This window comes from Aerococcus sp. HMSC062A02, from assembly GCF_001809535.1.
Taxonomy (GTDB): domain Bacteria; phylum Bacillota; class Bacilli; order Lactobacillales; family Aerococcaceae; genus Aerococcus.
Genome location: NZ_KV797910.1, coordinates 199,075 through 314,417, shown reverse-complemented (window position 1 = coordinate 314,417; position 115,343 = coordinate 199,075). Strand labels below are relative to the sequence as shown.

The following is a 115,343-nucleotide window of genomic DNA, read 5'->3' as shown; positions in this document are numbered from 1 at the left end:
TTAATAGTCTTTTCAACCCCAAAGACGGCTTCCTTAAAGCTTAAGTCAATGGTGTACTGCAAGTCATCCCCTTGGCGAGGAGCATTCGGATTGCGAGCTTGGCCAGATGAGAAACCACCGAAGCCGCCGAAGCTCGATCCTCCACCAAAGAATTGTGAAAAGATATCTTCAAAGTCGGACCCCGTATAAGATTGGTAGCTACCTTGGCCACCTCCGAAGCCACCAAAGCCGCCTTGAGCCCCGGCATGGCCAAACTGATCATACTGAGACCGCTTCTGTTCATCACTCAAGACTTCATAAGCTTCCGTTATTTCTTTAAATTTTTCCTCAGCATCGGGAGCATCGCTGATATCAGGGTGGTATTTTTTAGATAGCTTGCGGTAAGATTTTTTTATTTCTGCTTGGCTAGCGTCCTTAGAAACGCCTAGAATATCGTAATAATCACGTTGTGTTGCCACGCGCTTCCCTCCTATCTCATCTTCTTATCTGTTAACTTTCAAAAGAAAACCCCCTGCCCTTGGCGCAGAACAGGGGATAAACTCGAACTTAATTAGTCATTATCGACTTCTTCAAAGTCAGCGTCAACGGAGCCGTCATCATTTTTGCCATCTTCTTCACCATTTTGAGCGTCAGCTTCTGCTTGAGCTTGTTGGTAAAGTTGGACCGTTAGATTTTGAAGGACTTCGTTCAATTCATCTTTCTTGGTACGCATGTCATCCAAGTTATTGGCTTCTTGGGCAGACTTCAATTCATCTTTCAGGCTATTGGCCTTATCGATTTCAGCTTGGTCAACCTTGCCTTCCACGTCTTTAGTGGTTTTTTCAGTTTGGAAGATCAATTGTTCCACTTCATTCTTCAAGTCAGCTTCTTCTTTACGTTTTTCGTCTTCAGCTGCGTTAGCTTCAGCATCCTTCATCATCCGGTCAATTTCTTCTTCGGTTAAGCCGGAATTAGATTGGATAGTGATGGCTTGTTCCTTACCTGTGCCTTTATCCTTAGCGCTAACGTTAACAATCCCGTTCTTGTCGATGTCGAAAGTAACTTCGATTTGTGGAACACCACGTGGGGCTGGGTTGATATCAGTTAATTGGAAGCGTCCTAAAGTCTTGTTGTCTTCTGCCATTGGACGTTCACCTTGGAGAACGTGAATGTCTACGGCTGGTTGGTTATCAGCTGCAGTTGAGAAGACTTGAGATTTAGAAGTTGGAATAGTTGTATTCCGGTCGATTAACTTGGTGAAGACACCACCCATGGTTTCGATACCCAGTGATAATGGGGTAACGTCTAAGAGTACAACGTCCTTCACATCACCTGTAATTACCCCACCTTGGATAGCGGCACCCATGGCAACCACTTCGTCAGGGTTAACAGAACGGTTAGGATCTTTGCCTGTTTGTTGTTTAACGGCGTCAACAACCGCTGGAATACGGGTAGACCCCCCAACTAAGATCACTTCATCAATATCTGAAGCTTTAAGGCCAGCATCAGCTAAGGCTTGTTGGACAGGTTTCTTCGTCCGTTCAACCAGGTCAGCCGTTAATTCATTGAACTTAGCCCGACTTAAAGTAGTTTCTAAGTGTAGAGGACCGGATTCACCAGCTGAAATGAAAGGTAAGCTGATTTGGGTTGAAGTAACCCCTGACAAGTCTTTCTTAGCTTTTTCAGCGGTGTCTTTTAGACGTTGCATAGCCATCTTGTCAGATGAGAGGTCAATCCCATTTTCCTTCTTAAAGTCTTCAACTAAGAAGTCAACAATCTTGTTATCGAAGTCATCCCCACCAAGTTCATTGTCACCTGCAGTGGATAGTACTTCGAAGACACCATCGCCTAATTCAAGGATGGAAACGTCGAAAGTCCCACCACCCAAGTCAAAGACGAGAACTTGTTCTTCAGAATCAGTCTTATCTAAGCCATAAGCTAGGGCAGCTGCGGTTGGTTCGTTAACAATCCGGTCAACCTTCAAGCCAGCGATCTGACCAGCATCTTTAGTTGCTTGACGTTGGGCATCGTTAAAGTAAGCAGGAACGGTAATCACGGCATTGCTTACCGTTTCGCCGAGGTAGTCTTCTGCATATTTCTTCAGGTATTGAAGAATCATGGCAGAGATTTCTTCAGGGGTATAATCCTTATCATTTAAGTGAACCTTGTAACCCGATTCACCCATGTGACGTTTGATGGATGCAACCGAATTAGGGTTGGTAACCATTTGACGTTTGGCTACTTCACCGACAGATGATTCCCCATCTTTAAAGGATACAACAGATGGTGTCGTCCGGTTACCTTCTGGGTTTGGAATAATCTTAGGTTCGCCACCTTCAAGTACTGCGACAGCTGAGTTTGTAGTTCCTAAGTCAATACCAATAATTTTTGCCATAATGTAAAATCTCCTTTTCTTCGATTATTCGCTCTATAGCGTGAACATTAGTCTTTTTTTATTGTGCAATGATAACCATTGCAGGTCTTAAGACGCGGTCCTTTAAGACATAACCTTTTTGGTAAACTTCAACAATTTCTTCTGCTTCTTGACCTTCTTCAGCAGGCACAGAAGAAACGGATTGGTGGAAATTCGGGTCAAAGGCTTCACCGACTGGATCGATCACCTCAACTCCTTCTGCCTTCAAGGCTTGAAGCAAGCTTTGGTGGACCATCTCAACCCCCTTCTTCAGATTATTGGACGCTTCGTCATCAGCTTCAATAGCCAAGGCGCGTTCCAAATTATCTAGGGAAGGAAGAATGGCTTGGGCCAAATTTTGTGACCGATACTTGGCCGCATCTTGTCTTTCGTTAGCATTCCGGCGCTGGATATTTTTGATTTCAGCAGATAAACGTAAGATTTGATCATCTTTTTGCGCGATCTTATCTTCCAATTCAGCCACCGGATCTGCTTGACTTTCTTCTTTTTCTATATTTTCTTCATTTGTTTCAGTTTGTTCGTCGACTTCTTCATTAGAAACTTTCTCTTTTTCTTCTTCTCTTTCGAAATCTTTTTCCTGATCTGACACTTGAGTAAAGCCTCCTTTTTAATTTTGCCTTAATTCATTGCTCTCATCCAAATACCTGCGAATGGCAGATCGCATCCCATTAAAAAGCTGGGCAACCTGCAAGTAAGACATGGTTTCTGGACCGAGAATCGCAAATGTAATTTGATTAGCAGGATCTTCTTCACCAATTGTTGAAGTCATTAAACTCATATGCTTGAGCCGTTTATCTTCTAATTCCTTGCCGATGCGAATCTGAATACCGGTTTGGGGTTCCTCGATTAGCTGGGTGACCACATCTTGGTCGCTCAATAAGGCATTAAGATTTAAGATTTGGTCAATCTCGTCTTTCTTCGATAATGTTTGATAAAACTTATCCGTGCCTTGAATATTGAGCCTCTCTTCATTTAATTTCATCAGCAAGCTTTGAATGAGTAACTCTTTCTCAAGTAAATGTTGGACTGAACGATCCAAATAGTGGATATAGTCTTGGCGCAAACGCAGGACAACTTCATAGAGTGGCAGTCCCACCAGCTCTTCATTCACCAAATGAACAAGCTGGTCAAGCGCGCCTTCGTCCAATCCTTCAGGAATCGTGAAGACTTGATTTTCAACAGCTTCTTGGTCAGTAATGAGAATCGCCATTGCCTTATGTGGTGTCATGCCAACAATCCGAAAGGCAGCTAAGCGATGGTGGGTTACTTGAGGACCCAAGGCGATAGCAACGTAACTTGTCAGTTCAGCCATCGCCTCAGTTGATCGAGCAATTATATCTGCCAACTGGGTATAGGGCGAAGCAAAAATCTCTTCAACCCGCTCAGCCTGGTCTCGACTTAAACCGCGATCAATTAGTCCCCCGTAACGGGGCAAAATATAATTGATATAATAGCGGTAGCCTGACTCAGTCGGCACTCGTCCTGAAGAGGAATGCATCTTCGTTAACAAGCCAAGCTTCTCCAAATAACTCATCTCATTACGGATAGTCGCCGAACTTGCATTAATGTGGGGATCACCGGCTAAGGCCTTGGACCCCACTGGCTCAGCAAGGGACGCATGAGCATCGATCACTGCCTGCAAGATCAGCATTTGTCTTTCTGTTAACATGTTCTCACCTCTTTAGCACTTGGCGACTTCAACTGCTAACACATATAATATATCATGTTCAGAAATTAATGTCAACAATAGTCAAACATTTTTTTGATCTTTTAACAAGAGAAAATATATGTGCACTAGACCAAAGATCTAAACTATCTACTTAGGCTAAAAAAAGCCCTAGTTTCATAAGCTTAGGGATGTCCATTTTAAATAAAAAAGTCATGAACAAATTGAACATGACTTTTGGTTAATGCCTCTTACTTCTCGTATTGACTGGCTGCTTTAATTTCTTCCTGGTCTAATTTAACCGGCTGTTTGGTCCCTTTAAATTTTTCCTTAACAAAATTTTGAACATCCTCCGAATGGTAGAGGTCGAGAAGTTTTTTAAGGGCTTCTTTATTGGGATGGTCCTTGGCAACCGCAAGGATATTGACGCTGCCCAGAGTATCGTCATTGACACTTTCTTTATAGATCGTATCCTCTTCTAGATCCAAGCCTGCTTCCATGGCAATCGTGTTGCCGATGCAGGCCGCATCTAGGTCAGTCAAGCTGCGTGGTAGGGTATTCTCATTCATCACGTCAAAATTTAATTGTTTGGGGTTGGCCTGGATATCATCCACACTGTAGAGGCTCTTCTCTTCATCACTTAACTCAATTAAGCCCGCTGCCTGAAGCAAGAGCAAGGCCCGGGACTGGTCAGAAGGATAGTCTGCTAAGCCGATATGAGCCCCTTGGTCCAGATCTTCCAACTTGTCCAAGTTAGCGGAATACAGGCCCATGGGTTCAAAATAAGTCGATCCCAGAGCTACAAGGGAGTCGCCTTGTTCTTGGTTGAAGCTATTCATGTAGGCAAAATTCTGGAAGGCATTGACATCAACCTCCCCTTCAGCCGTCGCTGTATTGAGAACTGGACCTTCGACAAAATCTTTAACCTCAATTTCAAAACCAGCCTCCTGAGCTGCATCCGACTTAGCAATATAGCGCCAGATTTCAGCATCCGAAGCCTTAGAACCAATTAATACCTTCTGTTGGCCCTTCTGTCCCTGGCAGGCTCCTAATAAGAAGACCAAGGAGACCAGGAGAAGCAATCGCCATCCTTTTCTTACCATCTAATCATTCCTTTCTAATAAAACGCTTTATCCTTATTATAATGATAAAATTAAAAATTGTAAGAGGCAATCTTCAGCCTCTAGTCGCTTTTAGGAGAATCTGTTAAACTTAGCAATAGCTAAAGAAAATCGATCAATAGTGTATATAATTGCTAAACCCCAACTATTTTTCATGAAGAGAGGCTCGTTAAATGCTTGAACTTTTTATGCTGTTGATGGAGCGGGCCGGCTTGATGGTTCTTCTCGCCTACGCCCTACTCTATATTCCCCGCTTCAAGGAGGCCCTGGTCAACCGTCAATCAAAAAAAGACTACCTGGTCTTATTGGTCGTCTTTGCTGCCTTCACCGTCTTTGCCAATATTTCTGGGATTGAAATCCTTGCCTCAAGGGAGATTGTCCCCGTCCACACCTGGTCCATCCAGGCGGGCTCTGCTATTGCTAACTTCCGGGTCGTTATTATCGGTATCGCAGGTCTGGTTGGTGGCTTTGCCCTGAGCTTGCCCATTGCAGGTCTATCGGCTTTAATCCGCTGGCTCCAAGGTGGGGATACGGCATATATCTATGTGACATCCTCCCTCTGTATCGGCTTAGCAGCAGCCTATCTAGGTCAGTTTTTTCCCAGTTCGCTCAAGGCTATCCAAGTCCGCCAGGCTGCTCTTTCGCTCATGGGCTTGGAGCTAATCCAATTGTCCCTCATTGCCCTCCTCTCTCCTTCTAGCCAGGAAGCCCAATCTCTCCTCCAACTTATCGCTCTACCTATGCTAGTAACGGATGGGCTAGGGGTCTGGCTTTTTTTGAGCGTTATCCAGCAGAGCTTGCGCGATTTAGAGTGGGCAAAGATTTCCCAGACCAAGGATATTTTCCTGGTGACTCAAAAGATCCTGCCCTACTTCTCCAGTCAAATGACCCAAGAGAGCGCGGAGATCATTTCACTTAAACTCTATGAGAGCTTCGACCTCCAAGCCATCGCCGTCTATAGCCCCAAAAGCCAGCTCTACGCCTATCCCAAGTCACTCGCCCTCAGCCGTGACCAAATCAGCGATTTTTGGCAAGCCTACCAGGGCCAAGCCGAGGCTGGACAGCTCATCCAAGTCGGCGATTACCTCTCCCTGCCCATCTTCGTCAAGGAAGACTTGCACAGCCTTTTTATCCTAGAATTCAATAGCCATGCGGAACCCAATCCCTTGATCGAAGAAATCCTCCTTGGGCTTTCCCAGATCCTCTCCATGCAATACGAATTAAAAATTGCTGACCAAAACACCCGGCTTTTGAAGGATGCCGAAATTAAGTCGCTCCAAGCCCAGGTCAACCCCCACTTCTTCTTCAATGCCATGAACACCATCAGTTCCTTAGTGCGCTTAGATCCCAACCGTGCCCGACAACTTCTGATTGAATTGAGCCACTATTTCCGGGCCAATCTGAATGGGGCCCGCAATGAAAAAATTAGCATCAGCCAAGAATTAGAACACATCCAAGCCTATCTCTCGATTATCCAGGCGCGTTTCCCTGACCGCTATCAAATCTCAAAAGTAATCGATCCGGCGAGCCTGGATCTTTTAATTCCTCCTTTTGTCCTCCAAATGTTGGTTGAGAACGCTATCCAGCACGCCTTTGAAAATAAGGCAAACAAGAACGACCAGGCTCTGACCATCAGGGTACAGGTCCAAGACCAAGAGCTGGCCTTAAGTGTCAGCGACAATGGTTCTGGCATAGGGGAGGATAAATTAGCGGCGATCTTTAATAATGAAAGCATTCCAAGTAAGGGGAACGGGACGGCCCTCAACAATATTCGCCAGCGACTAAAAACTCTCTACAATGACCAGGCTCAGTTCGACATCGAGACCTCCCAGGCAGGCACCCGAGTGAGCTGCCTCATCCCAATTGAAAGGAAGAATGACTAATGCATCTTTTACTTGTTGATGATGAACCCCTAGCCCGTGACGAGCTCCAATACCTCATCCATAACCAACGCAAAGACTGGCAAATTGAAGAAGCGGCTAGTGTCGAAGAGGCCCTAACAGTGCTCTTAAGCCAGAAGATCGACCTGGTCTTTTTAGATGTACAGTTAGTAGGCGAGACAGGCCTTAAAATTGCCGATGTCATCCGGCAGATGCCCAAACCCCCTCTAGTGGTCTTTGCGACGGCCTACCAGGAATATGCCCTGGATGCCTTCAACTTGGATGCCGTGGATTATATCATGAAACCCTTCGAAGAAGACCGTATCGAGCAGTGTATCCAAAAGATTGAACACCTCGTCAAGCGGCCGCAAGCTGGTTCAGAAGCCAGTCCCAAACGTTTTCCGGTCCAGGAAGGAGAGGCCATTGTCCTGCTCGACCAAGCGGACATCCAAGCCATTGTAGCAGAAGCAGGCAATACCCTTCTTTACACAAGTGCTCAGGCTTACAATAGTTCAGAGACCCTCAAGAGCTTTGCAGAAAAGCTAGCTGATCAAGATTTCCTCCAAGTCCACCGCTCTTATATCGTCCGCTTATCTGCCATCAAACGGATCGAACCCTATTTCAACCAAACTTATATGCTCAGCCTAGACCAGCTCAAGGTTCCAGTCAGTCGGTCCTATACAAAAATTTTCCGCGATAAGTTGGGTTTTTAAGTCCTAAACAAGCGATCACAAGTGCCCGCATTTCACTGGCGCATTTAGTTAATTCAAGCGTCTCCCTAGTCATTTCGCGGCAAAAAGATTAAAAAAACTTTAAAATATGCTATCCTAACAACATATAAAGCGATTACATAAGAAAGGAGCACTTTATATGTTTACATTTTTAGGCGGCATTGCCCTCTTGATCCTTGGCTATTTTGTTTACGGGCGCTTTGTCGAGCGGAACTTCCAGATTGAACCCAACCGGACAACACCGGCTGAGGCCCTCCGCGATAACTTAGACTTTGTTCCCATGTCTAAACAGAAGAATGCCATTATTGAATTGCTCAATATTGCCGGAACGGGTCCAATTTTTGGCCCAATTATGGGTGCCCTCTACGGTCCTGTAGCCTATCTTTGGATTATCATTGGCTGCATCTTTGCGGGAGCTGTCCATGACTATATGATCGGGATGATTTCCCTGCGTAATAATGGGGCTCACCTACCCGAATTGACAGGACGTTATCTCGGAAATATTGTCAAGCATGTAGTTAATATTTTCGCCATGCTCTTACTTCTCCTGGTCGGGACGGTCTTTGTCATGTCCCCCGCCAGCCTAATTAAATTAATCCTACCCGCTGGCGTCCCATTGATCGGTATTGTGATTGCTATCTTTATCTACTACCTGATTTCGACCATCCTGCCGATTGATAAGGCCTTGGGTAAGGTCTATCCCTGGTTTGGCGCTATCCTAATCATTTCGACAGCTGCAATTGGCCTGCGCTTACTTATGGTCGACCATGCCTCTATGCCTGAATTAAGCCTGGCTACTTTGCAGAACTTCCACCCAGATAAATTAGCCATCTTCCCGGGTATGTTCTTCACCATCTCCTGTGGGGCCCTATCCGGCTTCCACGCCACCCAGGCCCCCATGGTTTCTCGGACGATGACCAATGAACGCGAGGGCCGGTATACCTTCTATGGGATGATGATCGCTGAAGGAGTCATTGCCATGATTTGGCTAGCGGCTTCCCTCACCTTATTCGACGGTAAGACCCTAAGTGAAATGATTGCATCAGGTACACCATCTGTTGTCGTTAATGAGGTTTCTTATCTCCTGCTCGGTAGTATCTTCGGTACCCTAGCCATCATGGGAGTTATCGTCCTCCCGCTTTCTTCAGGACTTTCTGCCTTCCGCAGTCTGCGCGCTATCCTAGCTGACTACCTGAACATTAAGCAAGATACGATGAAAAAGATCCTAGCGATCACCCTACCCCTCTACGCCATTTCCTTTGTCCTCACCTTCGTGGACTTCCAAGTGCTCTGGCGTTACTTTAACTGGGCCAACCAAGTGACCGCTGTAATTTCACTTCTTGTATCTACCCGCTACCTCTATCTCAAGAGTCGCAATTACTTAATCACCCTGATTCCAAGCCTCTTCATGTTACTGGCAGTAGTGGTTTATATCTTGACCGAACCAATCGGCTTTAGAATGTCCCTATCAACAACAACCTATATTGTAGGTTTCATTATTACAGCCGCTATTTTCGTCCTCTACTGGATCTCTGGCAAGCGCCAAAAAGCCGCACTCAGTCCCGACGATCCCCTCTTAAACGACCAGCGGCCGATTAATGTCCAAGCCAGTAAACAAGAAATTTAGTTAATAGCAAAAGCATCCCAGACCTCTGTCAAAGAGAATCTGGGATGCTTTTCATTTTAATTGCCCTAGTCGGTCTCATCGGAGAGGAGGAAGGTCTGGAAGACCTCGTTGCCGAGGAAGAGGCCATGGTGGCTTAAGGCGATATGGTCCTCATCGAAGATTATCAAGCCCTGGTCTAAGAGCTGGTCGATGGCATCCTGGTATAAGTCGTAGAGGTCGATACCAAAATCCGCCTTAAAGCGGGCCCGAGAAACCCCTCCTGCTTCTCTTAAGCCCAGGAACATCTCTTCTTCTATCCGCTGTTCTAAGGATAATTCTTGCTTTCTAAGGATAGCATGGCCTCGGTCAGCCACAGCTTCGAGATAGTGCTGGATAGGGCCATGATTTTGGTAGCGCCAACCCTTCAAGTAGCCATGGGCCCCTGCCCCAAAACCAAAATACTCGGCATTGTCCCAATAGGCCAAGTTGTGCCGGGATTCATAGCCGGGAAGTCCATAATTAGAAATTTCATAATGGCGGCGGCCTGCACCCTCCATAGCATCAATAGCCACTTGGAACATCTCAGCTTCCAAATCCTGGCTAGGCAAGGGAAGTTTGCCCTGGCGCATCAAATTATAGAAGACCGTCTTCTTCTCTAAGATCAGAGAATAAATGGAATAATGGGGTAGGTCCAGCTTTAGAGCCTGGTGTAAAGAATCTTCAAAATCAGCCAAAGTTTGCTTAGGTAAGGCAAAAATCAAATCCATAGAAAGGTTATCAAAGCCCATCTCTTGGGCCAAGCGGATACCGGCAACAGCTTCTTCAGCCGTGTGTTTGCGGCCAATCTTTCGTAAGAGTTCATTGTTAAAGGTCTGAACCCCGATACTCAGGCGATTAACCCCTTGTGCTTTAAGCATAGCTAACTTGTCAGCCGTAATATCATTGGGATTGATTTCAAAAGAAATCTCGGCTTCTGGACTCAAGTCAATCAAAGGATAGAGAGACTGAAAGACATCTGCAATCTGGGCCTCATTGAGGCTGGAAGGCGTCCCGCCTCCCACATAAATGGTTTCAATCTTTTCCTGACCTAATTCTTGAGCAAAGGCCCGGTATTCGCGTCCCAAGGCAGAGATATAGTCATCCACTGGCTGGTTTTCGATAAAGACCTTGTTAAAGTCGCAATAATAGCAGATATGATTACAGAAAGGAATGTGGATATAAATCGATTGTGCCAAGCTTATCCCTCATTCATTTCTTCTAAGCCCTCTTGGTCGAAATAAGCCTGTGTATCCAGGGCATCCTGGTGGAGCTGGTCCACTAAGGCTTCTGCCGAGTCAAACTTTAATTCAGGCCTTAAATAAGCATGCCAAAAGACGGTCATGGTTTCCCCATAGATCTCTTCTTCAAAATCTAGCAAGTTAATTTCCACCGTCTGTTCGCGATTGTCACCGAAAGTCACATTGTAACCAATCGAAGCCATTCCCCGGTAGAGATGGTGGTTGAGCTCACATTCCACAGCGTAGACCCCAACAGCAGGCACTAAGACTTCCTCGCTAAAGCTTAAATTCGCCGTGGGATAGCCCAGGGTCCGGCCCCGCTTCTCGCCATGGATAACTGTGCCCTTGAAGAAGTAAGGGTGGCCCAGAGCCTGGTTGGCCGCTCCAAGTTGGCCTTCTTCAAGAAGGGCTTTGATCCGCCTACTACCTATCTTTTTGTTTTGGAAGGCGAGTTCAGGCACTTCAAGGATCTCAAAGCGTCCCTTGGCATAATCCGGCAGGGTCTGCATATTGGCAATATCCTTCTTGCCATAAGTATAGTCAAAACCAGCCACCACAACGGCGGCATTCAAGCCAGCCATGTAGTGGTCAACGAATTCTTGGGGCGTTTGATAGGCAAATTGACTGGTGTACTGGACAAGGTAGAGATAGTCCACGCCATGGTGGGCCATTAGCCGCTCTTTAGCCTCAACCGTGGTTAAATATTTCACCTCAGTCGGCTTGAGTTCTTGATACATGATGCTCGGCGCCATGTCAAAAGTCATAGCAACTAAGGGGAGGCGGCGTTTACTGGCTTCACGCCGAGCGGCCGCTAAGACCCGCTGGTGGCCCCGGTGGACCCCATCAAAGAAACCTAGTGCTAGCACAATAGGCCCTTTTAGAACTTGGTCATTAGAGAATGGATGGTGTAATTTAATTGTCTGCATAGAATCCCTCACTAAAACATTTTTAATGGTTTCATTTGTTCCGATAAGTCTGGATGCTGGCCATAGAGTGCTTTGAGCTGACCGTCGATATAGGCTCGCACGGGTAGCTTGTCAGCCAATTCAGTAGGTAGATTTTCTTGGTTCAGAACTGCCCCATTGGCCACTAATTTCTTTAAATGGTCAGGAACTTGCCAAATCGGATATTGGCCCAAGAGCTCATCAAGGGGATGGAGGAAGGACTGGTCGCCAGCTTCCACCATCGCTTTAACCTCTTCAAGACGGTAACAATCACTGGCTTTAAAGGGGGTCGAAGCTATCCGAGTCAGTTGAGTCATCGTCGCTTCTTGACCGAAATAAGTGCCAAGATCCGTCGCAAGGGTCCGAATATAGGTCCCCTTGCCGCACTTGACTTCAAATGGAAAAGTCAAACGTCCTTTATCTTTATTGTAAGACATGGGGCCTGTCTGCGCAAAATAATCGACCCGGGCCTTGCGCTTAGGCCGCTCAACTGTCTCTCCTGCACGCGCATAGTCATAGAGGCGGCGTCCCTTTACCTTGACCGCTGAGTACATCGGTGGCACCTGGTCAATCCAACCTTCTAGCGAGCTCAAACCTTCAGCTAATTCCTCGTCAGTAAGTGGCCTATCCAGAAAACTTTCAGCTACCACTTGGCCATCCAAGTCCTGGGTATCCGTAGCGAAACCAAGACAAATTTCACCGCGATAGACCTTATCTTTATCCATCATGAAATCAACCAGCTTAGTCGCCTTACCGACGCAGATAGGCAATACCCCATCGACATTGGGGTCGAGAGTTCCTGTGTGTCCCACTTTTTTAGTCTTTAGTATTTTTCTAAGTTTAAAGACGCAGTCATGACTGGTCATGCCTTTTTCTTTCCATAAAGCAATAATCCCATCCATAAACAATCCTCCTTCTCCGTATCTCAGTCATTATAACAAATTCCCCTGGAAAGCTGAAGGTATCTGCTAAGGAATCTGGAATTTTTGCTTTCCCCCAAATAAGCTGATAGAATCTAATAAAAAGTAAGGAGGCCTTTACATGAAATTATCTGCTCTCGATCTCATTAGCCGGCCCAAGGATAAAAACTTAAGCCAGGCCTATGCCGACAGTATCCAACTCGCCCAGTACCTCGACCAAATCGGCTACCAGCGGATCTGGTACGCTGAACACCATGGCTCTGGTACGCACGGTTCTTCCGCTCCAGAAATCCTTGCTGCCTATGTGGCTGCTGCTAGCCAACAAATCCGTGTGGGGACGGGAGGGACCATGATCATGCACTATTCCCCTCTGAAGATTGCTGAAGTCTTCAAATCATTAGCCACCTTAGCTCCTGACCGGGTGGACCTCGGTATTGGCCGAGCACCAGGCGGAGGACGTCAGGCCATCTATGCCCTGGGCCAAGGTGATCCCCACTGGCCGGATGACCTCTACCAAAAAACAGCGACCATCCTCCAATTCATCAGTGAAGAAGACCGAACCGATCCTCTCTATCAAGGGATTGAAGCCTCGCCCCAGGGACTTGAAAGCCTGCCCCAAGCCTGGATGCTAGGCTCAAGCGGTAACTCAGCCGGCCATAGTGGACGTTTAGGAATGGGCTATAGCTTTGCCAAGTTCTTCGGTGTTAAGGCACCGGAAGATATCTTCACCCACTACCGGCAAAGCTTCCGCCCTAGTGCCTTCCACCAAGAACCACAAACCATGTCGACCTATATGGTGGTTGCAGCAGACAGCCGTGAGGAAGCGGACTACCAAGCCAAGTCCTTGGAAATTGCCCGCTTCGAACAGGCGCAGAACCGCTTTAATCCCATCTTATCTGCCGAAGAAGCTGCGGGTATCAACTTATCCCCTCAAGCCGAGCACTTTATCCAAGAACAAGAAAAACAACGTATCTTCGTCAAGGGGACGGCCGAAGAAGTACGCGACATTCTGCTTGAAGAAAAAGATCGCTATCAATTTGATGAAATCATGATCTACACGCCTCTAGCAGACCAAGAAGCCCGGCGCCGGTCCTATCAATTACTCTACGACCAGCTCGCCCAAGCTTAAACGTTAAAAAGCAAGCAAGGAACTGGATGGAAGCCAGTCCCCTGCTTGCTTTTTTATTCTGCCATTTAGGCCATAGAGTCTTTCTCTATTTGTCTTCAGCTTTAATCTTATTCAACAGGGCATCGATATGCTCACCGTATTCGAGCGAACTATCGCGCTTAAAGCTTAATTCAGGTGTTTTATAAATTTGCAGGCGCTTGCCAACTTCACTTCGGATAAGGCCAGATGCCTTGTCTAAGCCTTTTTGCACTTCTTCTCGCTTACTTTCGGACTTATCTAGAGTCGAATAGTAAACCGTGGCTTGTTGGAGGTCGCCAGTTACATCAACGTCAGTGATGGTGACGTTTTCAACCCGGGGGTCCTTGACACGTTTTTGCAAGATATCATTGACTTCCCGGAGGATTTCCTGAGCGACGCGTTCCACACGGTACTTAGCCATAATCTTTCACCTCTTATTTACGTTTAATTTCAACCATTTCATAAGGTTCAATAATATCATCAACTTTGATATCGTTATAGTTTTCGATCATTAATCCGCATTCAAAGCCCTTGCTCACTTCTTTGACGTCATCTTTGAAGCGACGTAGGGAAGCTAATTCCCCATCGTAAACCACAATATTATCGCGGATGACGCGGACCTTGCTGGACCGGCGAATGACACCATTGGTCACATAGGCCCCGCCGATAGTCCCTACCTTAGATACCTTGTAGGTTTCGCGGATAACCACTTCACCCGTTACTTGTTCTTCGTATTCAGGATCGAGGAGACCGGTCATGGCATCTTCAATCTCTTGGATGGCATTGTAGATCACATTATGAAGACGAATTTCAACATCTTCAGCTTGGGCTTGGGTCTTAGCTTGAGGGGTTGGACGCACATTGAAGCCAATAATGATAGCGTTAGAAGCAGAAGCGAGTGTCACATCACTCTCGTTTACTGCACCCACGGCACTGTGAACAATGTCAACGCGCACATCCTCCACATCGATCTTCTTCAAGCTTCCTGCTAGAGCTTCAGCTGAGCCTTGGACGTCGGCCTTGATAATCACATTAACGGTCTTCATTTGACCTTCCTTAATGGTATCAAAGAGATTATCCAAGGTGACCTTGGTGTGGGCTTGGCGGCGCTCTTCTTGAGCTCGAGAAGCCCGTTCTTCACCTACCGTACGCGCTGTCTTCTCATCTTCAAAGACGACGAAACGGTCACCAGCTGAAGGGGCTTCTTGTAGACCTGTAATTTCGACTGGGGTAGATGGGCTGGCGTCATGGATGCGGCGGCCCTGGTCATTGACCATGGTCCGGACCCGGCCATAGGTATCCCCAACCACAATGGCATCTCCAGTATGGAGGCTTCCGTTTTGAACCAGAACCGTTGCAATAGCTCCACGGTGTGCATCTAATCGGGCTTCAATAACTGATCCGATGGCATAGGTATCTGGATTAGCCTTGTATTCCTCTACTTCAGAGATCAGCAGAACCATTTCTAATAATTCATCAATATTTTCCCCAAATTTAGCAGAAATATTGACAAAGATGGTATCCCCGCCCCATTCTTCAGGGACTAGTCCATATTCCATTAATTCATTTTTCACCCGGTCAGGATTGGCAGTTGGCTTATCGATCTTGTTGACAGCGACAATGATTGGCACATCGGCTGCCTTGGCATGGTTGATGGCTTCCACAGTCTGTGGCATCACGCCATCATCAGCTGCTACAACGATGATAACAATATCGGTAACGTCTGCCCCACGAGCCCGCATGGTAGTGAAGGCCGCGTGTCCTGGGGTGTCGAGGAAGGTAATCAATTCATCATTGGCCTTGACCTGGTAGGCCCCAATATGTTGGGTAATGCCCCCAGCTTCACCTTCAACCACATTAGCTTGACGCAAGTAATCCAATAAGGTGGTTTTCCCGTGGTCAACGTGACCCATAATCGTCACAACAGCGGGACGGCTCTTCAGCTTGTCTTCCTCTTCATTGGCAGCTTCTTCGAAGTAATGGTCAAAGTCAGAGCGGTCAACAATTACTTTTTCTTCTGCTTCAATGCCATAATCATCGAGGATGAGTTCAATCGCATCACGCTCTAGGGATTCGTTTTGGGTGGCCATGATCCCCATCATGAAGAGTTTCTTAATGATGTCAGCTGGTGAGCGTTTAATCTTCTTAGCCAGCTCAGCCACTGTCATCCCATCGGTAAAGACAACTTTTTCTGGAAGTTCCTTAGGCTTGTTGTTCTTAGGTTGGTCATGGTGGATTTTCTTCCGTTTGTTGTAGTTTGGATGCTTATGGTTGTTTTTATTCTGGTTACGCTGCCGTTTATTTTGATTTTTCTTCTTATTTTTGTTTTTGCTCATATTTCCTTTTGCCTGATCTTTCTTTGTTTTGCCCTTCTTGTCTTGGTCATTTGCTTTCGCTTTATTAGTGTTATTTTTCTTGGCCTTTTGCGTATTCTGGGCAGGCTTGTCCTGGTCCTTCTTCTTCGCTAGGGCTTGGTCAAGCTGTTTAATTTGATCATCAGACATTGAAGACATATGGCTCTTGAATTCTAGCCCAGCTTCTTTGGCTTTCTTCAATACTTCCTTACTGGATAAGTTCTTTTCTTTTGCGTACTCATAGACACGTTTTTTTGACATGTCATCACCTTCCCTTTATCTATGCACTCATATTTTTCTCTCCTATACTTACTTTAATTAGGCTTAGTCCAAAAACGCCTTGGCAAAACCAGAATCAGTTAGGGCACAAGTCGAACGTTTCTTGCCCAGTGCCTGGCTGATAGCTAGCGTATCATGGTCTAAGTTAATAGGTATCTTATAATATGAACATTTATCTTTAAATTTTTTCTGCGTGCGTAAACTAGCATCACTGGCTACAAAAACCAACTTAGCTTGGCCTGAACGAATCGCCTTAAGCACTTGGTCTTCGCCACTCTCCAATTTACCGGCCACTTGGGCTAGGCCCAGACGGTTTAACTTAGAATTCTTCATTTTCGAATAATTCCTTACGCGCCTTTTGGTGAGCAACGTAGGCTTTCAATTCTTCGTAGAATTCATCTGAAATATCGACATTGAGATGGCGGTCTAGAAGATGTTTGTCCCAGGCTTTTTGGACGAGGTCTGGATCTAAGCTCACATAAGCACCGCGGCCATTCATCTTACCGCTGGGGTCAATGGCAACCTCCTTTTCAGGTGTTCGGACCACACGCACTAAGTCCTTCTTAGGGACCTGTTCATTGGAGACCACACATTTCCGCATGGGGATTTTTTTCTTTTTCAAGGCTGTCCCTCCTTCAAGTCACTTGCTCGACCTAAATTTCAAAGTCCTCTTGTAAGTCGTCATAAGAGGTCTCGCTATCATTTTCGATATCAGCTACCGCATCTTCCATTTGGTCAGGACCAAGATTGCCTTCTTCGATGTCATCTGCACGGAGGCCTTGGTCATCTAGGTCCTCAGCAGCTACTTCTTCTTCAATAGCTTCTACTTCATCCGCAACCGCTAAAAGCTCATCATCTTCTGCTGGTTCAGCAGGCGCAGCGCCTTCCTCAGCCAGCACTTCTTCTTCAACCATCTCGGGATGGAAGAGCGCTTCATAGTCTTCTGAAGCTTGGAAGGCATCGAATTCTTCTTCTGACTTAATATCAATCTTATAGTTGGTCAGTTTAGCCGCCAAGCGGGCATTTTGCCCCCGTTTCCCAATCGCTAGAGAAAGGTGGTGATTAGGAACAACAACCACGCAAGAGCGTTCATTAGGAACGAAGTGAACTTCTAGAACCTCTGCTGGATTCAGGGCATTCTTGATCAATTGGGCTGGATCTTCTGTCCATTCCACAATGTCCATATTCTCACCGTGAAGTTCATCCACAATAGTTTGTACCCGCGAACCCCGTGGGCCAACGCAGGTTCCCACTGCATCCACATTAGGGTCATGGGAGTAAACAGCCATCTTGGACCGGTCTCCGGCTTCCCGGGCAATAGCCTTGATTTCAACCGTCCCATCATAAATTTCCGGTACTTCTTGTTCAAAGAGTCGCTTCAACATATTAGGATGGCTGCGACTAACATAAATTTGAGGTCCTTTAGTCGTATTTTCGACCCTTTCCACATAAACTTGGACGCGGTCGTGGGATTCAAAGTGTTCACCTGGAATTTGACCTTCTGGTGTTAAGGCAGCTTCGATCTTCCCTAGATTAATATAAACATAGCGACGGTCTTGACGCTCAACAGTCCCTGTCAATAGATCATCTTCGTAATCGATAAATTCATTATAGATGATATTGCGTTCCGCCTCACGGATCCGTTGGGTAACCACTTGTTTGGCAGTTTGGGCAGCGATCCGGCCGAAGTCTTTAGGAGTGACCTCGAAGCGAATCTTATCCCCCACCTCATAAGCGGTATTCCGTTCGTGGGCCTCTTCCAAGGAAACTTCCAGGGTTGAGTCCATCACCAGGTCGACGACTTCTTTAACCGCATAGACCTTGATTTCACCCTTCTTCTCATCGAAGTGGACTTCCACGTTTTGTGCTTGTTTGTAATTGCGCTTGTAAGCAGAAACAAGGGCTGCTTCCAAGGCTTCAATAATGACTTCCTTTGAAATTCCTTTTTCGTTTTCCAATGTTTCAAAGGCTTGAATTAATTCTTTTCCCATTCTAATCCCCTTTAACTCAATTAAAATTCAATGGCCAAACGAATTAAGGCCACAAGCTGACGCGGAATCGTCTTTTCAATCCGCCGCGTCTTATCTTTAACTTCTATGGTAAAAGCTTCTTCATCCGCTTGGAGGAGTCGTCCTTCCCATTCCTTAGCACCTTCAAAGGCTTGATAGAGCTTGAGGTGGACCCATTTGCCAATGGAAGCTTGGATATCCGCCTCATTCTTCAGTGGACGCTCGGCACCGGGTGATGAAACTTCAAGATAATAAGCGCCAGGGATTGGATCAGGATCTGCTTGGTCTAAAATTTCTGATAAAACTTCTGAAACGGTCACACAGTCTTCAATGGTGACCCCTCCAAGCTTATCGATATAGATACGCAGATACCAATTCTTTCCTTCTTTTGTATATTCCATGTCGAACAAGTCATAAGCGAGTTCCTCTAACTTCGGCTCGATTAAAGTTCTGACTTCATCAATGACTCTTGCCACACAATCCCCCACTTTCTATTTCATGAAAAAGAGTGAGCGTTCCCGCTCACTCCTCACTGGTCCCTTAATTACATTTATAGTTTAACATGATACGCGCCAAATAGCAATGTTTTTAGACTAAAGCTAACTTGACGCCTCGTCTGCTGGCTTAGGCGGAACGAGTCCACGTTTGGAATTCACTGGCACAGTGAACAAAATCCCGCGCCCTGGTTTGCATAAGTCTGTTTCAGTAATAATTTTATCTGAAATTTCTTGAACGAGAGCGCTTGGGATCACCATAACCACGATCTCTTTTTCGAGTTCAATCGGGAAGTTAAAGACCTTGCCCGTCTCATGCACACCTGTTCCACGCCCGTGCAGGATCGTTGCACCTCGGGCACCGGCTTCACGGGAAACTTCTACCACTTGGTCGCCCATCTGCCGGTCAACAATAACCGTCATCAGCTGGCTATCGGAAGCTTCTACCTGGCTTTCATCAAATGGGCTGTTAATCTGCTTACTGCCCTGGAAGCTAGAAATATCAAAGGAGAAGAGGACCCCCTTACCTTTGCGATCGAGCTTCAATTTGTCATTCAATTCTTGGTGGAGGCGACCTTCTAGGGACTTATCCACCGCAATCAAAACGACTTCGCGTTTGGAATCGTGAAAGCCGAGGGCATGGGCCAGGCGACTGCTGATTGTACCTTCCGCACGAATCACTGTGCCTCCTGGCGCCCCAACTGCTTTAGCCGCTTTAATCAATTGGCTCGCGGTCCCAGCCTTGACGACTGCTAAGAATAATACGGTTTCCATTAGGCTAGTTGACAACCCCTTTCTATTCTTCAATTCCTGTCTTCTTAGTTTGAATCTTAAAGACTAAGCCGAGTAATTCTACCATAACCACGGGTACCATAGCAACAAAAGCTATGACGCCGAAAGCATCCAGGGCATCGGCATTGGGTAGGAAGTCCGCTGCACCCTGGGCAAAAGCCAAGATAAAGGTAGCAGTCATCGGGCCCGAAGCTACCCCACCCGCATCAAAGGCAATCCCGGTAAAGAGATTTGGTACCATAAAGGATAAGAGGATAGCTAGTCCAAAGCCTGGCAATAAGAAGTGCCAGATGGCTAAATTACTATTTAAAATTCTCACCATAGAAAGTCCTACAGCTAGGGCAACCCCGATAGACAAGGCCCCCATCAGGACTTTGTTGTGGATATGGCCCCCAGTGATGTCTTCCACCTGCTCACCCAGAACGTGGACAGCTGGTTCAGCTAGAACAACCACCATACCTAGGGTAAAGCCAGCAATAATCAGCCACCAATCACCCATTTCGGCAATGGCTTGGCCTAAGAAGTGGCCCATATCCATAAAACCTTGGTTAACGCCAACTAAGAAAATGGTCAAACCAACAACTGTATAGATAATCCCTTTAAAGATATCGCCGAGTTCTTGGCCCTTCAACTTAAAGTAGCGCCAATTCATAAAGATAAAGAATAAAACAATCGGAACCAGGGCAATCAAGGACTCTTTCAAAGTCGGCCAGATTGCAGCAAGGATGGGGGCGATTACACTGTTCGAATATTCCACCGTTGATTCAGCTGCCTGCAAGTCCGTTTGGGAAAAGAGGATTAAGAAAAGCACCGCCAGAATAGGACCAGTTGACATCGCCCCAACTAGACCGAAGGAGTTTTCTTCTGCTTGTTTGCCCCCAGCTTTAGCTGCTAGAGCTCCCGATAAGGCCAAAATAAAGGGCGTCGTTAAAGCTCCTGTCGTTGCACCTGAGGCATCAAAGCCCATAGCAATAGCCGAATTATCGGAAAAAATAGCCAAGATAAGAATCAAAGCATAAACAATGGCGAAGAAATATTTCAAGGGAAAGTTCTTCAACAATCTGAAGACCCCAAAGGCAATCATAACACCGACTCCGACAGAGACAGCCACTACGGTCACTGTACCGGGCAAGACACCCGAAGTTGCATTTTCAATTTGCTGGCCGAGAATTAGTAAGTCTGGTTCTGCTATCGTTACCGCAAAACCAATAATAAAACTCAAAACAGCAATGGCAATTCGTGAGGGGCTTCCTGCCACATGGGCTCCTAAGTGGTTGCCGATCGGCGTCATCCCGATTTCAATGCCAAAGAGGAAGATGGTCAATCCCACTAAAATCAATACTGCCCCAATGACGAAACTCATCATCATGGTAGAAGGTACGTTAACAGCAAACATTGATATTAATAAAACAATAACAACTAGCGGAATGACAGAAAAAGCTACCTCTTTGAACTTATCGATTAAAACATCCATAAAGTCCTCCTTTTTCTCTCATGTTTTTTCTTTCAAATTTATCCTTCATATAGTCCAGTCGTTTCATTGATCGGTAGACTAAAGAGGATCCCAGTCCCTGGTTGGTTAAAGTCCAAGGCTTCAGCTATCGCTTGGCTGATACCATCTACTTGGTCAGCTTCGACTGCCATCATAACCAATTCTTTTTGTGGTTCGACATGGATATGGAAGGCCGATAGCTTGTCCTCATGCCCCGTGCCGCGGCCATGAAGCACAGTTGCTCCCTGAGCGCCGGCTTGCCGGGCTACCTCGATCACTTCATCACTGGTATCACGGTCTACAATGACCATAAGCATTTCTTTCCCTGTATTCACTGTCACAACTCCTTTCCTTAACGTTTCTTATTCTAGGCCAATTATTGGCTTTTTCATTTATTAATAGACCTACGTTACTATCATAGCATAACCATTTGAAAGAAAGCGAACAATCCGCTTGCTTGAACCCTAGAAGAGAGAAAGTTGGTTCTCTTCTGGCAAGCCATTTAAGATACCCTGCTCAGACATAAAGTCGATCGTCGACTGGGAGACCTTGCCCCGCTTCTTAAGGTCTTCCTTGGACAAGAATTCGGACTCCTGGCGAGCCTTAACAATTTGTTTGGCCACATTGAGCCCTAAGCCCGGAATGGCTCTAAAGGGGGCAATCAAGGTATCTTCCCCTTCAATTACAAAGTCTTGGGCATCAGACTTGTAGAGGTCAACCATCTTAAAATTAAAGCCTCGTTCCCACATTTCATTGACAATTTCTAAGACGACCTGGACTGCATGGTCTTTGACCGTCGCATCATTACCTTTACTATAGATCGCCTTGAGAGCTGTCTTCGTTGACTGAAGGCCATTCGCCATCGCGACGAGGTCAAAGTCATTAGCCCGGACACTGAGATAAGCACAGTAATACCAAATGGGATGGTGGACCTTGAACCAGGCCACCCGGATAGCATTGATTACATAAGCTGCTGCGTGGGCTTTAGGGAACATGTACTTAATTTTTTCACAGGACGCCATATACCACTGGGGAACTTGGTGCTCATTCATAATGGCCTTGTGTTCATCAGACAGCCCCTTACCCTTACGTACCTTTTCCATAATTTGGAAAGAATCACGTTCAGGAACCCCCTGGTGGATGAGGTAGACCATGATGTCGTCCCGACAACCAATCACTTCTGACAGTGGCATGCCCTTCTCTCTAACTAAGACTTCCGCATTACCTAACCAAACATCTGTCCCGTGGGAGAGTCCAGAAATTTGGAGAAGTTCCGCAAAGGTCGAGGGATGGGTAGCTTCTAGCATCGACCGGGTAAAGGAGGTCCCAAATTCAGGAATCCCCAGTGTCCCCGTCTTGGAAAAGATATCTTCTGGACGAACACCTAGGATCTCCGTCCCATTGAAGAGCTTGTAGACATCATCATCATCCATGGGAATATCTTTTGGATCAATGTTGGATAAGTCTTGCAGCTTACGAATAACCGTCGGATCATCATGGCCCAGAATATCGAGCTTCAAAACATTATCATGGATGGAGTGGAAGTCAAAGTGGGTGGTCTTCCATTCTGAATCCAAGTCATCGGCAGGGTATTGGACTGGCGTAAAGTCATAGACATCCATGTATTCCGGAATAACAATAATCCCCCCTGGGTGCTGGCCAGTGGTCCGTTTGACCCCGGTTGTGTGCTTAGCGAGAAAATCTTTTTCCGTTTTTCTAAGGTTCAAATTATGGTCTTGGTCATAGCCTAAGACATAACCATAAGCCGTTTTATCAGCCACTGTAGAAATGGTTCCTGCTCGGTAGACATGGTCTTCCCCGAACATGACCTTGGTGAAGTTATGGGCCTGGGGCTGGTATTCACCCGAGAAGTTCAAGTCGATATCTGGTACCTTGTCCCCCGCAAAGCCTAGGAAAGTTTCAAATGGAATATCGTGGCCATCTTTATTCAGGGCGTGTCCACACTCTGGACAGTCCTTGTCTGGCAAGTCAAATCCAGAGCCGACACTACCATCCGTAAAGAAGTGGCTGTAAAAACAATTCGGGCAAACATAGTGGGGGGACAAGGGGTTAACCTCGGTAATTCCCAGCATGGTAGCGACAAAGGAAGAGCCCACTGACCCCCGACTCCCAACAATGTAGCCGTCTGAATTGGATTTTTTTACTAATTTTTCAGAAATCAGGTAAACCACTGAGAAACCATTACCAATAATCGAGGTCAGTTCTTTTTCTAGACGCTTCTCGATAATTTCAGGCAAGTCCTCTCCGTAAAGGGCATGAGCCTCGCGGTAGGAAGTTTCCCGGATTTCATCTTCTGCCCCATCAATATTTGGGGTATAGAGTTTATCCTTAAGGGGCTCCACAAATTCAATCTGGTCAAAAATTTTGTGGGTATTTTCTACCACAATTTCATAGGCCTTATCTTCCCCTAAGAAGGCAAAGTCGTGGAGCATTTCGTCTGTCGTCCGGAAGTGAGCTTCGGGGAAAAACTTGGTACGGTTAGATTTAATCGAATTAATTAAAATTTCCCGGTAGAGCTTGTCTTGAGGATTTAGGTAGTGGACATCCCCCGTTGCTACTACTGGTTTATCAAGCTCTTCGCCGATTTCAATAATGGTTTTCATAATTTCTTCAAGCTCTGCCTCATCGTGGATTAAATTATCTTCAATCAGAGGCTTGTAGACCCCCTTAGGCATAATTTCCAGGTAATCATAGAATTCTGCCACCCGCTTGGCTTCTTCCTTGCCCTTCTGCATCACGGCTTCGAAGAATTCACCCGAAGAACAAGCCGAACCGAGCAAGAGATTCTCCCGGTGGTCAGCTAAGAGTGAGCGGGGCAGGCGGGGCACCCGGTAGAAATAATCCACATTAGAAGCAGAGACGAGTTTGAAGAGGTCTTTGAGCCCTGCTTGGTTCTTAGTCAAGATGGTCACATGGAAAGGACGGCCGTGCTTATAGGCATCCCCCTTGCCGACATCCTGATTAAGATCCTTGTGGGAGTGGATATCATGGTTTTTGGCCGCTTCTTTGACAAAGATCCAAGCCAAGGCCCCGGTTGTTTCCGAGTCATAGATCGCCCGGTGGTGTTGCTCCAAGGAAACATTATAATGCTTGGCTAAGGTATTGAGTCGGTGGGACTTCATATTAGGATGGAGGAAGCGCGAGAGTTCCAGCGTATCAATGACAGGATTATCCGCTTCAGGCATGCCATGGCGGCTGTAGGCCTTGTTGATAAAGCCCATATCGAAAGAAGCATTATGGGCAACTAGGATACAGCCTTCACAGAATTTTTGAAAGTCTGCCATCACATCTTCTTCCGACCTAGCCCCCTGTAGCATGGCGTCAGTAATCTTAGTTAGTTCAATAATATGGGCAGGCAAGGGGTAGCCTGGATTAATAAATTCCTCAAAGGTCTCTTCGACATTGCCCTTGTACATCTTGACTGCCGCTAATTCAATAATATGATTATAGGCAGCAGACAAGCCCGTTGTTTCCACGTCAAAAACGACATAATGGGCCTCGCTCAGATCCACATCTTGAGGGTTGTAGGCAATCGGTACCCCGTCATCCACAACATTAGCTTCTAAGCCGTAGATCATGGCAATATCGTTGGCCTTGGCAGCCTGACTGGCCTCAGGGAAGGCTTGGACATTGCCGTGGTCCGTAACAGCAATGGCGGGCTGTCCCCAGGCCTTGGCTTGGGCGGCAAAGTCTGAAATGGTATTGGTTGCGTCTAAGGCTGACATATTGGAATGAAGGTGAAGTTCAATCCGCTTCTTGCCTTCCTCCGCCTGGTCCTTGCGCCCCTCCTTATTGATAACTTCCAGGTCACGCCCCATCAGCACATAATCGCGGGCAAAACGGTCGTCCATCCGGATTTCCCCTTGGACACGAATCCACATCCCTTCTTCTAGACCTTCAAAGACAGCAATATCCTCATCATTGCGTGAGAACATAGTGACCAAGTAAGCCGAGGTATAGTCAGAGAACTTCAAATTCAAAATCCGCCGCCCCGTTTTCAATTCTCGGACTTCTTTTTCGAAAATAACCCCTTCCATGGTAGCCCCATATTGTTCCTCTACATAAGAGCGCATGGGTTGGAGCTTATCTACGGGAACAGATCGCCCGATCGCTAATTTACTAGGGCGGGGTTTGTCCTTAGCTTCCTTGGCCTGGCGAACACTGGCCTGCTTTGCCAGTTCCTGCTGTTCGCGTTCCAATTGTTCCTGGCGAGCTTCAAACTGGGCTTGGCGGTCATTGGCCGTGGCTTCATCCACAATCACTTGAAAGCGAAGGTTAGAAAAACCAAGGACAAAGTAATTCTGTTTGATTACCTCTAAATAATTAGTCTCTAAAAAGGCTTGAATTTGCGGGTTGTCCACCCTTAAGATAAACTTTCCCCCCTCCCAAGTCGGCAATTGTTGGGTTAGAATCTGTTGGGCGAGACCATTAGAGATATGACTGCGTTCAACTACCACGGGCCAATAAGCCAGAACCTCCTCTGCCTCCCAGTCCTCTGCCTTAGAGCAGGTCAAGCCTAGGTCAACCTTAGCAATCGACTGGAAGCCAACTTGCAAAGCTTCTTCCAGGGCCTTAAATTGACTAGCCTTTATATGCTTGGGAAAAGCTAGGGTAAATTGATAAAGGCGAGACTTGGTATGGACGGTCACATGGTCAATCCAACCCGCCTGAAAATTTGGATCGGAATCTGAAAAATTAATTTGCTTAAGCAAACGGTTAAAAGCTTCTTTCTTCTCTTCCAAAAGAACGCTCCTTTCTTGAAATAAAGAAGGGTAGGTGCCTGGTCCTAGGATAAGCTACACTCATCAACTACTTCCATCTCCTACCCTCGAATCGAGTCAAGGCAAGTCAGCCAATTCTATCGGCTGCTCACTCCATCTTATATAAACGTTTAAAATAGACGTTGAATATCATTCCAAGTCACGGCAATCATTAATATAAATAATAAAGCAGCTCCTGCCAAGTTTATAATGCCTTCGACTTTTTGGTCGACAGGGCGACCTAGGATTGCTTCAATGATATTGAAGAGGATCTTCCCCCCATCCAAGGCTGGGACCGGCAAGAGGTTCACCACCCCTAAATTGAGGCTTAACATAGCGGTCCAAGACATAATAGCAATCCATCCCTGGTTGACCACTTCACCAGTCGCTTGGTACATAAAAACCGGGCCACCAAATTGGTTGATGTTAAAGCCATTCTTAAACATTCCTACTAGGATAGTTAGAATCCCTGTAATCATGGCCCAGCTCGCCTTAAAGCCATAAGTTAGCTTAGCCAAGAAACGACTATCTTTAAAACGACCAACGCCGATTTGGTAGATTTTTTGTCCGTTATAGTCCACTTCTTTAGGTTGGAGCTGAGTCGTCATTTCTTGTCCCTGGCGTTCATAGGTCACTTCCAAGGGCTTACCTTCCGAACTCGAAACCTTGGCCTGCATGTCCGCAAAGGAAGCGACTTCCTGGCCATTAATGGTCTGAATCTGATCGCCGCTTTGTAAATGAGCCGTTTGGGCCGGTGAACCGTCGACAACTTCACCTACAATAGCCTCAGATGAGGGCACGCCCCCTTGGACAAAGGCTAAAACCGTAAAAGCAAGGATTCCCAAAATGAAATTATTCATAGGCCCTGCAAAATTTGTCATTAAGCGTTGGGGAATAGAGGCAGATTGAAATTGCCGGTCATAAGGGGCAATCTTTAGCCGGGTCCCATCCGCTTCCACAAAGTCCGCTTGGCGGTCAATAGAATAAGTCTGAGCTTCTCTTTCCCCATAAGGAATAGCTTGAAGGATCAGGTCGCGGTCTAAATCAGCAGAGACCACTTCAACCGGCAAGGCTTCAGCAGCAAGGTCATCCTCAGCTAGCGAGAGTTCCGTTACTTTTCCCCCCTCATTAAAGGTCAGAGAGAGCTGCATGCCCGCTTCCACACTGTCCGCCATCTCCTCCAGTCCCGCCATACGGACATAGCCCCCAATAGGTAAGAGGCGGAGGGTATAGGTTGTTTCCTCGCCCTGGTATTGGTAGAGCTTAGGCCCCATCCCTATCGCAAATTCACGCACGAGAATCCCCGCCCGTTTAGCAAAAAAGAAGTGGCCAAATTCATGGAAGATGACAATAACTGAAAATATGAGTAAGAAAGTAATGATCGTTTTCATAAAAAAACTCCCTTCGCTTAGTCTACTTAAAAGAAGGCCATCAAAAAGTAAAAAATGGGTAGGACAAATAAGATGTTATCAAAACGGTCCAAAAAGCCCCCGTGCCCCGGTAATAGCTTGCCTGAATCTTTGACATGGTACTGTCTTTTGATCGATGACTCGACCAAGTCTCCCATCTGCCCAGCCAAACAGAGGAGGATGACCAAGATTAAATTACCCAAGAAACTGAGCTGGTAAATATTAAAGAAATAGTCAAAGATTAAAGAAACCAAGAAGGCCCCAACAATACCCCCGATTGATCCTTCAATCGTTTTATTGGGTGAAATGGCGGGTGCCAAGGGACGACGGCCAATGGCACGACCCGTTAAATAGGCAAAAGTATCATTGGACCAGATGATCACCAAGACAAAAAGAATCGCTAGGAGGCCCATTTCTCGACCCAAAATTAAAAAATGATAGCCCCGGCCCACGTAGAGAGCAGCCAAAGTTATCTTAGCAATCAAACTAAAATCCAAGCGCTCTGGTCGATGGACCATTAGGGAAAGAAAGATAACGACCCCCGTATAAAAAAGGGTCATCTGGTCCAATTGCTCAGGTAAGAAATCCAGGTAGTGCTGGGGAAGCAAGGCCAGATACATCAACACATAAGCAAATAAACTTTCTAAAGTAAAAAAATTGACAGCCAATAAGCTGAGTAATTCAAAGAGGGTGATACCCGCTATGACTATCACCAAGAATTCAAAAGCACTGCCTCCCATAACCAGTAAGGGAATAAAAATAGCCAGCGCCACCAGAGCTGTCAGAGTTCTTAATCGCATAAGCCTCTCCTATTCTCTTAAATTTTGCCGAAACGACGCTGACGGTGTTGGAATTCAGCTAGGCAAGCATAGAAAACATCTTCATCAAAGTCTGGCCATTTGGTATCTGTAAAGACAAATTCACTATAGGCCAGTTGCCAGAGTAAGTAATTGCTTAAGCGGATTTCCCCGCTCGAGCGGATTAATAGGTCGGGATCTTGCAAGTCGCCCAAGAAAGCCGTTTGTAGGTGCTGGCTGAAGCTTTCTTCATCAATGTCTACTGGATCAAGCTGGCCTTCTGCCGCCTTTTTCGCCAAGCTCTGACAAGCTTTAACAATCTCCAAGCGCGAGCCATAATTAAAGGCGATATTTAAGATCAAGCCATCATTATCCGCTGTTTTCTTAACAGCTGATTCAATATAAGACCAAGTTTTGTTGGGGATATGTTCACGATTTCCCGTTAGGCAGACCCGGACATTATTCTTCATTAATTCCGGCATCACCTTCTGATTGAGCAAATGAGGAAGCGACATCAGATACTGAACTTCTCTTTTAGGCCTGGCCCAGTTTTCTGTTGAAAAGGCATAAACTGTCAGTACTTTAATTTTTAACTTAGCAGCCGCAACAATGGTCCGCTTGAGCGCATTGAGTCCTTCTTTATGACCCTCTGTCCGTTTCAGCCCCCGCTCTTCTGCCCAGCGTCCATTACCGTCCATAATAATGGCAACGTGTTGGGGAAGCGGGAGTTCCGGGTTTAATGCTTTCGCCAGTGTCATTCATCATCCATCCTTTGCTAAAAAATATTAAAAGCTGCTCGCTTATATCTTGTCTATCTTACCATAGATTCACAGCAAAAAAAATTATTCTTGGATTTTTAAGTGAAATTTACTTAAAAGAGTAAAAAAGAAAAAGCCTGGACGGGTCCAGGCTCTTCCCAGAGGCTAACTAGCCATTGAGAATTTCTTCTTCTTTTTCTTTAGCGATATCTTCTAAACGAGCAATACTTTGGTCAGTGACCTTTTGCACGTCCTCTTCCATCCGACGTTGGTCATCTTCCGTAATTTCGCTATCTTTTTCCGCTTTTTTGATGGTGTCGATAGCATCACGGCGGATATGACGGACAGCCACCTTGGCGTCTTCCAGGTCCTTGCCCACTAATTTAGAAAGCTCTTGGCGGCGCTCTGTGGTCAAGGCAGGGATAACAAGGCGGATCTTATCCCCATCATTTGTTGGCGCAATACCAATATCTGAAGCATTGATAGCGTGTTCAATGTTTTCCAAAGCGGATTTATCGTAAGGTGTTACCACTAACATCCGAGCCTCTGGGATGGTAATTGAAGCAATGGATTGGAGCGGTGTTGGCGCCCCATAGTAGTCCACTTCAATGCCTGAGAGTAAGCTAGCGTTGGCCACTCCAGCTCGAATCCGAGCCAGTTCGCCTCGCAAGGATTCTTCAGACTTCTTCATACGGTTTTCAGTATCTTTGATTAATGTATTGATTGCCATAATTTCTACCCCTTTACAGTTGTACCAATCGGTTCGCCCATGACAACGCGGCGAATATTTCCTGGTTCATTTAAGTTAAAGACGACAAGCGGAATGTCATTATCCATACTCAAGGTTGAGGCCGTGGAATCCATTACACGTAGATTCTTATTAATCACGTCTAAGTGGGTTAAGTCGGTGTACTTGATAGCATCGGTATCGACTTGAGGGTCAGCAGAATAGACCCCATCCACACCGTTTTTAGCCATCAAGATCACATCGGCTTCAATCTCAGCTGCTCTCAGAGCCGAAGCAGTATCTGTCGAGAAGAAAGGATTCCCTGTCCCCCCTGCAAAGATGACCACACGCCCCTTCTCTAAGTGACGAATCGCACGAAGCCGAATATAAGGTTCAGCAACTTCCCGCATTTCAATGGAAGTTTGAACCCGCGAAGGAACGCCTACATTCTGCAAACAGTCTTGGAGTCCTAGGGCATTCATAATCGTTGCCAGCATCCCCATATGGTCGGCTTGGGCCCGGTCCATGCCCATTTGTTCACCAGTTACTCCACGCCAGATATTGCCACCGCCGACAACAATAGCGATTTCAACCCCTAGCTCATGGACGCTTTTAATTTCACTAGCAATTTTTTTCATCACGGCAGGATTGATACCAAAGCCATCATCTCCCGCCAAAGCTTCACCACTTAACTTTAATACCACGCGCTTGTACATTGGTTCTGCCATTTTATTTTCAATCTCCTTATGAAAAAGGTTGGGAAAAGAAATCCCAACCCATCTGCTACCGTTAAAACGGCGAATTACATCTAATTATTTACCCATTTGACTTTGAACTTCAGCAGCAAAGTCTTCTTCTTGTTTTTCAATGCCTTCGCCAACTTCATAGCGACGGAAGTCAACAACTGAAGCAGCCTTAGAGCTGAGGTATTGACCCACTGTTTGGTCACCATCTAATAGGTAGTCTTGGTCCACTAAGCAGATTTCTGAGAAGAATTTACGGAGACGTCCTTCAACCATCTTGTGAACAATTTTTTCTGGTTTGCCTTCGTTAAGTGATTGTTCGGTAAGAACTTCACGTTCATGTTCAACCACTTCTTCAGGGACAGAATTTTCATCGATGTATTGTGGGTTGATCCCGCCGATGTGCATCGCAACATTGCTTGCAACTTCTTCATCGCCACCGTCAACTGTAACTAAAACAGCAATCTTACCCCCTAAGTGAGAGTATTGACCGAAGTGTTGGCCATCTGTTTTAGAAAAGATAGTGAAACGACGTAGGTTTAAGTTCTCACCAATAACGGAAATCATTTGGCTCATGTATTCATCAAGTTGGGTTCCGTCAACTTGTACGCTAGTCATTGCATCTTCTAATGAGCTAGGTTTTGCTTCTAATAGGGCTTCAGCAATTGCATTCAACATGTTTTGGAATTTTTCGTTCTTAGCAACGAAGTCAGTTTCAGCGTTTAATTCAACGATCACTGCGTCATTGCCCTTAACCAGAACTTTAGCTAAACCTTCAGCAGCAATACGGCCTGCCTTTTTCGCAGCTTTAGCTTGGCCTGTTTCACGCAAGTAGTCGATAGCCTTGTCCATATCGCCATCTACTTCTTGGAGGGCCTTCTTAGCGTCCATCATCCCAACGCCTGTTCGATCACGTAATTCTTTAACTTGTTTTGCAGTAATTGCCATCTATAAATCCTCCTCGATTGATTGTCATCTTTTTAAAAAGAGCTATCTCATAAGTACAGCCTACTCACAGCTTTATCGTCCTTACAAGATAGCTCTATACTCCAAACTAATTTTACTCTATTTTGCTAAAGACTGCAAGATTTACAGTCCAAAGTCGAGACTGAATTAGTCTTGGTCAGCTTCTTCTTCACCTTGCATCTTAGCTGCAACAGCTTCAAGGTCTTCGTTTGATACAGCTGCTTCTTCAGCGGCTTCTTCTTCGTCAAGGCCTTGACGTCCTTCAATGACAGCTTCCGCAATCGTTTGGCTAATTAATTTAACCGCACGGATAGCGTCATCGTTTGAAGGAATCACATAGTCTACTTCATCTGGGTCGCAGTTGGTATCAACCATAGCGATCACAGGAATATTTAACTTATGTGCTTCCTTGATTGCAATGTGTTCTTTACGAGGGTCTACCACAAACATCACGTCTGGAATACGTGGCATGTCAGCGATACCGCCCAAGTTATTTTGTAATTTTTCACGTTCTTTTTCGAGTTCAAGAACTTCTTTCTTAGGTAGCACATCGAAAGTGCCGTCTTCTTCCATACGGTCAATATCTTTCATGCGGCGTACACGTTTTTGGATGGTTTCCCAGTTAGTCAAAGTCCCACCTAACCAACGATGGTTAACATAGTATTGACCGCAGCGAGTTGCTTCATCTTCAATTGATTGTTGGGCTTGTTTCTTAGTCCCTACGAAGAGAACGACCCCATCATTTGCTGCAAGATCGCGTACATAGTTGTAGGCTTCATCGATTAATTTAACTGTTTGTTGTAAATCGATGATGTAGATGCCATTACGTTCTGTAAAGATGTAACGGTCCATTTTTGGGTTCCAGCGACGTGTTTGGTGTCCGAAGTGAACCCCTGCTTCTAATAATTGTTTCATACTTACAACTGCCATTAAAAATTCCTCCTATTTGGTTTTATTCCGCCCCTACTTCAATTGAACGCAACTCTCAATGAGCACCATGCGTTCCAATCCATAGGGTGTGACATTTCATGCTCTAAAGGCACTAGAAGATTATAGCACATGACGAACTTGAAGGCAAGTCCCTTTTCTATTTCTCTTCATAGTCTAAAATATACTTCAAGTCTTCCATAGAAAGGTGGTCGGAATCTTTGGCTTCTTCATCGAAGAGCTGTTCAAAGAGATTACGTTTTTCTTCTTGCAGCTCAGCAATCCGTTGCTCAATCGTTCCCTCAGTGATCATCCGGTAGACTTGAACATTCTTCTTCTGACCAATCCGGTGGGCCCGACCAATGGCTTGTTCCTCAATCGAGGGATTCCACCAGAGGTCATAGAGGAAGACTGTATCCGCACCCGTCAGGTTTATCCCAACACCGCCTGCCCGTAAGGAAATGAGGAAGACTGAGCCTTCACCATGGTTGAAGGCGTCAACTTGACTTTGTCGGTCCCCCTTCTTGGTTTGACCGTCAATGCGGAAATAGGTCACCCCTTCAGCCTTTAAATCTTCTTCCAAGATATCCAGCATGGAGGTGAATTGGGAGAAGACTAAGACGCGCTTGTCATCTTGGAGGACCCGGTCCAATAAGTTGCGGTAGTAGTCAAACTTCCCAGAACCTGCTTCAGAATCAGGGTCAATTAAACGGGGATGGCAACAAATTTGCCGCAAGCGTGTAATCGCCGCCAGCATTTCCATCCGTGTCCGCCCACTGTCGAAGTTGCCTTCTGCCAATTGTTCTTGGATGTCCTTAAGATAAGCCAGGTAAATATTTTTCTGTTCGGCTGTCATCCCAGCATAGCGGTCGGAACTCCGTTTTTCTGGTAATTCCAGGGAAACATCCGCCTTAGTCCGTCTGAGAACGAAGGGTTGGACACGCTTACGGATCTGGTCAACCGATAATTGCTGGTAATCGCGTCGAGCAGGCAGGAGTCCGGGCAGGATAATTTGCATGAGGGACCAGAATTCTTGCAGGTTATTTTCAAGCGGTGTCCCCGACAAGGCAATCCGCAAGCCAGACTTTTGCTGCATAAAGGATTGGTAGAGAACGGTTCGATTGTTCTTCAGGGCTTGGGCTTCATCCAAGATTAAAACATCGAAAAAGTAGTCCTGGTAGGCTACTTGGTCATTGCGGTAGGAAGAATAAGATGAGATCCAAATCTTCCCTTGGCCTTCCTCACGCATTTGTTCCCTTTCCTCAGCAGAACCATCGATCACTACAGCTTCCAAGCTTGGGGCAAAGCGGTCCAGTTCATGGTACCAGTTATAGAGTACCGAAGCTGGCGCAACAATGAGGACCTGGCCCGAAGGATGTTCTTCCAAGTAATCCAGTAAGAAGGCGATGGTTTGAACGGTCTTCCCTAACCCCATTTCATCAGCAAGCAGACCACCTAATTGGTACTTGGCTAAAACCTTGAACCACTGAACCGCATATTGCTGGTAGTCGGAAAGCTCGGTCTTCAGTCGTGGATTGGGTCGGTAGTCTTCCTGGTCTGGATGCATGATATCCTCATAGAAGGCTTCAAAATCCGCCTGACTGTTCAAGAGGTCCGCAAAGAGCAAGCTCTGATAGATCGGGATCGGGTCCCCATTCTTCCACTGCTTATTCTGCTGTTTCAATTGTTTGAGCATGCGGTTCTGGTCTTCCGTAAAGACCTGGTTCACATTAATAATCCGGCCATCCTCTAATTGCATGAAGCGTTCATTAGCTTGGAGCCGTTCAATAATCCGGTCAATCTCATGCTCATTGATATCATCCGTTTCAAAATCAATGGTCAGGAAGCGGTGTTGCTTATTCTGCTCAGTTACCACTTCAACCTCAATATCATTAGACTGCCAGCTCTCCAAGTTCTTGGTATAGCTAATCTTCCAATCTTCAGGCAGATATTGTTCAAAACGCTGCAAGTCCCTCATCATCTGGTCGATCGACCCGTAGTCTTTACAGTAATAATAATTTTCCTTAGTAAAACCATAAGCACGTAAGAAGGCTTCAGCGTCCAATTCATCTGCTAGCTGGCGTAAAAGGATTTTATCTTCAGGTAGGTCCGTTTCAATCGGATCATCGGAGAGCATGTAGTCGCCATAGTGGAAGGCCAGGGCCAGTTCTAGCCGTCCCTGGCTGGCCCCAATTTCAAGCTGGCAGTCTAGATCTAGAAGAGGGGCGAAGTCCAGCACAGTGACATTCTTTACCAGACTGTGTTCCAGCAATAGGCGACCAAAGAGGGAAAAGAAATTTTTCATTTCTTCCGGCTTAAAGTCTAATTTAAAACGATTTAAGACAAAGTTATCCTGGATAATCGACATAGCATCGAAATACTTATCATCGCCCCCAATATGGTAAAAATCTTCCCCATTAAAAATCAAACCGTAATAACGATACCACTTAGCCTCTTGAAGCTGGGTCAAACGATAAATTTCACCATCATAGGCAATATTATAGAGGATGGGCCGGTCATTTTCAATCAGGCTAAAATCCTCAAGCTCCTGATTAGCAATAAAGACATGTTTAATCAGATCACTCTTGAGTAAGGCGATTAATTCCTCCTCATTGAGATAGAGGCGCTGCTGGTTCTTCTTGGTCGAAGGAACATGGGCGATTGTATTCTCCCAGTGCTTATGCCGTAAAAAATCCTCAGCTAGACTATTCAAGAAGGCGTACATATCTGGATCAAAGCATTCCTGGCGCAAGCAGACCTGGTCATTATTATGGTTCTGCAAGTTGAAGCTTCCCCCACTGACCAAGGCTTGAAAGAAAGCCTCCAGGTCGTTCACATAATAGCTCGTATCAATCCCTAGCCGCAGTCGCAAGTAGAAGAGGCTATCATTATCCTGGCTAAAGGGTATGTTTTGTTCATCATAAAGTTCGATTTCAACCAATAGAGGCCCAAAATAATCAGCCGTCTCTTCTTCAATAAAATGTTGGTAAAATTCCTGATAGACTTGCTCACAGGTCTCGCTCTCGTCGTAAAGGTCTGCTGGATAGTAGAACAAGGGACGCTGGCTAAATTTCATCGCCCGGACTACTGAATGGTCTTGTAAGAAGAGCTCAACGGCTACAGTGTGGACACAAAAATGCTTCTTGAACCATTCATCACACTGGCAAATATCTTCTTCTTTACCCGAACCATCGAGGATGACATAATATTTCTGGTCATCAATCACTTCTGCGCGCCAAACATTCTCTGCTTCAACCGGATAGACCTTAGTCACCCGTCCCTCATCAGAGAGTTTACGTCCTTCTGCTATGGTTTTTGTCGGAATACTCCACTTCATGCTCATTCCCCCAAACTCTATTCCTATTAATACATTATAACACAAATAGAATTTCATGGCGCTATCCTGAGAATAGCAGGATAAAGTAAAAGAGACCGAAAACTAAGTCCCAGCCTCTTACTTTTATTTATTCTTCTGCTTATGCTTGGCCTGGGCCCCCTCGATGTCATAGTGATAGGTCGGATCAAGGGCGGCGCCTGTAACTTCAAAAGCTGTCGCAATGGCCTTATCTAAGGCCTCTAGATCTTCATCCTTTAAACGTTTCTTATCTGGCAAGTCGATAGGGGCGCCGACCCGAACCTTCACCCGATTTTCTGCTTTCCGGCTAAAGAGCCCCTTGACTTCTAAAGGGCCCTGGTAAACGACCGGCAAGAGTCGTTTCTTACTCATGCCAGCCAGCATGGAGGCCCCGGGCTTGATTTTTGCAGAATAACGGGAGCCGGTGGGAAAGATCCCAATATTGTGGCCTGCCTTCAATTCTTTTAAGCATTCTTTCATCGCAGCCCGACCTGGTTTGGACCGGTCGATCGGAATCATGCCCGCCTTGCGGATCAACCAACCAAAGACCGGAATATCAAAGAGTTCCTTTTTTGCTAAAAAGAAAACCGTATCTGGATACAAGGCGGCCGCAATCACCGGTGGATCCAGTAAGGAACGGTGTGGGCTCACCACAACATAGGTTTCATCGGCCGAATAGTCGGGATGGAATTCATAGTGCGGCTTACCGTTCACCACACGCAACAGCCAACGAATCAAAATCACAAAAAAACGGTACATCAGCGACCGGCCCCCTTTAATTAAAAAACACCCACTTGTCAGCTAGGAAGCCCTTATAGAGGGCAGAGACAAAAGCTGGCAAGCGGACTATGTTTATTTTTTATGGCTTGTTTTCATTGAATTCATAATTTGGCGCACTCGTTTTTCAGAAGGCTTTTGTCCCATGGATGCCATCATTTGACGGATCATATCTTCTGAGATAGGTGAATTCTTCTCAAAATAGCTGTCCATCGTACGACGTGCAATATAAATGCCGATAGCAATCCCAGCAACTAAGGCTAAAATTACAATTAAAATCCAAATTCCTGTTGTCATCTGGCTTCTCTCCTCTCTGCAAAGCTTATACTCAATCATTCTACTAAAGATCCCGGCGCTTGTAAAATGAATTTAGTGCTTAAATAGCTCCTAAAATATTTTGGAAGTGGTCGGGCAAATCCGCTTCAAAGCACATTTCTTCCCCCGTCACAGGATGCTTGAGAGTCAAACGGTGGGCGTGGAGGAGCTGGCCTTTATCATCGAAAAAATCTTGCTGGTGGCCCTTGGCATATAAGGGGTCGTCTACGACCGGATGACCAATAAAGTCTAAATGAACGCGGATTTGATGGGTGCGTCCTGTTTCCAAAACTAAGGACAGGAGACTATATCCACCATACTGGTGTAAGAGCTGGAAATGGGTCCGGGCCGGCCGCCCCTCTTCTGAAACTTCAAAGCGGGTGCGATGAACGGGATGGCGGCGGATCCCAGCGTCAATTGTTCCAGATTGTTCAAAGATTTGCCCGTAAACGAGGGCCAGGTACTCCCGTTTCAGTGTCTTATCTTGAATTTGCTGGGTCAGTGCTTGGTGGGCCTGGTTGGTCTTAGCGACCACTAAGAGCCCACTCGTGTCCTTATCAATACGGTGGACAATTCCGGGGCGGAAACTTTCCCCGCAGTCCGATAAGTGGTCGCAATGGTAGACCAAGGCATTGACCAGGGTGCCCCCTTCATGGCCAGGCGAAGGATGGACAACCTGCCCCTGGGTCTTATTGACCACCAAGAAGGCATCATCTTCATAAATAATGTCCAAATCGATGGCTTCTGCTTCTATATGGAGTACCTGGTCTTCCTGGTCTAGGTCCACACTAATGACATCCCCAGCTTCAACCTTATAGGAAGCCTTAACGACTCCTTGGTTCACCTTGACTGCAGCCTCTTGAATCCAAGTCTTAATTTCACTGCGGCTATGTTGGGGGTAAATTTCAGCCAGGTAGCGGTCTAAGCGCCCCTGGTCTTGGTCCACCGTCCACTTATCATGAATGCTTAGCATGGTCATCCCCCTCAAAAAATAATAAGTAAATTAAGCACAAAAAGACGCCTAGGGTCAAACAAATATCCGCCACATTGAAAATAGGAAAATCAATAATGTCTAAACGGAACATATCCACCACATAACCGAGTCTCATGCGGTCAATAAAGTTACCTAGCGCCCCACCGATCATTAGACTGAGAGCTAGACGCAACAAAAGGGCCTGATTTCTCTCTTTATAAAGGGTATAGGCTAGGACAGCCACGACCACAAGGGTGATGACAAAGAAGAAGCCCATCTGCCCTTCCAACATGCCCCAAGCTGCTCCGCGATTTTGGATGTACTGGAGCGATAACACTTGAGGAATGAGAGGCTGGCTCTCGAGTAGGGCCAAGTGACTCACGGTCCACCCCTTAACGACTTGGTCAAGGACTAGGCTCAAGACAATAATTAAGCAAGCAATCCACATCTTAAGGCTCCTTTCAATCTTCTTGGACCTTCTGGCTACCCGCTTTAGCCAGCTGGTCTGCCCATTCATTATAGCGGTTACCAGTGTGGGCAGCAACTTTATGGAAGTGAATCTGAACCTGCTTGCCCTTCTCTTGCATAAAGTCACGATAGGCTTGGGTATAAGCATTCTTAGCTTGCCAGTCCCCAGTCGCCCACTTCTCAATTCCAGCGTAGTCATAGTAGAGAGCTAAGTGATTCACTCCTTGGTCGAGGGCATAGACGACTGCCTTCATAGCAGCAATCATTTCCCCTGAGACATTCCGCATCTTAAGGAGCTCTGCTTTTTTGCCTCCGCCCTTATAGGTCAATTCCTGGCCCTGGTAGAGGATCACACCACCGTAACCATAAGTCTTGGTCTTTGGCTGGTAAGAGCCATCGACATAGGCTTCCATCTCAGCTCTACGGGGCTGAGAACTTGAAGCCTTCCCCAAGAAAGCCTCGGCCTCAGCCTTGTCTTTAAAGGATTTGAATTCAGCATTCGGATAGCCAGAAACTTGGTCCTGGCACTCTGCCCAAGACCGATAAATACCAGGTTTCCGGCCCTTACGCACCGCATAATATTTCATCAAAAGCCTCCTCTTATGAAAAAAAGTGAGGAAAACTTCCTCACTTGAATGGGTCTTATTAAGCGGGTGACGAGAATCGAACTCGCGACGATAGCTTGGGAAGCTACTGTTTTACCACTAAACTACACCCGCATGTGCTATAAATAACAACAAGAATATTATAGCACATAATCTTTCATGAAGACAAGTCTATTTTAAAGAAAATGTCTTTAAATTTTCTAAAGCAATGATCCACTTGTCTTGGACAGGCTTCTGGTAGATATTCTCTAGGGCTCTTGCATAGATATCCATTTGCACCTGATAGCGTTCCGCAAAGCGTTCTGCTTGCTGGTCCATAGAAAGATAGGCCAAACGGTCCGTCTTGAAATCATAGAGTACCAGTGAATCTTCTAAAACGACGAAGCCATCGATGGTCCCGTGGATGAGCAGCTTGTCCGAAGCTTCCAGGTCGTAGAAGATTTCCTTAGCTGGCATCAGGAGTGAGAAGCTCTTTTCACGGTATAGCTGGTCTTTTTTGCTGAGCAGCCAGCGACCGGTATCCGTTTCATAGAAAGCGGCCAAGCGGTCAAAGTCAAGCTCTGCCTCAAGGGAAGCTTCTAGGGCCCCTTGGTCTACCAAGCGGTCAAAGAGGGCTTCAAAAGCCTGGGCACTGGGCGACTGGTCGAGGGGTAGCCACTGCATAAGCAAGTGGGCCGCTGATCCAATCGCACGGGGGTCAGCCTGCTCTTCCGTTTGGATAAAATGAGGCCGCTCCCAGTCCGGATTCACATAACGGCGGGCAGGCTTTCGAGGACGGACTTGGCCATCTTCCCATACTGCTAATTCATGGTCGAGTGGTTCCTGCAAGAGACGTTTGAGCTCACTCACCGATTGGTAGCTAGCAGTTTGCGTGGCCAGATGATAGGGGTAGCGGTAGTCTGCCTCAGGAACTAATAAGACCTGGTCAGCCCTAGCCTGTTCATCTGAATTCCTCTCTCTTTCACGCCCCCCATGGAGAAAGTGGTCGCGGTCTCTCACTAAATCTTCACCATTCACAAAAGCTAACTTGATATGGAAAGGATCTTTTGGCTCTAATGACTCGGCACCCTCTATACTTCCCCTAAAATCCTTCTGTACATCCGGATGACGGACAATAGCCGGACCGATCCAATCCAAAAGGCTCCTGGCTCCTAAGCGATAGCTCTTGGCCAGGCGTTCTTCACCCACTGCCGGATGGGTCCAGCTCGCCAAGGCCTTCTCCCCATCATCCACACTGGCCACTAAGATTAATTTTTGTTCAGCCCGGGTAAAGGCCACATACAATTTCCGCATTTCTTCTGCCAGGCTCTCTTCTTTAGCTTCTAGGCCAGCCATTTTATGCAAGGCACTGGTGTAAGAGATTTGCTCTTGGCGGTCATTAACCTTGAGGCCAAGGCCCACTTTATCATTGACAATGACATTAGCTTGAAAATCCTGGCGGTTAAAGCCCTTGGACAAGTTCAAGTAGAAGACGACTGGAAATTCCAGACCCTTACTGGCATGGACGGTCATCAATTGGACAACATTCTGGTCTGGATCGACCAATTGAGGACTTTCCAAGTCATTATCCCGCTCATAGATCATCTCAATAAAGCGGATAAATTGGAAGAGCCCCCTAAATTGCTTGGCTTCAAATTGTTCGGCTTGCTTGTAAAAGCCGTGCAGGTTACTCTGTCGCTGGATACCATTGGGCATGGCAGCCACATAAGACAAGAAGGCCGTATCCTGGTAGATCCGCCAAATCAAAGCAGCGATCGCTTGCTGGCGGGAGTATTGCCGCCAAGTCTCCAAGGATGCCATAAAATGCTGGACCTTCTTAAACAAGCTTGTCCGGCGGTCGGCGGTCTCCATATAAGCTAAAAGAGCCTCATAGTAATGGACGGACTTATCAACGAGGCGAATCTTAGCCAGGTCGACTTCATCCAAGCCTACAATAGCCGAACGGAGAACAGAAACTAAGGGAATATCTTGGTAGGGATTGTCAATAATCTTAAGCAGGTTGACCATAATCATAATCTCTGTCCGCTTAAAGTAATTGGTCAACTTATCCAGGGCCAGAGGGATTTGATAGCGCTTAAAGACTTCCTCTACCTGTAAGTGGTGCTTGCGCGTTGGGCTGAGGATGACGATATCATCATAGCGGATGGGACGCTCTTCCCCTGAGGCCTTGTCATAGATGGGAAAGCCCGATTCGATCATAGTTTGGATGCGTTGGGCGATCAATTCTGCCTGGCCAGCATCACTATCCTCTAAGTCATCTTCGACCTGGTCCAGGTCTTGACTATCAAAAATTAATAATTCAGGAATCATCTGGGCCTGGTCTGGATAAGCTGTATAGCCCGTAATCAGTTGAGCCTGGTCATCATAAAGGACCTGGCCAATATCATCCGCCATCAACTGCCTAAAGACATAATTTGTTAAGTGCAGAACATCATGGCGGCTACGGAAATTCTTCAACAGATCGATCCGCTGCCCCCCTTTCCCCTCCGCATAAGCCTTATACTTCCCGACAAAGAGCCCGGGTTCAGCGAAACGGAAGCGGTAGATGCTCTGCTTGACATCGCCCACCATGAACATATTATTGTCATAGCCTTGGCGGGACATAGTGGTCAAGATCGCATCCTGGAGTTCGTTCACATCCTGGTACTCATCGACCATAATTTCAGAAAAGCGTTCTTGGTAGTATGCGCGTGCCTCATTCTCACCGCCATCAGAAGTCAAAATCGCATAAGCGCGCAGTTCGATTTCCGCAAAGTCTAAGACATTTTCCTGGTCACGGTAGGCTGCCATGGCATCGATGAAGGCAATGACAGTTTCAACTAAAGCTTGGGCCAAGTTTCCGGACTGGTCGAGCATCCATTTTTGACTCTGGTCGGAAAAAGCCAACCAGTCGGCCTGCAATTTCTCATAATCCGCTTTAACCTGGTCAATTCGTTCCTTGTAGTTTGCGCTCAAAGCATAGATCTCATCATCATCTTCGAAGTCTTTCTTGCTTCGACGCGGCAAACTAGGCCAAGGACGAGATTGGAAGCTTTCAAATAAGTCTTGGTAGGTCATCTGGTCTAAGCCCTCGACTAGGCCAGACACCTGTTTAATTTGTAATTGCAGACCAGCTTCCGACATTTTCTCAAAACCAGGCGCTAAGTAGCGGGGCAAGTCATTATCAATACGGATCAAACGCGCCTTGATGTCAGCTAATTGCCGGTGGATCTCGGGTTTCACAGCTTCCTGGAAGAGAGGCGATTGGTCATAGGAGTCAGCCGTATGGTAATAAGCCAGCAATGACTCTAGCCAAGCCTTAGGATCAGCATGGGACCGGGCCTTGTCATAGAGGTCAAAGATCAACTGGTCAATGCCCTCATCGCGCCGGCCATCACTGAAATTCTCGGCAACTAAGAGATAAGCCTCATCATTGCTCGCTAAGCGCTCCTCCTTCAGCCGCTGCCAAACTTCATCTTTAATCAAAAAATTCTCCGTCACATCCGTCACCAGGCGGTAGTTAGGATCCATCTCGATTAAATAATAGAAGCGCTGGATAACTTGCCGGCAGAAAGCATCGATAGTAGAAATATGAGCCTGACTGACCTGGCCTATTTGTACGGTTAAGTGGCGGCGCAGGTCTTCATCCGTGGCTTGGTTAATAGCCATCTTGAGTTCTGCTTCAATCCGGTCCTTCATCTCACTGGCTGCTAATTCTGTAAAGGTTACCACGAGGAAGTCGAGCAGCTGATAGCCACGTTTTAATTTTTGGAGGATGCGTTCCACTAAAACCCGGGTCTTCCCTGACCCGGCAGAGGCTGCGACCAGTAGATTATCCCCCTCCTGGTAGGTAGCCTGCCATTGTTCAGGCGTCTGCCGATCCCCTTCGCTCTGCAAGGGCAGCTCAGTCAGACGCTTAGGATCTTTCATCATCTAAAGCTCCTTTCTCTTCAAGTGCTTGCTGGATTTCTTGGAAGAAGGTCTGGCGGTCATTAGCCGTCAAGCCCCAATCCCGGTAGCGGTTGCCCCCATCAACTGGATCAAAACAGGCAATCGCATTCAGTGGGTACTGGAGGGACGGAATATAGAGACTTTCCTTATCCTGGCGCAAGGGAGCCAGTGCAATCTCGCCTTCTAGGATAGCTTGAGCGGTCTGACGGATCTTGTCATCAACAAAGTCTAAGAGCCAGGTCCATTCCTGGCGGTTTAAGCCGTAAGCATCTTTCTTTAGGACAAAATTTTTATTCCATTTATAAGGATAGCTGAGTGAGCTCTCTTTTTCATCGGTTGTCGGATCGATCGCTTGAAGCAGGTCCAGATCAGCCAAATAATAGCCCGTTAATTGATAATTTTTAGGCATGGTTTCTAAGGCCGTTCCTTGAAAATCGGCTTCTTTTTTGATGGGACGGACTTGGTCAGACACAAGCTGGTGGAAGGTGCCAAAAACTTCTGCCCCCTCTCCTCCTTGGTCAGCCCTTAAAGCTACTTGGGCATAGGCAAAGAGTTGAAGGGAGAGGCCTTCATAGATATGCCGGAATTGGTAAGACTGCTTAGACGATTTATAGTCCACCACTTGCAGGTAGTCGATCCCTTCATACTGCCAAGTATCTAAGCGGTCGATTCGGCCCCGCAAGAAGACTGACTGTCCCTCAGTTAGGCTAAGCTCATAAGCCGGCAGGTTGTTCTGGGAATTACCCGCTAAACCAAAAGATAATTCATTCGCCCGAATCCGCGGCTTAGTTACCCGCTGTTGGCGAATGATTTGTTGGATCACTTGGTAGAGCGTCCGGTTGAGAGAGTGGTTCATCCAGCTAAAACGCGCACTGGTTGTAAAAATGGTATTGGCCTCATCTTCGAGAGCTTGGGCCACCAAATCTTTCAACAAGCTATAAACTCGGTCGGCACTTAAATCTTCTATCGCGATCCGGTCCTTTAGCACACGGTCAAAGAAAGCCTGGAGGAGGCCATGGTAGTAGTTCCCGGTCTGAATGGGATCGAGCTGCATCCGCTCCCTTTCCCTTAGTCGTAAACCGTAGACCAGGTAATAAGAGAAGGGATCCTTATTAAAAAGTTCCAACTGCGAAACAGAAGTAAACAAGGGTTGACCATAGAGGGCTTGGGCTAAGTCGGCAGGCAAGTTTTTGACCTGGTTACTATAATCAAGACCCGCTAAGACCTTCTTAATCTCTGGATGGGTCTGGCGGAGGGCCTTAACTTGTTGGTAGAGGGAGGCGTAGCTAGCCGGCAGTTGCTCACGGCGCATCTTAGCCAGGGAGAGCTTGCTGGCCAGGTGGTGAACTTGGCTGCGCCAATTGCCCAGGTGAACCTCTTCATGGGCCTGGAGCACTAAGTTTTGCGAACTATGGAGCTTCTCTTCTAAGCCATAAGCTTGGCGCACTTGGTCTAAGAAAGGCGAAATATTCGAAGTCTTCTCCCCTAATTCATTATAGGGATAGCTGATGTAGAGCTTGTTATAGGCCGATAAAAAAGTCTTGTAAGCAATGAAAGCTTCATTCAGCGTCTTTTGTCGGGTCGAGGCAGCTAGTGATTGCAGGTCCGTCAAGCCCTGGCTAATCATATCGCGGTCTTCATCACTGAAGAGGCTGTGGTTCTCATATTGGCGGGGCAGACTTTGCCGAGTTAGTCCCAGGACAAAAGTTACCGGCTTAGCACTTGAACGCTGGCTATCCAAGCCTGAGATGCTCACACTATCTAGGCTAGGCGGCACAATACTGTACTTCGCTTCGCGGAAAGCTACCTGGATGAGGTCGAAGAAGAGCTCCACCGAAAAGTCTTCCTCAGCAAAAAGTAAGACATATTCATCCAAAATCTGGACAAACTCTTGCCAGGCTTGCTCATGATGGCGGGCCAGTTCCAAATCCCCCGCATCAATCAGATCATCACGCCAATTTAGAACTTGTTGAGGGATTCCCAATTTTTCCAAAGTGCGGTAGAAAGTCGTTAGAGCCTCCTTTGTTGGTAAGGAAGATTCCCAAGTCTTAAAAAGCGGATCCAGACTGTTAAAGAGGAAATTTTTCAAGCGATTAGCCTCTTCTTCAATCACTTGATCAGCCTCTCGGGCAATCTTTTGCCCCTGGTCATCCAGCTCTAAGTAGGACCACTCATAGTCGGACTGCCAGAAGCGCCGCCCCTCATAGCCATTCTTGAGAACCACATTCTCAGTCTGATCTACCACCCGGCGAAAAGCCTTTTGGCCGTTTTGTCGGTCCTCAGCCTCCAAGTAAGCAAGCGGCATTAAGAGCTCACTGCGCAAGAGGTTAAAGACATCCTGATAGCGCCAATTATAGCGCCAAATTCGATACAAGCTATCCAAGAAACGTGACAAGGGATGCCGCTGCATACTTTCGGCATTGTCAATAAAATAAGGGATTTCATTCTGTTCTAAATAGGGCAGGATTTGATAACGATACTTGTCCACATCGCGCGTCAGAATTTGGATATCTTTGTAGCGGTATCGGCCACTAGCCACCAATTGGTAAATCTTATTGGCTACTTGCTCGCTCTCTACATAAGGCGACTCACACTTCCAGATCTCTAGATGATTCGCTAAGTCAGCTGTTCCCTTAGGCTCATTGGGCTGCCCCTGACGGTTACGTTGACGCAGGTATTCATCCAGCCCAGCAAAAGCTGGCGCATAAGCTGTATTGGGGCCCGCAAACTGGTCATCTGCCACGGGAATATCATGGCTCTTGGCTAAAGCGTAAACTTGATGGTAAGCCTCTCCTGTAATGGTAAAAAGATCATCCCAAGCTGGCCCCGACTGGCGGTAGGCCCGGTCCGCTGTCAGAATGACTTCGAGCTTGGGGACCTTAAGGAGGAAGGCCTCAATAACCTGCAACTGCCGCGCTGTAAAGCGGTAAAAGCCATCAATAACCACCCTCACCTGGCTCATGTCTTCTGACCGGATATATTCATCGAGAGCTTGGTAAACGGCATGGCTAGCCAAAGTAAAGCGCCCCTGCTCAGCCTCATAGGCGCGGTAAATCATAGCTAATTCCTTTAGCTTATCCACTTGGCGAGCTTTTAATGAGGAGACCTGGGGATCTTCCTGGGCTAAGATTTCATCTAAAGAATCGGGATCGATATTCCCCATTTCCAATTCATGGAAAAGATCAGCCAGTTCGGATAGAAAACCAATTTTATTGAATTCGCCCCGGTAAAGTTTAAGCTCATCGAATAAATCATGGAGAACCTTCCGCAAGAGCATCATGGTCCCCACAGAGGACAGGGCTTGCTTGTCATGGGGCCAGTCTGCCTTGAGCAAAAGCCAGGCTAGACGTTCGAAGCTCATCACCTGGAGCCGCATCATCCCACTCGCCCCATCGCTTACTTCTTCCCCCTTAGCCAGACCTTGGATAGCTTCCAGGACCTGGACTTCCATATCGAACTTCATATGGTCAGGCACCAGGTAGAAGATTTGACGGTCGGGATGGTTCCTTAAGTCAGCCACAATATCCGCATAGACCGCCGACTTATCAGAATAAGTATCGGTCATACGCAGGAAATGCAAGGTCATGCTAAACCTCCTTACTTAATTGGTCATAGTCTTTAGCTAAAGAAACAATGGCTAAGATCACTTGAATGGCTTTCTCCATGGTTTGCACCGACACATATTCATAGCGCCCATGCATATTCTCTCCGCCAGCAAAAATATTTGGCGTAGGCAGGCCGCGATAAGTCAGGATAGAGCCATCTGTTCCCCCACGAACCGCTTCAATATCCGCTTCGATTCCCACAGCCTCAAAGGCCTTCTCTGCGAGATGGACAGGCCGCATATCTTCAGCCAGGATGCTGCCCATATTATAATATTGGTCGGCCAGGTCGACCTTAACGACTTCTTGGTCAAAACGATTGTTGAAATCTTTTTCTAGGGCCAAGATTTTATCTTTCTTAGCTTCAAAAGCCTCACGATCATGGTCGCGGATGATATAGGCGGCCTCAGCTTCTTCGACCGTTCCCGACAAGGATAAGAGATGGTAAAAGCCTTCCCGACCTTCTGTTTTTTCTGGGCGAGCCCCTTCAGGTAGAGCCGCGTGGAAGTCCATAGCAACTTGTAGGGCATTAATCATCTGGTCCTTGGCTGTTCCAGGATGGACATTTTTACCAAAGAAGTGCAATTGAGCGCTAGCCCCATTAAAGGTTTCATATTGTAATTCGCCAAGCGGTCCCCCATCCATGGTATAGGCGAAGTCGGCAGCCAAACGTTCCACATTGAAGCGTGTAGCTCCCATGCCGATCTCTTCGTCGGGTCCAAAGGCTAATTTAATATCGCCGTGCTTAATTTCTGGATGCGCCATCAAATAGAGGGCTGCTTCAATAATTTCCACAAGTCCTGCCTTGTCATCAGCCCCCAAAAGAGTGGTCCCATCGGTAGTGATCAAGGTCTCACCAAGGTAGTTCTTTAAGCTAGGAAAAACTGCTGGGTCCAGGCTATAAGAGCTGTTGCCTAGGGGAATGACGCCCCCATCATAATCTTTCACCACTTGTGGTTGGATGTTCTCAGCGTTGAAGTCAGCTGTATCCACATGGGCAAAGAAGGCAATCACAGGGTAAGCATGGTCAGGATCATTGCTTGGCAGCAAGGCCGTCACATAGCTATCATCGCTATGATATGCCACATCTGATAGGCCGAGCTCCTTCAACTCTTCCGCTAAGTCTTTGAGAAAAACGACCTGTCTTTCCGTAGAAGGGATTTGATCCTCACAACTTTCATCTGAACGAGTATTAATCTTGGCATAACGAACAAAACGATCGATAATATTTTGGTAAGAGATTTCTTCAGTCATTTGACTTCCTCCTTAGTAAACAAAAGTAAAAGGATCCGTATTTAATTGGCTGCTAGCATAAGCTAGGGACCAATCTTCTTCTTCGATCCAAGCCGCTAGGACTTGAGCCAACTTATCCTTGCAGATAGACTCCATATGGTGGCCAGGATCAATCACATTCAAGCGGTTGGCTATCATATCATGCCCCGTATGGTAGGAAACATCTGCGGTAATATAAACATCCGCACCCTTGGCTATGGCATAGGGATACTCATCAGCCCCAGAGCCACCAAGCACCGCCACCCGTTCCACTTCTTGGTCCCAATTCCAGACCACAGCCCGCAAGGCATCGACTCCTGTCCGCTCCTTCACTAAGTCTACATAATCTCTAAAGGGCATAGGAGTCTTCAATCGACCAACCCGGCCGATGCCTAGAGCCTGTCCCTTATTAGCTAAAGGAAGCAGATCAATCACTGCTTCTTCATAAGGATGGAGTTGGCGAGCTAGGTCTAAAGCAGCTGACAGCTCAGATTGGCTAACCAGGAAAGAGAAGACAACTTCATCAACAGAGGTTTCTTCCTGAGCTGAACCAATATAAGGTTGAGCCTGGTCCAAGGGCCGGAAATGCCCCTGCCCCTTAGAAGTAAAGGAAACCTGGTCATAGTTGCCAACCTGGCCGTAGCCAGCCGCAAAGATAGCTGCCTGGTAGTCCGCTAAGTTTTCTTGGGGCAGGTAAACCTTGATACGGTAATTTTTATCTTCCTGGTAGCCGTATAAGACCTCGGTATCTACAATATCGTAAGCCTCTGCCAGCCAGTCGTTCATACCTCCCCAGGCCGCATCGAGGTTGGTATGGGCTGCATAAACCGCAATACCGTGCCGAACCAACTCAGCATACATGGCTTGCTGGGGATCATCTTCAGTTAGCCGTTTAGGCGCCTTAAAGATGGGCGGATGGTGGGCGAGAATCATATCGCAATCCTTTGCAATTGCCTCCTCAACCACTTCTGGACGCACATCCAGTGTCAAAAGTACTTTGTGAATTGCCTGGTCCAAAAAACCAAAATGCAAGCCCACTGGATCTTTCCCCAAAGCTAGGGACTCAGGGGCAAAACTTTGAAACTTTTGAACGATATCTCTAACAGTTACTTTAGTCATCTTTAATCTCCTCCTCCATTATGCGGATCTGCTCTTCAATTAATTCTTGGTAGTGTTTAAAACTCGCCTGCTTCTCCTGGTTTGTCGATTGCCTTAAGGATTGGTTAATACCTTTCGCATGCTTCAGTCGGCGGTAGAGTTTTTTATGGAAAACTTCTGGATTAGAAGCCTTGGTAAAGGGACCAAAAACGAGGGCCTCTTCACTTAAAGAAGGAACACTTTCGCTATAATCAGCCACAATAATTTCATAAATTTTTTGATTTTCTTCTAAAATATACTCTGTCGTAATCTGATAGTGGTTGGTTTCCAACCAGCGCCGCAATTCCGCCTCTCCCACATTGGGCTGGAGAACCAAACGCGGACCTTGGTCTAATTTCCCTTGGGCCTGGCCAGCTGCCAGTATGTCCACAATCAATGAACCGCCCATCCCTGCAATGACAATGCAGCTTATCCGATCGCTTGCTTGAATAGCAGCTAAACCATCGGCTAGGCGAACTTGGATACAATCGGCTAAGCCACGCGCCTGAACGGTAGCCAAACTCGACTGGTAAGGCCCCTCGGCAACCTCCCCACAAACTGCAGCCTCTACACGGCCAGCTGCCACTAAATAGCTAGCAAGGTAGGCATGGTCTGAACCAATATCAGCCAATCGTGCTCCCTGAGGAACATAGTCCGCAACCTTAGCTAGACGTTTCGATAAATGTTCACTTGTCATATAGTCTCTCCCTATCGCAAAAAGATTTACTTTCATTATACCATTAATTGACTTGCCATAAATCTTTAGGAATCTGTCATTTGCTCAAATACAAGAATCTAATAAAAATTTATTTGCAGCTCTTTGTATTTTTGAGTCAACCAGGCCTCATTCAACTATCTTACTCTAAATTTAAAAAAACATTTTACAAAGTCCCGTAAAAGGTCTATAATAGGAATATCGTTTCGCTGGATTAGCTCAGTTGGTAGAGCATCGCATTCGTAATGCGGGGGTCACAGGTTCGAATCCTGCATCCAGCATTTTGTGCAATCTAATAGACCCTATTAAACCCTAGTAAAACACCCCGAAAACTATACATTTGCTATAACTTTTTTATCACCAACTCACGTAGCGCAAGGCTTTCAAGATTAATTTGCTATAACTTTGTAAACAATAGGCTTTGTATATCATATTTATATTAAATGTAAAAAGAGGAGGCTAATACAGTCTCCTCTTTTTTGTATACATAATAAAATACACGCAACCATAGACTGAGGCCTTAAGAAAGTTTGCGCTTTAATTTCTTCACATGCTATGGTTACGTGCAAACTAAGTATAACATATTTAGTTGATAACTTGCAACCATGATGGCACAAATCGATACATTCTCATTTAAACAAAATATACTAAAACAAATGTCAACCTATATATATTTTAAGTTGACATTTGTTGTTCTTTTAATTATACTTTAAACATCAATAAACATGAGGTGTCAATGAATGAATAACAAAAGAAGTAAAGACCTGACAAGCATTGCCATTATGATTGCTATTATCATTGTTTTAGGGCTCTTCCCCCCTATCCCTCTTGGTTTTTTACCAGTACCGATTGTCCTGCAGAACTTAGGAATCATGCTCTCCGGATCCCTACTCGGGGCGAAAAAAGGCAGTGCAGTGGTGGCAGGTTTTCTGATCCTAGCAGCCATTGGTTTTCCAGTTTTAACTGGTGGCAATGGTGGTCTTCAAGCTTTCTATGGACCATCTTCTACCTATCTCTTCGCTTATCTCATGACAGCCTTCCTTATCGGCCTTGCCCGGGACCGTCAACTTCTTAGTCAGGATCGTCCCCTCTTTGTCCAATACTTGGCTATTTGGATCCCTGGCGTCTTGCTCACTAATCTCGTCGGTGCGATTGGAATGAGTCACTTCGGCAATATGCCCTATCTAACTGCCGCTGCCAGTACACTCGTTTTCTATCTTGGCGACTCGATTAAAGCTTTCCTAGTTCTCATCTTAGTCAAAAGGCTCGATAAGCTTGCTATTTTTAAATAGGCCCGACCTTTGCGAAAAATCAACTAGCGATTCTATTATGGAATCGCTTTTTTAATTAATTTTAAAACTGAAAAGAGCCCCACTACTGAGGCCCTTATCAATTACTTATATTTATTCAAGGTGTACTTCCCGGTTAAATAAAGCCAGCTTCTTTAATTGCTTCTTTTGCTTGATCTTCTTTGGCTTCGTTAACCATAACTACTGGACCTGTACAGCCCATACCACTTTCAGCATAGATTCCAGCTTTCCAGCAAGCTTGTACGGCTTCTTCAAGATCTAAGACATCGATCCCAGCAATGGATACTGAAACAATTTCTTTTTCTGGAGCTGAAACTTCTTCTTCAGCTGCTGGACTAGACTTAACTTGTAGGTCATCACGGATTTGATCAAGACCTGCTTTTTTAGCTGCTGCATATTCCTGTTCGCTAATCGCAATCAGGTCACCTTTAGCCACTTCATAAGCATAGGTCAGAGCGTTCTTAATGACATTAGCTCCGGATGCGCGAGATACGATACAAATATTGAATTCATAGCCCTCTCCGATACTAGGACCATAGCCATAACCAGTTGCTTCATAACTCCCACCAGTGTTAAAGGCCGAGAACATTTTCATCAACAAGTTACCCGTTAAGGTATCGGTGACAACAACATCAACCGCTGCTTGTAGGAGGTCGTTTCCTCGCAGGATAGCGCCCCCATCAGCACGTTTAGATTCACCAAATGTGAATTCATAGCCCTTAGATTGGAGCTCTTTCAAGGAACGTTCAACCTTATTAGCTCCATCAACGTTCAGAATACCAAGTGTTGGCTTGTCATAGCCACAAGCTTTAGCTGCTGTAATCCCATTAATAGCATTCAGAACCATGGCCTCTTCACGGTTTGTAGCTGTTGTACCCGTTGTCGTCGCAATGAAAACATCCTTGCCATTAGCAGGCGCTTGAACACGTCCTACTGTGGATACCCCAATAGGAAAAGCATGGTGCAAGGTCACACAGCCTTGGATGGTCCCATCAGCTAAGAGTTCTTCTACCTTATCTGAAACACTCTGCTCGTCATCCGCTTGATAGAGTTCATATTGGTCGGTCCAGTCGTAAGCTGAACCAATCAAAACGAGGTCGAATAAGTTGTCTTTTTTAGCAGCCTCAGCCGCTTCTTTCATGACTTGGTCGCCATGTTCTGAACCATTAATGGTCAAACCAATTTTAAATTTTGGCCCCATTTGACCGCTTTCTAGAGCATCAGCTAATTCTTCAAAGACTTCTTTAATCGTTGATTTTACTTGTTCTGACATTGTCACACCTCCTACTCTTCCGAAAGGTTTGCTGCAAAGTCACGTAAAGCATTAGCAAGTTCGGATTTCACAGCTTCTTTGAAGTCCGTATTCTTAGCTTCTTCGACTTCTCCACTATTCCGCTCAACAATAACAGATAGACCGTCGAAGAGGTTGGTCATACGGCCTAAGAAAAGGGAGCCTTTACCGATGATCATAGCACGGTTCTTGTCACCGCTAGTTAAATCTTCAATAGCAAAGCCTAAGTATGGCACACCTGAAGGAATGTGACCCTGAGTTGGTGCCCAACCCGGAATTCCTTTTTCTTTTAAGAAGTTTGGAAGTTCAGAGCGTTCGAGTTCTTTACGCATAACCCCTAAAGCACCGATCATTTTCACGTTAGCTTCTGGCACATTACCTGCCCCTGCTGGAACAGTGATATCAGGATTTTGCATTTCAGAAGAATAAACATCGATATCATTAACAGAAAGGCCTGCATGGTCTAAGGCATCCCCTACTAAAGCTGTCATTACTTTTTGAGGACTCGAACCGCTTGAAACCGTGTGTTTACCGATTAAGTCAGTATGTAGAATTGGTGACTTGCCATCATTTTCCCCTACAAAAACTGCGAATCCACCAACTACATCTTCTAGGATCGGCATGTCTTTTTCGACGTGAGACTTACCATTCATCCCTAATTTCGCAGTAGATCCCCCAGCCACAACAACCACGTTTTTATGGGTACCTGCTGCTACCATTGATGCCGCTGAAACTAAGGCGTGGGTTGGCGCTGCACAGAAGCCGCGGACGTCTGAACCAGAAGCATTAGCACAGCCACATTTTTCAGCGATTGACTTGGCAAAGTTCCCCCCACCGCGTTGGTTAATATCACCGCAGGCTTCTTCAGAGCACTCAATAACATAGTCAACATCTTCTGGATTAATATCTGAATCAGCAAGTAAGTGGCGCAATGATAAGATACCTGACGCCTTAACGACTAGGTTTTCAAGCATGGTATGAGCATTTAAGTTCACATCGTATTCATGTGCTCGGTGAACACAGCCAACTAGTTTATCTTCATAGTAAAGAGGCTCAGCTTCAAATTCGTCAATATGTTTTTCAATATTCTCAATTGTATCTACTTGTTTAATGCTGTCAGCATCTTCTTTGAACAATTCATTGTCCTTAAGCGCTGCTTTTACTTCTTCAGCAAAAGATTCTTCTAAGAAGACTAATTCAAAAACATCGGCAATTTCTAATAAGCCGTAGAATTCCTTTTCAGGTAAAATTTCCCCAAAGCGGCCGTGGCGCTTACCTTCTACGGGCTTGTCATACCAAGGAAATTCAAGTTCAGATAACTCATCTGGAGTCATGTTCCCGATATAAACTTGGTTGGGCGCATAGTTAACCACTTCTTCATAGGAGCGGATATGTTCTGGAGCTTTCTTCAAATATTCGCTATCAGGATTAACCAAACGTTCGGTTGTTTGGGTGGAACCATTTGCCATAATCATATCAGGAGTATGTACTAACACATAACCCGCTGCTTTTAAACTTGCATAATTCATTGTCATTCTCCTATCTTTTAAGTCGATTTCTAGTAAGCGCATTCAAAATGCGCCAAAAATTTTTTCCTTACGCCTTATGTTACGTTTTTCACAATTAAAGAAATGATATGCTCTCTTACTGGATAAGCTAAGAAATAAAAAATGGGCACCGGTGTGACAGATTCACGCCGGTCACCCATTTTAAAAAAATACTTTAAAATTGTAGTGATAATCTTAGTATTTAGAGAACTGATCGCGAATTGATGTCATCTCTTCACAAATAGCGTCGACATCCAATACCATTTCCATCATTCCGATTTGATCATCGTAAACATCTTCATTTACGGATTCTTTGAACTCTGGTTCTACTGCATGGCAGAATGCCAGACCTAATTGTACTCCTGTCAATGGGCCTGCATAAGTCGGGTCACCGTTGGTTACGGTTTCAGCTGCTAGACCAGCAGATTCTGCTTCCGCACCACCAATTAACACGATAAGGTTTTCAGGGCCATGTTTTTCAGCTGCTTCTTTAACTCTGCGTTGATTTTCCAAATCCATTGCTCCCGCAGCCGTTCAGACAAAGCACTCCGTAGATGAAAAAATAACTTCTGCTGGTGTATCCGCTAAACATTCTTCCATAGCTTCGCCAGGAATACCGTCACGGTCACCAATGATAAGAACTTTTTTGCCGTTCCAATCAATAGCCATATCAATTCCTCCTTTAAAACTTGGTTCCAATAATTAATCACTCCAAATAGTCATTAACTATGTGAACCATTAAATTATCTTACAATCTTATTATAACGTCCTATTTGAAAATGTCAACTTTTTCATCCATAAAACTTGGGTAAATTGTTTTATTGACCTTAAAGAAAGGGCTTAACTTTTAGAAAAGAGATCTTTTAAACAAGCTGTAATCAAAGCGTTTTCTCCTTCTTGAAGAGTTCTGACATCAAAAGAAAGCAAGCCATCATTCAAACGCGCAATAATATGGTCAGGGCTGAGCCGCAGTTGTCTTTCAAGTTCCGTACCGGAATAATCAGCATGTTGGAGACTAACCAAAGCTGTGTCAAGATAGACACCAGGGAAGGCCCCACCCCCAACCTGGGATTTTCCAGCAATCACTTTGACATCAAAGCCGACTTCCAACTGATCAATCTCATTCTTTAACTGCTCTGCCTTGGACCACAGCTCTTCTTGTGAAGCTCTAATCATAGCTAGGGTTGGAATTTCCGTTAAGGCGCGATCTTTGTCTAAATAAAGGCGCAAACTTGCTTCAAGCGCAGCAATAGACATTTTGTCTGTTCGTAAGGCTCTCAAGAGGGGATGTTTCTTTAATCGATCAATATAAGTCTTTTTGCCGGCAATAATCCCTGCCTGGGCTCCGCCCAATAATTTGTCCCCGCTAAAGCTCACCAAGTCATAGCCCGCTTCAATCATCTCCGAAACAGTAGGTTCATAGGGTAAGCCAAATTCTTGCATATCGACTAATAAACCACTCCCTAAATCATTAAAGATAGGCAGGTCATTTTTCTTGGCTAAAGCAACTAGGTCCTCATCTGAGACGGCTTCCGTGAAACCGATCAAACGATAATTAGAGGTATGGACTCTCAAAATAGCCCCCGTATCCTCTGTAATTCCCTCCGCATAGTCTGCAATGTGGGTCTTATTGGTCGCACCAACTTCAGCTAAGTAGGCCCCACAGCTGCGGATGACATCCGGGATACGGAAGGCACCTCCAATCTCTACGAGCTCGCCCCGTGAAATCAGGACTTCTTTGCCTTGCGTTAAAGCGGTTAGCATTAATAGGACGGCTGCTGCGTTATTGTTGACTAAAAGGGCATCTTCTGCCCCTGTCAATTCGACAATAATTTGACGGATATGTTGGTAACGGCTGCCTCGGTGGCCCTCTTCTAGATCATATTCAAGGTTGCTATAGCTTTGTGCTGCCTTAACCACTTCATCCACTGCTTCATCAGCCAAGAGAGAGCGTCCGAGATTAGTATGGATTACGGTACCAGTTGCATTAACCGTACGCTTCAAGCTAGATTCATAAATAGCTTCTAAACGTTTTTCCCCGCGCTTGAGGATATCAGCTTCACTAATGACTAAATCTTCTCCGGCTAGGATTTTTGTGCGAATGTCATCCAAACTTTCTTCCAAACATCTCTTTATCAGATAGTGGGGATAGCTTTCTTGCCAGTCATCAACTTGATCGAGACTGAGCAAGTGATTCATTGCAGGTAGATCGGATAATTTAGATTTCATATAGCCTCCTTTTTATTTCAAGATACGGACATCGCCTTGACGTTTGGTAATACCTTCTTTATCTAAATGTTCTAGAAGTTTTAACGCATATTTCCGGCTGGTTTGGAATAAGTCCCGGCATTCTGCTAAGGAAATACTTCCATTAGCGCTAATATGATCTTTGATTTTTTGGACGGCTTGCTGGTAGATCTCCATATCTAGGTAAGTATAGCGGTCTAATTGGAAAACCTGGTCACCGACTAGCATATTTAAAAGATCATAATAAGCTGGATCTTCATGGGTCAATTCTTCTACTTCTGGTGGCGCCATTGCGCTTTCCTTGAGCACCTTAAGAATTTCTTCTTTGATCTTCTCTTCTTCACCCGTTAATTTAATTTCAAAATCAGCTAAGCGGATAATATCATCTTCGAGCTTAATCTTCCCATCAGATTCTAATTGCTTAGTAATGGTATCCAATTCTTTAGCCGGCAACTTTTTAAACTGCGAACGAAATTCTTCAATCGGCATCCCTCGACGTAAACTTTCTTTATCGTGGTAGTGAGCCAATTTTTCACACATCTCATCAGCCAAGTCCTGGTAACGATCAACAGCCATATAGAAATGACCAAAACCTAGCAGTTGTCCCTCTTCTAACAAGTCATCGACAATTTCTTGGCAGGAAGTCATCGGTAGATTGAGATAGTCACTCATTTCCTTAACACTGCTTAAGCCATGAGCTCGGTGTTTCATGAAATCCATTAGAATATCTGCTGTATCGCCCTCTTCTTTAATCTTAAGGCTTTCAATGACTTCATCGTTAAAGCGTTTGTGCTTCTTAGGACTTGGATCTAAGACAAAGCCACCCCCTATGGTATAAACGGGTGAATAGGAACGAATAATAAAGCGATCATCTTTTTTAACGGCCAATTGCTCTTCTAAGCGCAATTGGACAAAGGCTTCTTCACCAGGCATGATAGCGCCCACACCTAGGGGCACAATACGCGCCAGCACTTCTCGAGTTCCGATATTCAAATGGACACGGTCCCAGAGTTCAATCATTTGGTCCGAATCTTCTAAGCACTTCAATTTCACATCGAGCATCCATGACAGTTCCAGTGGCCCAGCTGAAAGCACATCGCCTCTTGAAATCTCGTCTAAACTTAATTTAGTTAGATTTAAAGCCGTCCGATTGCCCGCGTGAGCCACCTCTTGGTCTTCTTCATGGATTTGAATAGTACGAACCTTAGTTTTTTGTCCACCAGGATAAACCGTCAGCTCGTCCCCAACATGGATTTTTCCCTCAATCAAAGTCCCCGTGACCACTGTCCCAAAACCTTTAACAGAGAAGGCCCGGTCCACATTCATCCGGGCAGGCAGGTCAAGGTTGTTGCTTTCCAGATGTTCACACTTCTCAGTAATCAGCGTACGCAATTCCTCAACCCCATAACCTGTCACCGCATCTGTTTCAGCAATTGGTGCATCTTCAAGTACCGTGCCCTTAAACTGTTCATGGATATCTTCTTTAACGATTTCAAGCAAGTCGGGATCAACACCATCCACCTTCGATAAGGCAATAATAAAATCTTCTAAACCGAGCAAAGTTAATATATCAATGTGTTCTCGGGTCTGTTGCATAATCCCTTCGTTAACATCAATGACCAAGAGAGCAAAGTCAATCCCAGATACTCCAGCTACCATGTTCTTAATAAAGCGTTCATGGCCGGGTACATCGACAATCCCTAGACGTTCTCCATTGGCTAAGTCCATATAGGCAAAGCCCAAGTTAATCGATAGGCCCCTTTTTTTCTCTTCATCTGTTGTGTCGGTTTCGATACCAGTTAAGGCTTTAATTAAAGTCGTCTTCCCGTGGTCAATATGACCAGCAGTTCCCATGACAAATTTTTCCAAAGCGTCCCCCCCTAATTCCAATCTAGCGCTGTGTATTGTTTGGACCGTCCTTCACCTTCAATAAGATATAAACCAGTTCCTTTCCTTCTTTCCTGGGAGAAAAACTGGTTTATGTCTTCGAAATTTGTATTTTTAATGCGTAGGGCTAAGCCACAAGCTGCAGAAATCGATTCAGGAGTAGGAACTAAGCGGGCCGAAAAGCCCGCTTCTTTAAATTCCTTTTCACCTTGCATAGCAGCTTGAGCGCCCTTAAAAGTTAGTAAAAAAATCGTCATAAGCTGACTTAAGGTTGAACGAGACGGTCATAAGAGTACATATTTTTAACTATTTCGGTCATATTGGAAATTTCACCAATTGCTACCTTGTCTTCTAGTTCAAAATAGTTGACACAAGTCCCACAAGTACCAATCCAAACGCCTTTGTCAGCTAAAAGTTCTAAATCTTCTACCGTATCAGCGCCTTTTTCAACCAGTAAAGCCCCAGTGTTATAGAATAAAATCTTTTCGGGTAAGCTTTCTTGTTCCGTTAAGTTATGGATAAAAGCTTTCATTAAAGTTTTGCCCAGTTCTGGATCGCCGTGGCCCATTTCATTACTTGATACAACGACAATATACTTTTCACTCATTTACAGTCTTCCTTTCCTATTCATAAAGTACTTACTCAACAATGATGGCATGACTATCTCTTTCCACAAAATGCCCCACTTGCCAAGCAGAAACACCAGCAGCTTCTAGGCTAGCCATAAATTCCTTAGCCTTATTCTGAGACAAACTAATTAATAGGCCGCCCGATGTTTGTGGATCATACAAGATATCTGCCAATAAAGCATCCTCTGCTTTAATCAAAATATCCTTACCGAAGTGGTTTAAATTGCGTCCAGCACCACCCGTCCGGATGCCTTTTTTAGCACATTCAAGGGCTTCTTCAATATAAGGGACGGCTGAAGCATCGATTTTGGCTGTCAGGTTAGCCTCCACCATTTCCATAAGGTGGCCTAGGAAACCAAAGCCCGTCACATCGGTACAAGACGAGATTGGGAAATCCTCCATCACTTCTGCTGCGTATCTATTTAGAGTGCGCATAGATTCCACTGCCTCATCAAAGGCAGTTTGGCTACACTCCCCTTTATTGTGGGCTGAGGTAATAATACCGACCCCTAATTTTTTAGTGAGGAAGAGAACATCCCCCGCCTGTGGTTGGTTATTTTGTAAAATGCGTTCAGGACTAACCAAACCCATTACGGATAAACCATATAAAACAGAATCATTATGGATCGAATGGCCCCCAGCGAGAACCCCGCCAGCTTCTTGAACTTTTTCAGCGCCACCTTGCATAATCTTTTCTAAATCAGCGAAGGATTTGTTGCGTGGATAACCGACAATATTCATTGCTGTGGCAACGCGACCACCCATCGCATAAACGTCACTCAAGGCATTTGTAGCTGCAATTTGACCGAATAAATAAGGGTCATCAACAACAGGTGGGAAGAAGTCCAAGGTCTGAATAGCAGCGACATCATCGCTAATCCGATAAACTGCTGCATCATCCGCAGAATCGTAGCCTACCAAAAGCTGGTCATCATGGTTTTTAGGTAGCTGGCTTAGCATCTCTGAAAGGTGTCCCGCACCTATCTTAGCGCCTCAGCCCCCACAAGTTTCTAATTTATCTTCTTCGTATTTCTTTTGATCGACCATTGCATCAACTCCTTGATTAATTTTTCTTAAGGCTAACAGTCTATTTATGAGTGAATAGCCTGTCTCATGTATAATTTACCACTTTTTTGCCTTAGACTCAAACGAATCACTTTGCTTTTTGTGATTCTTTTAATAAATTTTCGATACTTTTTTAACTGGCAAAAACCTTTTTTAGTAAGGGGTTTCTTTATTATCTCATCTTCAATTTAAATGCTTTTATATGATAAAGCGATTGAATAATATTTATTTCGTGTTACAATAACTATGTGAATGATTATGTTTGCGCATAATCGCGATTTATTAAAGAAATTTTATAACTCACCTATAAAATTTTCATGGAGGTTTAATCATGAACGAAAATAGTTATCTAAAGCGTCGTGCACGTTGACCAGATTTGTGAACAAGTTTGTTAGCGTTTTTTCTACCTTTCAATTCTTGAAGGGCTAAATTTAAATTTTGAGAGGTATATATGCAAATTATTACAAACAATCCACAAGTCAAAGAAAAGATCTCTGCTCCTTCATTAAGGTTACGTTTTGTCGATGGCGAATATCGTGATGTTTTGGAGAAAGCTAGGGAGGTAGTCGTTGACGAGAAGGTTTCCTTACTAACTCATCCCCTAAGCAGCAGTTTGAAACCCAATGAAACCTTTTATAAGTCAATCGCCCTAACTGATAAAGCGAAAGCAGCTATCGATCTAGAAAGTCTTGAAATGATGGAAAATGCTATTTCAGTATATGATAAATTTTCTGCACAAGAAAACAGACCTGCCTGGAATGAAGCAACACTCAGAGACTTTAGCTTAATTGACTTTGATCTGATTCAACATGCACTTGAGCGGATGCAAATTCCGCCACATTTTATGTAACTTTTAACATAATTGAGAGGTGAGTTTATGAAATTAGAATTTGGAGAAATTCAAATTAAGGATGTCGTATTAACTAACGAATCCAAAATTGAAGATTCTGTTCTATCTATTAATGAGCAAGAAGTCAAAGACTTAGTGCTTGAAGACGACCGCTTCGAATCGGTTGAAATTGAAATCGCCAAACCAGGTGAATCTGTTCGTATTACTCCTGTTAAGGACGTTATCGAACCCCGTGCTAAGGTTGATTCTAAAGCTGGCGTTTTCCCAGGTGTTATTAACCGAGTTGATACTGTAGGGGAAGGTAAAACAGTTGCCCTTAAAGGCTGTGAAGTTATGACAGCCGGGAAACTGGTTCGTTTCCAAGAAGGTATCGTTGATATGAGTGGTCCTGGCGCAGAATTAACACCATTCTCTAAAAATATTAATATTGTTTTAGTGGCTCAACCTGTTGAAGGCATTGAAACCCATGCCCATGAAGAAGCCCTGCGTTTAGCTGGCTTAAAAGTAGCGAACTATTTAGGCCAATTAGGGACGGAACTTGAAGCTGATAATGTTGAAGTCTATGAAACAAAACCAATCTTTGAACAGGCCAATGAATATCCTGACCTACCAAAAGTTGGCTACGTTTATATGCTACAAACTCAAGGTTTACTCCATGATACCTACGTTTATGGTACCGACGCTAAGCATATTGTCCCTACCATTCTCTACCCTACTGAAATCATGGACGGCGCGATTATTTCAGGTAACTGTGTATCTGCATGTGACAAGAATACAACTTACCACCACTTAAATAATCCAATTATTAAAGACTTGTATGCTCGCCACGGTAAAGATATCAACTTCATGGGTGTTATCATCACCAACGAAGCGGTTTACCTTGCTGACAAGCAACGTTCTAGCGATTTCACAGCTAAATTAGCGAAGTTCTTGGGCTTAGATGGCGCTATCGTATCTCAAGAAGGTTTCGGGAACCCTGATACAGACTTGATTATGAACTGTACGAAGCTTGAAAAAGCTGGTGTTAAGACTGTTATCGTAACCGATGAGTATGCCGGACGCGATGGATCTTCTCAATCCTTAGCAGATGCGGATCCACTAGCAAACGCTGCTGTTACAGGTGGGAATGCCAACGAAGTCATTACCCTACCTGCAATGGATCGCATCATTGGAACGACAGAATATGTTGACATTATCGCTGGTGGTGCAGAAGGTAGCTTGAAAGAAAACGGTGAAATCACTGTTGAAATTCAAGCGATCACTGGGGCAACCAATGAGTTAGGCTTTAATAAACAATCTGCTCGTTTTGTATAATTTAATAAGGAATCAAAGGAGGTTTATAAATGACTAAACGTGTTGTTCACTACATCAACCAGTTCTATGCTGGGATTGGTGGTGAAGAGAAAGCAGACACTAAACCCTTTAAAGAAGATGGTCCTAAAGGTCCCGGTCTTGGTCTAAATGGTCCTTTAGAAGATGCCGAAATCGTCGGCACTGTTGTCTGTGGTGACTCTTACTTTAATGAAAATATCGATACCGCTTTACCAGAAGTTCTAGAGATGATTAAATCTTATGAACCAGATCTCGTGATTGCAGGTCCTGCCTTCAATGCTGGACGTTATGGGATGGCCGCTGGTGCAGTCGCTAGTGAAGTCATTACTGAGCTAGGCATTCCTGCAGTAACTGGTATGTACGAAGAAAACCCAGGGAAAGAAATGTACAGCAAGACAGCTTATATTGTGCCAACAGGTAATTCAGCTGCCTCAATGCGTAAAGCAATTCCTGCCATTTCTGGACTGGTTAATAAAATATTAGCTGGGGAAGATGTGACACCAGATAAAGACGGTTACTTCCCTCGCCACCGTCAAAACTATCAAGCAGAAGAACGCGGCTCTTTACGTGCTGTCAATATGCTGATTAAGAAATTAAATGGCGAAGAATTTACTACCGAATATCCAATGCCAGAATTTGATAATGTGGATCCAGCTCCTGCCCTCAAGGACCTTAAGAATGCAACCATCGCCCTCGTAACATCCGGTGGTGTTGTACCAGAAGGCAACCCTGACCACATCGAATCATCTTCCGCATCTAAATTTGGCGCTTACAATATCGAAGGCGTTAAAAACTTTAAAGACGGTTACGAATCTGCCCACGGTGGTTATGATACAACTTACGCAGATGAAGACGCTGACCGTGTGTTACCGCTCGATATCTTGCGTGAAAAAGAAGAAGCGGGCGAAATTGGTAAAGTCTACAATACCTTCTTCACGACAGTTGGGAACGGTACTGCAGTAGCTAGCGCTCGCCAATACGGTGAAGAAATCGCTAACCAATTGAAAGAGGATGGCGTTGATGCCGTTATCCTCACCTCCACCTGAGGTACCTGCACGCGTTGCGGAGCAACGATGTATAAAGAAATTGAACGCGCTGGTATTCCAATCGTTCATATGTGTACTGTTACACCTATTTCTCAAACCGTTGGGGCGAACCGGATTGTACCTACAATCGCTATTCCTCACCCACTCGGTAACCCAGAATTAAGTCCAGAAGACGAACATAAACTTCGCTTAAACTTAGTTAACAAAGCTCTAGATGCTCTACAAACTGACATCAGCGAACAAACAATTTTTGAATAAATGTTCTTAATAAGACTAGCTTAAATCAAGCCTGATCATACGCACAAAAACGACTCGGTTTCGAGTCGTTTTTTAATGGCCTATTTTTAAGCGTTTTCTAAAATCCTATTTAAAGCCGACCGGTCATTTATGTGAATACGACGACCATAGATTGAAATTATTCCATTATTGGTCAAACGTTTTAACTCTTGATTTAAAGAAGACCGATTCACCAAAAGTATATCTGAAAAGAGTTCCTGAGTTCCTGGTATCCTAAAATTATCTCTCTGGTCACTCGAAGTTAGGAGCCAGAAAGCCAAACGTTGGGATACTTTAGGATAGCTAGCTGTTTGAATGACTTTCTTGTTTTTTAAACAATATTTAGAAACAAATACCAATACATTTGACATAAGTTTTGGATCAGCATCAATACAGGCCTTTAGCTCCTCAACAGGTAAACAATATACTTGAGCCTGTTTATGGCAATAAATATTATAAGGGTAAGTTGTTGCTCCCCCATAGATCAAATATAAGGGAAAAGCGTCATAGCCGAAGTAATATGACGATACAATTTCCTTACCATTCATTAAATATTCATTTGTTTTAAGACATCCCGATGCAATGACATAGATATATTGAATCGGATCACCCAAAAAATTAACTCGCTCACCTACTTTAAAATTTTTTACTCTGATATTCATTGCATTAATTAGGTCAACACTTTCCTTACTAACATTTTGAAATAGTGAAAAATTTGCTAATTCCTTATAGTACATCCTCACACCTCTAAACCCATTTTAAAAGTAATGTTTTATAAATGATAAGTTTATTTTATCATTTAAAAGCTGAATTATTATTATAAATAGATTTTTTAAAAATAAATTTAAATAAGGGAAGAGTCAGACTCTCCCCCTCTAAGTTATTCTTTCTTAAAAACAGTCGGTGAGGCGACATCAGTTGATAGCGCACGAATCGCCCGATCTACTAATTCATCTCTAAGGCTCGCTTCTCTGTCATCTAATTCAGGATTGCCCACAGGATAAGGAATGGCTATAGTTGGTACAATTCTATTAGCACCAACAGACTCCGAAATAGTAGTAATCGTTGCCATATGCACTATAGGAATTCCAAAACGTTCAATTTCTTTAACAATCGTTGCACCGCAACGCGTACAGGTCCCTCAGGTAGAAGTTAGGATGACGCCGTCTACTTTTGCATCTGAAAGTTCTTGACCGATCTCTCGACCAAATTTCTCAGAATTTCCGACAGAAGTCCCTGTCCCTGTTGTTGAGTAAAAATACTTGTAGATATCTCCGATAGTCCCCTTCTCTTTTAGGCGATACAGTTCATCTAAAGGTGCAATACGGTCGGCCTTATCATTCGCATAAACTGGGTCAAAGCCCCCATGAACAGTAATAAATTTACCTGCAAGCTGAGTTAAATTTGAGACATCATATTTTACCCATTTCTGAGCAGAAGCGGATTGCAAGTGGTCAGGGTTACCCTCAGGAACAATTCCCCCTGTTGTGACCAGAGCAATTGTCGCATGCGGCATATCTGTAATTGGACTTGCTGCTTGGACATAATCGAATTCTGGCATGGGAAGCTCAGTTTCATAGCTTTCGTTATGCAGACGTTTTAAGAGCATTTCGCTAGCTCGCTCAGCTCCTGTTTGATTAGAAAAGACCGTCAAACGACGCCCCTGCATCATAAAGCCATCTTCTTCTGCTAAAATTTCTTTACCAGCCAAGATTTTAGTTGCTAGCTCAACCATAGCAGGTAAAGCCTTACGCATCGATGCCGCTGAATCACCAGTGGGAACGATATAGGCATGGCTACGGCATTGTGCTACGGCTGGATTTTCATGGTACATCCCAGTAAGAACCGTCGTTTTATCTTTTAGGGTATTCGCAACACCTGCACAAGCCATCCCATAACGCCCTGCATTAAAAGCAGGACCAGCGACCACTAAATCTGGCTGGAGCTCATTATAGCTCTCCATAATAAATTGTTGGGCAAGTTCTAAATTTTCATTGAAGTAATTATCCCCACAAATAATAGTATGGGTCACTTCTCCTTCTTCTAATTGCTGGGAAAAAGCCATAGCTGGTCCAATGGCACCTTCAACTAAACGCGGTTCTATATCAGCTTGATCTTCGCCCCCAATTTGACCAAAGAACTGGTTTAAATAATAGAGTACTTTTTTCATTATTAGCCTCCTCCCTAGTGTAATTCGACAGTAAGATTATGGTAACCGATTTCAGATGTAGCTCCAATTACCGCATTTAGCTCACAACTAATATTTCCTGCCTCATCTAAGCTACCTTCCCAACCTCCTGAGAGATTGGCAATTGCTTTAGCATCTCCTAAAACCTCTTCAGCAGCTTCCAAATGGATAAGGTGAGAAACGTTTCCAGTTGAAATCACTGCCTTAGCTTCTTCTTTAGCATCTGCTAGAGGCTGAGAATCACCATCCCAACCTGAGCACTCATCCGTAATCAAAACTGTTTTAATTCCTGAATTCTCTAATCCTTCGGCAATCATTACTAAATCCGAATCAGGATTTCCATAGCCTTCCTCAGAGACAATGACGCCATCCAGACCAAGCAACTGGCATAACTTCACGGTATAGTCAGCTGTTCTAAACTTGCCGTCCAGAATGGTTAATTCTGGCACAAGAATTGAACTAACAAAAACTAAATCTTTGCCATGGCGTTTAAGTAATTCTAAGATAACGGAATTATTTTGGTGTTGGTAGGTCGTTATCTTATCGCAAGCTGCCACACAGTTCCCCGATATAACCGCTCCATCCAACTCTTCCAATGGGTTCAGCAGAGTGGGTAGAATTTGCTTAGCATCCACTCCATAAATATAACCATCATGAAGGAGTCCCTGAGCAATTAACATCTCCACATAGGCAACCCGTGGTAAATTAGGATATTTTTCCAAACTAGTTTTCACATCTTCAATCTCAAAAGACTCACTTGAGTTTGGACTAATGCCTTCTAAAGCAGCTCCCAAATATTCACTCGCCTTAAGCCCAACTAACCGGCAAGCTTTTTCATGTTCGTGTGGTTCAAGGCCTTCTTCCGGCTCAATGTTAACAACGACATTCAATGTTTGTGAGAATGGTGTCCACTTAGCTCCCTCGCCCCACATATCAATAATTCCCTCTTGGAAGCCAACAATATCCCCCACAGTAACGACTGCTACATTCTGCATTTTTTTGGTGCTTCCCTGACCTAATTGTTCAATTTCTCCAGTTACCCCAGGAAATTGATTCCCCCGTCCAATTCTCAAACGAGGTTCAATCACATCCTTGACAGGAATTAAACGCTTCTTTTCACCGGGCCGAGCCAAGACAATTTGAATCGCTTTGACCTGGTCAATCGCCATTAATTCAGCTATCATTTCATCTCGATTAATATAGAGCTGGTCGTCTTTGATCTCTGTTTTTTTGCCAAAATCAATTTTTTTAATAACAACATTTTGTAATTCAAGTTTCATCTTCACACCTCTTTATAGAATGTCCGGCCTAAAGGTCAGCTAAGGCTGCCATCAAAAGTTCCTGGTCAAGTCGCTGGTAGTCGGTTAAATTTTTAAAGTCAGCTTGTCTTTCTCCCAGAGTCCTTTGATAAAGATCCATTGATTGTTCAATGATCTCATAGCTCTTATCGTGACTCACATCAGCTAAGATAACGGATCGTACAGGAGATAGCATCATCCGTAGAGAAGCCGGCAAGGGATGTGTCAGAGGACGCCAACCAATATGAATCAGATTGCGTACTTCAATTAATACATCCCAAAAGCCACCTTCTACAAAATGCAAATAATCAACACGCTTTAATAAGCTTTCATTATTGGATACAATGATATATTTCACGGATTGCAACTCCTAACTTGCTATTCTCCTTTATGGTATTTATCATAGCAGACAGTATAAGCTTTAGGGCGGATATACCTACCTTGCCCTTTCTCACCAACTAGCTCCCCTCTTTCAGCCATTAATTGACCTCTAAGATAAACTTTGTCGGCAATTCCTTTTTGTTCAAAACCTTCAAAGGTGTTATAGTCAGTACCTTCGTAGCTATTTTCTACTGAAATTTTACCTTTATAGCTTGGGTCCCAAATGAGAATATCAGCATCAGAGCCAGGAAGTAAAGCCCCCTTCTGAGGGTATATTCCACATAGTTTGGCCGGATTTTCCATACAAAGACGTACAAAATCTTGTTTTGAAATTCGTCCTTTTTCGACGCCTTGTGTCCATACCATGTGAAGACGGTCTTGCATACCAGGAACGCCATTGGGAATCTTTGTAAAATCATCGATTCCACGTTTTTTAGCTTGCTCAAAGCCCCCAACAACGGCAGCATGGTCAGAACCAATACTCATTAGGGTGTCTTCTTCTAAAGCTCTCCAAACAGCCTCAATATGCTCTTTTGGCCGAATTGCAGGGCCGCATACCCACTTAGCCCCTTCAAAATTTTCTTTTTCAAGGTAAGACGTATCAATAGCTAGGTAATGGGTGCAAGTTTCGCCATAAACTGCTTGCCCTTCATCTTGAGCTCGTTTGATATTGGCACAAGCACCTGCTGTTGTATTATGAACGATAAAGACTGGACAATCAGCCAACTTAGCGAGATAAATTAAGCGCTGAACGGCTTCATCTTCAACAGTTGGTGGTGAAGAGAGATAATGTCCAATCGGTTTAGTTACGCCTTCTTCAACTAATTCCTCTTTCAAGACCTCAATCATATCCCCGTTTTCACAGTGGACCCAAGGTGTAATCCCATAATCCTTACAAATTTGCATGGCTTTAAAGATCAAATCATCTTCTACATGGAAAGGCGTCCCATTATAAGCCATAAAGAATTTAAGGTTAACGATACCATTCTCAACCATCTTAGGAATTTCGTCTAATAGCGCCTCGCTAGTATCCATCACCATCCCATGGAATGAGAAATCGGGAGAAGCTATACCCTGAGCTTTTTCATCTTTATGACGGTGGAAAGAGTTAATCACTGTCTCTCCTTTATCTTGGGGGGCAAAATCAACGATTGTTGTCGTGCCTCCCACTAAGGCCGCATGAGAAGTTTCAAAACCATAAGTATCAAAAGGCCCCATATGGACATGCTCATCAACTCCACCAGGGAAAATATATTTGCCCGTCGCATCAACCAACTCATGGTCTGCTTCATCTATATTATTAGCAATCATTTTAATTTTTTCATCTTCAATGAGAATGTCTGCTTGGTATTCAGCTACCGAGGAAACAATCGTTCCATTTTTGATTAGTAAAGCCATGTTCTGCCTCTCTTTCTTTGAAATTATAGATAAACAAAACCCGCAAGTTTGCCTTCAGGGCCTTACGGGTTAATATGTTAAGGCACAGCCCCTAGTGCTATGCAATTTGTCTTAATTTAATCATTAGCACGTTCATGCTTAGTATAAACGCTAGGATCAATGCCTTCTAAATATTTAACGACTTCATCAACTTCCCAAACATCAGCAAATTTAGCCTCCATGTCAAAGAGGTTCCATTCAATAACTCCAGGTACACGGTCGCCAACTGTGCCACGAGGAATTAATGTTTTATAGCCATAACCTGTTGAATCCATTACGGTGTGGCGTACACAGGCACATGCTGTTGCTCCCATTACGATCAAAGTGTCTACTCCTAAGAAATTCAAGGTTTGATTTAAATGGGTGCCGAAGAAATTAGAAGCATATTTCTTATGAATAACTGGTTCTTCTGGCTGAGGATCTAATTTAGGATCAATAGCCATCCAGTAATCATCATGAATATCTAAGGTGTGCATAGGAATCTTTTCATCCCAACGTGGTAGGTCCCATTGCTGTTCACCCCAATAGCCAGTCGTTGTATGAAAGATTGGAATGCCTGCTTTACGCCCAGCATTTAATACTTTTAGTGCTTCAGCACAGACTTCTTCAGAGTGATCACAAGTGAAGGGGTGGCCTTCTGTCATCCAAGCTCTAGCCATGTCAACTGTTGTGATGGCTGGTGCCTTACCGACACCCATTTCACGCATGAAACCACGTTCTTTATAAATCTTACGTGCTTCTTCAAAGGCTTCTTTTAAACCTGCTTCATCGAAGCCATACTCATCAACATATTTGTAATCTGGATTTTGTTTCTCAGTCATTAGTTTTCCTCCTAATAAAATCAAAAGCTGATATCACAGCATTACGAAAGCGCCTCCGAGAAGTAAACACTTGGGCAAGGCTAAAATCAAATATAGCGCTTACATTTTTCCTAATGTTTTCCTCTACACTTATATTTAACCATACCTTTGCTTAATAAAATGTTAGTAGTCTAACATTTTACTGTTTTATTTTAAATATTTACTCATTTAATAGCTATCTTCTATATCCTTAACGATTTCAAAAAATGAGTCTCCTGGATACACAATATGCTGAATCCACTCCTCTTTAATTTGCCAAATATTTCCTTCGATAATCGCTGGATCTTTCGTTTCTAAATCAAATATTCTCGACCAGCTGTTCTTAATCTCATGTTTGATCTCTTCATACATGCCATCATATTTTCTCTGGAATAAGTTGACAATGTTTTGGATGCCTAAAGCTTCTAATTTTTGGTTGAAAGTTCGGGCATCTGCTTCATTTTTAGGACAATACTGATAATTTAGAACATAGTCCCATTTTAGACTATCAAAGAATATAATTTCTTCTCGGGGAACTTGGAGGCAGTAAACAAGTTCACCCTGAACAGGACGCTTACAATAATGCTTATTAGCTGTACACCAGATTGGGTAATCAACACCCTGAGGACGGGATACAAATTTTTCCGCCATCTCAACAAAGCAGCGATAACGTTCAGAAAAATGATCGGCATCCACACCCATATGAAGTCTGACATAAATCTCTTTATTGCGCACAGCCCCTGTCCGTTTTAGTTCCTGCAAAGATTTTTCATTCTGTCGGGTATAAAGAGCAATTGTTTGCATAAAGCACCTCACTGTCCAAAAGCATCTAATTTACCCTGGGTCTTTTGAACGAAGTCTTCCCCTGGATAGATAATGTCTTCAATCCACTCTTGTCGAATCTCCCAAAGATTAGCCTGGACCCTAAAGCGAGACGGCTCCTCAATGTCAAATATTCTTGGCCAAGAGGCGCGAATTTTCTCTTCAAGATCAGGATAAAAGCCGGCATATTTACCCTTTATAATATTATAGGCGGATGGCAGGCCTCGGGCTTGTAGCTCTTGCTTAAAAGCAGACTTATCTAGCTCATCACTTGGAATATACAAATAGTTCAAAACATAGTCCCATTTTTGCCCATCAAAAAAAATAACTTGATCCTTGGGCACCCTTAGGCAATAGAGCAATTCCCCTTTAATCGGCAGCCGGGCGGTATCCTTACTTATAGCACACCAAATCGGGTATTCCACCCCTTCTGGTCTAGGGATTCGCTCTTCTGCCATCGCAACAAAGCTGCGATATCTTTCAGCAAAATAATCAGCATCTGGCCCCATGTGCAAACGAACGTAGATGCTTTTGTTTCGAATAGATCCTGTGCGCTCTAATTCATAGAGCGAATTTTCATGTTGCCGGGTATATAATCGGATATATTCCATGTTGAAAACCTCCTATTCAGGACGATAACGGTCAACTAAAATTTTAAGTGCTGTGATGGCTTGGTCTACTTCTTCTTTGCTTGTAAAGTAGCCAAAGCTAAAGCGCACAGCCCCTTGGTCAGCTGTCCCCAACGCTTGGTGCATAAGCGGAGCACAGTGCCCTCCTGAACGTACGGCAATATCAAAGTCTTCTTCTAAGTCTTCAGCAATTTCTGAAGAATCGATATCCCAGACATTAAGCGCAAGAACCGGTGCCCGATCAGCTGTAAAGTCGCCGTAAATATGGAGGCCTTCTATATCTTGTAAATTTTGATAAAAATACTGGATTAAAGATACTTCTCTCTCATGAATATTTGTTACCCCTTGATCAAGAATATACTCAACTGCTGCACTCAGACCCGCTAGACCGTGACCATTTTGCGTCCCAGCTTCAAGGGCTTCAGGCATACGTTGAGGTTGATAATGGTTGTAGGTATCGATCCCTGTTCCCCCTGCCTTGAGTGGACGAATATTGAGACCTGGACGCACATAGAGACCTCCTGTTCCCTGGGGCCCAAGCAAACTCTTGTGCCCAGTAAAACAAAGCACATCCACTTGGGCTGCCTGGACATCTATAGGGATGGCCCCCAGGCTTTGGGAAGCATCTACGACAAAATACAAGCCATGTTCATGAGCAATCTGCCCTAAATCCTCAATAGGATTCAAGTTTCCAGTGAGATTAGAGGCATGGGTAAGAACAAGGCCTTTGGTATTCGAACGTATGTAAGAGGGCAAGTCCTCGATAACCAGGCGTCCTTTGTCATCACACGGTAGCAAGCTCAGTTCCAAGCCCTGGTCTTTTAAAGAATAGAGAGGACGAAGCACCGAATTGTGTTCCATCACTGAACTAATCACATGGTCACCCGGCCGAAAAAGCCCGCGAATGGCCGTATTCAATGCTTCAGTTGAATTTAAAGCAAAAGCAATCTGCTGAGGCGACTCCCCATGCATCAATTGGTTTAACTGACTCCGACAATTAAATAAAGTACGTGAACCTTGAAGCGACTCTTCGTTCGCTCCACGACCAGCATTTCCTAAGTGATGCATGGCATCCACTACCGCTTCAATGACACAAACAGGTTTTTGGATACTGGTAGCCGCATTATCTAAATAAATCATAGCTTTCCCTCATTTCTAAAAAATGGCTAAAGTCCTTCCCTAATTCCTATTAGAAAGCCTTTAGCCATTGGATTCAATTTTATCTTTACTTCTTCTAACTAAGCGTATTTGTCCCTTAATAGCTGACTTGCTTGAGAAAGAGCTCGCATCTTCTTGGCGATCACCCGGTCCTGATTCATTGGGCGATTGGAGAAGGTAGCAAAACCACAATCAGGGTTTAGCCAAATACGATCAACAGGTAAATAAGCTAAGGCTTCTTCAACACGTGCCACAATACTATCGATACTTTCAATCTCATCCGTTCTTGGATTGACCACACCAAGCCCTAGCATGACATGGTCAGCTAAGTGTTCGTTCCGGAAAAGGTCTTTTAATTCCCCAGCTCTTGGCGTTGAAAATTCTAAAGTCAACATGTCAGGAGCCACTGCTTCAAAAAAGTCAGATAAGGGAGCATAAGAGCCTTCTAATAAACCCGCTTCATCGCGTGTATAATTCCCCCGGCAGACATGCAACATGCTTAAGCTTTGGCTAGGTCGAATAAGGTCTAAAACAGGTTTGATTAAGGACTGGGCAAATTTTAATTCTTCGTCAAACTTGACTTTCTCTGACAAGACCCCTCAGTAAAAGCCCCGCTTCATGTCCTCAGACAAAACAACTTCTGCAAGAATCGGGTCATCTATTTGAATAACTTCAATACCCATAGCAAGCAAACGCTTGGTCTCATTAAGAATAAGGGTTAAAACATCCTGACCTAAGTCTTCACGACTGGCATAAGCCTTGTCTGAAACCCCTTCTAACCACAATGACCGAGTTAACAAATAGGGACTAGGTAGGGTGGCTTTCAAGGGATGATTAGTCATTTGTCTTAAGGCTAGCATTTCATCCGTATCTAACTTAACATCTGTGTCTATTTTGCCTGTACAGATTGGGTTGTTCATTCCTGTATTATGAACATCTCTTTCTTCTAAGCTGCTTTGTAATTGGTCCTTATCATCTTCATTCGTTAAGGCCATAACTTCCTCAACAGACATCAACTCAATGCCAGGGACCTTATCTGCGACAAAAGAGATATAATTATCCCGTGCTAATTCCCCATTAGTAATCACATCAATCCCAGCAGCCTCTTGGGCTCTAACTAACTTTTCTGTTTCTTGGTTGACTAAAGCAGAATAATCTTCATCAGATAAATTTTTCTGACGATAAGTTTGGCTTGCCTCCAACAACTCTTCACTACGCGGCCAGGAGCCCATCAGTGAAGTGGAAAAAGGCTTAAATTTTCCTTTCATGCTTAATAACTCCTCTTTTCAAAGTATTCGTTATACTATAGTCAGGATAGCATTAGCTAGTAAAAAGCGCAAATATGATAGGCCTGAATCTCATTTCTTGGTTGTTTATCATAGCTAGACAAATATTTGCCCAGTTCATCCTTAGCCGTTCAAAGGCGTATCTGGTCGCTTATAGCCCTTGATCATATAGTCATTAGACAGTTCGTCAAATTCAAAAGATTCAATATATATTCGATCGGCATGTCCAAGATAGTAAGAGGCATTCTGGCTAGAAACCTTAAGTTCAAAATAATCATACATTGAGTGCAGACGGTCGATTATGCCTTCTTCTAACTTAACCATGCCCTGGGAAGACCGAGCAGATATCGCCACATAAGGCGAAGAAGGATTAAGCAGCTCTGGTCTTTCGAGCCGATCCATCTTATTATAAACGAATAGATGCGGAATTTGGAGCATATCTAAGTCCTCCAAAAGCTGGTAAACAGTCTTCTCTTGTGCTTGAGCATGAGGTGAAGACGCGTCAATTACAATCAATAGAAGGTCAACATCTCGACTCTCTTCCAAAGTCGAATGAAAGGCATCAATCACCATAGGGGGCAAGTCTTGAATAAAGCCCACCGTATCTGTTATGGTCATCTGAAAGCCATTTTCTAAAGTAAAGTTCCGAGTCAGAGGACTCAAGGTAGCGAAAAGTTGGTCTTCTTCGTAAGTTTCAGCTTCAGTCAAGCCATTCAAGATGGTGGACTTGCCAGCATTGGTATAGCCAACAAGACCAATCTTAAATTGGCTGCTACGCGTTCGCCTCTCCCGGCTAACTTCCCGGTGCTTCTCCGCTTCCTTCAACTGCTTCTTAATTCGACTAATTGCATCGCGGAGGGTTCGGCGATCACGCTCTAACTGGCTCTCCCCCGGTCCCCTAGTTCCGATACCCCCGGCCAAACGCGAAAGGGCCAGACCCTGTCCGGCTAGTCGGGGAAGGAGGTATTCATTCTGAACAAGAGCGACTTGGAGCTTAGCCTCCTTGGAATGGGCGCGCAAGGTAAAGATATCTAAAATGAGTTGGACGCGGTCAATCACTGGCCAATCCAGGGCTGCCTCAATATTACGAACTTGTGAAGGGCTCAATGCATCATAAAAAATAATCAGGTCAGCAGACAGGGTTTCTGCTAAGGTTTATAATTCAGCTAACTTTCCTTGGCCAATATACGTTCTGGGATCAGGATGTTCCCGGCTCTGGGTTAGAGTCCAAACGAGCTTACCTCCAGCCGTCTTAATTAATTCTTGGCACTCTTCTAGACGCATCTGGAAATCCTGGTCAGTTTCTGACTTATCTTCTAATAATACAGCAATAACTTCTTGCATAGAGACTCCTTTCTTAACTAGTGACTAAGTTTTAAGGAAGCGCTTAACTTCTTCGACTAGGCGCCGGTAGTCGGTTGCTTGGGGATCATCCACCAGGTCATAGGTCTGAGCAGCAGGCAAGCGGTGGCGGATCCAAGTTAATTGTCTTTTGGCATAGTGGCGGGTATTTTTTTGCAGGCGCTGGATGCCTGCCTCGAGTCTCTCTTGACCGCTCAGGTAGGGAAAGAGTTCCTTGTAGGCAATGGCCTTCATCGACTGGGCATCAGACGGTAAGTCTTGCTGGTAAAGCCACCTAGCCTCTTCAAGGAGACCTTGGTCCACCATTTCAAGCACTCGCTGGTTGATCTGAGCGTAGAGCTTCTGCCGGTCCCGAACCAAGGCAATAATTAATAAGTCATAAGGACTGTCCTGGTGTCGGGACTGCTTCTGGTCAGAAAATTTACCTGACGAAAACTGGCACACTTCAAGCGCTCGAATCACCCGGCGTTGGTTATTGGGATGGATGGCTTCCGCTGCTTCGGGGTCAACGGCTTGCAATTTTTGGTGGAGGGCTAAGGGTCCATACTGGTCGGCATAGTCCGCCATAGCCTCACGAAAGGCCGGGTGCTCAGCAACTTCCGCCCCTAAGTCAAAATCATAGAGCAAGGCCTCAAGGTAGAGACCCGTTCCTCCCACTAAGAGAGGCAAGTGCCCCCTTTCATGGATATTCGTGATGATTTCTGTGGCATCCCGCTTAAAGTCGGCCACACTATAGCTTTCGTGAACTTCCCGTAAATCAAAGAGATGGTGGGGAATAGTCCCACATTCTTCTGGACTGATTTTAGCGGTACCGATATCTAGGTGGCGATAAACCTGCATGGAATCGCCGTTAACCACCTCGCCGGAAAATTTTTGCGCAAGATCTAGACTTAATGCGGTTTTTCCGACACCAGTGGGGCCACAGATGACAATAAGTTTCTCTTTAGTCATAGAACCTCCTCATAGGCTTGGTGCATGGCTTGGCGATCCTGAGCTGCTTGGTCCAACTGGTCTTCTGCGGCTAGACGTGAACTTTCTGTAATCTGTTCGCCGGCTAAAATACGGGCTAATTCTTCGACTCGCTCTTCTCGATTCAGGTCTTTAACTTGGGTCATAGTCCGCCCATCCTTTTCCGACTTGTGAATGTAGAGCTGTTGGTCTGCCATAGCAGCAACCTGGGCTAAATGACTGATGCAAAGCACTTGAGCACCTAATGAAATTTGATACATTTTCTCTGCTATAGCTTGGGCAACACGGCCGCTAACACCTGTATCGACCTCATCAAAGACGATGGAAGTCACCCCTTTAGCCTCTTGGAAAACAGCTTTCATCGCCAGCATCAAGCGTGAAAGTTCCCCACCAGAAGCCACCTTAGTTAAAGCTTTAAAAGGTTCACCTGGGTTAGTGGCAATATAGAATTCCACCCGGTCCATCCCATTTTTGTAGAAACGGTTAGATAGGTCAATTTGCACTTTGAACTTAGCCTTGGCCATATAGAGCTCCTTCATCTGGTCCATGATGACTTGTTCCAAATCTTTGGCCGCTTGGCTCCTATCTTCATGCAGCTGGTGGCCCAAGTCAAGCAGGCGATCTTTGGACGTTTGGAGCTTGCTTTCAAGATCTTCCTGGTGGCTCTCTTGGTGGTCGAGCCGCTCCAATTCTTCCCGTGCTTGGTCAGCATAGGCTAAGATCTCTTCAATAGTCTGTCCGTACTTTCGTTTTAACTTTTGAATGGCATTAAGGCGCTCTTCAATCTGGTTGAGTCGATCCTGGTCATAGACCATGTCCTCCATGTAATGGTGGATATCCGAAGATAGGTCTTGGAGGCCATAATAGGCTGCATCCATTTGTTCAATAAACTGGTCAAATTGCTGGTTCATTCCCGCCAAACGGGCTAATTCACCAGACATTTGCCCCAACCGGTCGATGACATTCACTTCTTCATAGGAGAGACCAGCTGTAACGAATTGTAGGACTTCCGCAATCTTTTGGTAGTTCTGTAGTTCTTCGCGTTCTTCTTCAAGGACTTGGTCTTCATCAACTTCCAATTGACTGGCATCGATTTCCGAAATTTGAAAGCGGAGCAAATCCAGGCGTTGGGCCAGTTCCTGTTCATTTAAGGAAAGTTGATCCAGTTCATCTTTTAAACTTTGATAGTGGTCGTATTCTTTCTGGAAGTCTTCTAGATTACCTTGGATTTTTTTACCAGCAAAATGATCCAAAAATTCAATATGGCGACTGGCATCCATTAAACTTTGGTGTTCATTTTGGCCGTGGATATCTACCAAGTAGCTGCCAATTTTCTTCAACAAGGCTACGGTTAAGGTCACCCCATTGACGCGAATCACATTCTTCCCTGACCGGTGCATCTCTCGGCTGATCAACAGTTGAGAATCCTCAAAGGGAATCTTCAAGTCTTCAAGCAAGCGATGTCCATCCTCTGCGAGCTCTGGCATAAAGAAAATCCCCGACAAGAAGAAAGAGTCACAATGGTAACGGATAAAATCAGAAGCCCCCCGACCTCCAATCAAAAGCCCAACCGCATCAATGATAATTGACTTACCGGCCCCGGTCTCTCCCGTTAGGACGGTCATCCCATCTTCAAAATCGATTTCTAGTTCTTCAATAATAGCGAAGTTACGAATGGTGAGATGCTGTAACATGGTGTCAATCCCTTCTTCTCTTCAAGTCATCACTAAGCATGAAATTGGTCATGGGCGGCTTTAACCACTTCTTCTGGAGAAATAGTCAGTAAATTCTGCCCCTGGTCACGCCGCTGATTCTTCAATAAGGCCAAAAATTCAATATTACCTGATCCGCCCGTGATTGGGGAATAGGTTAAGTTGAGGATATCGTAACCCAGGACCTGGGCCATCTCAAAGGTCCGGTTCAAAACTTCCAAGTGAACTTTAGGATCTCTGACAATCCCCTTCTTCCCCACCTGGTCACGTCCTGCTTCAAATTGTGGCTTAATTAAGGCAACAACTTGTCCTCCTGCTTTGAGAATCGAAACAAGGGGAGGTAAAATCAAGCTTAGGGAAATAAAGGAGACATCAATGCTAGCTATATCTGGCTGGCCAGCTTTGAAATCCTCCACTTTGGCATGTCTAAAATTCGTCTGCTCCATCACAATTACCCGGTCGTCCGAGCGTAGCTTCCAATCTAACTGATTAGTGCCTACATCTAGAGCATAAGACTGCTTAGCTCCCGATTGCAAGGCAACATCAGTAAAACCACCCGTCGATGACCCAATATCTAAAAGGATCAAATCCTTAAAGTCGATATCAAAACTATCCCGAGCCTTGACTAATTTCAAGCCGCCCCGGGAAACATAGGGCATATCCTCCCCCTTTAATTCCAATATAGAAGTATCTGGAATCTTCTCCCCGGCTTTATCCAGGCGCTCATGCTTTTCATTATAGATTTGTCCTGCCATGATGTAGCGCTTGGCCTTCTCTCTAGAATTGGCGAGGCCTTGGCGGACGACAAGGACATCTACGCGTTCTTTGCCCATCTTTTTCCTATCTCCTCATGCTTAAACTTTCAAATAATCTAGAAAATCGCGGATCAAAGTAGTATCCATGACTTCTTCTAAGCGACTTAGTATTTCTTCACACCCTTTGATTTCACCCGCCAAGGCCTCTTGGGCAGCTTCTAAACCCAAGAGTGCTGGATAGGTGTTCTTTGCCAGCTCCTGGTCAGAATGGGCGTGCTTTCCTCGTTCTTCATCTGTCCACAAGACTTCTTGGAGGTCATTTTGGATCTGGAAGGCAAGGGCATAGGCTTGAGCAAAACTCGCCATTTCAAATTTAGTTTGGTCGCTGACTTGAACCAGTTCAAGGGGGGCTTGGAGACTAAAACGAATCAAGGCCCCGGTTTTTTGGTCGTATAAGGCTTTCAATTGGGACAAGCTAACTTTTTGTCCTTCATAAATGATATCCTTCATCTGGCCAGCCACCATTCCCTGGTCCCCAGCGGCTTGGGCTAATTGGGCGAGTAAGCTGACCCGACCTTCAGCTGCTAGATTATTATCCTGACTGATCACTTCAAATGCCTTAGCCTGCAAGGCATCGCCAGCTAGAATAGCCGTCGCTTCATCGAAAGCTTTGTGGTTACTGGGTTTTCCCCGGCGATAATCATCATCATCCATAGCGGGTAAATCATCGTGGATCAGTGAATAGCAATGGATATATTCGATAGCCTTGGCCAGGCTAAAGGCTGACTTAGGGTCTCCACCGAAAGCCTGGACAATTGCTAAAATAAAGAAGGGGCGAAGTCTCTTACCGCCATTTGTCAAACTATAACGGATACTGGGGTGGATGCTAGTGGCGTCTTGTTCAGGAAATTCTTCCAGCAGGGCCTCTTCAAAGGCAGCTGCATAAGACCGCCTAAAGTCTTGTAAATTCATCTTATCCCTACCCTTGCTTATCAAAGTCTTCGAGTTCATCATTCTCGTTCATCAATTTAACCATGGTCTCTTCAGCCTCTTGCAAGCTGTCATTGCAGTACTTACTTAGGGCCATTCCGTCCTGGAAATAAGTCATGGAGTCAGCTAGGGGAATATCCCCGTTCTGTAATTTAGCAACAATTTCTTCTAATTTTGCCATGGCTTGTTCAAATGTCAAATTCTCTAAGTCAATTGCCATTCTAATTCTCCTTTTTATCTTCTTTATCCCATAAAGACGCCTCTTCGATCCGCTCAACCTGAGCGAAAACCTGACCATCGAGTAGTTGAACTTCTAAATGATCGCCAGCTTGGAGGTCCTGCACGCTGTTAACATGCTGGCCATCCTTACTCAGGTAGGCATAGCCTCCTGACAGACGTTTGAGAGGGGACAACAAGTCCAATTGGGTAACAAGTCGGTGCAAATCTTGGTCCTTTTTTTTCACTTGGTCAGCAAAGGACTGGGCCAGCTTCTGGCTCATCTGTTGATAGAGGTGCTTGGACTGTAAGAGCTGATAGCGGGGGTTATACTTAGCTAACAGGTCTTTTAACCGGCTCACCTGGTCCTGCTGGCTCTTTAATTTTTTCTGCAAGTTAGCTTGCAAGTCGCCTTCCAAGCCGATCAGTTTCATCCGATAGCCATCGTAAAGTTTCTGTGGCTGAGTAAAAATATAGGACTGCTGGCTACTAGCTAGCCGCTGCCTGTAATACTTCAAACGCTGGCCCTGGACAGTATAGAGACGTTTTCTAAGTTCTTGAATCCGAAAGACCAAATCTGCTAAGAGAACCGGCGTTGCTAGTTCGGCAGCAGCCGTCGGTGTCGGTGCTCTTCGGTCGGCCACTTCATCAGCTAAACTGTAGTCCGTTTCGTGGCCGACCGAAGAGATAACGGGGGTCTGACAGGCAGCAATCGTCCGTGCAACTTCTTCTTCATTGAAACACCACAAGTCTTCAATCGAGCCGCCGCCCCGTCCGACAATAATCACGTCATAGCTACCAGTTTGGTCCGCACGTTTGAGATTGCTAACGATACTGTCCTTAGCTCGGTCGCCTTGAACCACTGTAGGATAGATCACAATTTCAACAATGGGATAGCGTCGACGGACAGTCGTTATAATATCGCGAACCACAGATCCCGTTGGTGAAGTTACGACAGCAATTTTTTTAGGATAAGGAGGAAGCGCCTTGCGTTCAAAATTAAAAAGGCCTTCCTTACTTAATTTTTCCTTCAGCTGTTGGTAGGCAATATAAAAAGACCCAATCCCATCAGGCTGGATGTCTTCAACATAAAGTTGGTAGGAGCCCTGCTTCTCATAGAGCCCTACCCGCCCTTTAACTAAGACCTTCATTCCTTCTTCAAGGTCAAAAGGAATACGCTGAAATCGGCCGCGAAAAATCACAGCCGAGATCAGCGCATTATCATCTTTTATGCTGAAATACTGATTGTTTGCCTTGCCCCGCGACCGGTAACCAGAAATTTCACCCGTGAGATAGACAGTTTCTAAATAAGGATCACGGGTAAATTTAGCTTTGATATACTGGGTGAGCTGGCTCACTGTCAAGTATTTACTTTGCGTCATTAATTTGCCTCTTTTTCTAATCGCGTGATCATTTGATCAAAAAGCATCACTTGGGTAACAGGGCCTACACCACCTGGAACAGGAGTTATCGCCCGTGTCTTAGGGGCAACATTTTCATAATCCACATCCCCTAAGAGTTTGCCCTCTTCTGTATAGGTCGTCCCAATGTCAACGACAGTAGCTCCCTCTTTGATCATATCTTCAGTTACCAGGTGAGGAACACCAGTTGCAGAGCAAACAATATCTGCTTCACGGGTAAATTTGGCTGTATCATTTGTGTAGATATGGCAGAGGGTCACTGTAGCTTCTTTTTGTTCTAAAAGCTCAGCTAATGGCCGACCAACAACCGTACTATTCCCGATGACAACACAATCTTTCCCCTTGAATTCGGTATCTGCTAATTCTAGCATTTTCATCGCAGCCAAGGGCGTATTCGGGATGGTTGAAGGACGTTGGTGGAGTAAGTTACCTAAATGAATAGGATGGAGGGCATCCACATCCTTATCAGGATCTAGAGCAATACGGATTTGGCGTTCATCGATATGTTCAGGTAGAGGCATCTCAACCATGATGCCATGGGTGTTAGGATCCTGGTTTTTCTCTTCAATAGCCTGGACTAGATCATCAGTTGTCGTTTCAGCATCCAATTCCACTAAGTGATAGTCAACACCAATTGTTTCAGCAAAACGCCCTTTTACCTTTGCGTATTGGGCATTAGCGCTGCGCCCTTTAACTAAGAAAGTAGTCATCGACGGATGAATGCCTTTTGCTTTTAAAGCCTCAACGCGTTCAGCCATTTTTTCCTTTTGCTCTTTTACATAATCTTTAGAATAAATTTCAATCATTTTCCGTTCCTCATTTCTTTTATTTTAAGCAGTCTGGGGGACTTCCCAGTGATTGAATTAATCCTCAAGGTCATTTTTATTTTTCCATAGTATTAGATAAAACCCCATTAATAAAGCGCCGGGACCGGTCATCTGAATAGCGTTTAGCGAGTTCAATTGCTTCATTAACCGCGACCACTTTAGGCACTCGATCTTCTGCGACATAGAACATTTCATAGAGCGCTAGGCGTAAAATAGCTAAATTAATCTTTTCCAGACGTTTAACTGACCATTTACCTGAGATAGACTGGTCCAACTTCGCATCAATGGCTTCTTGGTTGGCCAAAACACCAGAAACTAATTGTAAGAGATAAGGAGGGAGTTCATCCCCCTCTTCAAAATCAATTGACGTAAAATCTTTGCCTTTGCTAGGGCTTTGTTGCTGTTTTTCGAAAAATTGTTCTTTATCTTTGAGCGCTTCTAATCCTTCTTCATCGACTTCCTCATAGTTAACGACCTGCTTCAACTGGTCTAAGTTTTCTAGAACATAAGTCATACATGCTTCTGGATCCAGATCCGGATTTAATGCTTGCTGGTAGAGAACTAGGAGAGCAATTTCTCTAATTTGTGAAGTGCCTAATTTCATTCCTTTATTCATCCTTTAAGCTTCCGACCCTATCCTAAATATTAAGCTCAGTCACTTTAATATTGATAGCGTCAAGTTGTACATCTGTCATAAAATAAACTTCTTCGAACACGTGTTGTTGCAAGCGGGTCATGGTTTCTGGCACATTGACACCATACTTTAAGGAAAGTGCAATTTCCAAAAAGATCTCATGGTCCTCATTCTGATAGAGGATTACCGCTTGGTCACGGTTCATCCAGTCATTAAAATTGGCACGCCAAGAAGAAAGCAAGTTTACTTCTTCAAAATCTCTACAAGCCTGGCTTGCGATATCTTCGATAACTTTTGGTGCAATGTTGAAAGAACCGAGACAAGCCTGGTCTTCAGCAGTTAGCATTCCCGTTCGTTCTGCCATGTTCACATTCCCCCACTCTCTATTTTACAAGCTTAAGCGCGTGATACATATTCTCCGTCATTGGTGTTGATAATCAGATGGTCTCCCTCGTTAACGAAGAATGGGACATTAACCACCAAACCTGTTTCCATAGTAGCTGGCTTGCTACCACCTGAGGCTGTATCACCCTTGATACCGGGTTCTGTTTGTTTAACTTCTAATTCTACAGTTGTTGGCAGGCTAACCCCTAAGATTTCACCTTCATAAGAGGTCACTTGAACTTCCATATTTTCTAATAAGTACTTCAGTTCTTCTTCAATCTGTTCGCTTGGAATTTCAATTTGCTCAAATGTTTGGTTATCCATGAAAACATGCATATCCCCAGAAGCATAAAGATACTGCATGGCATCATTATCAATATGAGCGGTCTCTACTTTTTCTCCAGCACGCCAGGTCTTATCTAAAAGAGCTCCAGTCCGAAGGTTTTTTAATTTTGAGCGAACGAAAGCGCTCCCCTTACCCGGTTTAACGTGTTGGAAATCCACGATACGATAAAGTGTATCGCCATCTTTAATGGTTAAGCCATTCTTGAAATCATTTGTTGTAATCATTACTCGTCCTCCAATTCAAATACTTTATTATTAATCTTATCATATAAAAGCCAACTAGCGAACAATTATCCTTATTTTATTTTAATTAGAGAATAATTAATTCGCGGCTAGCTGGGGTTAAGATGCGGTTGCCTTCTTCTGTAATGACTAGGTCATCTTCAATGCGGACTCCACCAATACCCTCTAGGTAAATCCCCGGTTCATTGGTAATCAATTGGCCGACTTGAAAGGCCTCATCATAAGATGGGCTGGCATTGGGGGCTTCATGGATCTCTAAGCCGATGCTGTGGCCTAGCGAATGGCCAAAAGCGTCACCGTAGCCAGCTTGACTGATATAGTCCCTTGCGACAGCATCCAAAGCTTGACCGCTGATTCCTGGACGGGCAGCTTGGCTGACCCGACGATTGGCTTCTTGGACGATAGCATAGATTTCCTTTAATTTGGCGCCTGGATCCCCTAAAGCAAAGGTCCGCGTCATATCGGAACAGTAACCTTGATAGTAACAGCCATAGTCTACTGTAATCAGGTCACCTTGCTCGATTTTTTTCTGACTCGCTACACCGTGCGGCATAGCTGACCGTAAACCTGACGCCACAATGGTATCGAAGGAAACGCCAGAAGCACCTAAACTTCGCATGTGGAAGTCGATGGCATTAGCAAGTTCAATTTCTGTCATCCCGACCTTCACTTCATTGAGCATAAAGTCGTAAGTCTGAACGGCAATCTCACAAGCTTTTTCAGTTAGTGCGATTTCTTCTTCGTCCTTGAATTGTCTGAGCACTTCAATCGCACCTGAAAATGGCACTAGGTCAATTTCTAAAGCTTCATCGAGGGCCATATAGCTAGCAACTGAAACGTCCTCATCTTCAAAGGCCAAGTGGTCACAAGAAATAGCATTGAGCGTGCGTTTGATAAAGGCCAGGGGCGAATCCTGACTCGCTGAACCACCAGCAATCACGACTTCAAGATCAGGGCACTGGCTTTCCGCTTGCTCACGGTAGCGAAAATCAGTAATAAGATAAGCTTTCTCCTGGGTCACAAGGACTTTAGCTGAGGTCCCCGTGAAACCACTGAGATAGCGAATATTATAAGGATTGCTGACATAGAAGGCCTTGATACCTTCTTCTTTAAGTAAGTCCTGTAATTTTTTTATCCGTCTCTCCATTAAGACACCTTCTTCTAAAACATCTATAAATTTATTATAACATAGATAAATCCACTTCAAAAAATGAATCGTTCTTTTACTTTTTTAATATGACTTAGTGAATTTTTGACCTAAGACGTTTATATATCTATGACCGATAAAAATGAAAGGAGTTTCTTATGGAAAATTTATTTGGAGAGGTGATTGCACGCGCCCGAGAGCTTCAGTCAGAAGATATTCAAATCTTCCCTCAGAGCGATCACTATCAAGTGCTCTTGCGAACCGCTACGGGCATTGAAGAAATTATGACTTTAACGGATGAAATAGGGCTCCGACTCATCCGTTTCTTAAAGTACCGCAGCAATATGGATACCGGCGAGCGTCGCATACCCCAAGACGGCAGCTTCGTTTACCAGGAGGGTGAAGTCCCGATCGAATTAAGGCTCTCTAGTATTGCCAATTACCGCCTGGAAGAGTCCTTGGTTATCCGCTTGCTCTACTCCCAAAAAGACCACAAGCCCTTCCTCGAAGACTTGGATCCCTCCAGCTACCGCGCCCTCTCGAGGGCTATGCAAAAACAAAGCGGCCTAATCATCTTCTCTGGTCCAGTCAGTTCAGGAAAAACGACGACCATGTATGAATTACTGAGGGAAAACTATGAAAAGAAACGGCGGTCGGTCATCACTATGGAAGATCCTGTTGAGATTAAGGACGACCGTTTCCTCCAGACACAGATCAATCGAGCAGCTGGGGTGGACTATGACCAGCTCATCAAAGCGAGTCTACGCCACCACCCCGATATCTTACTCATTGGCGAGATTCGTGACGCCCAGACGGCTCGCATGACCATCCGCGCAGCTCTGACTGGCCACCTGGTCCTGGCGACGATCCATGCTAAGGACTGTGTGGGCGTTATTGGCCGGCTAAAGGAGCTCGGCATCACGAATGAGCAACTCATCCAAACCCTGCTCATTATCTCTTCCCAGCGCTTGGTGCCCTGTCAGAATCCCCATCCTAGTCAGCATGACCGCATCTGTTTAATCGAATGGATGGCTGGACAAACGATTGCTTCGGTCGTTGTTCACGGACAAGTCCCTCCAAGCATGACCACTCTGAACCAAAAATTAAAGGAGGCCCGTGAACAAGATGTCATCAGTCAAAGAACCTTCCAAGAATATTACCTGGAAGAAAATTATCCATTACGAAATTACCAGCAACTGGACCAGTCAGCTCCAAGCTAGTGTGCTCAGCTACATTTCAGAGATGCTAAAGGAAGGTTTCTCCTTACAGGATACCCTCCCCTTCCTGAGCATTGTCTACCCCAAGCAGGCCTCAACTTTCCAAGCCATGGAAAATGATATTCTCTTGGGCAAGGGCTTCTCAGAAGCTTGCCAGCACCTTAAGCTCCAAGGCAACCAACGCTTTCAAATTAAGATCGCAGAAGCCCACGGTGCCTTTGCTGATAAGTTGATGGAAGTCGCAAACTATCTGAAATTACGAGAAGCCAATACCAAGCAAATCCGTCAAACCTTAACCTACCCTTTTTTCTTAGTATTCCTCATCATGGGTATGCTTTTTGTCATGCGGTCCTTTCTCCTCCCCCAGATCCAGGAGATGGGTTCAGGCGAAGAGTCTTCCTTAGTCATTTTTCTCCGCTATTTCCTAGAGAACCTACCTCTCATCCTGGTCTACAGCAGCCTTGTCGCCGGCCTCGTCGGCTTAGTTACTTATTATTTTTTAAAAAAATTAACAGCGCTCAAACGCGCCCAAATTTATGTTGCTCTGCCCTTTATCGGTCATTACTTCCGTCTCTACTACACCTATTTCTTTGCTTATGAATTTAGCCAGCTATTTGCTCTGGGCTTTCCCATCCAGGAGATTATCCAGAGTTTTCAAGAGCAGAATGAATCGAATTTCTTAAAAAGTTTTGGTTATTTTATGGCCAAGCGCTTAGAACAAGGCCGGGCGACCGATGATATTTTAAGTCAAGCAGGCATCTTCACCCAAGAATTCCCTGCCATCGTCCTTCAAGGCGAGTACCTGAATCAATTAGCAGTCAAAATGCGCCTCTATAGCCAGCGCTGCCTTAAAGATTTTTTTACAAAAAGCCAGCAGGCCATCCAAGTCGCTAAAAATGTCCTCTTTATCTTCGTCGCCCTCCTAATCCTGCTCGTTTATCTCAGTCTAATGTTACCCATGCTCAATTTACTAGGAGGTTTAAATGCATGAGACACACCATTAAAAAGTATCTAAAACGACTTAAAAGTAGTGATCGCCGTGGTTTTACGCTTCTAGAAATGATCATTGTTTTATTCGTTATCGCTGTTCTTTTACTACTGGTTATCCCAAATATCGCCCAACAAAGAGATAATATCCGATCGCAAGGAGATGAAGCCTTACTGACCACCTATGAAACCCAAGCCTCCCTCTTCCTTACCAATGAAGGGCGAGAAGCTAATAGCATCCAAGAACTAGTAGAAACTGGCTACCTCAGCCAAGACCAGGCTGACCGTCTCAATGAAATCCAGCGCTAGGCCAGGCTTTACCCTACTAGAAATGGCCCTGACCCTGCTAGTGGTCGCCGCCATTAGCCTGGCTGCTTGGAAGGGCTTTAGGTTGATTAGTTTAGAATTCCATGCCAGAAATCAAATCCAAAGCGTGATGGCTTACTACGACCGCTGCTATAAGCGGGCCTATCTAAATGGCGAACGCTTTTTTATGGTTGCTATAAGCCAGCAGGTTAACTTCTATCAGGATTCGACCCAAAGTCAGCCGATTAAAAGTTTTCAACTGGACAATGGACTTAAGTTAAACCGGCCAGCCTACCTCATCCTAGATGGTTACCAGACACAACTTGCTCCAAGCAGTCTCTACTTCAAACATCCTGAAGGACATATCCGCGTCACAATTCAGATGGGAGGTAGTCAGTATGTTATTCGAGAATATGACTAGGAAGCGCGGCTATTTGCTGGTAGAAGCAGCGGCCTCTCTCTTCCTACTCAGTCTTTTGATCCATTACTTAGTCACCGCTACGCAGCTTCAAATCGACCAGCTTAACGATGCCCAAGCCAGGCTAGACCGGGCAGAGCTGCATTTCCAGTCCCTCCAAAGCTTGAGCCAAGACCCAAACTGGCTCAAGCAATTAAAAACAGAGGGCTACAAGTTAGGAGAGGAGTTTGGGGATGAAGAAACCATCTATATCCAACTATTGGCCGAAGAAACTTTCTAGGTCACGCCAAGCCTTCACCCTCTTGGAAGCATGCTTAAGTCTCTTTTGTTTTTCCCTCCTTCTCCATGGCTTTTCAACTATTATAAATCATGAATTTACCTATTTTAAAACCCTTCAAGCAAGCTATGCAGACGACTGGGCTTTCTTCCTCATTAAATTACAGCGGCAAAGCTATCGAGGAGAGCTCGTATCCTGTCATCCCCGAGCCTTTATCTTCCGCCTGCCAGACGGGCGCGATTACCGCTATGAGTATTACCAAAATGCAGAGAGCCAAATGATTCGCTTGCGGATCGACCGCCAAGGCCACCAGCCCCAGCTAATGGAGGTCGAAGATTTTAGCTGCCAACAGATTGGGCCTCAAAGTATTCACATTCAGCTGAGCTTTAAAAATGGTAAAACTTACCAAAGTCGCTTGTTCTTTAAGGGAGGTGACCGCGATGAAACAGACCTCCCCTAAGCGAGCCTCGATCTTTTTGACCAGTCTCTCTTGTTTTTTTACCATCCTCTTGCTTTACCAATTAAATCTTCAACTTTACCAAGCCCAAGTAGAGAATGTAATTACCATGGAGGGAGCTTTAAAGGCTGAAAGTCTAGCCCTACTTGCCCTGGCTTTAGAGAACGATACTAAGGCTGAACAACGTGAGCAAAGTCAATCAGCTAGCAAAAGTTTAGAAGAAGAGCTTTCCAAAGAAAAAGAATTAAGTCAAAACTTGAAAAAGCTGGAAAAAAACCAGAAAGAAAAAGAGGCTAAGTTTAAGAATAGTAAGCGAGAAAAAGAAGCGACTATCGACGACTTGCTCGAAGAATTGCACGAATTGGAGATGAAATTTGCTAATTTCGACGTGATAGCCTATGATAGAGACATAGTTGACGAGGAGGACAGCTCTTCTCCTTTAGCCCATGCAGAAGCATCAGATTGGCTAGCCAACTATGAAGACTTAATCCAGCAAATTGAACATGAGCAAATGGAAGTCCAGGCTCTAAAAGAGCAGTGGGACCAGGAACGCTTGGTCGGTCATAAAGAAGCTGATCAGCTCAAAAAGGAGCTAAAAGAAACTCAGTCAGCTAAGGCAGACAAAAGACAAGAGCTCAATCACTTAAATGAGCAAAGTAAAGCGTCTAAATATTATCGGTTTAACTTAGGTGAGGTAAAACTCAAGCTAGAGGAAGACATCTGGTATTGCCAAGTCATTCTCGATAACAATGGTGAAAGCTATCAATTCACCTACTGACTGCGTTTTATATCACAGCTAACATGCCCTTAGGATTCTAGTGAACCAAGTTATGGAAAATATGACAAAAGTCGATGGGGCCTGACTTTTGCAAGGGATTCTTGAAAACGTTCGGTATTAAGAAAAGGCTGGAGCTTTTTTGTTCCGGCCTCTTTTTTATACCGACAATCAGTTCGTGCAAAAATCCAGACCCTAGGAGATTTATTGATTCCTTTTGCATCTTTGTGGCCTTTTTACACAGCTATCATATCTTGAATTACCTATAATATACTCATGTTCTGAAAAGAATATTAATTTCAAATAGAAAGGGAGGCGAAAGCAAGTGAATCAGGTCATTGAACGACTTGTCGCGATTGAAAAAAAGGCTGAGAACAGTGAAGCTAAGGTACAGGAAGAAAAATTCCAATTACGTCAATCTTATGATGAACGCAAAGCCAAGTACCGGGAAGAAAAAGCCCAAGCTTACCAGGCAGAACTCGATCATTACCGGCAAAAATTCTTAAAACGTCGGGATGAGGAAAAGGCCAACCTGATCCAGCATTTCAATCAGCAAGTCGATACCATAAAGAACTTGGTTGAACAAAAGCAATCGACATATGTTAATGATTTCATGGAAAAAGTGAAAAAATTAGGGGTGAAGCCGTAATGAATGATTACACTGCTATTGAAAGCAAAATTCGTGCCATGCGTGCCAAACTCTTGAGTCCTGGCTTTATCCGGGAAGACTTGACAGCCAATAGTACTGATGAATTTTATCGCTTTCTTTCTAGCCAAAGTAATTACCGGCAAGTGATGCCGGAACAATTGCCAAGACAAATCCCTCGTGATGAGCTCGAAGCCGTTATTATGCATGGTGTCCAGCTTGATTTCATCAAACTTTACCGTTTCGCAAGTATCAAGCAAAGACACGCCCTGCAACTCTTTGGGGTACGCTATGAAGTTGCCTTTATTAAAGAAGTCATGCACCAAATGGATAACCTGCACCAGCTAAAATTAAGTCTTAATCCCTTTACGGACTACCTGGATAAAAACCGCCACTTTCATACGGCGGAATTGCTGGTTGCCCACTCTATCCATGATGTCATCCATAGCTTTAGGGATACTATCTATGCGCCATTTTTTGAAAATTTTGCGCTCAATAACCAGGTGGATTCCTACAATCATTATGAATTAGAGTCGGCCCTCGACCAATATATCGCCTTATATGTCGACCGTAAGGCACGACGGGTGTTAAAAGCAAAGGAATTAACTTACTTTAAAAAACTGAATGGAACGAGCTACGATTTGATGAATATTTGTATCGTTTACCGCTTAAAATTTCTTTTTCACTATGATGAAACAGAAATCCGTCCAGCCCTTTTTAAGACCTACCACCGCTTGACAGACCCGGTTCTCGACCAATTGCTTCTAACTAATGATGTATCAAGCTTCCAAGCCATCGTTGATGACTTAGGCTACGGTCAAACTCTAGACTTTACGCAAGCATATTTCCCACTGCTAGCCCAACATAAACTTGTGGACCAATTATTTCGGCGTTATGTCCGGGCCCTGCCCCACTCCATGCTCACTATCTTCGAATATTTAGAAGATAAGGAGACAGAAGCTCGCCTACTTATTCAAGAGCTTGAAAAAATCAGCTATGCTCATCTAACTGCATAAGAAAGGAGTCTGAATAGATGATCACACAGATGAATCTAGTGAACATCACTGGCCCACGCGATGACATTGACCGCATGGCTGACCAGTATCTCAGTCACTATGATGTCCATTTAGTGAATGCCTTAAAAGAATTATCCGAAATTAAAACCCTAAAGTCTTATACTTCCCCTAATCCTTACCAACCTTGGGAAGACCGGGTGGATAAACTTTTAGCCAATGCCAACTACAAAGAAGAAACCTACCGCGATATGCGCGACGACCAACTGACCTTCGAAGGCGTCAAGGACCTCATCGAGCAAACCGAGGAACAATTATCAGGTGAACGCCAAGAGCTTGCGAGCTATGAGGCTTCCTACCAAGAATTAAAGGACCACTATGATGCCTTTAAACCCTTTACCGGTATCGACTACCCACTCGAAGACATCCTGGCTATGACCCATTTAAAATTCCGCTTTGGTCGTTTTACCAAAGAAAATTTCTACAAATTCAAAAAATATATTGATGCCATGGTTCCCTCCATCTTCGTTGAATCGAAAGAATTAGCGGACTATGTCTATGGCGTATACTTTACGACCACAGAAGCCCGGCAGCGGGTAGATGCCCTCTACTATTCCCTAGCTTGGGAACGAATCCGCCTACCCGAAGGCAGCGGGACCATCCAAGAGATTGTGGATGACCTTGGCCAAGAGCTCGGTATCCTGGAACAAAAAATTAACCAATCCAAACGCCGGCTCCATGACCTCACTAAGCCTTATATCAATGGCCTAATCAAAGCCAAACACCGGTTACGGGACTTCTCCCAAGCTTACGGTGTCAGAAAATACGCCGCAATTACGCGAGAAGAATTTGCCCAAAAAGAAACCCGCTACTTGTTGATTGGTTGGATGCCTAGCGACCAAACAAAGAGCTTGGAGGATGCTGTAGCGCATGATGACCAAGTCACCATGTACATTGAAGACGAGAAAGACTCCTCTTCCAGCATGACCCCTCCAACTAAAATGAAAAACAATTTTTTCGTAAGACCCTTTGAATTGATCACGCGCATGTACGGTGTCCCTAACTATCACGAGATGGATCCAACGGGGTTAGTCGCAATTACCTATTCGCTACTATTTGGGGCAATGTTTGGGGATGTTGGACACGGCATTCTTCTAATGTTGCTCGGTTTCATCGGTTTCTTACAGCCCAAACTTGCTTTGGCTAAGATGTTTATCCCCATCGGCTTATCATCGATGATCTTCGGTTTTCTTTACGGGACTATCTTCGGCTTTGAAGATGTCTTAGAAGCTATCTGGCTGCGTCCCATGGGAGCCATGACCCAGGTTCCTTTCTTTGGGCAATTGAATACCGTCTTCATCGTATCAGTGGCCTTCGGGATGTTCCTGATTTTAATGACCATGCTCTTAAACATCCAAAAACGCCTTAAGAACGGCGAGAAGCTTGAAGCCATCCTCGACCGCAATGGGATAGCCGGTTTCATCTTCTACGGTATCCTGGTTTTCATGCTTGTGATGTATATGAGCGGTCATGCTATCCCAGCCCTAAGCCTGCTCTTACTTATCTTAGCCCTAAGCTTTATCACCATTGCCTTCAATGAACAAATTAAAAACTTTATCTTGAAGCAAAAAAACCAAGGCCAAGATGGACTAGTCATTAGCCTACTTTCAATCTTTTTTGAAAGTTTCGAAACCCTCTTAACTTACTTCTCAAATACCATTTCCTTCGTCCGGGTCGGTGCTTTTGCACTAAGCCACGGTGCGATGATGGGAGTTGTCCTCATGTTTGCAAATGCAGAAGCAGGTTTAGACCATGTCAACTGGCTCGTCTTCATTCTCGGCAACCTATTTGTGGTGGGTTTTGAAGGGCTCGTTGTCTTCATCCAAGTGCTCCGGCTAGAATTCTATGAAATCTTTAGTCATTTCTATGAAGGTAACGGCATTGAATTTAAAAGTATTTGGAACAATATCGAATAAAAAAAGGAGTTTTATAAATGACGATTGAAATGATGATTAAAGTAACCCTCACTGCTACTTTTGTACTAGCTTTTGTCCTTCCTTTCGCTTACTATTTCTCTGGTAAAGCCTCCCGTAATCGTTACAAGAAGACGCTGGCAGGCAATATTTTAACCCTTGTCTCTGGTGTTGCTATTGCTTTGATCTTAGCCTACCACCCCGAAAGTGTCCAAGCGGCAGAAACAGCTGCAGCTAGCGATGGTTTAGCAACCGGCCTCGGCTACTTAGCAGCTGCCCTATCAACTGGATTGTCATGCGTCGGCGGCGGTATTGCCGTAGCGAGTGCAGCCAGTGCAGCCCTTGGTGCTATTAGTGAAGACGATTCAATTTTTGGTCGTTCTCTAATCTTTGTCGGCTTGGCCGAAGGTGTGGCTCTTTACGGTTTGATTATTTCCTTTATGATTTTAGGTCAACTCTAGGAGGGAGATCTACCCTGTGAAACAGTACGTCATTAGTGATAACCTCGATAGCTTAACGGGTATGCGTTTGGCGGGAATTGATGGGGTGCTTGTTCAAGAAACTAAAGACTTTCGTCCCAACTTTGACGCAGTCATCAAGGATAAAGACTACGGCATTGTAATGATTTCCCCTGCCTTAATAGAAGCCAATCAAGAAATCATTGACGAGGTTCGCTTTAACCAAGCCACGCCTTTGATTGTCGAATTACAAGGTCCCAAAGATTTCCAAACAGCTGAAAATCAAATTGCCAAGACCATCCGTCAAGCAATTGGTATATCAATCTAGTAAGGAGTGTCCCCTTTGGAATTAAATGAAAAAATTGACTATTTCAACCAAGAAGTTAAGCTCCAGGTCAAAGAGCATGTGGATGAACAAGTCGACCAATATCGCCAAACCTTAGAGGCTGATTTCAATGAATTCATCCAAAAGACTGACCAAGACTTTGATGAACAATTGCAAGCCAATAAGCAAGCTGTCCATAAAGAATATAATAAAGAAATTTCCGAACTACAAATCAAGCAACAAAGAGAACTCTATTTGAGCGAGAACAAAGTAAAAGAAGCCCTCTTTAAAGAATTTGAAGCAGCCATTCAAACTTATAAGGAAAGTCCAGCCTATCTGGACCAGCTTAAAGAAGTCGTCAAGAATATCCTGGACTTTGCCCAAGGCGAGAAATGCGATATCTATCTCGACCAATCCGACGCCAACCTACAAGCTGAGCTAAAAGAAGCAGTCCAACATGACATTACCCTATCAGACCGGGACTTCACCGGGGGCATTCGAGGGGTCATGCGGGAACGGAATATTCTCCTCGACTACTCTTTCTCGACTTTGCTTAACTTAGAAGATGAGAACTTTACAATTAAAGAGGTGATTAATTAATGGCTAGCGTGATTTATGCAATCAATGGTCCAATTGTCCGGGTCAAAGGAAAAACCAATTTTTCCATGCAAGAAATGGTTTATGTCGGTGAACAAGGCTTAATTGGTGAAGTGATCCGAATCGACCAAGCCTACACCACTATCCAAGTTTATGAAGAAACCGAGGGATTGAAGCCAGGTGAAGTCATCCATGGAACAGGCATGCCAATCAAAGTGTCCCTCGGCCCAGGTATGCTCGGCAACATTTATGATGGGATCCAACGTCCACTTAAAGAAATTGAAAAGCAAACAGGTTTCTACATTAAACGCGGGGTCCAAGTCGATGCCTTAGACCAAGACAAAGAATGGGAGGTCAACCCCCTCGTTAAAGTGGGTGACCAAGTTAGCGGTGGAGATATCATTGCTGAAATTCCAGAAAGCCGGTCACTAGTCCACAAAGTCATGGTCCCCTCCGGTATGATTGGTGAAGTAACTGAAGTCGTCCCAAGTGGTAGCTACCGAGTTAGCGATAGCTTGGTCAAGCTGCAGACTTTCGATGGCTCTATCCAAGAAATTAAGGCCTTCCAAGAATGGCCCATCCGCCAAGCTCGGCCTGTCGCCAACCGGCTAAAAAGTTCTAAACCTCTCCTCACTGGACAGCGGATTATTGATAGTGTCTTCCCAATTGCTAAAGGTGGGACGGCTGCTATCCCAGGCGGTTTCGGAACAGGTAAAACCACTATGCAGCACCAGATCGCTAAATTTGCGGATGCCGATGTGATTGTCTACATTGGTTGCGGCGAACGGGGTAATGAAATGACAGAAGTACTTGAAGACTTCAGCAAGTTGATTGACCCACGAACTAACGCACCCTTGATGGAAAGAACCGTTCTGATTGCTAATACCTCGAACATGCCGGTAGCGGCTCGGGAAGCCTCTATCTACACGGGCTTAACCATTGCAGAATACTACCGGGATATGGGCTATGATGTAGCGATTATGGCCGATTCCACCTCACGCTGGGCGGAAGCCTTGCGGGAACTCTCAGGTCGTCTGGAAGAAATGCCAGCCGAAGAAGGTTTCCCTGCTTATTTAGCCAGTCGGATTGCCACCTTCTATGAAAGAGCTGGCGATATGGAAACCTTGAACAACCAAAACGGTTCCGTCTCCATCATCGGTGCTGTTTCACCTCAAGGGGGCGACTTCTCCGAACCTGTGACCCAGAACACCAAGCGCTTTGTCCGTTGTTTCTGGGGGCTAGATTCTAACCTCGCCCACTCCCGCCACTATCCCGCCATTAATTGGATGAATTCCTACAGTCAGTATGTGGATGAATTGTCCGGTTGGTATAATAAAAATGTCAGTGAAGACTTTATCAAAAACCGGGCTGAAATGATGGCCCTCTTGCACGAGGAAGACCAACTCAACGAAATCGTGAAGTTAATTGGGTCAGATATCTTACCGGACCACCAAAAATTGGTCCTACAAACTGCTAAGGTTATTCGCTTAGCTTTTCTCCAACAGTCTTCCTTCCATGAGATTGATGGGGATGTACCTATTCAAAAACAAGCTAAGATGCTGGACGTCATCCTCTACCTCCACCACCGGTCCAAACAACTGATCCAATGGGGGATGCCGATGTCCTATCTCCAACAGTCACCCATCTTTAATGAAGTCATCAATATGAAATTTAATGTAGCTAATGATAACTTGGATGCCTTTGATCATTACTATCAAAGCATCGACCAATTCTATGACCAAGCTATCGAACAAAACGGATAAGGGGGAATATAAATGCCAATAGAATATCTCGGTTTAGCGTCCATTGACGGTCCTCTTGTTGTCGTCGATGGCGTACGTGGTGCCGCCTATGGTGACATTGTGAACTTTCGCGTCAACCGCAGTGAATTAAAAAAAGGTCAAGTCATCGCTATTGAAGGCGAGCGCGCTATGGTTCAAGTTTTTGATGCCACCACCTCCATGTCCTTAGATAATACGCACTCTAGTTTTAGCGGACATGGGATGGAGATTGAACTTGCACCAGAAATCCTAGGACGGGTCTTCAATGGGGTTGGGGAAGCAATCGATGGCCTTGGAGCTATCCACTCCAATCTCTCTCGTGAAGTCAATGGAGCGCCCTTAAATCCTGTCTCACGGATCTATCCTCGGAACTATATTGAGACGGGCTTTTCCGCAATTGATACCCTGATGACACTCATTCGGGGACAAAAGTTACCTATCTTTTCAGGCGACGGGATGCCCCACAATGAGTTAGCTGCCCAAATTGTAAAACAAGCCAAACTAGGGGATAACAGTGATGAAGAATTTGCTATTGTCTTTGCAGCCATGGGCGTTAAGCATGATATTGCCGATTTCTTCCAAAGATCCTTCGAAGAAAGTGGCGCTCTTGACCATGTGACCATGTTTGTCAATACGGCAGACGATCCGGCCATGGAACGTCTGATCACACCCCGGGTTGCCCTAACCACAGCGGAATACTTAGCTTACGACTTAGGCAAACAAGTCCTAGTCATCCTAACTGACATGACCTCCTTCTGTGAGGCTTTACGTGAGGTTTCTTCTGCCAAGCAAGAAATCCCATCACGTAAGGGCTATCCTGGCTATCTCTATTCTGAACTTGCAACCATTTATGAGCGGGCCGGTATCGTCCAAGGTCGCAAGGGGTCAGTGACCCAAATTCCTATTCTAACTATGCCCAATGACGATATCACCCATCCTATCCCTGACTTAACCGGCTATATTACGGAAGGACAAATCGTTTTGGACCGTGACCTCTACGGTAAGAATATTTTCCCTCCAATCGGTGTACTTCCCTCCCTATCGCGTTTGATGAAAGACGGAATTGGTGAAGGCTATACCCGAGAAGACCATGAAGATGTGGCCAACCAACTCTTCGCCGCTTATTCAGGTGCCGCGGAAGCCAGGAGCCTAGCCTCCGTTATTGGGGAAGAAGAACTATCTGATATTGACAAGAAATATCTGGAATTTGGTGAAAAATTCGAAGAAGAATTTGTCGGTCAAGCTGCTGATGAGACCCGGACGATCCAAGAGAGTTTAGACCTAGCTTGGGAACTCCTGCGGGCCTTCCCACGTGAAGAATTGAACCGAATGGATACCAAGATTCTAGACCGCTACTATGACTCCAGCGATCATGAGCCAGAAAGTGAAGAAAATGGTGAGGCCTAATGGATATTAATGCTTCCCCTACTCGGGGTAACTTGATGCAGGTTGAAAAATCGCTCAAACTCTCTCGCAACGGTTATAATCTGATGGACCGCAAGCGAATGATTCTCATGAACGAAATCATGACCTTATCTAAAGAAGCCAGTCAAATCCAAGAAAAATTAAAGGCCGCTTATGGCGAAGCCTACAAACAATTGAGTATTGCTACCGGTGAGATTGGCATGGTTAATGTCGAACAAGCCGCTTATGGTGTTCCTATTTCCGATGCCCTGGACATCAAGATCCGTAGCGTTATGGGCACAGAGATCCCTGAGACGCGGCTGCCTAAAGAAAAACTTGAACCCAATTATTCACTCTTTGATACCAGCATTGCTGTTGACCAAGCCCGCATTGCCTTTGAAAAGGTCAAAGAGCTCCAAGTTAAACTAGCTGAAATTGAAAACTCAGCCTATCGTTTAGCGAATAACATTCAAAAAACGCAAAAGCGGGTCAATGCCCTGCAAAATATTACCATTCCACAGCTAGAAGATGCCCAAGTAGCTATCTCCTCAGCTTTGGAAGAAAAAGAAAGGGAAGAATTTACCCGCTTGAAAGTGGTCAAAGCGATCCTAGCCAATAAGGCAGAAAAGGCCTAAACGTTGACCCCAGCCTAAAATGCCAAAAAAAAGCGTAACTAGCTAAGTATGCTAACCCCAAAAAGTTGGACTAAGAATCTAACTTTTGAGGGTCACTACAAAGCTGTTACGCTTTTTTCGTTCGTATGTAACTTATTTGGTCATAAATTTTTGTGACCGTTGATAAGCGCCTACCCAAAGAACAGCCATCAAGATCGACAAGATAGCTAAAGTAAGCCATGAATAGTTGTAAGAACCGCTGACATCAGCGATTGTTGCTGCTAAGAGTGAGCCTGAAGTCATCCCGAGCATCAAGGCGCTCTGCATGTAGCCATAAGCCTTAGGATAGTCTTCAGAGCTAAAGATAGCTGAAGCCATCAGTGGCGGTAAGACCGTACCGATCGCATTCCCTAAGCCGAATAGTACAGACATGATGAGAACAAAGCTGTAATTAGCCCCTAACATCATCAGGAGATAGGCCAAGGTGCAAAGAGCAGAAGCATAAATCGTCGCTAGCCGTACACCAAATTTGTCGTTAACTATACCAAGGATCAATTTACCTAGGATACCAACACCAGAGTAGATGGAAACCATGAGGGCCATCTTTTCAGCACCGTGTAAACTTTGAACGGCCGGTGGGAATTGTCCTAGGCCCCCGTTATTCGAAATACCAATGAAGGCTGTCCCAATAAGAAGCATGATAAAGAATGGCTTCTTAACAACTTCTGTCATCGGTAAATTAACCCCAGCTTGGCTGGTCGTTTCTTCAGAACTTTGATCAACTTGCCCAGCTCCTAAAGCATGGAGGCCCTTGTCTTCTGGTTTCTCAACAAAGAGGAAGAGAACAATAGGCAAGCAGACAACCAGCATAATAATGGCATAAGTCAAGTAGGACATCCGCCAACCCATTTCTTGGATCAAGAAAGTGAGTAATTGACTAAAGATAATACCACCAACACCTAAGCCAGCGAAGGATAGACTTAAGGCGGTCCCTTTTGATTTGACGAACCAATTATTAACCAGCATTGATACTGGAATAATAGTCGTGGCTGTGTACCCAAAACCAACAAAAATAGATAAGAAATAAAAAACATAGATATTTGGTGCAAAGCCATACAAACCATAAGCAATGGCATAAACTAGAATACCAATCAAATAAAAACGTTTAAAATTACCACGCTTAGCAAACATTTGAGAGACAAAGGGTGATACAAAGATCCCCATGCCTAAAACAATTGAATTCACAATTGCAAAAGCACTATTAGCAATAGCAAACTCCTCAACCACATGTGGTTGGAAAAGATTAGCCACTGCGACAGAGGCTGGTCCCATACAAGCTAGGATTAAGATGGCCCCGAGGACAATCCACCAACCATAAAATAATTTACCTTTTTCCATTAAATTCCTCCCATTTCAAATTCATTACTTATTAACTATAGCAGATATTTATCAATTTGTTTGATTTTTTCAGGAAAATCTTTGATTTTAACTAATATTCTTATCATTTTAAAGCAAAAGTGTGCAAAAAAGAGCATATCAAAAGATAAAAACACCCCCAAACAAGCCTCGAGAGACTTGTTTGGGGGTGTTGAGATGCTTTGACCAGGATGCTGGCCAAAGCTATTACATGGACCGGTAGCCTTGGTAGTCATCGACTTTCAGGATACGTTTAGCGTTGGCTACGCGGTCTTCTGTTGGTGGCTCCACACCTTCAAGTTTATATGGAATACCGAGTTCATGATACTTATAAACTCCCATAGTGTGGTAAGGAAGGATTTCAACCTTTTTAACGATATCACCTAGACTCTGGATAAAATCAGAGAGCCCCTGCAGGTCTTCGTCAAAGTCCGTCCGAGTTGGTACGAGGACATGGCGAATCCAGATAGGCTGACCTTTTTCCTGCAAGAAGCGGAAGAGGTCTAAGATATTCTTATTAGGCGCTGTCGTTAGCTTGAGGTGACGTTCAGGATTGATTTGCTTCACGTCCATCAAGATCAGGTCTGTATATTCCAAAAGTTCCTCAAACTTAGCCAACCACTCTGGCTCGCGGGTGAAAGGGCCCCCGCAAGAATCCAGAGTTGTATGAACACCATGTTTTTTGCACAATTTGAAGTATTCAATTAAGAAATCAATCTGTAATAATGGTTCTCCCCCAGAAACGGTTACGCCACCCTTTTTCCCCCAATACGGCTGATATTTGACAGCTTCTCGGAAGAGCTCTTCGGCCGTATAAGGCGTTCCCGCATTAATCTTCCAAGTATCTGGGTTATGACAGAATTGACATCTTAAGCGACAGCCCTGCATGAAGGAAACAAATCGAATCCCAGGACCATCTACAGAACCAAAACTTTCAAGAGAGTGGACATAGCCAATTGTTTCTGTCATCATGATTCCTCATTTCATTACTTAAGTCGTCGAGCTTACATCCCTTCGTGCATGGTCCGGTTGATAACTTCTAATTGTTGTTCGCGAGTCAATTTAACGAAGTTCACCGCATAACCAGATACACGGATGGTTAATTGTGGGTATTCTTCTGGGTGATCCATCGCGTCAAGCAAGGTATCACGGTCGAAGACGTTAATGTTTAAGTGGTGGCCACCTTGTTTAGAGTAACCGTCTAACATGGACACTAAGTTATCAATCTTAGTTTCTTCATCACGTCCTAAAGCCTTAGGTACGATTGAGAAGGTGTTAGAGATACCGTCCATTGAGTAGGTGTATGGTAATTTAGCTACTGATGAAAGACTTGCTAAGGCGCCGTGTGAGTCACGTCCGTGCATTGGGTTAGCCCCTGGTGCAAAGGCCACACCGGCTTCACGACCATCAGGAGTTGACCCTGTATTCTTACCATAAACGACGTTAGAAGTGATGGTTAAGATAGAAGTTGTATGGACAGAACCACGGTAAGTAGGTGTCTTACGGATCTTAGTCATGAATTTCTTCAAGAGTTTAACCGCAATTTCATCAACACGGTCATCGTTGTTACCATATTTTGGATAGTCGCCTTCAATTTCGAAGTCAACAGCTACCCCATTTTCATCACGGATTGGTTTAACTTTTGCATATTTAATTGCTGAAAGTGAGTCAACCGCTACGGAGAAACCAGCAATACCAGTTGCCATGGTCCGTTTAACATGAGAATCATGGAGAGCCATTTCAAGACTTTCATAAGAATACTTGTCATGCATGTAGTGGATAACATTTAAAGTATTCACATAAAGTTTACAGATCCAGTTCATCATATCATCGAACTTGTCAATAACTTCATCGTAATCGAGATATTCACTATCAATTGGTTGATAACGAGGGCCAACTTGTACTTTAGAAATTTCGTCTACCCCACCGTTAATAGCATAAAGTAAAGTCTTAGCTAAGTTAGCACGGGCACCGAAGAACTGCATTTGTTTACCGATTTCCATAGCAGACACGCAGCAGGCAATACCATAGTCATCACCGTATTGTGGGCGCATAACTTCGTCGTTTTCGTATTGGATAGAGCTGGTCTTAATTGAAATTTCCGCACAGAATTCCTTGAAGCCTTCTGGTAAGTCTTTAGACCAAAGAACAGTTAAGTTTGGTTCTGGAGCTGTACCCATGTTCTTCAAGGTTTGTAGGTAACGGAAGCTGTTCTTAGTTACTAAGGAGCGTCCATCTAAGCCCATACCTGCAATCGATTCAGTTACCCAAGTTGGGTCCCCAGAGAAGAGTTCATTATATTCAGGGGTACGTGCAAATTTAACGATACGCAATTTCATGATTAAGTGGTCGATGAGTTCTTGCGCTTCAACTTCAGTTAAAGTTCCGTTTTCAAGGTCACGTTGGATATAGATATCCAAGAAGGTAGATGTACGTCCGAATGACATTGCAGCCCCATTTTGTTGCTTAACGGCAGCTAGGTAAGCTAGGTATAACCATTGGATAGCTTCGTGAGCATTTTCTGCAGGACGGCTTAAGTCAAAGCCATATGTCTTACCAAGTTCTTTTAATTCAATTAAAGCACGGTATTGGTCAGATAACTCTTCACGGTGTTGGATAACATCTTGTGACATATCCATGCCATCACCATCGTTGAATTCTTGTAATTTTTCATCCATTAAGAAGTCAATACCGTATAGGGCAACACGACGGTAGTCACCGATGATCCGACCACGACCATAAGCATCTGGCAAACCAGTGATGATCTTGTTGTGACGAGCTTTACGCATTTCAGGTGTGTAAGCATCGAATACCCCTTGGTTGTGGGTCTTACGCCAATCACGGAAGATATGAGAAATTTCAGAGTCAACTTCATAGCCATAAGATTTAGCAGCTTGTTCACTCATCCGAATACCACCGAATGGCTGTAAGGAACGTTTAAACGGTTCATCAGTTTGAACCCCAACGATTTTTTCTTTATCTTTATCAAGATACCCTGCATCATGAGAGGTGATAGTTGATACAATCTTGGTATCCATATCAAGAACACCACCATTTTCTCGTTCTTGTTTGGTTAAGTCCATCACTTGATCCCATAATTCAGTAGTATTTTCAGTTGGCCCTTCTAGGAATGAAGAGTCACCCGTATATTCTGTATAGTTATTTTGGATAAAATCGCGAACATTAACTTCTTCCTGCCATTTCTTACCAGTGAAGCCTTTCCATGCTTTAGTCGTATCCATTATAAATTCATCTCCTTTTGTAATTTATTTCACAATATAACAGATCTGTCTCTAATTATAACAGCTTACCAAACAGATTGCTACACTTTTCACGTGGAAATTTATTAAAATTTAATAATATTTTATGGAAGCGCTTTTAATTAATGGATATTTGCAAAAGCATTTGCCCCTCATCGGCAAATAGCGTAAAATATAGGATAGCAAAGCAAAACTTGCTTTGGTGAATAATAATGCTTGTTCATTAATTATTTTTAGGAGGAATTTTATAATGAAATTAGTTTTCATCCGTCACGGCGAAAGTGAATTAAACTTAGCCAATGTTTTCACAGGTTGGTTAGACCCTCGCCTCTCAGAAAAAGGGGTTAAAGAAGCTCAAAAGGCTGGTCAAGACCTTAAAGAAGCTGGTATTGAATTCGACACGGTTCATACTTCCATGTTATCACGTGCCATCCAAACGACTTATAATGTCTTAGACCAAATGGATCGTCTCTACTTACCCGTCAACAAAAACTGGCGCTTAAACGAACGTCATTATGGAGGCTTACAAGGCTTAAATAAAGCTGAAACTGCTGAAAAATATGGGGATGAACAAGTCCACATTTGGCGTCGTTCCTTCGATGTTCGCCCACCATTAGCTGAAGAAGGCATCGATGATCCACGCTATGCTGACTTAGACCAAAACCGTCTGCTTGCTGGCGAATGCTTAAAAGATACCCTAGCCCGTACCCTACCTTACTGGGAAGACCACATTGCTCCTGAATTAAAACAAGGCAAAAATGTTTTAGTTGTGGCACACGGCAATAGCCTCCGTTCCATTACGAAATACCTAGAAAACATCTCTGACGAAGATATTCCTTCAGTTGAAATTGCAACTGGTGAACCTATCGTTTACGATTTAGATGAAGACCTTAATGTTGTTAACAAAACTATCCTAGAGAAATAATCTGTAAGCTTTTAGAAGCTATAACAAAAGCCAGGTCAATCACTTCCTATAAGCTGATTGACCTGGCTTTTTGTCTGTTCTATTCTTTACTGAAATGGCTAAACTGACTATTATAGAGCTGATAATAGAAGCCTTGGCGGGCGAGTAAATCCTCATGCTTACCTTGTTCAACGATTTGCCCCTGGTCAAGGACGAGAATCACGTCGGCATTCTGAATGGTGGATAGGCGGTGGGCGACAACAAAACTTGTCCGCCCTTGCATCATCTGGTCAAAAGCTTCTTGGACCAAGGCTTCCGTTAAGCTGTCGATGGAACTCGTTGCTTCATCGAGTATAAGCATCTTAAAGTCCGTCAGCAGGATGCGGGCAATACAGATTAGTTGCTGCTGGCCAGAAGATAGGTTAGCTCCAGCGACTTGGACGGGACTGTCATAGCCCTGGTCCATCTGTTGGACAAGGGGGTGGAGGCGAGCTTTTTTACTTGCTGCAATCACTTCTTCATAAGTCGCGTCAGGCTTGCCGTAAGCAATATTGTCGTAGATGGTCCCTTCAAATAGCCAGGAATCTTGCAGGACCATTCCGAAGAGCTGTCTCAGATAGTTCTTGTCCAGCTGGCGGCTATCCACCCCATCAATTAGGATACGCCCACTATCGAGCTCATAGAAGCGCATCAAGAGATTAATCAAGGTTGACTTGCCTGCTCCGGTTGGTCCGACAATAGCAACTGTTTGCCCTGCTTGAACTTCTAAGGAGAAGTCTTCAATCAATGGATGCTCTTTCTGATAAGAAAAAGCGACCTGGTCAAAGCTAAGCTGCCCTTTAAAAGTAGGGATCTGAGCAACTTGGTAAGAATTGCCGGCCTCTTCTTCTCCCAGCAAGTCAAAAATTCGCTCATTAGCAGCGAGAGCTGTCTGCATCTCATTCACCACCGCGGATATATCATTAAAAGGCTTACTGTATTGGTTAGCATAGGCGAGGAAACTGGAAAAGATCCCCACCGATAGTTGACCGGAAACAACTGCAAAAGCACCGTAGAGCCCGACTGCCCCATAAACTAAGCTATTGACCACTCGGGCTGAAGGATTGACTAGGGCACCGTAAAACTGGGACCAAATGCCGGATTCGTGGAGTTCTTGGTTGAGCTGACTAAAGTTTTCCTCCGCCTGGCCTTCATACTGAAAGCTCTTGACGAGCAGCTGGTTAGCTGCGAGCTCCTCTGTATAGGCATGGAGCTGGCCGCGCAAAGCTAACTGGGTCTGAAAAAAGCGATAGGTGCGGTTGGCGATAAAACTGGACACCGCAATCGACAAAGGTGTCAGAACAATGACAATTAAAGCTGTGCGAACATGGATAGACAGCATCATTACTAGTACCCCTATAATCATTGCTAGACCGGAGAAAAAATTGGTAAAACTTTGGACCAAACCATTTCCCACCAAATCCACGTCATTAATCGCTCGGCTGACTAGGTCACCATGGGCATGCTGGTCGATAAAATTCAAGGGCAATTTTTGCAGCTTTTTAAAAAGATCAATCCGCAAACGGCCCATAAGTCGGTAGCTCAGCTGGTTAATCAGTCGGTTTTGCCCCCACATAAAGAGGGCGGCGAGACCGGCACTGACCAAGAGATAAGCCAGCTGCTGGTATAAGCCAGAAAAATAGACTTGCCCCCTGCCGAGGACCTGGTTGACCGCTTCACCGATTTGAATCGGAATCAAAATTTGGCAGGCTACGGATAGGCTAGCCAAAATAAGAATAAAGACTAAGCTTAAGCTCTCCTGCCTTAAATAAGATAGAAGTGCACGTAAAGACCTAAGCAAGGGACTCGCCTCCTTCTACTAATTTTTGTGACTTGGCCATGGCATAATAGCTAGGACTCTGAGCAAGTAGCTCATCATGCTTTCCAACCGCTTCGACTTGGCCATAGTTTAAGACGATAATTTGGTCAGCTTCAAGCACTGAGGCTAAGCGTTGGGAAACCAATAAGACACTAGCTGATTTTTGGGCAAGGGTCGAACGAATCCGAGCCTCGGTGGCAAAATCAAGAGCGCTCAGTGCGTCATCTAAGATAAGAAGTCCGGCCTCCTTGACCAGGGCGCGAGCGATTGTCAAGCGCTGGCGTTGGCCCCCTGAGAAATTTTTCCCGCCCTGGCTAACCGGAGCATCCAAGCCCCCATCAAGCTGGCTGACAAAGTGAGCGGCCTGGGCGTCTTCCAGGGCCCGCCAGAGCTCTTCATCTGTCGCATCTGCCCTGCCCAAAAGCAAGTTAGAACGAATCGTCCCGGTCAAGAGGCTGGCATGCTGGGGGACTAGGCTGATCATTTGTCTAAGCTCAGTAAGGGCCATCTCTTGGGTATCCTGTCCATTCAAAAAAATCTGACCGCTTGACGGCTTATAAAAACGCTCAAGCAAATGAATCAAAGTGCTTTTCCCTGCCGCCGTAGGACCTACTATCGCATAGAAGCCACCAGGGGCTAAGTTTAGATTAATATTTTTAAGTACAGCTTTTTGTCCGTAAGCAAAGCTTAGCTGGTCGATCTTAACAGCAAGTGCTGGTTCTTCTAGGTGTACGGGGCAGCGGTGATTGGGCACAGGATCTACAATACTTGGCTCAAGAGCTAGCAATTCATCCACGCGTTGGATTCCAGCTACCCCCCGACTAATCATTACAAGCACCTGGACCAAGACATTAAGGGCTAGAAGGATGGTATTCATATAATTGACAAGAGCAATCACTTCGCCTTGTTGGAAGGCCCCTCGGTTCACTAGTCCCCCGCCAAAATACAGAATAAGAGCGATCAATAAATTAACCACAAAGAGGCTAGCAGGATTGGCCAGCGATTGAACCCGGGCCAAGGCAACCTGCTGCTTCCTCCAGTCTCGGTTAGCCTCTTCGAAGCGCTGGACTTCACGCTTTTGACTGGCGAAAGACCGGATGTCTCGCATCCCTGATAAATTTTCAGCAAAAAGTTGACCCAAATAGTCTAAAGCTTTTTGGATACCGGCTAAGATGCGGTTAGAAGCCAAGGTAATAAGAGAAAGAATTGTTCCCAAAACTAGACCGCCCAGAATAAAGATAGGAGCAAGCTGGGGGCTAACAATAAAAGACATGACCATGGCACCGACCAATAGGACCGGACAACGCGAAGCCAGACGGATGGCCATAGCAATACAGACCTGGATATTGTGGGTGTCATTAATCATGCGATTGGCAATCGAACTTGACCCTAAACTTTGACTCTGCTGCAGGTCCAAGCGGTTAAGCTGGTCAAACAAAAGAGACCGCAACTTGCTTCCCGTGGATTGGGAGACTAAGGAAGCGAACCATTGGCAGACTAAGGCCAAGAGATAGCCACACAGAGGCAAAATAAACAAGAAAATCCCCCGGCTCTTAATATAGTCCAAATTTCCTGGATGAATCCCGTAATTAATAATATGAGCCATTAAAAACGGCACCAATAATTCTAAGATGGCTTCAAGGCTCTTAAAAATAAAACCCGTCAGCGCCCGCCACTTATTTTCTTTAAGCACATCAATGACACGCATAGCCAGGTGACTCTCCCTTCATTCATTAAAGATTAGTTCTAGAGTAGCAAATTTACAAGACCTGCTCAAGTTTGTCCTAAAGAAAAAACTGGACCGAGGCCCAGCTTTTTTTCTCATATTTTTGACTTAGTCTTCAGGTAATTCTGTCGTGTAATAAACGTTTTGCACGTCATCATCATCTTCAAGCTTGTCGATCAGATTTTCAAAAGTTTCTGCCTTGTCAGCTGGTAAATCAATCAGTGTCTTAGGGACCATGGTTAATTCGGCACTGGCAAGTTCATAACCGTCTTCTTTCAAGGCATCACGCACATCACCAAAGTCTTCTGCTTGACTATAAATTTCGAAAACTTCGTCCGAAACTTGGAGGTCCTCAGCGCCTGCTTCTAAGGCTTCCATCAGCATGGTATCTTCATCAACATCTAAGCCTTCGCGTTCAATGGCAATATAACCCTTACGGTCAAACATGAAAGCAACAGAGCCTGATTCTCCCAAACTGCCCCCATTCTTGTTAAAGATGGTCCGCACATTGCTCAGGGTACGGTTAGTATTGTCTGTTAAAGTTTCGACATAAACGGCAATCCCATTAGGACCATAGCCTTCATAAGTTACTTCATCGTAATCTTCACCACTATTTTGATTACTACCTTTATCAATAGCACGCTCAATATTAGATTTTGGCATGTTGGCGGACTTAGCTTTATCCATCACCATCCGCAAGGCGGGGTTGGAGTTCGGCTCCGGTCCACCTTGTTTAACTGCCATATAGATTTCCCGTGATAATTTTTGGAAAACCTTGGCACGTTTGGCGTCTTCCGCGCCCTTTGTGTTTTTAATTTTACTCCATTTATTATGTCCTGACACAAAAGCCCCTTCTTTCCTAAAATAATTTTCAAATTAACGTATCAATAATAGCAAATTTTAGGGTTTTACGCAACTTAAGTTCTTAAGTCAGGCACGAGCAGCTTAAGCTGGCCTGCTAGGACTTCAACATGAACAGGTAGCTTGGGCCCGGAATCGCCGTCGACATTGGAAGTCATCGGCTGATCTAAGGCCTTTAATTGGATATCCTTAGCCCGTCTGTACTGGACAAACTTAGAAGCGGAAATATCCCCTTGAAGAGCACTCTGAAGGAGTTCAGGGACAAATTCAAGACTATGACGGTTCTTGAGAAAGAGTAGGTGGGCCCAACCATCATCAATCCGAGCGCGCTCAACCATATGTTCGATCCCCCCTACTGAGTTCGTCAAGCAGATCAAGATGAGTTCAGTCTCAACGATATGGTGGTCGCCATCCGCGATGATGTCATACGTCTGGGCATTGGATTGGAAGAAGGCTTGAACGCCGTCTGCCACATAGGCCAGCTTGCCTAGGCGCTTCTTAGCTTCTGCCTTTGTTTCTTTAACGGCTTCAGGAATCTGTCCCACAGCAACAACATTCATAAAGTATTGGTTATTAATCCGCCCCAGATCGACAGAACAAGTTCGTAGGCGGGAAAGCTGCCTGAGCGCCTCCTTGGGTTGTTGGGAAATTTTCAAAACCCGACCAATATCATTCACCGTTCCTAGAGGCATATAGCCCAAGGGTCGATCAAAGTGATAAGGGGCCAGTGCATTGACCGCCTCATTAAGGGTGCCGTCACCCCCTGCCACAAAAACAGCGTCCACCTGGTCGTGGTAATGGCCAATAATGCGTGCTATATCACCTACTCCTCGGGTAAAAACTAAATGAGTATGCGCAAAACTTTTGGCCAAGGTCCAGTCTAATTCGGGAGCGACTGCACGTCCCAAGCCGTTACCAGCGACAGGATTAATAATGAGTAAACAGTTTTCCATGGGCCGTCCTCCTTTAGCCTTATTATACTAGAAATCTTAAGTTATAGCCTAGCTAAAGCCCCCTTACTTGGCGTCTTTTGTTATAATAAAGAAAACCAGTCCACGGAGGTGACTTATGCCAAATTCTTTTCAAAATAAAAATCTCTCTTTTCTTAGCCATCTGAGCCGTCTACTCGCTCTAGCTGGTCAAGCTCTTAAAGCCTGCCTGGCCTTATTTTGCGCCCTCGCTGTCCTTATCCTAGGCTTGGGACTAGGTTACCTGCTTGGTCTGACGGAAGATGACCCTATCCCAAGCCGTCAAGAAATGGCCCAGGCCATGGTGAATACAGAAGAACCCTCACAATTACTTAGCCAGGACGGTCAGATCCTTTTCCAAGTCCAGCCAGATATTCGACGCGAGAATATTCCCCTCAACCAGGTTAACCCCCTCATTGTTAATGGCCTAGTGGCAACCGAAGATGAACATTTCTTCGACCACCCTGGTTTCGTACCTAGCGCCATCTTCCGAGCGGCGGCTTCTTATCTTTTTGGTATCGGCAATCCCTCAGGCGGATCAACCCTCAGCCAGCAGTTAATCAAGCAAACGCTGTTGACTAATGAGGTCAGTTTGGCCCGTAAGGCAAAGGAACTACTGCTCGCCATCCGTTTGGAAAAGTTTTTCACTAAAGAACAAATCCTTGAAGCCTATCTCAACTTCTCTTCCTTCGGTCGGAATGCCAGAGGAGAGAATGTTGCAGGTATTGAAGCAAGCAGCCAGGGACTTTTTGGGAAAAAAGCAGCTGACGTGAACATCCCCCAAGCTGCCTTTCTCGTCGGGCTGGCACAGAATCCCTACAGCTACACCCCCTACCAGCAAAATGGCAAATTTAAGCCAGAAGAGCAAATGAAACTAGGAATTGACCGGATGGCGGAAGTCCTGGAGCGGATGCGGATTGAAGAAGTCATTTCAGAAGAAGAATTCCAAGCCGCTAAAACTTATGATATCCGCCAAGACTTTATCCCAAGCGAAGAAAAAGCCCCTGAAAGTCAGGACCCCCACAGCTTCCTCTTCCAAGCCCTTAAGCGCGAGAGCTTACTCATCCTCACTCAGAGTCTAGCTGAAGCCCGAGGAGAAAACTGGGAAGCCGTCAAAGAACAACCTGAACGTTTGGCCAATTATTATGATGAAGCTGAGCAAGCTTTTAAAAATCGCGGTCTTGAGATTCAAAGTACGGTTCAATTGGACCTTCACCAGGCCTTGGAGGCTAAACTCCAGCAAAATGCAAGCCGTTTGGGAAGCCCCCGCCAAGGTGATATCGTCCAGAATGGAGCGGTCCTCATTGATAATCATACAGGGGCTATCTTAGCCTTTACAGCAGGGGTTGACTACAGCAAACAGCAAACGGACCATGCTTTCTCCACGCGCCGGTCACCAGGTTCGACCATCAAGCCTCTACTTACTTATGGGCCTGCCCTCCAAGAAGGATTGATTAGTCCCGCAACGCGTCTTGCTGATAACTATATCCGAACCCAAGAAGAGGACGGGACTTACTATGAACCAAGTAACTATGGCCAGACCATCTCCAACCAGATTGTCACAGCCCGACAAGCTCTAGCCCAGTCCCTCAATAACCCAACCGTGCATCTCTACCAGACACTGGTCCAAGAAGGGGCTGACCTCAAATCCTATATGGACCACTTGGGCTTGGACAAAGCTATTGGTGGCCATGAATACCAAAACCTGGCACTTAGCTTGGGTGGAACGCAAACGGGTCCAACAGTTGCTGAAATGGCCGCTGCCTACGCCACTATTGCGAATGGTGGGGTCTACCACAAGCCCCACCTCATCCAAAGCATCCACGACCGGCATGGCAAGCTTTACTACCAAGCCCAAAAAGAAAATAAGCGGGCCTTTAACTCAGATGTGGCCTATATCCTGGCTGATATGCTTAAGTCGGTTAAAACAGAAGGCCTCTGGCAAGACCATCAGGAAGCCTTACCGGCAGACTTAGACTGGCTAGTTAAAACAGGCACCTCTGAAGGCTACATTGATAGCTGGGTTGTTGGTAGCACTCCAGCGGTCAGCCTCGCCTCCTGGATTGGCTACGACAATCCAAGCATTCAACAGAGCCTCGACCAGGCGGATGATAACCAAGCTTTCGGCCGTCCCTCAGACCGCCATGCCAAGTACTGGCTGTCAGCTATGAATACCCTCTATGCTAATAACGCCCAGCTTCTGGGCGCTGGCCAGCATTTTAACCGACCGGATAGTGTCCGTGAATTCCCTATCGTAGAGAAAAGCGGTCAAGCCGCTGGAGACTTCCCAGGTCCCTACCAAAGTCGCTATCATATCCCAGCTGAAGAGGCAAAGAAAACTGAGCTCTTCCCCCAAAACATGCCCCTGCCTAATGCTAGCTTTAACTATGCCATCGGGGCTGAGCTGGATGAGCTAGCCTTTGAGCTAGAAGACTACCGGATTAAAGATTCAGAAGCGACTAACCAGCGCTTTCTTTCCATCCTCCAAGGCTACCGGCGACGCTTGGAGAGAGCTTTTAATCGACCATTTGATGCCATTAAAGAAAAGGAAGATCAAGCCTCAAGTGACCAGGCTAACGCAAGTGAAGCCGCCTAATTAAGTCCATAAATAAAGCCCTCAAGCTTTTCCTGAGAAAGCTTTGAGGGCTTTACTATTCTGCATGACTAAGAAATAAAGCTAGTTTTAGCTATTTGGTAGAATCGCGAACGATAATTTTATAAGGCAGAATGTTTTTGTTTTCAATGACTTCTTCTTCAACTGACTTATCACCCATTAACTTGGTTAGAATTCGCATGGCAACTGCTCCAATATCATAAAGCGGGGGCGCAATAGTTGTAAGTTGGGGGCGGACAATTTCTGTGATGATAGAGTTATTGGATGACACAATCGAAATATCTTCTGGCACCTTAAGTCCCTTGTCTTGAACATAATTGCTGACGCCTGCTGCTAATTCATCGCCGATAATCATAGCGGCTTGGGCCTTAGAATCGATCAGCTCTTGGCCAACCTCTTCAGCTGCCCGGTAGCGGGAGTTTTCGGCCGTTAAGCACAGGGCCGAATCCAAGTCCTTGTTGTGACTAGCTAAGGCCTTCTTATAGCCATTAAAGCGACCTAGCTCATCATCGACTTGATATTCGGGGGCTGAAATAAAGGCCACATCCTCAATACCCTGGTCGAAAAGGCGAGAAACAGCTTCTGCTACAGCTGATTCATAATCAATGTGGACAGAAGGCATCTTGCCTTCAGGATCAATCATGCCAGCCAAGACAATCGGTGTCCGAGTCCGTTCAACCTCATGGCGGATCTTATCTGTCATCGTGTGGCCTAAATAAACCAAGCCATCCACTTGGCGGGATAGGATATCCGTTACCACTTTTTCTTCCCGACCTTGGTCAGCATTGGCCATGATGATACTATAATCATACATAGCGGCGATATCGTCAATACCTAATGCAAAGCTTGAAAAATACAGGTTCGTAATATCCGGAATAATAACCCCAACCGTGGTGGTCCGCCGGCTTGCTAGCCCCCTTGCCACAGCATTTGGACGGTAGTCTAATTTTTCAATGACCTTCATAACTTTCTCACGTGTGGATGGTTTGACATTGGTATTGCCATTAACCACACGCGATACCGTTGCCATGGAGACTTCTGCTTCACGAGCAACATCATAGATTGTTACAGTTTGTTTGTTCATGCTTTCCCTCCTCGATTTTTCCACATGTAGTCACAGTAAGTATAAGCAAGTCTTCAAAGAAATGCAAGCGTTTACTATAAGATTCTTATAAGCTTTCATCTCTTTTTCAAATGAGTTATAGCGTTTTCACTAAAATAAGCACAAGTACTATTTTGACACTAAGTGCGGATAAATACAATACATAATTGCTTAAAATTTGAATTTTTTTACATTTATTAATGAAAATTTTACATAAAGAGCGTGTGACAAAAGTCGATCAGGCCTGAACCATAGGAGCGAACTATGGGAAATCGTTGGTAAAGGCTTAGACATAGGTCGTAGTAGGATTCGCTAAGGCATAAACAAGCGAATTCTTCGTTCTTATTCTAACTTGCTCCAACCATCCAAGCCTAAGCGCCAAGTCTCTCCCCTGCATAAAGTGGATGTCAAGCCTGACTTTTGGAACACGTTTTTAAAATTTTGCTTTTTAAAAAAGGAAGCCGGAACTTTTGTCCCAGCCTCCTTTTTTCTCATTTTTTCTTGATTTAAGCTTTAGACTTAGCTTCAGCTTGGTCTTTAGCATCTTTGCCTTCTTCTTTTGCGACATCCTTAGCTACTTTAGCATCAGCTTCGGCTTGGTCTTTAGCTGCCTTGCCTTCTGCTTTGACTTCTTCGCCGGCTGCTTTAGCTTCATCCTTAATTTCTTTACCAGCAGCTTTTGCTGCTTCCTTACCCTCTTCTGCGCTTTCTTTAACAGAATCAGATGCTTCATTGTAAGCCTCGGCGATATCGTGCTTAGCTGCTTGGTACTGTTGGTTAACTTCTTCGCCTGTTTCAGCTAATTGCGACTTAATATTGCTTGCAGATTCTTTTAAGTTAATGCGGATATCATCAGCAGCAACATAAGCGGTGTCATAGATTGCAGCGCCTTTTTCTAAGGCTAAATCTTTGTAATCGCGGGCTGTATCGCGAGCTTGACGAGCTTGTTCGTTGATATCTTGGCGTAATTCTTCACCAGACTTAGGTGCAAATAGTAAGGCTGTCACTGCTGCTGCAGTCCCTCCCACGAAGGCGCCTAATAAGAATGATCCTAAATTATTTTTACTCATGATAATAACTCCTTTAACTCTTAAAATGCTTTACTTTCTGATGCTTCTTTTACCTTACGTATATAGCGCTTTTGCTTGAGCCGCTTAGCGGTCTGACCGAGTTTTTCAACAGCGCCTGACTTTTCTTTAGCTGTCCCAGCTGAAAGTTGGCTATTAATTTGGCTAGCCGACTTATCCTGAGCTTTTTGGTCTTTTTGTCGGATGCTGACTACCAGATCCCGAGTTGCATCATTGACGTCAGAAACTGATACGCCGAGGTCACCGATTGCCTTAAATAATGGATCCACGGTGCTCACCTTACCATTGACATCATCCATCAGCACATTGGTCTTATTCAAAAGTCCCTGTGCTTCAATAGATAAGTCATCGACATCACGCCGCAAAACAGCCAAGGTATCATTAACTTCTTCAACTGTCTGACTCACATTCTTAATGGTTGTTGTGAGTTCTCTCACTAAAAGAACCAAAAAAACAACCAAGACTGCAAAAGCTATGGCAGCAATTAAGGCTGCAGCTCCGCCCCATGTCATCTTGCACATCACCCCTTATATTATCGGGTAAGCTCTTCAGATTTATAGTCATTGCTTCCCATTTTCATAGGATAATCATACCATTTTTCTTTAGAGAATACAAAAAAAATCTTTTTTCCTATAGCAAAAGCGGCAAGCCAATCAGAAAACTTTACTTTTCCATGCTTTCTCCTTAAAATTAGAATACTTAAAAGAAAGTAGGAGGCAGCCATGTCACAAATCAAAACTTTTTTTACTAATTATTTTTCTAAAATTGAATGGGACCAAGTCATCAGCTCTTGGTTTGGTAATATCATTCAAATTGTTATCACTGTCTTGATTCTCTCGATCGTCCGCCGCTTGTTAACTCGCTCGGTTGATTTTTATTACGACAAGGCCGAACGTTTTGAGAAGAATCCTGCCCGTCAACAAACCTTGCGTACCTTGGTACAAAATTTTATCCAGTATACCTATTACTTCCTCGTCATCTACTCTGTCTTAGCGATCTTGGGCGTTCCAGTCGCTACACTGATGGCTGGTGCCGGGATTGCCAGTGTGGCGATTGGTATTGGGGCTCAAGGTCTCGTTAACGATATTGTTAACGGCTTCTTTATCCTCTTAGAACACCAATTTGATGTGGGTGATACGGTTCTCATCAACGATTATGAAGGCGAAATTTCTAAGCTAGGCATCCGAACCACAGTCATTAAGGACTTTAACGGGGACCTACATTTTATTTCCAACCGTAATATTACAGATGTCACCAACCGCTCCCGCTACCCTATCCGCTGCGATATCGACTTGAGAATTTATCCCGATTCGGATGCTGACCAAATTGAAGCCGTGCTTAGAGCTTGCATGGAAAAAGAACAACCGGATCCCCTACTCGCTCAAGATTCCATCTATCTGGGAGTCTTCCGCGATAGCAACCGCTTCAACCTGATTTACCGGGTCCGTCTCTTTGCGGTTAATGGCATGCAGCTAGATGTCGAAGGCAAGTACTACAGCAAACTTACTGAAGCCTTAGACCAAGCAGGTATCAGCCAACCCGAATCTCAATTCAATACTTCCATGGCCATGCTCCAAGCTAGGGAAGAAAAGTTCAATGAAAATGCCTAATCGAAAAAACCAGCCTCCAAATTAAAGGAGCTGGTTTTTGTGTGTTTAGAGCTTTAACTTGCCTTGGTCTAAGTCCTCTTGGAGGGCTGCCAGGGCTTGACCACGGTGGCTAATGGCTGCTTTTTCCTCTGCTGTCATTTCAGCGGTAGTCATCCCCTTGCTAGGCACATAGAAGAGGGAATCGTAACCAAACCCATTCGTTCCTCGCTCTTCTGTTAAAATTTCGCCTTCTAATTTTCCTTCATAGTCTGCTAGGATTTCACCATTGGCTCCAGCGACGACTAAGACACAGTGGAAGGCAGCTTGCCGCTTGCTTGGATCAACATCCTGCAATTCCTCTAATAGTTTGGCGCGGTTAGCAGCATCCGATTTTTCTGGACCTGCATAGCGCGCGGAATAAATACCGGGGGCTCCGTCCAAGGCATCCACAGATAAGCCTGAGTCATCCGCAATCACGATTTCTCCTAAAGCTTGAGCAGCAGTCCGCGCCTTTATCCCGGCGTTCTCCAAGAAACTGCGTCCATTTTCCTCAATATCTGCCATTTCTGGATGGTCTAAAAGGGTTTCTACCTGGTAATTGGCAAAGATCATTTCAAATTCTTTGGCCTTACCTGGGTTTTTAGTAGCAATGACAATTTTTTTCATCCGTTATCCTCCTATAAATCAGTTAATTTAACTTGTTTCACAGCCATTTCTCGGCCCAGCCAGTCCTGGCCGATTTCTTTAAACAAGCGAACCGAGCCTGTCGTATAGAAATGCTGTTTAGCATGTCCCGGCCGAGAT

104 protein-coding genes, 2 tRNA genes and 1 pseudogene (2 of these 107 only partly in view) are annotated in these 115,343 nt (G+C 44.8%); 28 read left to right on the top strand and 79 right to left on the bottom strand.

Features of this window, described 5'->3' with window-relative positions; genetic code table 11:
• The 5 genes from dnaJ to HMPREF2626_RS02340 all read right to left on the bottom strand — a co-directional run.
• Positions 1 to 458 carry the 5' end (the start) of a molecular chaperone DnaJ gene (dnaJ, locus tag HMPREF2626_RS02360; RefSeq protein ID WP_070617039.1) on the bottom strand. It extends 712 nt beyond the left edge of the window, so 458 of the gene's 1,170 nt are visible here — the first part of the coding sequence; the start codon lies at positions 456 to 458; its stop codon lies off the left edge, out of view.
• A 92-nt stretch (positions 459 to 550) separates the two neighbouring features.
• Entirely contained in the window at positions 551 to 2,374 is a 1,824-nt protein-coding gene (dnaK, locus tag HMPREF2626_RS02355; protein WP_070617038.1) for a molecular chaperone DnaK, read from the bottom strand.
• A 58-nt stretch (positions 2,375 to 2,432) separates the two neighbouring features.
• Positions 2,433 to 3,002, bottom strand: coding sequence for a nucleotide exchange factor GrpE (gene grpE / locus HMPREF2626_RS02350; protein WP_070617037.1), 570 nt, complete (start codon positions 3,000 to 3,002; stop codon positions 2,433 to 2,435).
• A gap of 18 nt (positions 3,003 to 3,020) precedes the next feature.
• Entirely contained in the window at positions 3,021 to 4,082 is a 1,062-nt protein-coding gene (hrcA, locus tag HMPREF2626_RS02345) for a heat-inducible transcriptional repressor HrcA (protein ID WP_070617036.1), read from the bottom strand.
• 248 nt (positions 4,083 to 4,330) lie between these two features.
• The gene (locus HMPREF2626_RS02340; RefSeq protein ID WP_070617035.1) at positions 4,331 to 5,182 is read right to left on the bottom strand and encodes a MetQ/NlpA family ABC transporter substrate-binding protein; all 852 of its coding nucleotides are present in this window, start codon (positions 5,180 to 5,182) and stop codon (positions 4,331 to 4,333) included.
• A gap of 191 nt (positions 5,183 to 5,373) precedes the next feature.
• On the opposite strand from HMPREF2626_RS02340, the gene HMPREF2626_RS02335 reads away from it, so the two are divergent.
• The 3 genes from HMPREF2626_RS02335 to HMPREF2626_RS02325 all read left to right on the top strand — a co-directional run bounded on the left by HMPREF2626_RS02335 (position 5,374) and on the right by HMPREF2626_RS02325 (position 9,438).
• Positions 5,374 to 7,083, top strand: coding sequence for a LytS/YhcK type 5TM receptor domain-containing protein (locus HMPREF2626_RS02335; RefSeq protein WP_070617034.1), 1,710 nt, complete (start codon positions 5,374 to 5,376; stop codon positions 7,081 to 7,083).
• Complete coding sequence (locus tag HMPREF2626_RS02330) at positions 7,083 to 7,793, top strand: LytR/AlgR family response regulator transcription factor (protein WP_070617033.1); 711 nt, start codon at positions 7,083 to 7,085, stop codon at positions 7,791 to 7,793. The genes HMPREF2626_RS02335 and HMPREF2626_RS02330 overlap by 1 nt, the downstream gene beginning before the upstream one ends.
• Positions 7,794 to 7,950: 157 nt before the next feature.
• A complete protein-coding gene (locus HMPREF2626_RS02325; RefSeq protein ID WP_070617032.1) occupies positions 7,951 to 9,438 on the top strand; it encodes a carbon starvation CstA family protein in 1,488 nt (495 codons plus the stop codon).
• A gap of 65 nt (positions 9,439 to 9,503) precedes the next feature.
• Here the strand turns inward: HMPREF2626_RS02325 and hemW are convergent, their stop codons facing one another.
• The 3 genes from hemW to truB are packed head-to-tail and all read right to left on the bottom strand — an operon-like array spanning position 9,504 to position 12,540.
• On the bottom strand, positions 9,504 to 10,658 hold the full coding sequence (hemW, locus tag HMPREF2626_RS02320; protein ID WP_070617031.1) for a radical SAM family heme chaperone HemW: 1,155 nt from the start codon (positions 10,656 to 10,658) through the stop codon (positions 9,504 to 9,506).
• Entirely contained in the window at positions 10,655 to 11,620 is a 966-nt protein-coding gene (ribF, locus tag HMPREF2626_RS02315; protein WP_070617030.1) for a riboflavin biosynthesis protein RibF, read from the bottom strand. Before ribF ends, hemW begins: the two co-directional genes overlap by 4 nt.
• A gap of 11 nt (positions 11,621 to 11,631) precedes the next feature.
• Positions 11,632 to 12,540 (bottom strand): tRNA pseudouridine(55) synthase TruB, encoded by a 909-nt coding sequence (gene truB / locus HMPREF2626_RS02310; protein WP_070617029.1) that lies wholly within the window; start codon positions 12,538 to 12,540, stop codon positions 11,632 to 11,634.
• 139 nt (positions 12,541 to 12,679) lie between these two features.
• Between truB and HMPREF2626_RS02305 the strand changes: the two genes are divergently transcribed.
• Positions 12,680 to 13,687: an MsnO8 family LLM class oxidoreductase gene (locus HMPREF2626_RS02305; protein ID WP_070617028.1), complete on the top strand. Its 1,008-nt coding sequence runs from the start codon at positions 12,680 to 12,682 to the stop codon at positions 13,685 to 13,687.
• Between the two features lie 85 nt (positions 13,688 to 13,772).
• Here the strand turns inward: HMPREF2626_RS02305 and rbfA are convergent, their stop codons facing one another.
• The 29 genes from rbfA to HMPREF2626_RS02160 form a co-directional block, all read right to left on the bottom strand.
• Positions 13,773 to 14,126 carry a 30S ribosome-binding factor RbfA gene (rbfA, locus tag HMPREF2626_RS02300; protein WP_067976099.1) on the bottom strand — a complete coding sequence of 118 codons (354 nt, stop codon included), beginning with the start codon at positions 14,124 to 14,126 and terminating at the stop codon, positions 13,773 to 13,775.
• Between the two features lie 13 nt (positions 14,127 to 14,139).
• Positions 14,140 to 16,320, bottom strand: coding sequence for a translation initiation factor IF-2 (gene infB / locus HMPREF2626_RS02295; protein WP_070617027.1), 2,181 nt, complete (start codon positions 16,318 to 16,320; stop codon positions 14,140 to 14,142).
• A gap of 63 nt (positions 16,321 to 16,383) precedes the next feature.
• Positions 16,384 to 16,671, bottom strand: coding sequence for a L7Ae/L30e/S12e/Gadd45 family ribosomal protein (locus tag HMPREF2626_RS02290; protein WP_070617026.1), 288 nt, complete (start codon positions 16,669 to 16,671; stop codon positions 16,384 to 16,386).
• Positions 16,658 to 16,960 (bottom strand): RNase P modulator RnpM, encoded by a 303-nt coding sequence (gene rnpM, locus HMPREF2626_RS02285; RefSeq protein ID WP_070617025.1) that lies wholly within the window; start codon positions 16,958 to 16,960, stop codon positions 16,658 to 16,660. Before rnpM ends, HMPREF2626_RS02290 begins: the two co-directional genes overlap by 14 nt.
• Positions 16,961 to 16,991: 31 nt before the next feature.
• Entirely contained in the window at positions 16,992 to 18,329 is a 1,338-nt protein-coding gene (gene nusA / locus HMPREF2626_RS02280) for a transcription termination factor NusA (RefSeq protein ID WP_070617024.1), read from the bottom strand.
• 20 nt (positions 18,330 to 18,349) lie between these two features.
• On the bottom strand, positions 18,350 to 18,823 hold the full coding sequence (gene rimP, locus HMPREF2626_RS02275; RefSeq protein WP_067976083.1) for a ribosome maturation factor RimP: 474 nt from the start codon (positions 18,821 to 18,823) through the stop codon (positions 18,350 to 18,352).
• A gap of 123 nt (positions 18,824 to 18,946) precedes the next feature.
• Complete coding sequence (locus HMPREF2626_RS02270) at positions 18,947 to 19,615, bottom strand: P-II family nitrogen regulator (RefSeq protein WP_070617023.1); 669 nt, start codon at positions 19,613 to 19,615, stop codon at positions 18,947 to 18,949.
• Between the two features lie 22 nt (positions 19,616 to 19,637).
• Positions 19,638 to 21,107 (bottom strand): DUF1538 domain-containing protein, encoded by a 1,470-nt coding sequence (locus tag HMPREF2626_RS02265; RefSeq protein WP_070617022.1) that lies wholly within the window; start codon positions 21,105 to 21,107, stop codon positions 19,638 to 19,640.
• Between the two features lie 38 nt (positions 21,108 to 21,145).
• A complete protein-coding gene (locus HMPREF2626_RS02260; RefSeq protein WP_083294297.1) occupies positions 21,146 to 21,460 on the bottom strand; it encodes a P-II family nitrogen regulator in 315 nt (104 codons plus the stop codon).
• Between the two features lie 129 nt (positions 21,461 to 21,589).
• Positions 21,590 to 25,888, bottom strand: coding sequence for a PolC-type DNA polymerase III (locus HMPREF2626_RS02255; RefSeq protein ID WP_070617021.1), 4,299 nt, complete (start codon positions 25,886 to 25,888; stop codon positions 21,590 to 21,592).
• A gap of 149 nt (positions 25,889 to 26,037) precedes the next feature.
• Positions 26,038 to 27,297: an RIP metalloprotease RseP gene (rseP, locus tag HMPREF2626_RS02250; protein ID WP_070617020.1), complete on the bottom strand. Its 1,260-nt coding sequence runs from the start codon at positions 27,295 to 27,297 to the stop codon at positions 26,038 to 26,040.
• Between the two features lie 26 nt (positions 27,298 to 27,323).
• On the bottom strand, positions 27,324 to 28,115 hold the full coding sequence (locus HMPREF2626_RS02245; protein ID WP_070617019.1) for a phosphatidate cytidylyltransferase: 792 nt from the start codon (positions 28,113 to 28,115) through the stop codon (positions 27,324 to 27,326).
• A 17-nt stretch (positions 28,116 to 28,132) separates the two neighbouring features.
• Complete coding sequence (locus HMPREF2626_RS02240; RefSeq protein ID WP_141744564.1) at positions 28,133 to 28,870, bottom strand: isoprenyl transferase; 738 nt, start codon at positions 28,868 to 28,870, stop codon at positions 28,133 to 28,135.
• Positions 28,871 to 29,039: 169 nt separating this feature from the next.
• Positions 29,040 to 29,600, bottom strand: coding sequence for a ribosome recycling factor (gene frr, locus HMPREF2626_RS02235; RefSeq protein ID WP_067976061.1), 561 nt, complete (start codon positions 29,598 to 29,600; stop codon positions 29,040 to 29,042).
• Between the two features lie 5 nt (positions 29,601 to 29,605).
• A complete protein-coding gene (gene pyrH / locus HMPREF2626_RS02230) occupies positions 29,606 to 30,325 on the bottom strand; it encodes a UMP kinase (protein WP_070617018.1) in 720 nt (239 codons plus the stop codon).
• Between the two features lie 84 nt (positions 30,326 to 30,409).
• Entirely contained in the window at positions 30,410 to 31,288 is an 879-nt protein-coding gene (gene tsf, locus HMPREF2626_RS02225; RefSeq protein WP_070617017.1) for a translation elongation factor Ts, read from the bottom strand.
• 165 nt (positions 31,289 to 31,453) lie between these two features.
• On the bottom strand, positions 31,454 to 32,236 hold the full coding sequence (gene rpsB, locus HMPREF2626_RS02220) for a 30S ribosomal protein S2 (RefSeq protein ID WP_070617016.1): 783 nt from the start codon (positions 32,234 to 32,236) through the stop codon (positions 31,454 to 31,456).
• Between the two features lie 157 nt (positions 32,237 to 32,393).
• Positions 32,394 to 35,570 carry a DEAD/DEAH box helicase gene (locus HMPREF2626_RS02215; protein WP_070617015.1) on the bottom strand — a complete coding sequence of 1,059 codons (3,177 nt, stop codon included), beginning with the start codon at positions 35,568 to 35,570 and terminating at the stop codon, positions 32,394 to 32,396.
• A gap of 123 nt (positions 35,571 to 35,693) precedes the next feature.
• Complete coding sequence (locus HMPREF2626_RS02210) at positions 35,694 to 36,347, bottom strand: lysophospholipid acyltransferase family protein (RefSeq protein ID WP_070617014.1); 654 nt, start codon at positions 36,345 to 36,347, stop codon at positions 35,694 to 35,696.
• Positions 36,348 to 36,440: 93 nt separating this feature from the next.
• Positions 36,441 to 36,662 (bottom strand): YneF family protein, encoded by a 222-nt coding sequence (locus tag HMPREF2626_RS02205; RefSeq protein ID WP_067976039.1) that lies wholly within the window; start codon positions 36,660 to 36,662, stop codon positions 36,441 to 36,443.
• 79 nt (positions 36,663 to 36,741) lie between these two features.
• Positions 36,742 to 37,653: an RluA family pseudouridine synthase gene (locus HMPREF2626_RS02200; RefSeq protein ID WP_336619998.1), complete on the bottom strand. Its 912-nt coding sequence runs from the start codon at positions 37,651 to 37,653 to the stop codon at positions 36,742 to 36,744.
• Positions 37,637 to 38,101, bottom strand: a complete 465-nt coding sequence (gene lspA / locus HMPREF2626_RS02195) for a signal peptidase II (RefSeq protein ID WP_070617012.1) — start codon at positions 38,099 to 38,101, stop codon at positions 37,637 to 37,639. Before lspA ends, HMPREF2626_RS02200 begins: the two co-directional genes overlap by 17 nt.
• Positions 38,102 to 38,114: 13 nt before the next feature.
• Entirely contained in the window at positions 38,115 to 38,708 is a 594-nt protein-coding gene (locus tag HMPREF2626_RS02190; protein WP_070617011.1) for a ribonuclease H1 domain-containing protein, read from the bottom strand.
• Positions 38,709 to 38,769: 61 nt separating this feature from the next.
• Positions 38,770 to 38,840 (bottom strand) — tRNA-Gly (locus HMPREF2626_RS02185).
• 57 nt (positions 38,841 to 38,897) lie between these two features.
• Positions 38,898 to 42,635 (bottom strand): helicase-exonuclease AddAB subunit AddA, encoded by a 3,738-nt coding sequence (gene addA / locus HMPREF2626_RS02180; protein ID WP_168166225.1) that lies wholly within the window; start codon positions 42,633 to 42,635, stop codon positions 38,898 to 38,900.
• On the bottom strand, positions 42,622 to 46,242 hold the full coding sequence (locus HMPREF2626_RS02175; RefSeq protein ID WP_070617010.1) for a PD-(D/E)XK nuclease family protein: 3,621 nt from the start codon (positions 46,240 to 46,242) through the stop codon (positions 42,622 to 42,624). The genes addA and HMPREF2626_RS02175 overlap by 14 nt, the downstream gene beginning before the upstream one ends.
• A gap of 1 nt (position 46,243) precedes the next feature.
• Positions 46,244 to 47,500 (bottom strand): peptidase T, encoded by a 1,257-nt coding sequence (gene pepT, locus HMPREF2626_RS02170; RefSeq protein WP_070617129.1) that lies wholly within the window; start codon positions 47,498 to 47,500, stop codon positions 46,244 to 46,246.
• 24 nt (positions 47,501 to 47,524) lie between these two features.
• Positions 47,525 to 48,649, bottom strand: coding sequence for a Nif3-like dinuclear metal center hexameric protein (locus HMPREF2626_RS02165; protein ID WP_070617009.1), 1,125 nt, complete (start codon positions 48,647 to 48,649; stop codon positions 47,525 to 47,527).
• On the bottom strand, positions 48,642 to 49,364 hold the full coding sequence (locus HMPREF2626_RS02160; protein ID WP_070617008.1) for a tRNA (adenine(22)-N(1))-methyltransferase: 723 nt from the start codon (positions 49,362 to 49,364) through the stop codon (positions 48,642 to 48,644). Before HMPREF2626_RS02160 ends, HMPREF2626_RS02165 begins: the two co-directional genes overlap by 8 nt.
• A gap of 226 nt (positions 49,365 to 49,590) precedes the next feature.
• Here HMPREF2626_RS02160 and HMPREF2626_RS02155 point away from each other — a divergent pair.
• A tRNA-Thr gene (locus HMPREF2626_RS02155) sits at positions 49,591 to 49,663 on the top strand.
• Positions 49,664 to 50,122: 459 nt separating this feature from the next.
• Entirely contained in the window at positions 50,123 to 50,674 is a 552-nt protein-coding gene (locus HMPREF2626_RS02150) for a biotin transporter BioY (RefSeq protein ID WP_070617007.1), read from the top strand.
• A gap of 133 nt (positions 50,675 to 50,807) precedes the next feature.
• Here the strand turns inward: HMPREF2626_RS02150 and grdD are convergent, their stop codons facing one another.
• The 8 genes from grdD to selD form a co-directional block, all read right to left on the bottom strand.
• A complete protein-coding gene (gene grdD / locus HMPREF2626_RS02145) occupies positions 50,808 to 51,965 on the bottom strand; it encodes a glycine/sarcosine/betaine reductase complex component C subunit alpha (protein ID WP_070617006.1) in 1,158 nt (385 codons plus the stop codon).
• Positions 51,966 to 51,976: 11 nt separating this feature from the next.
• Positions 51,977 to 53,512: a glycine/sarcosine/betaine reductase complex component C subunit beta gene (gene grdC / locus HMPREF2626_RS02140; protein WP_070617005.1), complete on the bottom strand. Its 1,536-nt coding sequence runs from the start codon at positions 53,510 to 53,512 to the stop codon at positions 51,977 to 51,979.
• 213 nt (positions 53,513 to 53,725) lie between these two features.
• Entirely contained in the window at positions 53,726 to 54,199 is a 474-nt protein-coding gene (gene grdA, locus HMPREF2626_RS02135) for a glycine/sarcosine/betaine reductase complex selenoprotein A (RefSeq protein ID WP_083294294.1), read from the bottom strand.
• A 171-nt stretch (positions 54,200 to 54,370) separates the two neighbouring features.
• Positions 54,371 to 55,759, bottom strand: a complete 1,389-nt coding sequence (gene selA, locus HMPREF2626_RS02125) for an L-seryl-tRNA(Sec) selenium transferase (RefSeq protein ID WP_070617003.1) — start codon at positions 55,757 to 55,759, stop codon at positions 54,371 to 54,373.
• A gap of 12 nt (positions 55,760 to 55,771) precedes the next feature.
• Positions 55,772 to 57,646 carry a selenocysteine-specific translation elongation factor gene (gene selB / locus HMPREF2626_RS02120; protein WP_070617002.1) on the bottom strand — a complete coding sequence of 625 codons (1,875 nt, stop codon included), beginning with the start codon at positions 57,644 to 57,646 and terminating at the stop codon, positions 55,772 to 55,774.
• Positions 57,647 to 57,657: 11 nt separating this feature from the next.
• Positions 57,658 to 57,921, bottom strand: a complete 264-nt coding sequence (locus HMPREF2626_RS02115; protein WP_070617001.1) for a putative Se/S carrier protein — start codon at positions 57,919 to 57,921, stop codon at positions 57,658 to 57,660.
• An 8-nt stretch (positions 57,922 to 57,929) separates the two neighbouring features.
• Positions 57,930 to 58,271: a sulfurtransferase-like selenium metabolism protein YedF gene (gene yedF / locus HMPREF2626_RS02110; protein WP_070617000.1), complete on the bottom strand. Its 342-nt coding sequence runs from the start codon at positions 58,269 to 58,271 to the stop codon at positions 57,930 to 57,932.
• 31 nt (positions 58,272 to 58,302) lie between these two features.
• Positions 58,303 to 59,277, bottom strand: coding sequence for a selenide, water dikinase SelD (gene selD / locus HMPREF2626_RS02105; protein ID WP_256374731.1), 975 nt, complete (start codon positions 59,275 to 59,277; stop codon positions 58,303 to 58,305).
• Between the two features lie 532 nt (positions 59,278 to 59,809).
• Between selD and HMPREF2626_RS02100 the strand changes: the two genes are divergently transcribed.
• The 3 genes from HMPREF2626_RS02100 to grdB are packed head-to-tail and all read left to right on the top strand — an operon-like array spanning position 59,810 to position 62,844.
• A complete protein-coding gene (locus tag HMPREF2626_RS02100) occupies positions 59,810 to 60,208 on the top strand; it encodes a GrdX family protein (RefSeq protein WP_070616998.1) in 399 nt (132 codons plus the stop codon).
• A gap of 27 nt (positions 60,209 to 60,235) precedes the next feature.
• The gene (locus tag HMPREF2626_RS02095; RefSeq protein ID WP_070616997.1) at positions 60,236 to 61,522 is read left to right on the top strand and encodes a glycine/sarcosine/betaine reductase component B subunit; all 1,287 of its coding nucleotides are present in this window, start codon (positions 60,236 to 60,238) and stop codon (positions 61,520 to 61,522) included.
• 29 nt (positions 61,523 to 61,551) lie between these two features.
• The gene (gene grdB, locus HMPREF2626_RS02090) at positions 61,552 to 62,844 is read left to right on the top strand and encodes a glycine reductase complex selenoprotein B (RefSeq protein ID WP_083294292.1); all 1,293 of its coding nucleotides are present in this window, start codon (positions 61,552 to 61,554) and stop codon (positions 62,842 to 62,844) included.
• Between the two features lie 86 nt (positions 62,845 to 62,930).
• On the opposite strand, the gene HMPREF2626_RS02085 is transcribed toward grdB, so the two are convergent.
• The 22 genes and pseudogenes from HMPREF2626_RS02085 to HMPREF2626_RS01975 form a co-directional block, all read right to left on the bottom strand.
• Positions 62,931 to 63,599: a Crp/Fnr family transcriptional regulator gene (locus HMPREF2626_RS02085; RefSeq protein ID WP_070616995.1), complete on the bottom strand. Its 669-nt coding sequence runs from the start codon at positions 63,597 to 63,599 to the stop codon at positions 62,931 to 62,933.
• Between the two features lie 143 nt (positions 63,600 to 63,742).
• Entirely contained in the window at positions 63,743 to 65,032 is a 1,290-nt protein-coding gene (locus HMPREF2626_RS02080) for a glycine/betaine/sarcosine/D-proline family reductase selenoprotein B (RefSeq protein ID WP_083294291.1), read from the bottom strand.
• A gap of 14 nt (positions 65,033 to 65,046) precedes the next feature.
• Entirely contained in the window at positions 65,047 to 66,330 is a 1,284-nt protein-coding gene (locus tag HMPREF2626_RS02075) for a glycine/sarcosine/betaine reductase component B subunit (protein WP_070616993.1), read from the bottom strand.
• 28 nt (positions 66,331 to 66,358) lie between these two features.
• A complete protein-coding gene (locus HMPREF2626_RS02070; RefSeq protein WP_070616992.1) occupies positions 66,359 to 66,706 on the bottom strand; it encodes a GrdX family protein in 348 nt (115 codons plus the stop codon).
• Positions 66,707 to 66,726: 20 nt separating this feature from the next.
• Positions 66,727 to 68,127, bottom strand: a complete 1,401-nt coding sequence (gene hydA / locus HMPREF2626_RS02065) for a dihydropyrimidinase (protein ID WP_070616991.1) — start codon at positions 68,125 to 68,127, stop codon at positions 66,727 to 66,729.
• Positions 68,128 to 68,243: 116 nt separating this feature from the next.
• Positions 68,244 to 68,987: an isochorismatase family protein gene (locus tag HMPREF2626_RS02060; protein ID WP_070431744.1), complete on the bottom strand. Its 744-nt coding sequence runs from the start codon at positions 68,985 to 68,987 to the stop codon at positions 68,244 to 68,246.
• Between the two features lie 207 nt (positions 68,988 to 69,194).
• Entirely contained in the window at positions 69,195 to 69,809 is a 615-nt protein-coding gene (locus HMPREF2626_RS02055; protein WP_070616990.1) for a DUF3841 domain-containing protein, read from the bottom strand.
• A gap of 8 nt (positions 69,810 to 69,817) precedes the next feature.
• Positions 69,818 to 70,438: a DUF3841 domain-containing protein gene (locus HMPREF2626_RS02050; protein WP_070616989.1), complete on the bottom strand. Its 621-nt coding sequence runs from the start codon at positions 70,436 to 70,438 to the stop codon at positions 69,818 to 69,820.
• 12 nt (positions 70,439 to 70,450) lie between these two features.
• Positions 70,451 to 71,596, bottom strand: a complete 1,146-nt coding sequence (locus HMPREF2626_RS02045) for an aminotransferase class V-fold PLP-dependent enzyme (RefSeq protein WP_070616988.1) — start codon at positions 71,594 to 71,596, stop codon at positions 70,451 to 70,453.
• A gap of 98 nt (positions 71,597 to 71,694) precedes the next feature.
• Positions 71,695 to 72,882, bottom strand: coding sequence for a cobalamin-independent methionine synthase II family protein (locus HMPREF2626_RS10370; RefSeq protein WP_284878554.1), 1,188 nt, complete (start codon positions 72,880 to 72,882; stop codon positions 71,695 to 71,697).
• Between the two features lie 141 nt (positions 72,883 to 73,023).
• Positions 73,024 to 74,184 (bottom strand): annotated as a pseudogene (gene hflX, locus HMPREF2626_RS02030) (GTPase HflX).
• Between the two features lie 84 nt (positions 74,185 to 74,268).
• Positions 74,269 to 75,213, bottom strand: a complete 945-nt coding sequence (miaA, locus tag HMPREF2626_RS02025) for a tRNA (adenosine(37)-N6)-dimethylallyltransferase MiaA (protein WP_070616985.1) — start codon at positions 75,211 to 75,213, stop codon at positions 74,269 to 74,271.
• A complete protein-coding gene (gene recN / locus HMPREF2626_RS02020) occupies positions 75,210 to 76,925 on the bottom strand; it encodes a DNA repair protein RecN (RefSeq protein WP_070616984.1) in 1,716 nt (571 codons plus the stop codon). The genes miaA and recN overlap by 4 nt, the downstream gene beginning before the upstream one ends.
• Positions 76,926 to 76,957: 32 nt before the next feature.
• Positions 76,958 to 77,776: a TlyA family RNA methyltransferase gene (locus HMPREF2626_RS02015; protein ID WP_070616983.1), complete on the bottom strand. Its 819-nt coding sequence runs from the start codon at positions 77,774 to 77,776 to the stop codon at positions 76,958 to 76,960.
• A gap of 21 nt (positions 77,777 to 77,797) precedes the next feature.
• On the bottom strand, positions 77,798 to 78,670 hold the full coding sequence (locus HMPREF2626_RS02010) for a polyprenyl synthetase family protein (protein ID WP_070616982.1): 873 nt from the start codon (positions 78,668 to 78,670) through the stop codon (positions 77,798 to 77,800).
• Positions 78,671 to 78,677: 7 nt separating this feature from the next.
• A complete protein-coding gene (locus tag HMPREF2626_RS02005; protein WP_067975983.1) occupies positions 78,678 to 78,908 on the bottom strand; it encodes an exodeoxyribonuclease VII small subunit in 231 nt (76 codons plus the stop codon).
• A 1-nt stretch (position 78,909) separates the two neighbouring features.
• The gene (gene xseA, locus HMPREF2626_RS02000; RefSeq protein ID WP_070616981.1) at positions 78,910 to 80,286 is read right to left on the bottom strand and encodes an exodeoxyribonuclease VII large subunit; all 1,377 of its coding nucleotides are present in this window, start codon (positions 80,284 to 80,286) and stop codon (positions 78,910 to 78,912) included.
• Positions 80,286 to 81,131, bottom strand: coding sequence for a bifunctional 5,10-methylenetetrahydrofolate dehydrogenase/5,10-methenyltetrahydrofolate cyclohydrolase (locus HMPREF2626_RS01995; RefSeq protein ID WP_070616980.1), 846 nt, complete (start codon positions 81,129 to 81,131; stop codon positions 80,286 to 80,288). Before HMPREF2626_RS01995 ends, xseA begins: the two co-directional genes overlap by 1 nt.
• A gap of 76 nt (positions 81,132 to 81,207) precedes the next feature.
• Positions 81,208 to 81,756 (bottom strand): transcription antitermination factor NusB, encoded by a 549-nt coding sequence (gene nusB, locus HMPREF2626_RS01990; protein WP_070616979.1) that lies wholly within the window; start codon positions 81,754 to 81,756, stop codon positions 81,208 to 81,210.
• A gap of 34 nt (positions 81,757 to 81,790) precedes the next feature.
• Positions 81,791 to 82,150, bottom strand: coding sequence for an Asp23/Gls24 family envelope stress response protein (locus HMPREF2626_RS01985; protein WP_067975972.1), 360 nt, complete (start codon positions 82,148 to 82,150; stop codon positions 81,791 to 81,793).
• Positions 82,151 to 82,182: 32 nt separating this feature from the next.
• Positions 82,183 to 82,740: an elongation factor P gene (gene efp / locus HMPREF2626_RS01980; RefSeq protein ID WP_067975967.1), complete on the bottom strand. Its 558-nt coding sequence runs from the start codon at positions 82,738 to 82,740 to the stop codon at positions 82,183 to 82,185.
• 85 nt (positions 82,741 to 82,825) lie between these two features.
• Positions 82,826 to 83,905: a M24 family metallopeptidase gene (locus HMPREF2626_RS01975; protein ID WP_070616978.1), complete on the bottom strand. Its 1,080-nt coding sequence runs from the start codon at positions 83,903 to 83,905 to the stop codon at positions 82,826 to 82,828.
• 158 nt (positions 83,906 to 84,063) lie between these two features.
• Here HMPREF2626_RS01975 and comGA point away from each other — a divergent pair, with 158 nt between their 5' ends.
• The 16 genes from comGA to HMPREF2626_RS01890 all read left to right on the top strand — a co-directional run bounded on the left by comGA (position 84,064) and on the right by HMPREF2626_RS01890 (position 97,174).
• On the top strand, positions 84,064 to 85,125 hold the full coding sequence (gene comGA, locus HMPREF2626_RS01970; protein WP_070616977.1) for a competence type IV pilus ATPase ComGA: 1,062 nt from the start codon (positions 84,064 to 84,066) through the stop codon (positions 85,123 to 85,125).
• A complete protein-coding gene (comGB, locus tag HMPREF2626_RS01965; RefSeq protein WP_070616976.1) occupies positions 85,031 to 86,113 on the top strand; it encodes a competence type IV pilus assembly protein ComGB in 1,083 nt (360 codons plus the stop codon). Before comGA ends, comGB begins: the two co-directional genes overlap by 95 nt.
• Positions 86,110 to 86,418, top strand: coding sequence for a competence type IV pilus major pilin ComGC (gene comGC, locus HMPREF2626_RS01960; protein WP_070616975.1), 309 nt, complete (start codon positions 86,110 to 86,112; stop codon positions 86,416 to 86,418). Before comGB ends, comGC begins: the two co-directional genes overlap by 4 nt.
• Complete coding sequence (locus HMPREF2626_RS01955) at positions 86,402 to 86,836, top strand: PulJ/GspJ family protein (RefSeq protein ID WP_070616974.1); 435 nt, start codon at positions 86,402 to 86,404, stop codon at positions 86,834 to 86,836. The genes comGC and HMPREF2626_RS01955 overlap by 17 nt, the downstream gene beginning before the upstream one ends.
• Entirely contained in the window at positions 86,814 to 87,113 is a 300-nt protein-coding gene (locus HMPREF2626_RS01950; RefSeq protein ID WP_070616973.1) for a hypothetical protein, read from the top strand. Before HMPREF2626_RS01955 ends, HMPREF2626_RS01950 begins: the two co-directional genes overlap by 23 nt.
• Complete coding sequence (locus HMPREF2626_RS01945) at positions 87,067 to 87,570, top strand: ComGF family competence protein (RefSeq protein ID WP_070616972.1); 504 nt, start codon at positions 87,067 to 87,069, stop codon at positions 87,568 to 87,570. The genes HMPREF2626_RS01950 and HMPREF2626_RS01945 overlap by 47 nt, the downstream gene beginning before the upstream one ends.
• Positions 87,551 to 88,345, top strand: a complete 795-nt coding sequence (locus HMPREF2626_RS01940; RefSeq protein WP_070616971.1) for a hypothetical protein — start codon at positions 87,551 to 87,553, stop codon at positions 88,343 to 88,345. The genes HMPREF2626_RS01945 and HMPREF2626_RS01940 overlap by 20 nt, the downstream gene beginning before the upstream one ends.
• Positions 88,346 to 88,667: 322 nt before the next feature.
• On the top strand, positions 88,668 to 88,991 hold the full coding sequence (locus HMPREF2626_RS01930) for a hypothetical protein (RefSeq protein ID WP_070616969.1): 324 nt from the start codon (positions 88,668 to 88,670) through the stop codon (positions 88,989 to 88,991).
• The gene (locus HMPREF2626_RS01925; protein WP_070616968.1) at positions 88,991 to 90,004 is read left to right on the top strand and encodes a V-type ATPase subunit; all 1,014 of its coding nucleotides are present in this window, start codon (positions 88,991 to 88,993) and stop codon (positions 90,002 to 90,004) included. Before HMPREF2626_RS01930 ends, HMPREF2626_RS01925 begins: the two co-directional genes overlap by 1 nt.
• Before the next feature lie 17 nt (positions 90,005 to 90,021).
• Entirely contained in the window at positions 90,022 to 91,977 is a 1,956-nt protein-coding gene (locus HMPREF2626_RS01920; protein WP_070616967.1) for a V-type ATP synthase subunit I, read from the top strand.
• Between the two features lie 17 nt (positions 91,978 to 91,994).
• The gene (locus tag HMPREF2626_RS01915; RefSeq protein ID WP_083272349.1) at positions 91,995 to 92,435 is read left to right on the top strand and encodes an ATP synthase subunit C; all 441 of its coding nucleotides are present in this window, start codon (positions 91,995 to 91,997) and stop codon (positions 92,433 to 92,435) included.
• A gap of 16 nt (positions 92,436 to 92,451) precedes the next feature.
• Positions 92,452 to 92,760: a V-type ATP synthase subunit F gene (locus HMPREF2626_RS01910; protein WP_070616966.1), complete on the top strand. Its 309-nt coding sequence runs from the start codon at positions 92,452 to 92,454 to the stop codon at positions 92,758 to 92,760.
• A gap of 15 nt (positions 92,761 to 92,775) precedes the next feature.
• Positions 92,776 to 93,357 carry a hypothetical protein gene (locus HMPREF2626_RS01905; protein ID WP_070616965.1) on the top strand — a complete coding sequence of 194 codons (582 nt, stop codon included), beginning with the start codon at positions 92,776 to 92,778 and terminating at the stop codon, positions 93,355 to 93,357.
• A complete protein-coding gene (locus HMPREF2626_RS01900) occupies positions 93,357 to 95,117 on the top strand; it encodes a V-type ATP synthase subunit A (RefSeq protein WP_070616964.1) in 1,761 nt (586 codons plus the stop codon). The genes HMPREF2626_RS01905 and HMPREF2626_RS01900 overlap by 1 nt, the downstream gene beginning before the upstream one ends.
• A 12-nt stretch (positions 95,118 to 95,129) precedes the next feature.
• Complete coding sequence (locus HMPREF2626_RS01895) at positions 95,130 to 96,542, top strand: V-type ATP synthase subunit B (RefSeq protein ID WP_070616963.1); 1,413 nt, start codon at positions 95,130 to 95,132, stop codon at positions 96,540 to 96,542.
• On the top strand, positions 96,542 to 97,174 hold the full coding sequence (locus HMPREF2626_RS01890; RefSeq protein ID WP_070616962.1) for a V-type ATP synthase subunit D: 633 nt from the start codon (positions 96,542 to 96,544) through the stop codon (positions 97,172 to 97,174). Before HMPREF2626_RS01895 ends, HMPREF2626_RS01890 begins: the two co-directional genes overlap by 1 nt.
• A 132-nt stretch (positions 97,175 to 97,306) precedes the next feature.
• Here HMPREF2626_RS01890 and HMPREF2626_RS01885 read toward each other — a convergent pair whose 3' ends face one another.
• The 3 genes from HMPREF2626_RS01885 to pflB all read right to left on the bottom strand — a co-directional run bounded on the left by HMPREF2626_RS01885 (position 97,307) and on the right by pflB (position 101,811).
• Positions 97,307 to 98,551: an MFS transporter gene (locus tag HMPREF2626_RS01885; protein ID WP_070616961.1), complete on the bottom strand. Its 1,245-nt coding sequence runs from the start codon at positions 98,549 to 98,551 to the stop codon at positions 97,307 to 97,309.
• Positions 98,552 to 98,776: 225 nt separating this feature from the next.
• Positions 98,777 to 99,541: a pyruvate formate-lyase-activating protein gene (gene pflA, locus HMPREF2626_RS01880; RefSeq protein ID WP_141744561.1), complete on the bottom strand. Its 765-nt coding sequence runs from the start codon at positions 99,539 to 99,541 to the stop codon at positions 98,777 to 98,779.
• 32 nt (positions 99,542 to 99,573) lie between these two features.
• Positions 99,574 to 101,811: a formate C-acetyltransferase gene (gene pflB, locus HMPREF2626_RS01875; protein WP_070616959.1), complete on the bottom strand. Its 2,238-nt coding sequence runs from the start codon at positions 101,809 to 101,811 to the stop codon at positions 99,574 to 99,576.
• Positions 101,812 to 102,076: 265 nt separating this feature from the next.
• On the opposite strand from pflB, the gene gpmA reads away from it, so the two are divergent.
• Entirely contained in the window at positions 102,077 to 102,754 is a 678-nt protein-coding gene (gene gpmA / locus HMPREF2626_RS01870; protein ID WP_067976620.1) for a 2,3-diphosphoglycerate-dependent phosphoglycerate mutase, read from the top strand.
• A gap of 79 nt (positions 102,755 to 102,833) precedes the next feature.
• Here gpmA and HMPREF2626_RS01865 read toward each other — a convergent pair whose 3' ends face one another.
• From HMPREF2626_RS01865 to HMPREF2626_RS01850, 4 genes are all read right to left on the bottom strand, one after another.
• Positions 102,834 to 104,573: an ABC transporter ATP-binding protein gene (locus HMPREF2626_RS01865; RefSeq protein ID WP_070616958.1), complete on the bottom strand. Its 1,740-nt coding sequence runs from the start codon at positions 104,571 to 104,573 to the stop codon at positions 102,834 to 102,836.
• Positions 104,566 to 106,299 (bottom strand): ABC transporter ATP-binding protein, encoded by a 1,734-nt coding sequence (locus tag HMPREF2626_RS01860; protein ID WP_070616957.1) that lies wholly within the window; start codon positions 106,297 to 106,299, stop codon positions 104,566 to 104,568. The genes HMPREF2626_RS01865 and HMPREF2626_RS01860 overlap by 8 nt, the downstream gene beginning before the upstream one ends.
• A gap of 126 nt (positions 106,300 to 106,425) precedes the next feature.
• Positions 106,426 to 107,160, bottom strand: coding sequence for a YebC/PmpR family DNA-binding transcriptional regulator (locus HMPREF2626_RS01855; protein WP_067975883.1), 735 nt, complete (start codon positions 107,158 to 107,160; stop codon positions 106,426 to 106,428).
• A gap of 74 nt (positions 107,161 to 107,234) precedes the next feature.
• A complete protein-coding gene (locus tag HMPREF2626_RS01850) occupies positions 107,235 to 108,131 on the bottom strand; it encodes a diacylglycerol/lipid kinase family protein (protein ID WP_070616956.1) in 897 nt (298 codons plus the stop codon).
• A 115-nt stretch (positions 108,132 to 108,246) separates the two neighbouring features.
• Here HMPREF2626_RS01850 and HMPREF2626_RS01845 point away from each other — a divergent pair, with 115 nt between their 5' ends.
• Positions 108,247 to 110,742, top strand: a complete 2,496-nt coding sequence (locus HMPREF2626_RS01845) for a transglycosylase domain-containing protein (protein WP_070616955.1) — start codon at positions 108,247 to 108,249, stop codon at positions 110,740 to 110,742.
• A 91-nt stretch (positions 110,743 to 110,833) separates the two neighbouring features.
• Here the strand turns inward: HMPREF2626_RS01845 and HMPREF2626_RS01840 are convergent, their stop codons facing one another.
• From HMPREF2626_RS01840 to HMPREF2626_RS01830, 3 genes are all read right to left on the bottom strand, one after another.
• A complete protein-coding gene (locus HMPREF2626_RS01840; protein ID WP_067975873.1) occupies positions 110,834 to 111,844 on the bottom strand; it encodes a substrate-binding domain-containing protein in 1,011 nt (336 codons plus the stop codon).
• A gap of 524 nt (positions 111,845 to 112,368) precedes the next feature.
• On the bottom strand, positions 112,369 to 112,932 hold the full coding sequence (locus HMPREF2626_RS01835; protein ID WP_070616954.1) for a YtxH domain-containing protein: 564 nt from the start codon (positions 112,930 to 112,932) through the stop codon (positions 112,369 to 112,371).
• A 20-nt stretch (positions 112,933 to 112,952) separates the two neighbouring features.
• Entirely contained in the window at positions 112,953 to 113,462 is a 510-nt protein-coding gene (locus tag HMPREF2626_RS01830) for a DUF948 domain-containing protein (protein WP_067975865.1), read from the bottom strand.
• Positions 113,463 to 113,672: 210 nt separating this feature from the next.
• On the opposite strand from HMPREF2626_RS01830, the gene HMPREF2626_RS01820 reads away from it, so the two are divergent.
• Positions 113,673 to 114,560: a mechanosensitive ion channel family protein gene (locus tag HMPREF2626_RS01820; RefSeq protein WP_070616952.1), complete on the top strand. Its 888-nt coding sequence runs from the start codon at positions 113,673 to 113,675 to the stop codon at positions 114,558 to 114,560.
• A 45-nt stretch (positions 114,561 to 114,605) separates the two neighbouring features.
• Here HMPREF2626_RS01820 and HMPREF2626_RS01815 read toward each other — a convergent pair whose 3' ends face one another.
• Both HMPREF2626_RS01815 and racE read right to left on the bottom strand, forming a co-directional pair.
• On the bottom strand, positions 114,606 to 115,205 hold the full coding sequence (locus HMPREF2626_RS01815) for an XTP/dITP diphosphatase (protein ID WP_070616951.1): 600 nt from the start codon (positions 115,203 to 115,205) through the stop codon (positions 114,606 to 114,608).
• Between the two features lie 11 nt (positions 115,206 to 115,216).
• On the bottom strand, positions 115,217 to 115,343 hold the 3' end of the coding sequence (gene racE, locus HMPREF2626_RS01810) for a glutamate racemase (RefSeq protein WP_070616950.1). Its footprint extends 674 nt past the window's final position; 127 of the gene's 801 nt are visible here — the last part of the coding sequence; the start codon falls outside the window, past its right edge; the stop codon is at positions 115,217 to 115,219.

What these genes read in the sequence shown, in the direction of transcription:
- HMPREF2626_RS02210 (WP_070617014.1), bottom strand. Translation starts at nt 36,347, where the DNA reads ATGTACCGTTTTTTTGTGATTTTGATTCGTTGGCTGTTGCGTGTGGTG.
- HMPREF2626_RS02160 (WP_070617008.1), bottom strand. Translation starts at nt 49,364, where the DNA reads ATGACAAGTGAACATTTATCGAAACGTCTAGCTAAGGTTGCGGACTAT.
- pflA (WP_141744561.1), bottom strand. Translation starts at nt 99,541, where the DNA reads ATGATGACAGAAACAATTGGCTATGTCCACTCTCTTGAAAGTTTTGGT.
- HMPREF2626_RS01820 (WP_070616952.1), top strand. Translation starts at nt 113,673, where the DNA reads ATGTCACAAATCAAAACTTTTTTTACTAATTATTTTTCTAAAATTGAA.
- lspA (WP_070617012.1), bottom strand. Translation starts at nt 38,101, where the DNA reads ATGTGGATTGCTTGCTTAATTATTGTCTTGAGCCTAGTCCTTGACCAA.
- HMPREF2626_RS02340 (WP_070617035.1), bottom strand. Translation starts at nt 5,182, where the DNA reads ATGGTAAGAAAAGGATGGCGATTGCTTCTCCTGGTCTCCTTGGTCTTC.
- HMPREF2626_RS02265 (WP_070617022.1), bottom strand. Translation starts at nt 21,107, where the DNA reads ATGGATGTTTTAATCGATAAGTTCAAAGAGGTAGCTTTTTCTGTCATT.
- HMPREF2626_RS02245 (WP_070617019.1), bottom strand. Translation starts at nt 28,115, where the DNA reads ATGCGATTAAGAACTCTGACAGCTCTGGTGGCGCTGGCTATTTTTATT.
- HMPREF2626_RS01850 (WP_070616956.1), bottom strand. Translation starts at nt 108,131, where the DNA reads ATGGAAAACTGTTTACTCATTATTAATCCTGTCGCTGGTAACGGCTTG.
- rpsB (WP_070617016.1), bottom strand. Translation starts at nt 32,236, where the DNA reads ATGGCAGTTGTAAGTATGAAACAATTATTAGAAGCAGGGGTTCACTTC.
- hydA (WP_070616991.1), bottom strand. Translation starts at nt 68,127, where the DNA reads ATGGCTTTACTAATCAAAAATGGAACGATTGTTTCCTCGGTAGCTGAA.
- nusA (WP_070617024.1), bottom strand. Translation starts at nt 18,329, where the DNA reads ATGGGAAAAGAATTAATTCAAGCCTTTGAAACATTGGAAAACGAAAAA.
- HMPREF2626_RS02150 (WP_070617007.1), top strand. Translation starts at nt 50,123, where the DNA reads ATGAATAACAAAAGAAGTAAAGACCTGACAAGCATTGCCATTATGATT.
- HMPREF2626_RS02005 (WP_067975983.1), bottom strand. Translation starts at nt 78,908, where the DNA reads ATGGCAATTGACTTAGAGAATTTGACATTTGAACAAGCCATGGCAAAA.
- HMPREF2626_RS01955 (WP_070616974.1), top strand. Translation starts at nt 86,402, where the DNA reads ATGAAATCCAGCGCTAGGCCAGGCTTTACCCTACTAGAAATGGCCCTG.
- miaA (WP_070616985.1), bottom strand. Translation starts at nt 75,213, where the DNA reads ATGACTAAAGAGAAACTTATTGTCATCTGTGGCCCCACTGGTGTCGGA.
- HMPREF2626_RS01940 (WP_070616971.1), top strand. Translation starts at nt 87,551, where the DNA reads ATGAAACAGACCTCCCCTAAGCGAGCCTCGATCTTTTTGACCAGTCTC.
- HMPREF2626_RS02165 (WP_070617009.1), bottom strand. Translation starts at nt 48,649, where the DNA reads ATGACTAAAGTAACTGTTAGAGATATCGTTCAAAAGTTTCAAAGTTTT.
- nusB (WP_070616979.1), bottom strand. Translation starts at nt 81,756, where the DNA reads ATGAAATTAGGCACTTCACAAATTAGAGAAATTGCTCTCCTAGTTCTC.
- HMPREF2626_RS02050 (WP_070616989.1), bottom strand. Translation starts at nt 70,438, where the DNA reads ATGGAATATATCCGATTATATACCCGGCAACATGAAAATTCGCTCTAT.
- HMPREF2626_RS02325 (WP_070617032.1), top strand. Translation starts at nt 7,951, where the DNA reads ATGTTTACATTTTTAGGCGGCATTGCCCTCTTGATCCTTGGCTATTTT.
- dnaK (WP_070617038.1), bottom strand. Translation starts at nt 2,374, where the DNA reads ATGGCAAAAATTATTGGTATTGACTTAGGAACTACAAACTCAGCTGTC.
- HMPREF2626_RS02095 (WP_070616997.1), top strand. Translation starts at nt 60,236, where the DNA reads ATGAAATTAGAATTTGGAGAAATTCAAATTAAGGATGTCGTATTAACT.
- efp (WP_067975967.1), bottom strand. Translation starts at nt 82,740, where the DNA reads ATGATTACAACAAATGATTTCAAGAATGGCTTAACCATTAAAGATGGC.
- HMPREF2626_RS01920 (WP_070616967.1), top strand. Translation starts at nt 90,022, where the DNA reads ATGATCACACAGATGAATCTAGTGAACATCACTGGCCCACGCGATGAC.
- rseP (WP_070617020.1), bottom strand. Translation starts at nt 27,297, where the DNA reads ATGAAAACGATCATTACTTTCTTACTCATATTTTCAGTTATTGTCATC.
- addA (WP_168166225.1), bottom strand. Translation starts at nt 42,635, where the DNA reads ATGAAAGATCCTAAGCGTCTGACTGAGCTGCCCTTGCAGAGCGAAGGG.
- HMPREF2626_RS02175 (WP_070617010.1), bottom strand. Translation starts at nt 46,242, where the DNA reads ATGACCTTGCATTTCCTGCGTATGACCGATACTTATTCTGATAAGTCG.
- HMPREF2626_RS02290 (WP_070617026.1), bottom strand. Translation starts at nt 16,671, where the DNA reads ATGAAGAATTCTAAGTTAAACCGTCTGGGCCTAGCCCAAGTGGCCGGT.
- recN (WP_070616984.1), bottom strand. Translation starts at nt 76,925, where the DNA reads ATGTTACAGCATCTCACCATTCGTAACTTCGCTATTATTGAAGAACTA.
- HMPREF2626_RS02190 (WP_070617011.1), bottom strand. Translation starts at nt 38,708, where the DNA reads ATGAAATATTATGCGGTGCGTAAGGGCCGGAAACCTGGTATTTATCGG.
- HMPREF2626_RS01890 (WP_070616962.1), top strand. Translation starts at nt 96,542, where the DNA reads ATGGATATTAATGCTTCCCCTACTCGGGGTAACTTGATGCAGGTTGAA.
- HMPREF2626_RS01830 (WP_067975865.1), bottom strand. Translation starts at nt 113,462, where the DNA reads ATGACATGGGGCGGAGCTGCAGCCTTAATTGCTGCCATAGCTTTTGCA.
- HMPREF2626_RS01975 (WP_070616978.1), bottom strand. Translation starts at nt 83,905, where the DNA reads ATGGAGAGACGGATAAAAAAATTACAGGACTTACTTAAAGAAGAAGGT.
- HMPREF2626_RS01900 (WP_070616964.1), top strand. Translation starts at nt 93,357, where the DNA reads ATGGCTAGCGTGATTTATGCAATCAATGGTCCAATTGTCCGGGTCAAA.
- HMPREF2626_RS02205 (WP_067976039.1), bottom strand. Translation starts at nt 36,662, where the DNA reads ATGACAACAGGAATTTGGATTTTAATTGTAATTTTAGCCTTAGTTGCT.
- yedF (WP_070617000.1), bottom strand. Translation starts at nt 58,271, where the DNA reads ATGAGTGAAAAGTATATTGTCGTTGTATCAAGTAATGAAATGGGCCAC.
- HMPREF2626_RS01925 (WP_070616968.1), top strand. Translation starts at nt 88,991, where the DNA reads ATGAATGATTACACTGCTATTGAAAGCAAAATTCGTGCCATGCGTGCC.
- pflB (WP_070616959.1), bottom strand. Translation starts at nt 101,811, where the DNA reads ATGGATACGACTAAAGCATGGAAAGGCTTCACTGGTAAGAAATGGCAG.
- pyrH (WP_070617018.1), bottom strand. Translation starts at nt 30,325, where the DNA reads ATGGCAGAACCAATGTACAAGCGCGTGGTATTAAAGTTAAGTGGTGAA.
- HMPREF2626_RS01815 (WP_070616951.1), bottom strand. Translation starts at nt 115,205, where the DNA reads ATGAAAAAAATTGTCATTGCTACTAAAAACCCAGGTAAGGCCAAAGAA.
- HMPREF2626_RS01915 (WP_083272349.1), top strand. Translation starts at nt 91,995, where the DNA reads ATGACGATTGAAATGATGATTAAAGTAACCCTCACTGCTACTTTTGTA.
- HMPREF2626_RS02045 (WP_070616988.1), bottom strand. Translation starts at nt 71,596, where the DNA reads ATGATTTATTTAGATAATGCGGCTACCAGTATCCAAAAACCTGTTTGT.
- comGB (WP_070616976.1), top strand. Translation starts at nt 85,031, where the DNA reads ATGTCATCAGTCAAAGAACCTTCCAAGAATATTACCTGGAAGAAAATT.
- HMPREF2626_RS02330 (WP_070617033.1), top strand. Translation starts at nt 7,083, where the DNA reads ATGCATCTTTTACTTGTTGATGATGAACCCCTAGCCCGTGACGAGCTC.
- rbfA (WP_067976099.1), bottom strand. Translation starts at nt 14,126, where the DNA reads ATGGCTAAGTACCGTGTGGAACGCGTCGCTCAGGAAATCCTCCGGGAA.
- HMPREF2626_RS02240 (WP_141744564.1), bottom strand. Translation starts at nt 28,870, where the DNA reads ATGACACTGGCGAAAGCATTAAACCCGGAACTCCCGCTTCCCCAACAC.
- selA (WP_070617003.1), bottom strand. Translation starts at nt 55,759, where the DNA reads ATGAAATCTAAATTATCCGATCTACCTGCAATGAATCACTTGCTCAGT.
- HMPREF2626_RS02305 (WP_070617028.1), top strand. Translation starts at nt 12,680, where the DNA reads ATGAAATTATCTGCTCTCGATCTCATTAGCCGGCCCAAGGATAAAAAC.
- frr (WP_067976061.1), bottom strand. Translation starts at nt 29,600, where the DNA reads ATGGCAATCAATACATTAATCAAAGATACTGAAAACCGTATGAAGAAG.
- HMPREF2626_RS02335 (WP_070617034.1), top strand. Translation starts at nt 5,374, where the DNA reads ATGCTTGAACTTTTTATGCTGTTGATGGAGCGGGCCGGCTTGATGGTT.
- HMPREF2626_RS01835 (WP_070616954.1), bottom strand. Translation starts at nt 112,932, where the DNA reads ATGAGTAAAAATAATTTAGGATCATTCTTATTAGGCGCCTTCGTGGGA.
- HMPREF2626_RS02015 (WP_070616983.1), bottom strand. Translation starts at nt 77,776, where the DNA reads ATGGGCAAAGAACGCGTAGATGTCCTTGTCGTCCGCCAAGGCCTCGCC.
- ribF (WP_070617030.1), bottom strand. Translation starts at nt 11,620, where the DNA reads ATGCAGACAATTAAATTACACCATCCATTCTCTAATGACCAAGTTCTA.
- tsf (WP_070617017.1), bottom strand. Translation starts at nt 31,288, where the DNA reads ATGGCAATTACTGCAAAACAAGTTAAAGAATTACGTGATCGAACAGGC.
- HMPREF2626_RS01985 (WP_067975972.1), bottom strand. Translation starts at nt 82,150, where the DNA reads ATGGCAGAACGAACGGGAATGCTAACTGCTGAAGACCAGGCTTGTCTC.
- grdD (WP_070617006.1), bottom strand. Translation starts at nt 51,965, where the DNA reads ATGTCAGAACAAGTAAAATCAACGATTAAAGAAGTCTTTGAAGAATTA.
- HMPREF2626_RS01995 (WP_070616980.1), bottom strand. Translation starts at nt 81,131, where the DNA reads ATGATTGAAATTTATTCTAAAGATTATGTAAAAGAGCAAAAGGAAAAA.
- HMPREF2626_RS02115 (WP_070617001.1), bottom strand. Translation starts at nt 57,921, where the DNA reads ATGACGATTTTTTTACTAACTTTTAAGGGCGCTCAAGCTGCTATGCAA.
- comGC (WP_070616975.1), top strand. Translation starts at nt 86,110, where the DNA reads ATGAGACACACCATTAAAAAGTATCTAAAACGACTTAAAAGTAGTGAT.
- infB (WP_070617027.1), bottom strand. Translation starts at nt 16,320, where the DNA reads ATGTCAAAAAAACGTGTCTATGAGTACGCAAAAGAAAAGAACTTATCC.
- HMPREF2626_RS02100 (WP_070616998.1), top strand. Translation starts at nt 59,810, where the DNA reads ATGCAAATTATTACAAACAATCCACAAGTCAAAGAAAAGATCTCTGCT.
- comGA (WP_070616977.1), top strand. Translation starts at nt 84,064, where the DNA reads ATGGAAAATTTATTTGGAGAGGTGATTGCACGCGCCCGAGAGCTTCAG.
- HMPREF2626_RS01945 (WP_070616972.1), top strand. Translation starts at nt 87,067, where the DNA reads ATGAAGAAACCATCTATATCCAACTATTGGCCGAAGAAACTTTCTAGG.
- HMPREF2626_RS02200 (WP_336619998.1), bottom strand. Translation starts at nt 37,653, where the DNA reads ATGCTAAGCATTCATGATAAGTGGACGGTGGACCAAGACCAGGGGCGC.
- grdC (WP_070617005.1), bottom strand. Translation starts at nt 53,512, where the DNA reads ATGAATTATGCAAGTTTAAAAGCAGCGGGTTATGTGTTAGTACATACT.
- HMPREF2626_RS01885 (WP_070616961.1), bottom strand. Translation starts at nt 98,551, where the DNA reads ATGGAAAAAGGTAAATTATTTTATGGTTGGTGGATTGTCCTCGGGGCC.
- truB (WP_070617029.1), bottom strand. Translation starts at nt 12,540, where the DNA reads ATGGATGGGATTATTGCTTTATGGAAAGAAAAAGGCATGACCAGTCAT.
- HMPREF2626_RS02055 (WP_070616990.1), bottom strand. Translation starts at nt 69,809, where the DNA reads ATGCAAACAATTGCTCTTTATACCCGACAGAATGAAAAATCTTTGCAG.
- xseA (WP_070616981.1), bottom strand. Translation starts at nt 80,286, where the DNA reads ATGACGCAAAGTAAATACTTGACAGTGAGCCAGCTCACCCAGTATATC.
- HMPREF2626_RS02215 (WP_070617015.1), bottom strand. Translation starts at nt 35,570, where the DNA reads ATGAAGTGGAGTATTCCGACAAAAACCATAGCAGAAGGACGTAAACTC.
- HMPREF2626_RS02060 (WP_070431744.1), bottom strand. Translation starts at nt 68,987, where the DNA reads ATGACTGAGAAACAAAATCCAGATTACAAATATGTTGATGAGTATGGC.
- hrcA (WP_070617036.1), bottom strand. Translation starts at nt 4,082, where the DNA reads ATGTTAACAGAAAGACAAATGCTGATCTTGCAGGCAGTGATCGATGCT.
- HMPREF2626_RS02085 (WP_070616995.1), bottom strand. Translation starts at nt 63,599, where the DNA reads ATGTACTATAAGGAATTAGCAAATTTTTCACTATTTCAAAATGTTAGT.
- HMPREF2626_RS01840 (WP_067975873.1), bottom strand. Translation starts at nt 111,844, where the DNA reads ATGAACAAACAAACTGTAACAATCTATGATGTTGCTCGTGAAGCAGAA.
- HMPREF2626_RS01895 (WP_070616963.1), top strand. Translation starts at nt 95,130, where the DNA reads ATGCCAATAGAATATCTCGGTTTAGCGTCCATTGACGGTCCTCTTGTT.
- HMPREF2626_RS02075 (WP_070616993.1), bottom strand. Translation starts at nt 66,330, where the DNA reads ATGAAACTTGAATTACAAAATGTTGTTATTAAAAAAATTGATTTTGGC.
- HMPREF2626_RS02010 (WP_070616982.1), bottom strand. Translation starts at nt 78,670, where the DNA reads ATGAATTTACAAGACTTTAGGCGGTCTTATGCAGCTGCCTTTGAAGAG.
- HMPREF2626_RS01950 (WP_070616973.1), top strand. Translation starts at nt 86,814, where the DNA reads ATGTTATTCGAGAATATGACTAGGAAGCGCGGCTATTTGCTGGTAGAA.
- HMPREF2626_RS01860 (WP_070616957.1), bottom strand. Translation starts at nt 106,299, where the DNA reads ATGCGTGTCATTGATGTGCTTAAAGAAAATAAGTGGCGGGCGCTGACG.
- HMPREF2626_RS02270 (WP_070617023.1), bottom strand. Translation starts at nt 19,615, where the DNA reads ATGGAAACCGTATTATTCTTAGCAGTCGTCAAGGCTGGGACCGCGAGC.
- HMPREF2626_RS01845 (WP_070616955.1), top strand. Translation starts at nt 108,247, where the DNA reads ATGCCAAATTCTTTTCAAAATAAAAATCTCTCTTTTCTTAGCCATCTG.